Here is a 115343-nt window from a genome sequence, read left to right as displayed (position 1 = left end):
GGGCCCACCTGAAGCCGGGGGACCGGCTGACCGTCCAGTCGACGCGGGCGCCGCGCAGCTACCGCGTCACCGGGGTCGCGGCCCCCGCCCAGGGCGCACTCGCCCACCAGACGTCGCTCTTCTTCTCCACCGCCGAGGCCGAGCGGCTCGCCGCCCACCCGGGACAGGTCACCGCCATCGGCGTCGTACCGGCCGACGGAACCGACACCGGAGCGGTCGAACGGGCGGTCACGCACGCGCTCAAGGGAACGACGGCGCAGGTCAGCAGCGGAGCCGAGCGCGGCCCCGTGGAGTTCCTCGACGCGGCGAACGCCCGCGTCAAACTGGTCAGCATGGGCGGCGCGATGGGCGGCACGTCCCTCCTCGTCGCCATCCTCGTGGTCGTCGGCACCTTCGCCCTCTCCGTGCAGCAGCGCCACCGCGAACTCGCCCTGCTGCGGGCCATCGCCGCCACCCCGAAGCAGATCCGCCGACTCCTCGGCCGCGAGGCCCTCGTCGTCGGAGCGGTCGCCGGTGCCCTCGGCGCGCTGGCCGGCATCCCGCTCGGCGGCTGGCTGCACGGACGGTTCGTGGACCTCGGCGCGATCCCCGCCACCCTGGAGCGGACCGTCAGCGCGTTCCCGCCGCTCGCCGCCCTGGCCGCGACGCTCCTCGGGGCCTGGGTCGCCGCCCGCGTCTCGGCCCGCCGCATCGCCCGGATCCGCCCGGCCGAGGCGCTCGCCGAAGCGCGCGTCGAGCGCAGCGGTCTGCCCTGGAGCCGCATCGTCGCGGGACTCGTGCTCCTCGCCGGAGGTGCCGTCCTGGTCGCCGTGCTGAGCGTGCTGCGCACCGAGCCCGCGTCGACTCCCGTGACGTTCCTGGCCGTTGTCGTCCTCTCCAGCGCGATCGCGCTCCTCGGCCCGCTCGTGGTCAGGGCCGCGGCGGCCGTGCTCCGCGTCCCGCTGCGGCTCTCCGGGCCCGGCGGCCGCCTCGCGCACGCCAATCTGCGGGGCAACGCCGCCCGGATGGCGGCCGCCGTCACCCCGCTCGCCCTCCTCACCGGCATGACCTGCACCGTCCTGTTCGTGCAGCCCACCCTCGGCGACGCCGCCCGCGCCCAGGCGCGCGACGGCATCCGCGCGGACTGGGTCCTCGCGGCGCAGGGGCCGGGCGTCCCCGCCGAGGCCGCACGGAAGCTGCGTACGACCGAAGGCGTCGACGCTGCCACCGAGGTCGTCCGCACCACCGTGCGCGTGGGCCTCGACAAGTACCCCGCGCAGGGCGTCACGCCGGCCGGCCTCGGCCGCACCTGGGACCCGGACGTCACCGCCGGAACCCTGAAGGGCTTCGGCGCGGACAGCGTCGCCGTCAGCGAACTCGCCGCCGATCAGCTCGGCCTGCGCCCCGGAAGCACCCTGAAGCTCACGCTCGGCGACGGCACGAAGACCGCCCTCAAGGTCCGTGCCGTGTACGCGCGCGGGCTCGGGTTCGGCGATCTGACCATGGCGCACGACCTGGTCGCCCGCCACGTCGACAACCCGCTCGCCGCCACGGTCCTGATCAAGAGCGACCGTACACAGGAACAACTCGCGGCGGACGTCCGGAAGTTCCCGGGCGTGCGGGTTCTCGCGCCGGCCGCCGCGGACAACCTCCAGGCCGAGCGCCAGGAGGCGAACGCGGAGGTCAACCATCTCGCCATGGGGCTCGTCCTGGCCTTCACGGCGATCGCCGTCGTCAACACCCTGGCCATGTCGGTCTCCGAGCGTGTCCGCGAGTTCGCGATGCTGCGCCTCGCCGGCGCGAGCCGCCGTCAGGTCCTGCGCATGCTGCGCACCGAGGCGCTGGCAGTGCTGCTCATCGGCACGGTCCTCGGCAGCGGTGTCGCGCTCGCCGTCCTGACGGCCTTCAGCGTCGGTATGACCGGCACCGCGGCTCCCTCGGTCGTTCCCCTCGTGTACGTCTCCGTGGTGGCCCTCGCGGCGCTGCTCGCCCTCACGGCGACCGCGCTTCCGGGCCGCGCCGCACTGAGGCCGCGTCCTGTGACGGTGGCGACGGCCAAGGAGTAGGGACCGATACGAACCGAGGGGTAAGGACCGATACGTACCAAGGAGTAAGGACCGGTACGCACCGAGAAGTAAGGACCGATACGCAATGGTGGGCGCCCCTTACCGATTCCGGGAAGGGGCGCCCACGCGCGCGTGCTCACCCCTCGACGGGAAGCCCCGCCGCCTTCCATGCCTGGAACCCGCCGATCAGATCCGTCGCGTGCCGCAGCCCCAACTGCCGCAAGGAGACGGCCGCCAGGCTCGACGCGTACCCCTCGTTGCACACCACGACGACCCGCAGGTCGTGGCCGACGGCCTCCGGGGCGCGGTGGCTGCCCTGCGGGTCCAGGCGCCACTCCAGCTCATTGCGTTCGACGACGAGCGCGCCGGGGATGAGTCCGTCCCGCTCGCGCAGGGCCGCGTACCGGATGTCGACCAGGAGTCCCCCGGCGGCAGCGGTGTCGCGCGCCTCCTGCGGCGTCTGCCGGTCCAGTTCGCGGCGCACCCGCTCCAGCAACTCGTCGATGCCCACGGGACGCTCGCTCACTGCCAGTCCTCCGGGCGCTCGACGGACTCCAGACGGAGCACCGGACCCGTACGGCTGTAGCGGCGGATGCGCGGCAGCGGCGGGTAGTAGGCATGCACGGAGATGGCGTGCTCGGCGGCCGACTCGTTCAGGACCTCATGGACGTGGTTCCGCCCGAAGGCCCGTCCCTTGCCCGCCACCAACTCCCGCTCGCGGTCCACGCCTTCGGTCAGCTCCAGGGTCTTCCAGCCGTCGGTGGGCAGCCGCGCGGCGAGCGAGTTCTCCTTGAGGGTGCCCGCCGCGGTGAGGAAGGCGCCCACTGATTCGGCGTGGTCGTGCCAGCCCGTTCCGGTCCCCGGCGGCCAGCCGATCAGCCAGGCCTCGCTGCCGCCGGGGCCTTCGAGGCGGACCCACGTACGGCCCTCGGGGTCGAGCGGCAGGGACGCGATCAGCTCGGGGTCGGCGGCGCTACGACGTACGAAATCGAGCAGTTCGGCGGCCGTGGGCGCGGACGCCGGCGCGGGCGGGGAGTGTGGCGCGTGCGGGGCGGAGACAGAGGCAGACACGGGTACCGTCCTGGAGGGTTCGCGGAAGCGCGCACATCCCAAAGACGGGGGCGCGCAAAGAGGAAGGCGAATTCAGCAGGACGGACGACACACGCAGCCCGCATAGCGGACGAGGTCCATGTGGACCCGCCGCCACAGGCGCAGTTCGGTGTCGGTCACGTTTCGGAGTAGACCATGACGCTGCGTGCCGGTCAACTCCTGCTCACCGTGTGGTCGGCCGAGTCGTGACGGCCGCGCTTTCAGCCTTCCCCGCGGCTTTACCCGCTGCCTTGTCCGCTGCCTTTCCCGCCCCCTCAGCCCTCTCCGCCCTCTCCGCTGAGTCCGCACGGCCCGTCCGCTGCTGCGGCACGCGCCCGCCGAGCGCCGCCTCCGCCGCCGCATACAGCTCGGCGGGGCGCACCCCGCTCAGCGCGGTGACGAGATGACCGTCGGGGCGGACGAGCAGCACCGAGTGCGCGGCGGCACCCGGATAGCTCTCCGCGACGAGCAGTTCCGCGGGGTGCGGCAGCGCGGTCACCGCGGCGGCGAGCCGGGGCATGATCCCGGCCGTCACCCAGTGCCGCCGCTCCCACACCACCGTGCCGGGCGCGACGAGGACCACGAGCAGCTGCCCGAGTCCGAGCCGGTCCCGCAGCTGCACGAAGGACCCGTCGGGCGCCGTCACCCGCACATCGGCGACCGGAGCGCCCGGCTCCGTGCCCACCGCTACCTCGGATTCCGAGGGGGCGGGTGCCAGCGGCGACTCCGCGTACGATCCGGGCGCGCCCAGCGGTCCGCGCCCCACGTGGCCGTCCGTGAGCAACATGTCGTGCCCGCGCGCCGCCCCCGGCACGTACGAGCGCAGGCCGCCGCTGCCGCGCAGTATCGGCAGCGACTGGTCGGCCGCGCGCAGCCGGGCGGCGACATTGGCCCGGCGCTCGGCCTGGTAGCTGTCGAGCAGGGCGTCGTGCGCGCCGTGATGCCAGGCGAGGGCCAGCTTCCAGGCGAGGTTGTCCGCGTCGCGCAGGCCTTCGTCGAGCCCCTGCGTGCCGAGCGCGCCGAGGAGATGCGCGGCGTCCCCCGCGAGGAAGGCACGGCCGACGCGCCACCTGCGGGCGAGCCGGTGGTGGACGGTGTGCACGCCCGTGTCGAGCAGTTCGTACGGCGGTGTGGACCCGCCGCACCAGCCCGCGAGGGTCTCCCGGACGCGCGCCACGAGCGCGTCCGGCGTCACCAGGTCGCCGCGCGGCGGCAGCAGCCAGTCGAGCCGCCACACCCCGCCGGCGAGCGGACGGCCCGTCACCTCGGCGCCACCGCCGCGCCACGGAGGCATCCGATGCAACAACGCCTCACCGGTGTGCGGAAGTTCCGTGCGCAGGGCCGCCACGGCGTGTCGCTCGACGGCCGTACGTCCGGGGAAGCGGATGTCGAGCAGCTTGCGCACCGTCGAGCGGGGTCCGTCGCAGCCCACCAGATAACTGCCGCGCCACCAGGTGTCCTTGGGCCCGCGGGTATGGGCTGTCAGCCCGCCCGCGTCCTGCTCCAGGGAGTCGAGCTTGCTCTCCACGGCGACCTTGACGAGCCGCTCATCGGCGATGGCCGCGCGCAGGGCACTGGTCAGCACATGCTGCGGCACATGCAACGGGGGAGGCGTCTGATCACTGAACGTGAGCTCCCGCATCAGCTGCTTGCGCCGCAGGGACCGCCAGCCGCCCCACCGGGCGCCGGACTCCTGGTCCCCGAACGAGTGACCGGCGAGCCGCTCCATGAGCGCCGCGGTGTCATCCCGCAGCACGACGGTCCGCGCGGGCCGCTGCTCGTCCTTGCCGGGCCCTTCGTCGAGCACGACGGTGGGTACGGAGTGACGCGCGAGGGCCAGGGCGAGCGTGAGCCCCACGGGCCCCGCGCCGACAACGATCACCGGGTCCACGGCGCACGCCCTCCCACCACGAAGGCCCGGGAGAGCTGGACGTACGTACAGGAACTGACAGTTGGAGCCCGGTGCACGATCACAGAACGTATGCAACCCATTGCCGGTGCTTGCGTCAAGTGACGATGGAGTGCGGGGACGGCGCAAACGGCGGCGGTACTGCGCCGTCGCCGGTCAGGCTCGCCCATCGAGGCATCTGGCCAACGAGCCTCCTGGCCTGAACTATGCGGCTGCAGAGGCTTGCCAAGCAATTCGGGCGGCGTGGAGTCGGCTCTCTGCGTCAAGTTTCATGCAGATCGATCGAACGTGCCCTTTCACCGTCTCGGAGCTTATTCCGAGGAGAGAAGCCACTTTCTTGTTGGGTAGTGCCTCTGCGATGAGTTCCAGCACCTGACGCTCTCGAGTGCTGAGCTGCCCGAGTTTCTCGCGAGCCTCTCTGGCGCTGTTGGAGAGCAGATTCAGTTTCGAGTACTCGTTGAATACGTGGTCGGCGATTTCAGGGGAAAGGGCGCGGCTGCCTTTGTGCATGGCGTCGATAGCCCAGGCGAGATGTCGAGAAGCGGTCTCTTGGAGCAAAATCCCGGACGCACCCACAGTGAGCAGTTTCCGAACCTCGCTCTCTCGTATTCGTTGAGTGATCACGAGAATCTTGGCAGGATCCTTGATTTGTTTGCTGTGTTCGATCACTTCGATGGACTCGCCCGCAGTGACGGCGCCGACCACGATGATGTCGGCGCGTGCTGATCCTTGTCGATGCAGCGCTTGGTCAAGTCCTCCCTGCGCTGCGATGTTCACTGTGAATTGGGAGGACAAAAGTGAGGCCAAGCCGGCCCGAAAGAATTCGCTATTACTGACAATCGCTACCTGGATCATTGAACCCCCGGCTCCCCGAGATTCCGAAGTGTCGCCATTGCCTGGTCAGGGCGAAAGGCGTGGCGGCAACATTGCCGATCCTGTCCCGTGTTCGTCAAGCTACTCACGGTGATGGCGCGGCGATTTGAGCCTCTATTGAGGGAGCAGCGGAGCTCTCGACCGCCGAGAGCATCGCTTTGTCCTGAAAGATCGCCATCCTCCAGTTGTGGCGTGATTGGTGTCGAAGCCGGTGTGGTGGCGGTTGGCGTGCTGGGCCAGGCACCCCCAGCGTGGGGGTGAGTGCTCAGAGGACCCCCCAGATAGGGGGTGTCGGATTCGCGATTTGCAGATATACGGTAATTCTCAAAGAAAAGGGGAAGGTCCCCGATTTAATCGTTGAGGTGAGTTTGCGGATGCGGATGAATTCCGGCGGGCAGGACGCCCTACGAGGTGTGACGTCCCCTCGGGGAAGACGTGGCATCACTGCCCTCGCTGGTGCGGCTGCCTTGATTCTCATGCCGTCGATGATCGGAGCAAGTGCTCCCGCGGTGGCGCAGGAACGCGGAGAGGTGAGTGCCGCCGGAAGGTGTGGCTCTCCGGAAATCAAGATTAGCTATCCCGGGCGCCACCCCAAGATCTACTTCAAGTCCCCTTCGGGGTGCAGTCGCGGCCGCCACGTTCTCGGTTTGGGGGCGGCTGTCTGGTGTGATGGTCGGCGGGTGGTGAGGGTCCAGGCCGGCAGCGTGGTGGGTAAGACGCCCATCAAGACCCCCACCAAGAAGCTCCCCACGAAGGCGAACTGCAAGCGACTGCAAGCTACCGCCAACATTAGGTATGTGCAGGCGGACTTCGATGACGACTGGGCATGGAAGTGGGGAAACTTTCCGGCCTGACTGTCGCTTTCTTAGATCAGAATTATCCAGCGAGTCTGATCTGACTGAATCCACTCTGAGGGGAAATAGTGTCTCATTCTAAGGTTGCCGTGCGCCGTGGTATGGCGGCTGCCGGCGTATCTCTGCTCATGTGCCTCGGAGCGACAACTGTGCCTGCGCATGCCGACGGGCCGACTGAGATATATCGCGGCACGGTCAAGGGTAAAGTCGATGTTCTGGGAGGTGGTCATGCCTGGAAGTACAAGGACAAGCAGTACATTAGTACCAGTCTGAGGAATACTCGAAAGCACAGCATTCGCGTGACGTACAAGGGCTGCAAGGAGTGGAGAGCTCGGGCTGCAGTCAGGTACCCCGGTTCCGGTGGCCCCGACACGGACGAGCAGACGGTCAAGGGATGCAACAAGACTGCATGGCTGACTGTGATGGGAAGTAGGCGCTCGGAGGTCACTCTGGGCATCAAGATCTACCCGTCCGGGGACTACCGGAGTGAGGAAATACGTCCACGCTAATCGTGGCGACCACACACATCAGGGAGGCAGCGGCGTGAACGCCGCTGCCTCCCTGATGTGTGTTCGTGGAGTCGGTGGTTGCTAAAGGCGGCCGTCAGCGTCCCCGGTGTCGCCCTGGATCTTCTTGGGCCCGGCTGTCTCCAGATTGTCAAGCGCACCCGGACCTACTACGGCCCCGGTGCTCTTCTTGGCCCGGCGCAGTCGCTTCTCGAGCCATCCCGCGAAAGTTGTGAGTGCGAAGTTGATGGCCACAAAGATCACCGCGACGATGGTGAAGCTCGCGATGGTGTTTGCGCCGTATGCGGCACTCATCGGCCGGACCGATGCCAAGAGTTCCGAGAAGGTGAGCATCGCGCCACCAAGCGCGGTGTCCTTCACGATGACCACCAGCTGGCTGACGATCGCCGGCAGCATCGCGGTGACCGACTGCGGGAGCAGGACTGACCGCATCGTCTGGCCCTTGCGCAGGCCAATCGCCATCGCTGCCTCGGACTGCCCCTTGGGCAGGGACAGGATGCCTGCTCGCACGATCTCCGCGAGAACCGATGCGTTGTAAAGCACCAGGCCGGTGACGACGGCATAGAGCGGACGGTCGTCCGAGCTGATGTTCGTGAACTCGGAGTACGCCGCATCGGCGAACAGCATCAGGATCAGCACCGGGATCGCGCGGAACAGCTCCACGATGGTGCCAGCCGGAAGTCGTACCCAACTGTGGTCCGAGAGTCGCGAAATACCGAAGACAGCGCCCAAGGGCAGAGCGATCAGCATGGCGAATGACGCTGCTGTGAGGGTGTTCTCAAGCCCGGGCCAGATGTACGTCTCCCAGGCGCGGGTGTCGGTGAAGAAGGGCTTCCACTTCACCCAGTCGAGCTGGTGCTTCTCGTCCAGCTTTGCGTACACCCAATAGGCCACGGCAGCGAAAGCGGCCAGGAACACGATCGAATACAGGATGTTCCGCCGCTTGGCGCGAGGCCCTGGAGCGTCGTACAGAACGGAAGTCATCGCTTCACCGCCACCTTCTTGCTCACCCAGCCGAGGATCAGACCGGTGGGAAGGGTGAGGCACATGAATCCGAATGCGAAGATGGCCGAGATCAGAAGCAGTTGAGCTTCATTCTCGATCATCTCCTTCATCAGGAGTGCGGCTTCGGATACACCGATCGCCGAGGCGACCGTCGTGTTCTTGGTCAGGGCGATCAGCACGTTTGTCAGTGGCGCCACGACCGCGCGGAACGCCTGCGGCAGGATGACCAGACCCAGCACCTGAGTGAAGCTGAGGCCGAGCGCACGTGCTGCCTCGGCCTGGCCGACGGGCACGGTGTTGATTCCGGAACGCAACGCCTCACAGACGAATGCAGACGTGTAGAGGGTCAACCCCAGCACGGCTAGCCGGAAATTGATGGCCGTGAAATCTTCCGCACCCAAGTTGATGCTCAGGGTCTGGAACAGCCCCAGGGATGTGAAGACGATGATGACCGTCAGTGGGATGTTTCGTACCACGTTCACGTACGCGGTACCGAAACCTCGCATGAGTGGCACCGGGCTGACACGCATACCGGCCAGCAATGTTCCCCATATGAGGGAGCCGACGGCGGAGAGCGCGGTGAGCTTCACCGTCACCCAGAAGGCCGCCAGCAAGTCGTAACCTTCAAGAAAGTCGAACACGATCTCCCGCGCTTCCGCGTGTGGGGAGGGCGTGGCGCACCGTCCAAGGGGACGGCGCGCCTATCAAGCCCTGCTTCACTTCTTGATGTCGCCGATCTTCGGGGCGGGCTCGTACTTGTAGTTGGCCGGGCCGAAGTTGGCCTTCACGGCCTTCTCCCACGAACCGTCGTCGACCATCTTGGTCAGCGCGGCGTCGATCTTCTTCTTGAGGTCGGCGTCGCCCTTCTTGAGGCCGATGCCGTAGTTCTCGTTGGTCATCTTGAAGCCGGCGAGCTTGAACTTGCCCTGGAACTCCTTCTGCGCGGCGTAGCCCGCGAGGATGGAGTCGTCCGTGGTCAGCGCGTCGATCGCCTTGTTCTCAACGCCGGTCAGGCACTCCGAGTAGCCGCCGTACTCCTGCAGCTGGGCCTTCGGGGCCAGTTCCTTCTTGATGTTCTGCGCCGACGTCGAGCCGGTCACGGAGCAGAGCTTCTTGTTGTTCAGGTCCTTCGGAGACTTGATGGACTTGTCGTCCGCGCGGACCAGGATGTCCTGGTGGGCGAGCAGGTAGGGGCCGGCGAAGTCGACCTTCTCCTTGCGCTCGTCGTTGATCGAGTACGAGGCCGCGATGAAGTCGACGTCCCCACGCGAGATCATGTTCTCGCGCTCGGCGCTCTTCGCTTCCTTCCACTCGATGTCGTCGGCCTTGTAGCCGAGCTCCTTGGCGACATACGTCGCGACATCGACGTCGAAGCCTTCGTACTTGCCGTCCGGGGTCTTCTGACCGATGCCCGGCTGGTCGAACTTGATGCCGATGGTGATCTTCTTGCCACCACCGGAGCCCTTGTCGTCCTTGTCGTCCGAACCACAGGCAGTGGCGGTCACGGACAGAGCGAGTACGACGGCGGCCGCCGCGGCGACTTTGCGAGCCTTCATGGTGAACATCCTTTGTTTCGGCAGGAGAGGGTTGAGACGCAGGAAGCGTCACGCGTCAGTGGTGAAGGATCTTCGACAGGAAGTCCTTGGCCCGGTCGCTGCGCGGGTTGCTGAAGAACTGGTCCGGCACGGCCTCTTCGACGATCCGGCCGTCCGCCATGAAGACGACACGGTTGGCCGCCGAGCGGGCGAAGCCCATCTCGTGGGTGACCACGACCATGGTCATTCCGTCACGAGCGAGCTGCTGCATGACCTCCAGGACCTCGTTGATCATCTCCGGGTCGAGCGCCGACGTGGGCTCGTCGAAGAGCATGACCTTGGGGTCCATCGCCAACGCGCGCGCGATCGCGACGCGTTGCTGCTGGCCGCCGGAGAGCTGCGCCGGGTACTTGTCGGCCTGCGAGGCGACACCCACGCGGTCAAGGAGACCGCGTGCCTTTGTCTCAGCTTCCGCCTTGGACGTCTTGCGCACCTTGATCTGGCCCAGCATCACGTTCTCGAGCACGGTCTTGTGCGCGAAAAGGTTGAAGGACTGGAAGACCATGCCCACGTCCGCGCGGAGACGGGCGAGCTCCTTGCCCTCCTGGGGCAGCGGCTTGCCGTCGATCGAGATGTCTCCCGATTCGACCGTCTCCAGGCGGTTGATGGCGCGGCACAGCGTCGACTTGCCCGACCCGGAGGGGCCGATCACGACGACGACCTCGCCACGGGTGATGGTCAGGTCGATGTCCTGGAGGACGTGCAGAGCGCCGAAGTGCTTGTTGACGTTCTTCAGCACGACCAGGTCGTCCGCCCCGGGCGGTATGGCGTCCTTGGTCACCGATACTTCGGTCACGGGTTGTTGCTCCATCCTCCTCGGTTGGGAGGACAGTAATAACCCGGTGCGACCAGCGTCATTACATCTGAGGGGAAATTGAGCATAACGATCCGGCCGCAACCGGACACACCGTGTGAAGAGGACGCCCCGCGCGCGTACCGGCTGCATAACGGAACGTGCCCGTAACCCGAACCCTCTTGACGCGGTCCTTATCTATCGGAGTGGATGCCTTGGTGCGTACGCACGCGCGCGTACCGGCCGTCGGCAAGCGCGGACGGAACGACCGATGAACCGGAGGAGGCCCGCATGAGACTGCTGCTCGTCGAGGACGACGACCACGTGGCCGCCGCCCTGTCCGCGGTCCTTGCCCGGCACGGCTTCAAGGTCGTGCACGCGCGCAATGGCGAGGAGGCCCTACAGGCCCTGCTGCCGGGCGAAACGGCCCCCTTCGGAGTGGTGCTGCTCGACCTGGGGCTGCCCGACCAGGACGGTTACGAGGTCTGCGGCAAGATCCGCAAGCGCGGCTCGGTGCCCGTGATCATGGTGACCGCGCGTGCCGACGTACGCTCCCGGATCCATGGCCTCAATCTCGGGGCCGATGACTACGTAGTGAAGCCGTACGACACCGGAGAGCTGATCGCCCGTATCCACGCGGTGATCCGCCGGCCCGCGTCCGGCGCCGCCGAGAGCCCCGCGGGCGGCGCCGCCGACAGCGAGCTGCGGCTGGGCCCCGTCCACATCGAACTCCCCACCCGCCAGGTCAGCGTCGACGGTTCGACGGTCCAACTGACCCGCAAGGAGTTCGACTTGCTGGCGCTTCTCGCGCAGCGCCCCGGAGTGGTGTTCCGCAGGGAGCAGATCATCAGCGAGGTGTGGCGCACCAGCTGGGAGGGGACGGGGCGGACCCTTGAGGTGCATGTCGCCTCGCTGCGCTCCAAGCTGCACATGCCGGCCCTGATCGAGACCGTCCGGGGCGTGGGCTACCGCCTCGTCGCCCCGGCCGCGTAGGGCGTAGCGAGGTCAGGTGCGCACACGCCTTCTGCCGCTGCTCATCGTCCTCATGGCGGGAGTGCTCCTGGCGCTCGGCTTCCCGCTCGCGGTGAGTGTCGCTGCGGCCCAGCAGCAGAAGGTGGTCGTCGACCGGATCGACGACACGGCGCGATTCGCGGCGCTGGCGCAGTTCGTCACGGAACGCCCCACCAGAGCGCCGGGGCGGGGCACGGACGAACGCCGCGAGACCCTGCAGACCGAACTCGACTACTACCACGAGGTCTACCGCATCAGGGCGGGCGTCTTCTTCCGGGACGGCCAGCCCATGGCGAACGCGCCGGCCACCTGGTTCCTGCCCCCGCAGGGCGAGGAGCGGGCGGCCTTCGACGAGGCGCTCAGGTCCCGCGGCAGCCACAACCCCCGCCAGGTGTGGCCATGGCAGCGCGGCCGACTCGTCGTCGCGTCGCCGGTGATCAGGGACGGCGACGTCATCGCCGTCGTCGTCACCGACTCGCCCACGGGGCACATGCGGTCGAAGACGCTGCAGGGCTGGCTGCTCATCGCCGCCGGTGAGTCGGCGGCCATGCTGCTGGCCGTGGGCGCCGCGCTGCGGCTCACCGGCTGGGTGCTGCGTCCTGTGCGGGTCCTGGACGCGACGACCCACGACATCGCCACGGGACGCCTGAAGTCGCGGGTGGCCGCCGCGGGCGGACCGCCGGAACTCAGGCGCCTGGCCCGGTCGTTCAACGAAATGGCCGACAACGTCCAGGATGTGCTCGAACAGCAGCGTGCCTTCGTGGCCGACGCCTCGCACCAGTTGCGCAACCCGCTCTCTGCCCTGCTCCTGCGCATCGAGCTGCTCGCCCTCGAACTCCCGGAGGGGAACGAGGAGATCGCTTCCGTGCGCACCGAGGGCAAGCGCCTCGCCCAGGTCCTCGACGACCTGCTCGGCCTGGCGCTCGCCGAGCACGCCGACGCCGACCTGAGCCTCACGGACATCGGCGGACTCGCCGCCGAACGCGTCGCGGCCTGGCGGCCGCTCGCCGACGAGCGCGGGGTGCGGCTGACGGGGGAGTGCCCGGCGACCACCGGCTGGGCCGATCCCGTCGCGCTGTCCAGCGCCCTGGACGCGGTGATCGACAACGCCCTCAAGTTCACGCCCGAGGGCGAGGAGGTGCGGGTGGAGGTCTCCTGGAGCGGCGCGATGACGACCATAGTGATCACGGACGGCGGTCCCGGCCTCACCGAGGAGGAGCTCGCACGGGTCGGCGACCGCTTCTGGCGCAGCAACCGCCACCAGAACGTGAAGGGCTCCGGCCTCGGCCTGTCCATCTCGCGCGCCCTGCTCGCGGCGGGCGGCGGCTCCATCGCCTACGAACGCCGCGAGCCGCACGGGCTGCGGGTGACCGTCGGCGTCCCGCGCAGCGAGCCGGCGGCCATCGCCTAGGCGACCTCTACGGAGTGGCCGTTACGGCTTGACCGACTGGTAGTAGCGGCGTGCGCCCTCGTGCAGGGCCAGCGGGTCCGTGTACAGGGCCGTCCGCAGGTCCACCAGCTGGGCCGCGTGCACCTGGTCCCCGATGTGGTCCCGGCTGTCGATCACGGTCCGGGTCAGCCCCTCGGTCAGCTCCGGGTCCGCCCGGTCCGTGGTGACCAGGAGGTTCGCCACGGCCAGCGTCGGCACCGCGGCGTTCTGCTGCGCCTTGGGATAGGCGTCGGCGGGCATCACGGCCGCCCGGTAGTAGCGCGAGGCGCCGCCCTGCTCGTGCAGCTCGTCCACCAGGTCGCCGAGCTTGACGAGCCGGATGTCGAACTCCTCGGAGAGCTCGAGCACGGTGTTGGTGGGCAGCCCGCCGGACCAGAAGAAGGCGTCGATGTCGCCCTTCTTAAGAAGATCGGGCGCGGTGTCGATGCCGGCGTCCAACGCCTCCAGGTCCTTCTCCGGATCTAGGTCCGCGGCCCTGAGCACCCGGTCCGCTATCAGCCGCACACCCGAGCGCGGCTGCCCCACGGCGACCTTCTTGTCCCGCAGGTCCCGCGCCGACTCGATGTCCGACGAGCGCCGGACGACGAGCTGTACGTAGTCGTCGTACAGCCGCGCACAGCCCCGCAGCCGCTTCGCGCCCGAGCCGCCCTCCAGTCGGTACTTCGCCACGGCGTCGGCGGCGGCGATGGTGAAATCGGCCTTCCCCGTGGCCACCCGCTCGACGTTCTGCTGCGAGCCCTCGCTGTTCAGGAGCTGTACGTCCACCCTGGGCATGTCCTGGTTGACCGCGGTCCGCAGCAGCTTGCCGTACCGCTCGTAGACCGCGTTCTTCACACCCGTACTGAAGGTCATCCGGCCCCCTGGAGAGTCGTCGCCCCCGGGAACCAGCCACCACATCAGAAGTCCGAACACCACGAGGGCGGCGGCAGCGCCCTGGAGTGCGCGGCGCCGGCCGATGTGGGGGAGTGCCTTGACCATGCGCGCGATCCTGCCAGCCCACGCGCCGTGCTGGATAGGGCCGGACTCACAGGCCCCGGCACGCGCACGACGGCATTCAGCTCCGGTTCAGGGCAGGAGGGCCAGAATCGGAGTATGCGGGTACTGGTCGTCGAGGACGAGGAGCGCTTCGCCGACGGGCTGCGCATCGGCCTGGAGGCCGAGGGCTTCGCCGTCGACGTGGCACCGGACGGCACGGACGGCCTGTGGCGGGCGCGCGAGAACCCCTACGACGTCATCGTCCTGGACATCATGCTGCCCGGCCTGAACGGCTACCGCGTCTGCGCGGCCCTACGCGCCGAGGGCAACTGGACCCCCATCCTGATGCTCACCGCCAAGGAAGGTGAGTGGGACGAGGTCGAGGGCCTGGACACCGGAGCCGACGACTACCTGACCAAGCCCTTCTCGTACGCGGTGCTGCTGGCCCGGCTGCGGGCGCTGCTGCGCCGCGAGCCCCGCGAGCGGCCCGCCGCGCTCACGGCCGGTGATCTGCGGCTCGACCCGGCGGTCAAGGAGGTCACACGGGGCGCGGCGCGCGTCGAGCTGACCTCAAGGGAGTTCGCGCTCCTGGAGTTCCTGCTGCGCAGACGCGGGGAGACCGTGTCCAAGCGGGAGATCCTCGCTCATGTCTGGGACGACGACTTCGACGGCGACCCGAACATCGTCGAGGTCTACGTCAGCCGGCTGCGCACCAAACTCGACCGGCCGTTCGACAGGGCCGCCATCGAGACCGTGCGCGGCTGCGGATACCGGCTGGCATCCGATGGCGGGTAGCCGGGGCGTCAGGGTCCGGTCGACCGCGGCAGCCGTCCTCGTCGTCGCGGTGGGCCTGATCGCGGGAGCCGTGGCACTGGTGGCGCTGCTGCAGGCGGAGCTCACCGACGACGTGCGGCAGGCGGCACGCGCGCGTGCCACTCAGGTCGCAGCCGTCATCGAGTCCGGGCGCGGCGTGCCCTCCCTCGCGGTGGCCGAGCGCGACGAGCAGTTCATCCAGGTCCTCGACGCCTCCGGGGCGGTGGTGGCCGCCAGCGAGAACGTGGCGGAACGGCCCGCCCTCGCACGCCCGGACGGGGACGGGGAGAGCACGGTCACCACTCCGCTGGACGAGGACGAGTTCCTGGTGGTGGCGGTGGTGGCCGACGGGCCCGACGGGGAGCGGACCGTGCTGGTCGGGCGGGCGCTGATCGCGGTCGCCGAGTCGACGCAGATCGTCACCCGACTGCTCCTGGTGGGGCTGCCGCTGCTCCTGGTGATGGCCGCGGCCGCCACCTGGATGGCGGTCGGGCGTGCGCTCGCTCCGGTGTCGGCGATGCGTGCCGAGGTCGAGGAGATCTCCTCCGCGCAGCTGCACCGCCGGGTGCCGCTGCCGCGCGGCCGCGACGAGATCTCCGCGCTCGCCGCCACCATGAACCGCATGCTGGACCGGCTCGAAAGGTCCCAGACGGCCCAGCGGCGCTTCATCTCGGACGCCTCGCACGAGCTGCGCTCGCCCGTCGCCTCCATCCGCCAGCACGCCGAGGTCGCGCTCAGATATCCCGGCAGGACCGACCAGGAGCGGTTCGCTACGACTGTCCTGGCGGAGAACCTGCGCATCCAGCGTCTTGTCGACGATCTCCTGCTGCTGGCGCGCGCCGACGAGGACGCGCTGAGCCCGCGCGTGCAGCCGGTGGACCTCGACGACCTGGTGATCGAGGAGGCGCGACGGCTGCGCTCGACGACCACGGGACTGCGGATCAGCACGGCCGGGGTGTCGGCGGTGCGCCTCGACGGGGACGCGCAAGGCCTGCGGCGGGTGCTGCGCAATCTCGTGGACAACGCTGCGCGGCACGCCCGTTCCCGGGTGGCCTTCGACCTGGCGGAGCTGCCGGGCGGGCGGATCGTCCTTGGGGTCGAGGACGACGGGCCGGGGGTGCCCGCCGCCGACCGTGAGCGGGTTTTCGAGCGGTTCGTACGGCTCGACGACGCCCGTTCCCGTCCGGTGCGGGATGCCGGTGGCAGCGGACTCGGACTCGCGATCGTGGCGGAGCTCGTGGCCGTGCACGGAGGGGCGGTGACGGTGTCACAGGGGGAGTTGGGCGGGGCCCGGTTCGAGGTCTCGTTCCCGGCGGGCCGTCCTCCTGAGGAGCCCTCCTCCTGAGGAGCCCTCCTCCTGAAGAGGCGTTCAGTTCCGTTCAGGGCCCGTTCAGCACCCGGCTGCCACGGTCGTCGTACGAGACGTGGAGGTGCGCCATGAACAACAGGAATCTCGCGGCGGCCGTGGGCGTCGTCCTGGGAGCGTCCCTCGTGACCAGTGCCTGCGACGCCGGCTCGACGGGAAAGCAGGCCCGCCCCGAGTGCGTACAGATCATCGACGAGAGCACCGGCGAGAAGACCGGCGAGTGCATGCCGCTCGCGCCCCGGAAAGACCGCGTAGACCTCGGCAAACCGGCCTTCTCCCGCCCGACGTCCATCACCAACCCGCTGCACCCCAGCACCGAGGTCGAGCAGGTGATCTACGGCGGGCAGGTCGACGGCAAGCCCTTCCGCACCGAGTTCACGCTGCTGCCCGGCACCAAGTCCATCGACCTGCAGGGGGAGCGGGTACAGGCGCGCACCGTCCAGTACATGGCCCTGTCCGACGGGCGTATCCAGGAGGTCGCGCTCGACTGGTTCGCCCAGGCCGACGACGGTTCCGTCTGGTACCTCGGCGAGGACGTCTTCAACTACCAGGACGGCGTGGTCGCCGACACTGAGGGAACGTGGCTTGCGGGCAAGACGGGACCGGCCGCGATGATCATGCCCGCACGGCCGATGAACGGTGATGTCTACCGGCCGGAGAACGTGCCGGAAGTCGTCTTCGAAGAAGTCACGGTCAAGGCCACGGGGCAGACCGTCGAGGGGCCGTACGGACCCGTCGAGGGCGCGATCACCGTGAACGAACTGCACATGGACGGCTCCCGCGAGGACAAGGTCTTCGCCCCCGGATACGGCGAGTTCTCCACCGGCAATGCCCACGGCGACCTGGAGGCGGTCTCCCTGGCGGTGCCCACCGACGCGAAGCCGGGCCCGCCGCCGGACGACCTGACCGCGCTCTCCGGGGCCGTTCGCGCGGCGCACGAAGGACCGACGGACGCGACAGCGCGGAAGGCGCGGGCGGCCTGGGACGCGTACGAGGCATCGGACCGTGTGCCGCGGCTGCTCGCCCGGCAGATGGACCGCGACCTGGACGCCCTCACGCGGGCCGTCGCCGCACAGGACGCGAGGGCCGGCCGTGGAGCCGCCCTGCGGGTCGCCCAGAACGCACTGGACCTGCGGCTGCGCTACGAACCGCTCGCCTCCGTAGAGGCCGACCGGATGGACCTGTGGGCACACCAGGTGACGATCGACGCGGACGCCAGGGACAAGGGCGCGGTCGCCGGGGACGTCACCAGCCTCGAACTCACCTGGGAACGGGTGGGCGCCCGCACTCCGGCCGACAAGACCGCGCCGATCGACGACGCGCTGCGCGAGCTCCGCGAAGCCGCCGACCGCAAGGACACCGCCGCGGCGGCGAAGTCCGCGCCCCGGCTGCTCGCCGCCCTCGGCGACGCGTCGTGAACCCGCCCCGGTCCCGCGGGCAAGGGCGGCGGCCCAGAGGTACTTCTGGGACCGCCTACCCTTGTCACATGAGCAGCGGCGACCGGGGACAGGCAGTGGGCGTTAAAGGAACGTACGAGGTACGCACTTACGGGTGCCAGATGAACGTCCACGACTCCGAGCGGCTCTCCGGGCTGCTGGAGGGGGCAGGCTACGAGCGCGCGCCCGAAGGCTCGGACGGCGACGCCGACGTCGTGGTCTTCAACACGTGCGCCGTGCGGGAGAACGCCGACAACCGTCTGTACGGCAACCTCGGTCGGCTGGCCCCGATGAAGACCAAGCGGCCCGGCATGCAGATCGCCGTCGGCGGCTGCCTCGCCCAGAAGGACCGCGACACGATCGTCAAGAAGGCCCCCTGGGTCGACGTCGTCTTCGGCACGCACAACATCGGCAAGCTCCCGGTCCTCCTGGAGCGCGCCCGCGTCCAGGAAGAGGCGCAGGTCGAGATCGCCGAGTCACTCGAAGCCTTCCCGTCGACGCTGCCGACCCGCCGCGAGAGTGCGTACGCGGCCTGGGTCTCCATCTCTGTGGGCTGCAACAACACCTGCACCTTCTGCATCGTGCCCGCCCTGCGCGGCAAGGAGAAGGACCGCAGGACCGGCGACATCCTCGCCGAGATCGAGACGCTGGTCGGCGAGGGCGTCTCCGAGATCACCCTGCTCGGGCAGAACGTGAACGCGTACGGCTCGGACATCGGCGACCGCGAGGCCTTCAGCAAGCTGCTGCGCGCCTGTGGGCAGATCGAGGGCCTGGAGCGCGTGCGCTTCACGTCGCCGCACCCGCGCGACTTCACGGACGACGTGATCGCCGCCATGGCCGAGACGCCGAACGTGATGCCGCAGCTGCACATGCCGCTGCAGTCCGGTTCGGATCCGGTCCTCAAGGCGATGCGCCGCTCGTACCGCCAGGAGCGCTTCCTGGGGATCATCGAGAAGGTCCGTGCGGCCATGCCGGACGCGGCGATCTCCACGGACATCATCGTCGGCTTCCCCGGGGAGACCGAGGAGGACTTCGAGCAGACGATGCACGTGGTCCGCGAGGCCCGCTTCGCGAACGCCTTCACCTTCCAGTACTCCAAGCGCCCCGGCACGCCCGCGGCGACCATGGAGGGGCAGATCCCCAAGGAGGTCGTGCAGTCGCGCTACGAGCGTCTGGTCGCCCTCCAGGAGGAGATCTCCTGGGAGGAGAACAAGAAGCAGGTCGGCAGGACCCTGGAGCTGATGGTCGCCGAGGGCGAGGGCCGCAAGGACGGCTCCACGCACCGCCTCTCCGGCCGCGCCGCCGACAACCGCCTGGTCCACTTCACCAAGCCCGAGGCCGAGGTGCGCCCCGGCGACGTGGTGACCGTCGAGATCACGTACGCGGCGCCGCACCACCTGCTCGCCGAGGGCGCCGTCCTGGACGTGCGCCGCACCCGCGCGGGCGACGCCTGGGAGAAGCGCAACACGGAGGCGGCGGCCAAGCCCGTCGGCGTGATGCTCGGGCTGCCGAAGATCGGCGCCCCGGAGCCGCTCCCGGCGGCCACCGCGAGCGGCTGCGGCTGCGACTGACGCAGATGCGCCATCTCTGAGCCGGGGTCGGGCTCCGGGCCTGCCGGCTTCTAGCGAGCGTTACGCTGCGGATCATGCTTGTCGCCGCAGCCGTCTGCCCCTGCCCGCCCCTGCTCGTGCCCGAGGTGGCCGCGGGCGCCGCCCCCGAACTGGACGCCGCGCGCGCGGCGTGCACGGACGCCGTGGGGGTGCTCGCCGCCGCCCGGCCCGACCGGCTCGTGGTGGTCGGCCCCGCCGAGCGGAGCGGGCGCGGATGGCATGCCCAGGGCGCCCGCGGGTCCTTCCGCGGCTTCGGGGTGGACCTCGACGTACGGCTCGGGCACGCCGTCGACGGCGTGCCCAAGCCGGCGGGCGATGCCGCGGAGGGCGACCTTCCGGCGTCGCTCGCCGTCGCCGGCTGGCTGCTGGGACGTACGGAATGGTCGGCCGCTCCGCTGGAAGGTCTCGGAGTGGGGGAACCACTTGAGGCCGAGCGGTGTATTCAAGTCGGAGGGGAGATCGCGGGGCGCGCCGAGCGGGTGGCCCTGCTGGTGATGGGCGACGCCAGCGCGTGCCGCACGCTGAAGGCGCCGGGGTATCTGGACGAGCGGGCGGCCGGATTCGACGCGGAGGTGGCGCGTGCGCTGGGCGCGGCGGATGTCGCGGCGCTCAAGGGCCTGGACGAGCAGTTGGCGTACGAACTGAAGGCGGCGGGCCGCGCCCCGTGGCAGGTGCTCGCGGGCGCGGCCGAGGGTGCGGGCCTGAGCGGCGAGCTGCTCTACGAGGACGCGCCGTACGGAGTCGGGTACCTGGTGGCCGCCTGGTCGTAGCGCAGGCACGGCGACGGCCGCGGAGCTGAGGGCGCTCCGCGGCCGTCCGCCGGTGCGGGGTGGCCGATCGGTTCGGCCGGGGTGGCCGATGGCTCGGCCGTGGATCCAGGCGGTGCCGCGCCCTTCAGGGAGTCGACGGGGGCGTCGGAGGGGTGTTCCCGGTGTCCGTGCCGGTGCCGGCACCAGTGCCCGGCCCCGTGTCCTTGCCGTCGCCGGACGCCGCGGCGAGCCGGTGGGCGGCGTCCTTCGCCTTGCCCGTGCCCGTCTGGATCTTGTCGCTGTACTTGCCCTTGGTCTTCGCGTCGACGACCTTCGCGGCCTTGTCGAGACCCTGGTCGATCTTGTCCCCGTGCTGCTGCGCGAGTCCCGAGACCTTGTCCTTGGCCGGGGCAAGCTTGTCCTTCAGCTTTTCCAGAAAGCCCATCGCTACCTTCCCTCGCTGGGAGAGCTACTTGCGGGCGCTTTCGCCGGCCTCGTTGTCGGCGGCCTCGTCCGCGGACTGCTGCTTGGGGATCTCCACGTTCTCCGCTGCGGCGTCCGTGCTCTCGGCCTTCGCCTCGGCACCGGTCTCGTCCGTGGTAGCGGACGTGGCCTTGCCCTCGGCGTCCTCGGCCTCCGTCACGGCCTCCTTCTTGGCGTCGCCAGCGGCCTCGGCCTCGGCATCGGCTTCGGAGGCCGACTCGGTCTCGGCATCGGCCGAGGAAGACTCGGCCGTCACGGTGTCGGCCGCCGCCTCGGCGGTCGACGTCTCTTCCGAACCCTTCGACTTCCTGCGGAATCGTGAAAAAACACCCATAACTACTCCATACGTTACTCGTGTGGGCGAAATGCCGCGCCGCCCGGTGCGCCCTGTTGCGCCACCCGGGTCACCGGCTCTCGAAACCGGCGGCCGGAACCTCGCAACAGGCAACGACCCCGGACCGGGCGCGTCACGTAGCTCGTTCGGGAAGTGGTCGAAGGGTTTGCGAGACTGGGGCGGTGAGTAGCGCAGCTCCCGCACCGCGGGTCATCGCCGTCGTCGGGCCGACCGCGGCAGGAAAGTCCGATCTGGGTGTATTCCTCGCCCAGCGTCTCGGTGGCGAAGTCGTCAACGCCGACTCGATGCAGCTCTACAGAGGGATGGACATCGGCACGGCCAAGCTGACGCTCGAAGAGCGCGACGGCGTGCCGCACCACCTCCTCGACATCTGGGACGTCACGGAGGCCGCGAGCGTCGCCGAGTACCAGAAGCTGGCGCGCGCCGAGATCGACAGGCTCCTCGCCGACGGCCGCTGGCCGATCCTCGTCGGCGGCTCCGGGCTCTACGTCAGGGGCGCCGTGGACCACCTCGAGTTCCCCGGCACCGACCCCGCCGTCCGTGCCCGCCTGGAGGAGGAGCTGGAGCAGCGCGGCTCCGGAGAGCTGCACGCGCGGCTGGCCGCAGCCGACCCCGGAGCGGCCCAGGCCATCCTGCCCAGCAACGGCCGCCGGATCGTCCGCGCCCTGGAGGTCATCGAGATCACCGGCAAGCCCTTCACGGCCAACCTCCCCGGTCACGACTCCGTGTACGACACGATCCAGATCGGCGTCGACGTGGACCGCCCCGAACTCGACGGGCGCATCGCCACCCGCGTCGACCGTATGTGGGAGGCGGGGCTGGTGGACGAGGTGCGTTCCCTGGAGGCCGTGGGGCTGCGCGAGGGGCGTACGGCGTCGCGTGCGCTCGGGTACCAGCAGGTGCTCGCGGCGCTCGCCGGGGAGTGCACCGAGGACGAGGCGCGCGCAGAGACCGTGCGCGCCACCAAGCGCTTCGCGCGCCGCCAGGACTCGTGGTTCCGTCGCGACCCGCGGGTGCACTGGCTCGGCGGCGGGGCCGCCGATCGCGGGGAACTCCCGGCACGGGCACTGGCGTTGGTCGAACGAGCGGTCACAGCCTGATCACGTGATGGCATCGGGACGCTCCGGCGGTCATCGCGGCCCCTGGGGGCGTGCCATCATCGACCATCGATCGACCAGTTGAGTCCGGAGTGGGAGGGCGGATGGCGATGGAGGCCGGCCCTCGTAATACCGCGCACGACGGCGGCGAGCTGACCCCGGACGGCCCCGACGGGACGCTGGACGGCGTGACCGACGACGGCCCCGGCGCCGAGCAGATGGCCGCGGCCGAGGTTGAGGTCGAACTCCGCCCGCAGCGCCGGCTGCGCATCTGGCAGCTCGCGCCGATCGTCGTCCTCGCCGCGGCGGGTTCGCTGATGTTCGCCTTCCCGCTGGCCTTCGAGTTCGGTGACGGCGGCGCCGTCGTGGCGATGCTCGGACTCCTCATCAGCTGCTGCGCGGCGGGCTGGGGCATGATGGCCGCGCGCCGCGTCGGGCACACTTGGCCCGGACTGCCCGAGCGCGGCTCCGGGCAACGCCCCGACTGGCGCGTCGTCTCCGCGTACGCCCTGGTGTTCCTGGCCGCCGCCGTCCTCGCCGTCTGGCGGGTCGCGCGCCTGCGCTGACCGGGGGCACCGTCCCGATCGTTGACCAGGGGCACCGTCCCGACGGAGTGTCCGAGCCACCCCGTACGATCGAGGAATGAGCACGCGGATCGCCTTCCTCAAGGGGCACGGGACCGAGAACGACTTCGTGATCGTCCCCGACCCCGACAACGCCATCGAGCTGTCCCCGCAAGCCGTGGCCGCCCTGTGTGACCGCCGCGCGGGCATCGGCGGCGACGGCCTCCTGCATGTCGTCCGGTCCGCCGCGCACCCCGAGGCGCGGCACCTGGCGGACCGCGCCGAGTGGTTCATGGACTACCGCAACGGCGACGGCTCGATCGCCGAGATGTGCGGCAACGGAGTCCGCGTCTTCGCCCGCTACCTCCAGCGCGCGGGCCACGCCGGTGCGGGCGATCTGGCCGTCGCGACCCGTGGCGGCATCAAGACCGTGCACATCGCCAAGTCCGAGGCCGGCGGGGACATCACCGTCGGCATGGGCAAGGCGCTCCTCCCCGAAGGGGACGTCACGGTCTTCGTGGCAGGACACCACTGGCCCGAGCGCGACGTGGAGGTGGCCGACCACCACTGGCCCGCGCGCAACGTGAACATGGGCAATCCGCACGCCGTGGCTTTCGTGGAGGACCTCGACCACGCGGGCGCCCTGCTCGCGCCGCCGCCGTTCAGCCCCGCTTCGGCGTACCCGGACGGGGTGAACGTGGAGTTCGTGGCCGACCGTGGCCCGCGCCACGTGGCGATGCGCGTCCACGAGCGCGGCGCGGGCGAGACCCGCTCGTGCGGCACGGGCGCGTGCGCCGTGGCCGTCGCCGCGGCCCGCAGGGACGGCGTGGACCCGTCCGTGACCGGCGCGCCGGTCACGTACACCGTGGACCTGCCCGGTGGGCGCCTGGTGATCACCGAGCGCCCCGACGGCGAGATCGAGATGACCGGACCCGCGGTGATCGTCGCCGAAGGCGAGATCGACGCCGCTTGGCTCGAAACAGTAATCCCGTGAACTGTCGCTCGAATGGGTGATCCGTTTCACGCTCGGCGAGAGGCGGTCAGCGGCGCGTGATGGGCTCGGTAGCATCAAGCACCGGCCCGGACGGAGCACGCCGTCGTCCGCTCACCGCCGGTCGGAGCAGCCGGAGGTGCCCATGAGTGCGGAGGCCACAAACCCTGCGATGCCTGGTCCCGTCACGCCCGGAGCCCAGCGCAGGCGCGGTCGTCCACGCATTGACCTGCGCAGGCTCGGTCGGGCGGCCCTCCTGGGGTCGGCCGCCCGTGACCGGCTGCCGGACGCGATCGGCCATGTGGCGGAGGCCCATCGGGCCCACTATCCGGACGCGGACCTGGAGCCGCTGCGCCGCGCGTGGGTGCTCGCCGAGTCCTCGCACCGCGGTCAGATGCGCAAGAGCGGTGAGCCGTACATCACACATCCGCTCGCCGTGACCCTGATCCTCGCCCAACTCGGCGCCGAGATCACGACCTTGACCGCGTCGCTGCTCCACGACACGGTCGAGGACACGGATGTGACGCTCGATCAGGTCCGTACGGAGTTCGGCGACGACGTCTGCTATCTGGTCGACGGCGTCACCAAGCTGGAGAAGGTCGACTACGGAGCGGCCGCCGAGCCGGAGACCTTCCGCAAGATGCTGGTGGCCACCGGCAACGACGTACGCGTCATGTCGATCAAACTCGCCGACCGTCTGCACAACATGCGCACGCTCGGTGTCATGCGCCCCGAGAAGCAGGCACGGATCGCCAAGGTCACCCGGGACGTGCTGATCCCGCTCGCCGAACGCCTCGGTGTGCAGGCACTCAAGACGGAGCTGGAGGACCTCGTCTTCGCGATCCTCCACCCCGAGGAGTACGACAAGGTCAGGACGCTGATCGCGGCCAACGCGGAGCGGCAGGCCGACCCGCTGGAGGAGACCGCCGACGGGGTACGGGCGGTCCTGCGCGAGGCGGGCATCGCTGCCGAAGTGCTCATCAGGCCGCGGCACTTCGTCTCCGTCCACCGCGTGCACCGTAAACGCGGCGAGCTGCGCCCCTCGGACTTCGGGCGGCTCCTGGTGCTGGTGAACGAGGACGCGGACTGCTACGGAGTCCTCGGCGAACTGCACACGTGCTTCACGCCGGTGGTCTCGGAGTTCAAGGACTTCATCGCCCTGCCGAAGTTCAACCTGTACCAGTCGCTGCACACGGCCGTGGCCCGCCCCGACGGCGAGGTCGCCGAAGTCCTCATCCGTACGCACCAGATGCACAAGGTGGCGGAAGCGGGCGTCGTGGCCCTGCGCAATCCCTACGCTCCTCCTTCGGAGGAGCAGTCCGACACCGCGTCCGGCGACGCCGTCGACGACGGCGAGCGCGCGGACCCGACCCGCCCCGGCTGGCTCTCCCGGCTCCTCGACTGGCAGCAGGCGGCCCCCGACCCGGACACGTTCTGGTCCACGCTGCGCGAGGACCTCGCCCAGGACCGGGAGATCGCCGTCTTCCGCCCCGACGGCGGCACGCTTGGCCTGCCCGCGGGCGCGAGCTGTGTGGACGCCGCCTACGCGCAGTACGGCGAGGACGCCCACGCCTGTATCGGCGCGCGCGTCAACGGCCGTCTGGCGACGCTCAGCACGGTCCTGCGGGACGGTGACACGGTCCAGCTGCTGATGGGGCAGGACACGGCGTCAGGGCCCTCACGCGAGTGGCTCGACCACGCGCGCACCCCCGCCGCCCGGATCGCCATCCGGCGCTGGCTCAGCACGCATCCCGCGCCCGCCCCGGCCCTCCACACCACGCCCCCGGAGCAGCCCGCACCCGTGGCCGCGCCCCCGCAGCAGCCCGTCGACGTACCGCGCCCCGCCGCGGCCAGCGCCGTGGTGGACCGGGAGGGCGCGAGCGTGCGCCTCGCGGGATGCTGTACGCCCGTGCCGCCGGACGAGGTGACCGCCTTCGCCGTGCGCGGCGGGGTGGTCACCGTGCACCGCGTCGAGTGTCCCGCCGTCGCCCGCATGAAGGAGGTGGGGCGCGCGGAGATCGGAGTGCGCTGGGGAGACAGCGCGGAGTGCCGGGTCACACTGATCGCCGAGTCCTTCGGGCGGGCGCATCTGCTGGCCGACCTCACCGAGGCCATCGCCCTGGAGGGCGTCGAGATCATGTCGGCGACCGTCGAGCCGCCGAGCCAGCAGCGGGTGCGCCACACGTACACGCTGCAACTCCCGGACGCGGCCCAGCTGCCCGGCCTGATGCGGGCGATGCGGGCGGTGCCGGGTGTGTACGACGTCAGCCGCGCGCAGCATCCGGCGGCGGCCACTCCGTAGCGGGCGGGTTCAGCGAGCACGTCACTCCGTAGCGGCCGTCAACCAAGGACGCCACTCCGTAGTGGACGCATCCACGACTCGTTCGGGTGGCCCGGAGCGTGCCGACACTGGTGCGGAAGGCGCCCGCTGATAGCGGTAGTTCATGCCGCTCACCCCCCGCGTCAAGGCCGTACGGCCGAAGACTCTCCGCATCGCGACCGGGCTCATCGCCGCGGCCGCCGCCACCACTCTCCTCGCCGCGAGCGCGCCGTCACCGGCCACCCCGCTCGGCATCGGCGACCCGCTTTTCCCGCAGCTGGGAAACCCCGGGTACGACGTCGCGTCGTACGACATCTCCTTCACCTACCAGGGCGACAACAAGAAGCCGCTCGACGCCCTGACGGTGGTCGACGCCCAGGTGACCTCCCCGCTGGAACGGGTCAACCTCGACTTCGCGCACGGCAAGGTGCGCTCCGTCGCCCTCAACGGCGTACCCGCCCGCTTCGAGTCCACCGGCGAGGACCTGGTCGTCACGCCCGCGCGGCCGCTCGTGCCCGGCGAGCGGATGCGGATCACCGTCCGGCACACCAGCGACCCGGTGCCGGGCAAGGACCAGGAAGGCGGCTGGGTGCGCACCGGCGACGGGCTCGCCATGGCCAACCAGGCCGATGCCGGGCACCTCGTGTTCCCGTGCAACGACCACCCTGCGGACAAGGCGCGCTTCACGTTCCGCGTCACCGCCCCCAAGGGGCTCACCGCCGTCGCCAACGGCCTCCCCATGGGGCAGACACGGCACGCGGGCGGCGCCACGACGTGGGCCTACCGCACCCACCACCCCATGGCGACCGAACTGGCGCAGGTGTCCATCGGCCGCTCCACCGTGGTGCACCGCTCCGGGCCGCACGGTCTGCCCGTACGCGACGTGGTGCCCACCAAGGACCGCGCGAAGCTGGAAGGCCGGCTCAAGAAGACGCCGGACCAGATCAGCTGGATGGAGGGGAAGGTCGGCCGCTACCCCTTCGAGACGTACGGCCTGCTGGTCGCCGACGCGCAGACCGGGTTCGAGCTGGAGACGCAGACCCTCTCTCTCTTCGAGAGAGACCTGCTCACGCGGCCCGAGTACCCCGAGTGGTACGTGGACTCGATCATGGTGCACGAGCTGGCGCACCAGTGGTTCGGCGACAGCGTGAGCCCGCAGTCCTGGTCCGATCTCTGGCTCAACGAAGGGCACGCCACCTGGTACGAGGCACTGTTCGCCGAGGAGAAGGCGGGACAGTCGCTGGAGAAGCGGATGCGCGAGGCCTACCGGCAGTCGGACGCCTGGCGCACCGCGGGCGGGCCGCCCGCGGCCCCCGCGAAGCCGGCGCCCGGACAGAAGATCAGCATCTTCCGTCCGGTCGTGTACGACGGCAGCGCCCTGGTGCTCTACGCGCTGCGGCAGGAGATCGGCGAGGACGCCTTCGAGCGGGTCGAGCGGGAGTGGGTGCGCATCTACCGGGACGGGAACGCGACGACGGCCGACTTCGTGCGCCTGGCCTCCCGGACCGCGGGGCGTGACCTGGGCGGATTCCTCGACGCCTGGCTGTACGGGGCGAAGACACCGCCGATGCCGGGCCATCCGGACTGGAGTAAGCCCGAGCCCGCAGGGGAATAACCCATGTGACGAGACGGGCCGTTCCGTGCAACCATCTTCAGGTCGGCGCGGGCGGCCGTCCGGGAGAACCCCTCGGGGGAATCTCGGGGTCGTCGACGGGCGGCCCGGGGAATCCCGGGACGGCCCCGCGCGTTGACGCCTATGACGGAAACCCATCGAAACCCATCGACGTAAGGATCCAATGACCTCCTCTTCTTCCCCTTCCCAGGACGCGCAGAGCCTCGCGCAGAACTACCCCGAAGGTCTTCGGGCCGATGCCCTGATGGAAGAGGACGTCGCCTGGAGCCACGAGATCGACGGAGAGCGGGACGGCGATCAGCTCGACCGATCCGAGCGCGCGGCTCTGCGCCGCGTCGCGGGCCTCTCCACCGAGCTCGAGGACGTCACCGAGGTCGAGTACCGACAGCTCCGCCTGGAGCGGGTCGTGCTCGTCGGTGTCTGGACCTCGGGCACCGTGCAGGACGCGGAGAACTCGGTCGCCGAGCTCGCCGCCCTCGCGGAGACCGCGGGCGCGCTCGTGCTCGACGGGGTCATCCAGCGCCGCGACAAGCCGGACCCGGCTACGTACATCGGATCCGGCAAGGCCCAGGAGCTGCGTGACATCGTCCTCGAGACCGGGGCCGACACCGTGGTGTGTGACGGTGAGCTGAGCCCCGGCCAGCTGATCCACCTCGAAGACGTCGTCAAGGTCAAGGTGGTCGACCGGACCGCGCTGATCCTCGACATCTTCGCGCAGCACGCCAAGTCCCGAGAGGGCAAGGCGCAGGTCGCCCTTGCCCAGATGCAGTACATGCTCCCGCGCCTGCGCGGCTGGGGTCAGTCGCTCTCCCGTCAGATGGGCGGCGGCGGATCCAGCGGTGGCGGCGGCATGGCGACCCGTGGTCCCGGTGAGACCAAGATCGAGACGGACCGCCGTCGGATCCGCGAGAAGATGGCGAAGATGCGCCGGGAGATCGCGGAGATGAAGACGGGCCGCGAGATCAAGCGCCAGGAGCGCAAGCGCAACAAGGTGCCTTCGGTCGCCATCGCGGGTTACACCAACGCGGGCAAGTCCTCGCTGCTCAACCGCCTCACGGGCGCGGGCGTCCTGGTGGAGAACGCGCTGTTCGCCACCCTCGACCCGACCGTGCGCCGGGCCGAGACGCCGAGCGGCCGGGTCTACACCCTGGCGGACACCGTCGGATTCGTCCGGCATCTGCCGCACCACCTCGTCGAGGCGTTCCGCTCCACGATGGAGGAGGTCGGCGAGTCCGACCTGATCCTGCACGTGGTGGACGGATCGCACCCGGTGCCGGAGGAGCAGCTGGCCGCCGTGCGCGAGGTGATCCGGGACGTGGGCGCCACCGACGTACCGGAGATCGTGGTGATCAACAAGGCGGACGCGGCGGACCCCCTGGTCCTCCAGCGGCTGCTGCGCAACGAGAAGCACGCGATCGCCGTCTCGGCGCGCACCGGCGTCGGCATCGAGGAGCTGCTCGGGCTCATCGACTCCGAGCTGCCGCGCCCCGAGGTCGAGATCGAGGCCCTCGTGCCGTACACGAAGGGCCAGCTCATCTCCCGCGCCCACGCCGAGGGCGAGGTGCTCTCGGAGGAGCACACCGCCGAGGGCACACTGCTCAAGGCGCGGGTGCACGAGGAACTGGCGGCGGAACTCACGCCGTACGTTCCGGTCGCCAGCTGACCCCCTGGCCGTGAGCTGACCCTCTGGCCGCGAGCCGACCTTCCGGCAGGTGTGACGCAAACGGCGAAGGCCCCGCCCCCTCTCACAGGGGGCGGGGCCTTCGCCGTATCAGGTGCGTGCGGCTACTGGGAGCCGTACTTCTTGCTCATCATGTCGTAGACCTGCTCGGCGCCCTTGCCCAGCTGCGGTCCGGCCAGCCAGGTGTTGTTGGCCGGGCCGATCGAGGTGTTCGAGACGAGCTTCATGTCGTCGCCCACCATGCGGAACCAGCCACCGCCGGACGAACCGCCGGTCATGGTGCAGCCGATGCGGTACATCGTCGGCTGGGCGGAGCTCAGCGAGAGACGGCCCGGCTTGTCGATGCACTTGTGCATGATCTGGCCGTCGTACGGCGGCGCTGCCGGGTAGCCCCAGGCGCCCATCGAGCTGACGCTCGGCGCCGACGGAGTCGTGAAGTCGACGTCGAGCGAGGCGCCGACGGTCTCCTCCAGGGACTTGGAGCCCTGCTCCGGCTTCACGTGCATCACGGCGTAGTCGTACGGCGCACCGGCACCGCCCGAAGCGGCGCCCTCGTCGATCCACTCGGCCGAGGTCGAGACCCAGTCGGCCCAGTAGTTGCCGTACGGGGCGACCTCCTGCGGAGCGGCGTTCTGCAGCTCGGCCTCGGACTTGCCCAGGTCGTTGTAGGCGGGCACGAAGGTGATGTTGCGGTACCAGCCGCCCTCGGCGCCGGCGTGCACGCAGTGGCCCGCGGTCCAGACGAGGTTGGACTTGCCCGGGTTGCGCGGGTCCTTCACGACCGTGCCGGAGCAGACCATCGAGCCCTCGGGGGAGTCGAAGAAGATCTTGCCGACCGGGGCGGCGTTCTTGTGGTACGGCGTCTTCTCGCGCTTGGCCTGGACCGGCGACGGCTCGGGGTCGGTCTGACCCTGGTCGGCGGCGGCGTCCTTCGCGGCGATCGTCTTGTTCGGGTCCTTGGCCTTCGCCATCCGCTCGGGCTTCCACAGCCCCTCGATGACCGGGTTGACGAAGTCCTTGGCCTCCCGCAGCCAGTCCTCCTTGGCCCAGTTCTTCCAGGCGCCGTCCTTCCACTTGTCCGGGTCGATGCCGTGCTCCTTGAGCCGGTCGGCGATGTCGCCGGGCAGCTGCGCCTCGGAGCCGGAGTCGGAACCCTTGTCGGCGCCCTGTGAGGCGCCGGAGTCGGCCTTGTCGCTGGCCTTGTCGTCGCTCGGGCCGCAGGCCGTGGCGGTGAGCGCCAGAGTCGCGGCGAGCCCGGTGGCGGCCAGTGCGAGCCGCCGTCCGCGACTGCGCGCGAAGGGCGCACGAGTGGAACGCATGGTGCTGTTACCCCCGAAGAGAACGTGTGATTGCCGTGTGCGTGGCACATTTTGCCATGTACGTGTCACGTGCGGACGTGGCTGCTCCCGGAGCCCCACGCCGACGCAACACCCCACTATGCCTGTGCGATTGGGGACGAACGGAGGCGGGGTCGTGAAGGTTTGCGGCGACCCCGCCTCCGTACCGCCTGCTACTTGTCGGCGAACTTCTCGCTGACCGCGCCGTAGACGCCCTTGGCCTCCTTGCCCAGGCGCGGACCGGCCAGCCAGCCGGCCGTCACCGGGCCGATGGAGGTGTTGGACACCAGGGCCGGCTTGCCGTCCGAGCCCTTGGCGACCCAGCCGCCGCCGGACGAACCGCCGGTCATCGTGCAGCCGATGCGGAACATCGTCGGCTCGGGCTTGCTGATCGAGAGGCGGCCCGGCTTGTCGGTGCACTGGAACAGCTTCTGGCCGTCGAACGGCGGAGCGGCCGGGTAGCCGGTGGCCGTGATGCTGTCGACCTTCGGCACCGCCGGGGCGTTGAAGTCCACCGGAAGCGCCGAACCGACCTGCTCCTCCAGGGACTTGCCCTCATTGCCCTTCTCGGGCGTCACGTGGATGACCGCGAAGTCGTACGGAGCGCCCTTGCCGCCCGTCGGGCCGCCCTGCTCGATCCACTGGTCGGAGGTCTGCGCCCAGTCGCCCCACCAGACGCCGTGCGGAGCCACCTCTTCCTTGGGCGCGTTCTGCAGCTCCTCGACCGACTTGCCGCTGTTGTTGTACGCGGGCACGAAGGCGATGTTGCGGTACCAGCCGCCCTTCGCGCCGGCGTGCACGCAGTGGCCCGCGGTCCACACCATGTTGGACTTGCCCGGGTTGGCGGGGTCTTTGACGACGGTCGCGGAGCAGACCATCGAGCCCTCGGGGCCGTCGAAGAAGAGCTTGCCCGACTCGGGGGCGGCACCGTCGTACGGCGTCTTCACCGCCGCCGCGTCCACCGGCTCGGGCGCCGGGTCCGTCACGCCCTGGTCACCGGAGATGTCGTTGTCGTCGACGCCCCGGTCGGGGTTCTTGTCGGCGTCCCGCATCCGGTCCGGGTCCCACAGACCCTCGATGATCGGGTTGACGTAGTCGCCGGCCTCGCGCAGCCAGTCGTCCTTGTCCCAGTTCTTCCAGGCCCCGTCCTTCCACTTGTCCAGGTCGATGCCGTGCTCCTTGAGCCGGTCCTGGATGTCGTCCGGGATCTGGACCTTGCCGTCGTCGTTGCCGTCACCGGCGGGCTGGGACGCGGACGGTTCGTCGCCCGCGTTGTCCTCGCTCGGGCCACAGGCGGTCGCGGTGAGGACGAGCGCCGCGCCGAGCGCGACGGCGGCCGCCACGGGGGAGGTTCTGCCGCGTGCGCTCCTCCCGTGACGGGCGGCGTTGAGCGGACGTATGGGTCGCATAGAGAGATTCCCCCTGGGCTTCGAGATGGTTCCATGCCGGACACCGGGTGCTGTACGGCGCGTTCAGCACCGTACGACAGTGGCGCGGCGCGCCTTGCCGCCGGTGAACGGCACCCCACACTATGCCGGTGCCGTAGGGGACTGCCGACGGAACGGCAACGGTTCCGTCACGAGGTGGCTGACCTGGGAATCGTCCGGGGATCAGCCGGTTTGGCGGGGCAGGTCCGTCATTGGGCCTAGGGCCCGCGCCCCATGCGCGGGGTGCCCCCTACTGGTTAACGTCAGCGTCCATGCACGACACCGAGATCACCCGCCGCGACGTGGCGGAGCGCAGACAGGACACCCTTCAACGGCTCGACGTGGAGCGCGACATGTGGGTGTCGACCGCCCACGCCGACCACGGACCGCACCAGGTGCCCCTGTGGTTCCTCTGGCACGAGCAGGCCGTATGGATGTGCACCGGCGCGAAGTCCGCGACCGCGCGCAACGCGCGCGAGGACCCGCGCGTGCGGCTCGCGCTGCCCGACACGTTCGACGTGGTGCTGCTCCAAGGGGAGGTGGAATGTCATCCGGCGCGGGATGTGCCGGGAGACGCCGCCGATGCGTTCGCGGCCAAGTTCGGCTGGGATCCGCGTACGGAAGAGGCTCCCTTTGTGTATCTGCGCGTCGTGCCGCTGACGGTGCGGGCCTGGCGTGGGGAACCGGAGCTGCGCGGGCGGCTTCTCATGCGGGACGGGGTGTGGTTGGGGTAGCGCCGGTCCCCGGGCGTCCTTCGAGGTTGCCCGTGAGATGGGCGGCGAGGGCCGCGGCCGCCGGGTTGCGCAGGCGCGGGCCGCGGCCGGTGAGCACAACCGTGCGGCCCGGTTCCGGTTGGCGGATCTGTACGCAGGGCAGTGCGGCTTCCTCGCCGATGCGCCGGGGTACGAACGCGACACCGATGCCGGCCCGGACCAGGGCGACGAGCATGCCGATCTGGGTCACGTCACAGGTGATCCGGCGCTCGAGACCGCAGTGCGCGGCCAGTCTGCGTACGGCGGTCTCCAGGCCCGTCCCCGCGCGGAAGTCGATGAAGGACTCGTGTGCGAGATCCCGGATCAGGGTGCTGCCCGCTCGCGCCAGGCGGTGCCCCGGCGCCGTGATGAGCACCAGCTCCTCGCGCCAGGACGCGAACTCCACCAGCCCGTCCGGGAGTTCCGCCGCGTCCGGGGCGACGTAGGCGAGATCCAGCTCGCCGGCGCGCAGTGCCGCGTACAACTCGTCGACCGGCGCGTCGCGCACCGACACCTGGATGCCGGGTCTTCTCCGGTGGAACAGGGCCAGTTCCGCGGGCAGATCCACGCAGGTGAGGGTCTGGATCGTCCCGATGCTCACCCGCCCGGTGGCCAGGTCCGTGACCGCCGCGACCGCGTCACGCGCCGCTTCGGCCCCCGCGAGCAGCGCCTTGGCCTGCGGCAGCAGCGCCCGGCCGGCCTCGGTGAGGACCACGCGGCGGCCGGTGCGGTCGAAGAGATCGGCTCCGAGATCGCGCTCCAGGTTGCGGATGGACGTGCTGAGCGCCGACTGCACGATGAGTTCCGAGCGGGCGGCGGCGGTGAACGTGCCCTCGGTGACGACCGCCATGAAGTGGCGGAGCTGGCGTATCTCCATCTCTCCACTATCCAGCTGTCCCTCTGTTCCCCCTCATGCTGTCCCGTTGGCGTCCATCTGTTTTGGTGATGGCACGCAGTCAAACGATCTGTTGGACCGACCGGCGGAGGGCGCCGGATCCTGCTGGCATGAACCACGTACCTGTCCTGTGGACCGCCGCCTACTCCTCCGACCGGCCCGCCCCGGTCCGCTTCGTCGCCCGCCGACTGGTCCGCCTGCGCGGCTTCATCCGCGCCCTCGCGCTTGCGGATCACACGCCGTTCGGAGGGTATTGAGCGGGCGCCAGTGGTGCTGTGCCGGCTGCCGTTGGGCTGCGGCTGTTATGGCTTGTCCTGGGCGGGCGGCACCGACATGATCATCGGTCATGCGTGTTGATGAACTCGGTGCCGCTGAACGCCTGTTGTGGGATTCCTTCGCGCGGGGCGCCGCCGTCGATGTCCGTGACGGCACGGCGGCGGTGGAATCCGTCGTGCGGGCCGAGGTCATCGTGGCGCTGTTGCTGGGTGTGGGGGCTGGTTCGGGTGAGGGTGCGGGGGCTGTTGCGGGTGGGGGAGTTGGTACGGGCGGCGGTGGTGGTGGTGCGGGCGGCGGTGGTGGTGGTGACGATTCCGCTCCGCCTCCGGGGGAGCGCCCGGCTCTCCGCCTCACGGGCGCCCGGATCGCGGGCCGCCTGGACCTTGGGTTCGCCGAGATCGCCGTACCCATAGTCCTGGCCGACTGCCGGTTCGACGCAGCGCCCCAACTGCAGGGCGCCAGGCTCCGCGAGTTGGTCCTCGCCGGGAGTTCCCTGCCGGGGCTCACCGCCGACATGGCCCAGTTCGACGGCCGACTGGTGCTGTCCCGATGCCGCCTGACCGGACCCCTCGTACTGAACCGCGCCGCGATCCACGGTGACCTGGACCTCCGCGACACCGTGGTCACGGTGCCGGGAGCCGAGGCGATATCCGCGGTCCATGCCGCCGTGGGCGGCGACGCGCTCTGCGCCGACCTCGCCGTCCAGGGCAGGTTCCGCGTGTCCGGCGCCTCCGTCGACGGCGAGTTCGACCTGGAGGGCGCCTCGCTCAGCAATCCCGGCGGCACCGCGCTGGACGCCTACCACGTCCGGATCACCGAGGACTTCACCTTCCACCCCGGCTTCAGGGCCGAGGGACGGATCATCCTGTCCGGCGCCGCCGTCTCGGCCGCGATCGGCTTCTGCGGCGCCGTCCTGAACAACCCCGGCGACATCGCGCTGGAGGCCGTCGACGTCCAGGTCACCCGCAATGTCGACCTCGGTCGTGGCCTCACCGTCAACGGTGGCATCCAACTCGACGGCAGCACCATCGGTACGCGGCTCAGCTTCCGCGACACCACACTCACGCACCCCGGCGAGACCGCCCTGTCCCTGCGGATGATCCAGGCCCGAGAGACGGATCTGCGGACCCGGCGGCCGATCGACGGCACCGTCGACGCGCGCAACGCCCGACTGGGCACGCTGTACGACACCCCGGACACCTGGCCCGCGGACCTCCTGCTGGCCGAGGCCACGTACGACGCCCTCGACTCCCCGCTGGCGGCGGCCGAACGGCTCGACTGGCTCCGACGAGGCACCGCCGGTTACGTCCCACAGCCGTACGAACAGCTCTCGGCGGCGTACCGGAGACTGGGACACGAGGACGAGGCCCGCACGGTGCTGCTGGCCAAGCAACGCCATCGGCGGGCCGGGCTTCCCCCGCACCTCCGCGCCTGGGGCCACATCCAGGACGCGACCGTCGGCTACGGCTACCGGCCGCTGCGCGCCGGACTCTGGCTGATGGCCCTGCTGGCCTGCGGCGCGGTCTTCTTCGCGGTCCATTCGCCCGCACCGCTGGAAGCGGGGAAGGCGCCGCCGTTCAACGCCGTCTTCTACGCGCTCGACCTGCTGGTCCCGATCATCACGTTCGGGCAGGAGGGGGCTTTCGCGCCGCAAGGCGCCGGGCAGTGGCTTGCATACGGGCTGACCGTCGCCGGGTGGGTGCTGGCGACCACGGTTACGGCGGGCGTATCGCGGGCGGTCAGCAGGCAGTGAGGGCGGGGCGGGGCTGCCGCCGCTACGCCGTCGGCGGGCTTCAAGTGGGCGGGAGGCCGTCGGCAGAAACCCATGTACACCGCCTGCCGGAGGCCATGGCAAGGATCTTCTGATTACCCGTGATCCTCCGCATCCCCCGTCGTTGGTACGTACGGGGGAATCGCGTCCTGCGGTCATCTCCCCTGCCAACTCGTCGGCGCACCGGCCCAGTTCGAGTGGGCCGCGCCCATTCCCAGCGGGAGGACCAACACTCGTGGCCGTGACCGAGCCAGCGCCCGCGGCGGTTTCCGCGGCACCGCCCGTGGGGCACACCGTCGCGCACCCAGCCGCGCACTCCGCCGCACACGAGGGGATCCTGCGACGCCAGTCCGCGCGCGAGTCGGCGGCACGCACCTACGCGCGCGCCCTGCCGATCGTGCCCGTACGGGCACGCGGGCTCACGATCGAGGGGGCCGACGGGCAGCGTTACCTCGACTGCCTCTCGGGAGCGGGCACGCTGGCCCTCGGGCACAACCATCCGGTCGTCCTCGAAGCGATCAGAAAGGTCCTCGACTCAGGGGCGCCCCTGCACGTCCTCGACCTGGCGACACCGGTCAAGGACGCGTTCACCACGGAGCTGTTCCGCACGCTGCCCGCCGGGCTCGCGGACCGCGCACGGATCCAGTTCTGCGGGCCCGCCGGCACGGACGCCGTGGAGGCCGCGCTCAAACTCGTGCGCACGGCGACCGGGCGCGACGGCATGCTCGCCTTCACCGGTGCCTACCACGGGATGACGGCGGGGGCGCTCGAAGCATCCGGCGGCGCATCGGACGTACGCGTCGCGCGCCTGCCGTATCCGCAGGACTACCGCTGCCCGTTCGGAGTCGGCGGGGCACGCGGGGCCGAACTCGCCGCCCGCTGGACCGAGAGCCTCCTCGACGACACCAAGTCGGGAGTGCCCACCCCGGCCGGGATGATCCTCGAGCCCGTGCAGGGCGAGGGCGGCGTGATCCCCGCCCCCGACGCCTGGCTGCGGCGGATGCGCGAGATCACCGCCGACCGCTCCATCCCGCTCATCGCGGACGAGGTCCAGACCGGCGTCGGGCGCACCGGCACGTTCTGGGCCGTCGAGCACAGCGGCATCGTCCCGGACGTGATGGTGCTGTCCAAGGCCATCGGCGGCAGCCTGCCACTGGCCGTCGTGATCTACCGCGACGACCTCGACGTCTGGCCGCCCGGCGCCCACGCCGGCACATTCCGCGGCAACCAGCTCGCCATGGCGGCGGGCGCGGCCACCTTGGCGTACGTCCGTGAGAACCGCCTCGCCGAACGCGCCGCCACGCTCGGCGCCCGCATGCTCGCCCAGCTCCGCACCCTCGCCGACGAACACCCCTGCATCGGCGACGTCCGCGGCCGGGGCCTGATGATCGGCGTCGAACTGGTGGACCCGACCGCCGGGGCGCGATCCGCCTCGGGCTCGGCTTCAGGCTCGGCTTCGGGCTCGGCTTCGGGGGCCGGCGACGGCCCGGACGCAGCTCCGGAGCACGCCGCTCGGCCGCTTCCCTCGGCACCCGAACTGGCCGCCGCCGTACAGCGGGAATGCCTCCGCCGCGGCCTCATCGTCGAACTCGGCGGACGGCACTCCAGCGTCGTACGCCTACTCCCTCCTCTCACCATCACCGACGAGCAGGAGGCCGCGATCCTCGACCGCCTCGCCGACGCGCTGGCCGCGGCGGCGCGCTCGCACCACGGCTAGCCACCGTCGGACGCGCGCCGCCACCGGTCGACCACGAGACAACAGCACAGCTCCAGCCCGTCCCCACGGAGCCCGAACGACCTCACAAGGAAGCCCTCTTGAACGCCACCCCCGCATCCGACGGCCAGCCTCAACCGCACACTCCAGGCGCGTGCGGCGCGCAATCCTCGCTGGTGGCCGAGCCCGGCATGGTCCCCCGGCAGAAGCGAAGCCGGCACGCCGAGCAACTGCACGGAGCGAACGCCGACCTGCTGGAGCATCCCGACCCGCACACCGCGGCGCAGGTCGCCGGCATCGAGAACCTCCTGCGCTGCTGGGTCCGCGAGAACGACCTCCCCGCCCCCGAGCACGGAGCCCTGCGCATCCCGCTCGAAGCCAGCGGCACGGCACTCCTCGTCCCCGTGCACTACTGGTCGGCGACCGGCTGGCACCGCTTCGGTCTCCCGTACCTGGAAGACGGCCCCCGCAGCGCGCCCCCGGCCGACGCCGTCACCGTGGCCGCCCTCCTCGGCCGCGAGACCACCCACACCGAGGAACCCGCGACGGGGGAGGGCCCCCTGGAGGCCCCCACCACCAGCGAGCCCCACGCCAGCAGCGCCCCCGCCCCGCGAGACACAACCGAGCAGCAGCCGGGCCGGCTCAGGCAGCAGCCGGACCAGCTCAGGGAGCAGCCGGACCACGCGGGGCGGACAGATCAGGCCCAGCAGCCGGACCGGGCCCAACAGCCGCAGGACCCCGAGCAGTCGGGGAGCCCTGAGTCGTCGGGTACCCCAGAACAACCGCAGGCCCCCCAACCCCCGCAACAGCCCCAGCAACCACCCCTCACTCCCCACAGCGAGCGAGTCGAAGGAGGCGACCTCGTCGGCCGTGTCGCCGACTCCGTGCGGCGCACCGCCACCTTTATCGCCGACCGGCGGGACAACCCCGGCGACGAACCCGACCGCTTCCTCGCCGCCGAACAGTCCCTGCTCCTCGGCCACCCGCTGCACCCCACGCCGAAGAGCCGCGAGGGCCTCTCCGACACCGAATCCCGGCTCTACTCACCGGAGTTGCGCGGCGCCTTCGCCCTGCACTGGCTTGCCGTCCACCCCTCCGTGCTCTCCGCGGACTCCGCCTGGACCGAGCGCGGCCGCACGGTGTCGGCGCAGCAGCTCACCGCCCGTCTCGCCGGCCCGGACCTGCCGCTCCCGGACGGCCGTGCCGCCCTGCCCCTGCACCCGTGGCAGATGCGTGAACTCAGGCACCGCCCAACGGCCGCCGCCCTCCTGGACGCCGGGCTGCTCCAAGACCTGGGTCCCCACGGCGCACCCTGGTACCCCACCTCCTCCGTACGCACCCTCTACCGCTCCGGCGCCGCCGCCATGCTCAAGCTCTCGCTGGGCCTGCGCATCACCAACTCCCGTCGAGAGAACCTCCGTAAAGAACTCCACCGCGGCGTCGAGGTCCACCGGCTGCTGCGCAGCGGCCTCGCCGAGCAGTGGCAGGCCGCCCACCCCGGCTTCGACGTGATCCGGGACCCGGCATGGCTCGCCGTTACCGACTCCGACGGAACCCCCGTGGCCGGACTCGACGTCATGATCCGGCACAACCCCTTCGGCCCCGGCGACGACGCCACCTGCATCGCAGGCCTCGTGTCACCCAGGCCCTCCCCGCAGGCCCAGGGGCAGGAACGCGCGCCGATGCGCTCCCGGCTCGGCGAGCTGATCACCCGCCTTGCCGGACGGACGGGCCGGCCGCGAGGCGCAGTCGCCACGGAGTGGTTCCTGCGCTACCTCGAGAACGTCGTACGCCCCGTGCTCTGGCTGGACAGCGAGGCCGGCGTCGCCCTGGAGGCGCATCAGCAGAACACGCTCCTGCTGCTCGACTCCGAAGGCTGGCCCGTGGGCGGCCGGTACCGCGACAACCAGGGCTACTACTTCCGCGAGTCCCGCCGTGCCGAACTGGACCGACGGCTCCCCGGCATCGGGGAGCACAGCGACACGTTCGTCTCCGACGAGGTGACGGACGAGCGGTTCGCCTACTACCTCGGCATCAACAACGTGCTCGGGCTCATCGGGGCCCTCGGCGCCCAACGACTCGCCGACGAGAGCCTGTTGCTCGCCGCGTTCCGCCGCTTCCTCGGCGAGGTCACCTCCGGTCCCGCGCCCCTGCGTACCCCTCTGCCCGCCCTGCTGCTCGAGTCACCGGTGCTGCGCTGCAAGGCCAACCTGCTGACCCGGCTGCGCGGCCTCGACGAGCTCGTCGGTCCCGTCGACACGCAGTCCGTCTATGTCTCCATCGCGAACCCCCTTCATTCCTGAGGAACATGACCCACCCCTTCTGAGAGGAGCGACGCCGTGCCTCCCAACGACGTGAGTACCGGCGCGGGAACCGGATCCGTCACTGAAGCCGCCGCCGAAACCGCCACCAGTCCCGCCGTCGAGTCGGTCACCGCCGACCGGTCCGACGGCCAGGACACCCTGGACCTGCGCCTCCCGGACGAACTCATCGCCCTGCTCGCCGCGACCGGCGAAGAGGGAGAGGACCGCGTCCACGGTGAACGCGGCGGTACCGGTACGACCACCCCCACACGCGACCTCACCCCGCCCCTGACGGTTGCCCCGCCCGTCGACGACCTGCTCGACAACGTCGGCGGATGGGGCCCCGTGACCACCGCTGTCGGTGTCTTTCAGCTCGTCCCTGTACGCGTCGAACGCGATCTCGCCCTCATCAGCCGGTGGATGAACGACCCGGCCGTGGCGGCGTTCTGGGAGCTGGCCGGACCCGAAGCCGTCACGGAGGCCCACCTTCGCGGGCAACTCGAGGGCGACGGACGCAGCGTCCCCTGTCTCGGCGTCCTGGAGGGCACGCCGATGAGCTACTGGGAGATCTACCGTGCGGACCTCGACGCCCTGGCCCGGCACTATCCCGCCCGCCCGCACGACACCGGTGTTCACCTCCTCATCGGCGGTGTCGCCGACCGCGGCCGAGGGCTCGGCACCTCGCTGCTGAGAGCCGTCGCCGATCTCGTGCTCGACCATCGCGCCGCATGTGCACGCGTCATCGCTGAACCCGACCTGCGCAACACCCCTTCCGTCTCCGCCTTCTTGAGCGCCGGCTTCCGCTTTGCCGCCGAGGTCGACCTTCCCGACAAACGAGCGGCGCTCATGGTCCGTGACCGGGCCCTGCGCGCTGTGCTCTGACCCGGTCACTCTTAGTACACCGCTCGACCCGATCCGGTTCCCTCGATGAGGAGTCCCCGTGCCGAATCCGTCCTTCCCCCCGACATCCCTCCCCGCGGAGCCCGTCGACCCGTCCGCTCTCCATGACCCGCCCGAGCTGACACAGGACAGGTGGGCACGGGGCGGCCGCCGCCTGCTCGCCAAGATGATCGGCGAGTTCGCCTATGAGGAGATCATCGAGCCCGTCCCGGTGGAACGCGGCGGATCCGGCGAGGAGGCAGCGGGCGGAGCCGAACCGCGCAGCTACCGTCTCCGCCTGGACGGCCCTCCCGCCGAAAGTGAACGCCGCCCCACTGCCCCCGTGCTCACCTTCCGCGCCCGCCGCGGCTCGTACGGCGGTTGGCACGTCGACCCGGCAAGCCTCACGCTGGCCGACGGCGACGGACCGCCGGCCCCGTTCGGCGACCCGCTCCGTTTCCTGGTGGAGTCCCGCAGGACCCTCGCGATCGACGGCGCCACGCTCGGCCACCTCATCCGCGAGCTGACCGTCACGCTCGCCGCCGACGCCAGGCTCGACCGGACGGCCCGCACCGCTGCCGAGCTCGCCGAGCTCGGCTACGCGGAACTCGAAGGCCACCAGACCGGCCACCCCTGGCTCGTCCTCAACAAGGGCCGCATCGGCTTCTCCGCGACGGACACCGCGCGCTGGGCGCCCGAAGCCCGGCAGACCGGCCCCCTTCCCTGGATCGCGGTCCACACCGACCTCGCCGCCTACCGGGGCGTCGCCGGCCTGGAAGCGGCCGAGCGGCTCTACGACCGCGAACTCACCCCCGCCACCAGGGAGGCCTTCGCGGACATACTCAGGGCGCGGGGCCTCGATCCGCGGGCATATCTGTACCTGCCGGTGCACCCCTGGCAATGGGACGACGTCGTCCTGCCCCTCTTCGCCCCCTCGGTTGCCGCGGGCGCGATCGTGCCCCTCCCCACGGACGGCGACCTGCGACTGCCCCAGCAGTCCATCCGTACGTTCCTGAACATGTCCCGCCCCGACCGGCACACCGTCAAACTCCCGTTGTCGGTCCTCAACACCCTGGTGTGGCGGGGCCTCCCCACCGAACGGACCCTCGCCGCACCCGCCGTCACCGCCTGGATGCACGCGCTGCGCGACGCCGACCCCTTCTTGCGCGACGAATGCCGGGTGATCCTGCTCGGCGAGGTCGCGTCCGTGACGGTGGAGCACCCCCTCTACGACGGTCTCGCCGAAGTCCCGTACCAATACAAAGAACTTCTCGGCGCCATCTGGCGCGAACCGATCACCCGCTACCTCGCCCCCGGCGAGCGCGCGAGGACGCTCGCCGCGCTGCTGCACACCGACCCGCAGGGCAGAGCCTTCGTCACGGAGCTGGTCGCCCGCTCCGGGCTGACTCCGAAGGTGTGGCTCCGGCGCCTCTTCGCCGCCCTGTTGCCGCCGCTCCTGCACTTCCTCTACCGGTACGGCGCCGTGTTCTCCCCTCACGGGGAGAACGCCATCGTCGTCTTCGACGACAAGGACGTACCGGTACGGCTCGCGGTGAAGGACTTCGTGGACGACGTCAACGTCAGCTCGACGCCCCTGCCGGAACACGCGTCCATGCCGGACGACGTCCGCGACGTACTCCTGACCGAACCGCCCGGCTTCCTCACCCAGTTCATTCACTCCGGGCTCTTCGTGGGCGTCTTCCGCTATCTCGCCCCCCTGTGCGAGGAACAGCTGGGGGTTCCGGAGGCGGACTTCTGGTCGGCGGTCCGGGCGGAGATCCTGCGCCATCAGGCACGCGCCCCGGAGCTCAAGGAGCGGTACGAGATGTTCGACCTGCTCACTCCCCGTATCGAGCGGCTGTGCCTCAACCGGAACAGGCTGCACCTCGACGGATACCGGGACCGTCCCCAGCGCCCGCACGCAGCCGTGCACGGCACCGTGCCCAACCCGCTCCATCAGCCTTGATCGCGGGGTTGTCAGTGGAGCCCCGTAGGCTGGTCGCGCTATGACGAAGCCCTCTCTTCCCGAGCTCCTGCACGCCGCCGTCACCGCTGTCGGCGGCACGGAGCGGCCTGGCCAGGTCACCATGGCCGAGACCGTCGCCGAGGCGATCGACGACGGTTCCCACCTGCTGGTCCAGGCCGGCACCGGCACGGGTAAATCCCTCGGCTATCTGGTGCCCGCGCTGGCGCACGGGGAGCGAGTGGTGGTCGCGACGGCCACGCTGGCGCTGCAGCGCCAGCTCGTGGAGCGGGACCTGCCGCGGACGGTGGACGCGCTGCATCCGCTGCTCCGCCGCAGGCCGCAGTTCGCCATGCTGAAGGGCCGCTCCAACTACCTGTGCCTGCACCGGCTCCATGAAGGGGTGCCGCAGGAAGAGGAAGAGGGCCTCTTCGACCAGTTCGAGGCCGCGGCCCCGACCAGCAAGCTCGGCCAGGACCTGCTGAGGATGCGGGACTGGGCGGACGAGACGGAGACCGGCGACCGGGACGACCTCACTCCCGGCGTCTCCGACCGCGCCTGGTCCCAGGTCTCGGTCTCCTCCAGGGAGTGCCTGGGAGCGTCGAAGTGTGCCTACGGAGCGGAGTGCTTCGCCGAGGCGGCGCGCGAGCGGGCCAAGCTCTCCGAGGTCGTGGTCACCAACCACGCACTCCTCGCGATCGACGCCATCGAGGGCGCTCCCGTCCTTCCCCAGCACGAAGTGCTGATCGTGGACGAGGCCCATGAGCTCGTCTCCCGCGTCACCGGCGTGGCCACCGGAGAGCTCACTCCGGGCCAGGTCAACCGCGCGGTGCGCCGAGCGGCCAAGCTCGTCAACGAGAAGGTGGCCGACCAGCTGCAGACCGCCTCCGAAGGCTTCGAGCGGCTGATGGAGCTGGCGCTCCCCGGCCGCCTCGAGGAGATCCCGGAGGATCTCGGGTACGCGCTGATGGCCCTGCGGGACGCCGCCCGCACGGTCATCACGGCGCTCGGCTCCACCCGGGACAAGTCGGTCCAGGACGAGGACGCCGTACGCAAGCAGGCCCTCGCCTCGGTCGAGTCGATCCATGACGTGGCGGAGCGCATCACGAACGGCTCCGAGTACGACGTCGTCTGGTACGAGCGGCATGAGCGCTTCGGGGCCTCGCTCCGAGTGGCGCCCATGTCCGTCTCGGGCCTGCTCCGGGAGAAGCTCTTCAGCGACCGCTCGGTGATCCTCACGTCCGCCACCCTCAAGCTGGGCGGCGACTTCAACGGCGTGGGGGCGTCCCTGGGCCTGGCCCCCGAGGGCACCCAGTCCGAGGACGCCCCGGCCTGGAAGGGCCTCGACGTCGGCTCGCCCTTCGACTACCGCAAGCAGGGGATTCTGTACGTCGCCCAGCACCTGGCCCGGCCGGGCCGCGAGGGCACGCGCAGCGACATGCTCGACGAACTGGCCGAGCTCATCGAGGCGGCGGGCGGTCGCACGCTGGGTCTGTTCTCCTCGATGCGCGCGGCCCAGAGCGCCGCCGAGGAGCTCCGGGGCCGGCTGGACATGCCCATCCTGCTGCAGGGCGAGGAGACGCTGGGCGAGTTGATCAAGAACTTCGCGGCGGACACGAAGACCTGCCTCTTCGGCACGCTCTCGCTCTGGCAGGGAGTCGACGTGCCCGGGGCCAGCTGTCAGCTGGTGGTGATGGACAAGATCCCGTTCCCGCGTCCGGACGACCCGCTGATGAGCGCCCGCCAGAAGGCCGTGGACGAAGGCGGAGGCAATGGCTTCATGGCCGTCGCCGCGACGCATGCAGCGCTGCTGATGGCGCAGGGAGCGGGCCGACTGGTGCGCGCCTCCGGGGACCGCGGCGTGGTCGCCGTCCTGGACCCCCGCCTGGCCACTGCGCGCTATGGCAGCTATCTGCGGGCTTCGCTGCCCGACTTCTGGTACACGACGGACCGAAACCAGGCCCGCCGCTCCTTGGCGGCCATCGACGCCGCGGCACAGGCGTCCGACGAGTAGGCGTCCCAGGTGCCCGGCGAGTAGCGGGTCGGCGTCCGCGAAAGCGGCGCCGGCTCAGGCGTAAAGGGGAGCCCCGGAACCGGCGCAGTTGGTCCCGGGGCCCGGCCAGGGGCGGTGGCTCATACCCGCCGCAGCACCGCCACGACCTTGCCGAGGATCGTCGCCTCGTCGCCGGGGATCGGCTGGTACGCGGAGTTGTGCGGCAGCAGCCACACGTGCCCGTCCTCGCGCTTAAAACGCTTGACCGTCGCCTCGCCGTCCAGCATGGCTGCGACGATGTCCCCGTTCTCCGCGACCGGCTGGCGACGGACCGTGACCCAGTCCCCGTCACAGATGGCGGCCTCGATCATGGAGTCGCCGACGACCTTGAGCACGAAGAGCTCACCGTCACCGACGAGCTGCCGGGGGAGCGGGAAGACGTCCTCGACCGACTCCTCGGCGAGGATCGGACCACCTGCGGCGATGCGGCCGACCAGCGGGACGTACGACGCGGCGGGCTTGCCCGCGGTGTCCGTGGGCTGGCTGCTCGGCTGGTCGGAGCCCCGCACCTCGTACGCGCGCGGACGGTGCGGATCGCGGCGCAGGAAGCCCTTGCGCTCCAGGGCCATCAGCTGATGGGCGACCGACGAGGTGCTGGAGAGGCCGACCGCCTGTCCGATCTCCCGCATCGACGGCGGGTAGCCACGCCGCTGCACCGAGTCCCTGATGACCTCGATGACCCGGCGCTGCCGGTCGGTGAGCCCTGAGCTGTCCGCTCGAATTCCTGGAGGTCGACCCGGCAGGGAGCGTGTGGGCCTGGGCCCCTCCTGGTTCGTGGCTGCGTCATTCATGGCATGCACCGGCTCGAGTCGGCTCTGTGAGCGGTCCTGGGCAGTGATGGTGGCACTGTCTGCGGTGGTGGTCACGTCGGTCGGCCCCTCTCGAGATGTTCTCCCTAGTTAGCCAACGGTAGTTGCTTTCGAAAGGTTGCGCCAAACACACGTTCGAGTGAAAAATCGCAGATTGCCTGACGTGATCATGTGTCTGGGTGTATGGCTAACGTTCGAGCCGAATGGCATTTCGGTTCATTACGGTACGCTTCACCGCCGGGGCCGCGACCCCACTCAGTATCGCTCCGTGGGCTCCCCATAGTGCCACCCGGTGGTCCGTCAACCCGGCACCGGCCCCCTCCTCGTGCGGCGCGCGCCGCGTGCCCGAGAAGCCGCGAGCCGTCGCGGGTGCGCGACACGCGATGGTGCCGAATTTACGGCCAAACCCCAGATCTAGTGGTTGGATTGCGACCGCAGCCCAGAAGTTGTGGTCCCTGGTCTCTCCGGGGCTCGGGCATCGCCTATGCTTGGGGCTGCTTCGAGGGCCTCATGGGCCCGTTGAGGCCTATAAGTCGTGCCGTGAAGGAGGGTTGGGAGTTCCATGCACTGCCCCTTCTGCAGGCACCCCGACAGCCGCGTAGTCGACAGTCGCACCACCGACGACGGCACGTCGATCCGCAGGCGCCGTCAGTGCCCCGACTGCTCCCGTCGTTTCACGACCGTGGAGACGTGCTCGCTGATGGTCGTCAAGCGCAGCGGAGTCACCGAGCCCTTCAGTCGTACGAAGGTCATCAACGGCGTACGCAAGGCGTGCCAGGGGCGGCCCGTCACCGAGGACGCCCTCGCACTGCTCGGCCAGCGGGTCGAAGAGGCGGTGCGCGCCACCGGAAGCGCCGAACTGACCACCCACGACGTGGGGCTGGCCATACTCGGTCCGCTGCAGGAGCTGGACCTTGTCGCCTACCTGCGCTTCGCGTCCGTGTACCGGGCGTTCGACTCACTCGAGGACTTCGAGGCTGCCATCGGGGAGCTGAGGGACCAGCGGCTCGACGTGGAGCCGCAAGAGGCCGGCCAACAGCCCGGCGTGAACGACCGCGGGCCCGGAGGGACTGTCGAGGTCCCCGTGCCCGCCACCGCCGCGGACTGACCGGCCCGCCGGCAGGTGCCGGCGAACCAGACCTGCTGCGGGTGACCTTTTCGGGTTCCGCAGCACAAGACACACACCGTGCCACGGGAAGAACGTGGCACTTCAGGGCGTTTTAGCCTGTTACAGGGAGGCGGCATGACCGAGACGACGAGCGGCCCGGCACGAGGTTCCCGAGCCAAGGGATCCAAGGCCAGCAAGGGTCTGCGTATCGAGCGCATCCATACGACGCCCGGCGTGCACCCGTACGACGAGGTGGCCTGGGAGCGCCGAGACGTCGTCATGACCAACTGGCGCGACGGCTCGGTCAACTTCGAGCAGCGTGGCGTCGAGTTCCCCGACTTCTGGTCGGTGAACGCGGTCAACATCGTCACCAGCAAGTATTTCCGCGGGGCCGTGGGCACCCCGCAGCGTGAGACCGGCCTCAAGCAGCTGATCGACCGCATCGTGAAGACGTACCGGAAGGCAGGCGAGGACTACAACTACTTCGCCTCGCCCGCCGACGCCGAGATCTTCGAGCACGAGCTGGCGTACGCCCTCCTGCACCAGATCTTCAGCTTCAACTCGCCGGTCTGGTTCAACGTCGGCACGCCGCAGCCGCAGCAGGTCTCCGCCTGCTTCATCCTTGCCGTCGACGACTCCATGGAGTCGATCCTCGACTGGTACAAGGAAGAGGGCATGATCTTCAAGGGCGGCTCCGGAGCTGGCCTGAACCTCTCCCGCATCCGTTCCTCCAAGGAACTGCTCTCCTCCGGAGGCAACGCCTCGGGACCGGTCTCCTTCATGCGCGGTGCCGACGCGTCCGCAGGAACGATCAAGTCGGGTGGCGCCACGCGCCGCGCGGCCAAGATGGTCATCCTCGACGTCGACCACCCCGACATCGAGGGCTTCATCGAGACCAAGGTGAAGGAAGAGGAGAAGATCCGCGCCCTGCGTGACGCGGGCTTCGACATGGACCTGGGCGGCGACGACATCACGTCCGTCCAGTACCAGAACGCCAACAACTCGGTCCGTGTGAACGACACGTTCATGAAGGCGGTCGAGGAGGGCGGCAAGTTCGGCCTGACGTCCCGCATGACGGGCGACGTCATCGAGGAGGTCGACGCCAAGTCGCTCTTCCGCAAGATGGCCGAGGCCGCCTGGGCCTGTGCCGACCCCGGCATCCAGTACGACGACACCATCAACGCCTGGCACACCTGCCCGGAGTCCGGCCGGATCAACGGCTCGAACCCGTGCAGCGAGTACATGCACCTGGACAACACGTCCTGCAACCTCGCCTCGCTGAACCTGATGAAGTTCCTCAAGGACGACGGCAAGGGCACCCAGTCGTTCGACTCCGAGCGCTTCGCCAAGGTCGTCGAGCTGGTCATCACCGCGATGGACATCTCGATCTGCTTCGCGGACTTCCCGACGCAGAAGATCGGCGAGAACACCCGCGCCTTCCGCCAGCTGGGCATCGGCTACGCCAACCTCGGCGCCCTGCTGATGGCCACCGGTCACGCGTACGACTCCGACGGCGGCCGCGCCCTCGCCGGTGCCATCACGTCGCTGATGACGGGTACGTCGTACAAGCGCTCGGCCGAGCTCGCCGCGGTCGTCGGTCCGTACGACGGCTACGCCAAGAACGCCACGCCGCACAAGCGCGTCATGAAGCAGCACGCCGACGCCAACGCCACGGCCGTCCGCATGGACGACCTGGACACCCCGATCTGGGCCGCCGCCACGGAGGCCTGGCAGGACGTCGTCCGCCTCGGCGAGAAGAACGGTTTCCGTAACTCGCAGGCCTCGGTCATCGCCCCGACCGGCACCATCGGTCTCGCGATGTCCTGCGACACCACCGGCCTGGAGCCGGACCTCGCCCTGGTGAAGTTCAAGAAGCTCGTCGGCGGCGGCTCGATGCAGATCGTCAACGGCACCGTGCCGCAGGCCCTGCGTCGCCTGGGCTACCAGGAGGAGCAGATCGAGGCGATCGTCGCCCACATCGCCGAGAACGGCAATGTGATCGACGCGCCGGGCCTGAAGACCGAGCACTATGAGGTCTTCGACTGCGCCATGGGTGAGCGCTCCATCTCCGCGATGGGCCACGTCCGGATGATGGCGGCCATCCAGCCGTGGATCTCCGGTGCGCTCTCCAAGACGGTCAACCTGCCCGAGACCGCCACGGTCGAGGACGTCGAAGAGGTCTACTTCGAGGCCTGGAAGCTGGGCGTCAAGGCGCTCGCGATCTACCGCGACAACTGCAAGGTCGGCCAGCCCCTCTCCGCCAAGAAGAAGGAGGCGGAGAAGGCCGAGATCACCGAGAAGGCCGAGGACACGATCCGTGCCGCGGTCGAGAAGGTGGTCGAGTACCGCCCCGTCCGCAAGCGTCTGCCCAAGGGCCGTCCGGGGATCACCACCTCCTTCACCGTGGGTGGCGCCGAGGGCTACATGACCGCCAACTCCTACCCGGACGACGGTCTCGGCGAGGTCTTCCTGAAGATGTCCAAGCAGGGTTCGACCCTCGCCGGCATGATGGACGCCTTCTCGATCGCCGTCTCGGTCGGCCTGCAGTACGGCGTCCCGCTGGAGACGTACGTCTCGAAGTTCACGAACATGCGCTTCGAGCCGGCCGGCATGACGGACGACCCGGACGTGCGGATGGCGCAGTCGATCGTCGACTACATCTTCCGCCGCCTGGCGCTGGACTTCCTGCCCTTCGAGACGCGGTCCGCGCTCGGCATCCACTCGGCCGAGGAGCGTCAGCGTCACCTCGAGACCGGTTCGTACGAGCCGACTCTCGACGACTCCGAGGTCGACGTGGAGGGCCTGGCCCAGTCCGCCCCGCGGCAGACCGAGTCCCTGAAGGCGGTCGCCACGCCGAAGGCCGAGGCCGAGAAGCCCGCTCCGCAGCAGGCGCACACCAGCGCCGAGCTCGTCGAGATGCAGCTGGGCATCCAGGCGGACGCGCCGCTGTGCTTCTCCTGCGGGACGAAGATGCAGCGCGCCGGCTCCTGCTACATCTGCGAGGGCTGCGGCTCGACCAGTGGCTGCAGCTGATCGGCTGAGCTAGTCGCATGAGGGGTTGGCGTGGCCCACGGGTCACGCCAACCCCTCAGCGCGTTCTCATGACGCGCCGCCCATCAGGGCGGCGAACGACGTCGGGTCGGCGTCGAAGCCGCGGATGGTCTCGCGGAACGACCACGCACCCGATGCGTCCCTGGTGAACTCGGCGATCGTCGACGCCGAGCTTCCGGAGACTCCGGTGAGGTCGGTCTGCGCCAGGTCGGTGTACCCCTCGCGGATGCGCACCGCGGTATTCGTGATGTCACCGAACACCTTCTGCTCCTCGCCGTGCTGCTGCTGTATGGCCACGCCCACCACCACGCGCGCGTACGCGGGCGCGAGCCGGTCGAGCTCCAGGGTCATCACCTCGTCGAAGCCGAAGCCCTGGCCCGTCCTGCTGTCCTTGTTGAGCGTGATCGTCCCGTCGGGGGAGCGGCTGCCGTGGTGCACGAGGTACACCGGGCTGCCGTACGGCGCGTCCGCGGAGTAGGTCGCGGCGATGATGTCGAGATCGTACGGCGCGTCCCCGATCGGGCTCGGATCCCACTTGAGCCCTACCTCGACCTTCTGGATCCCCTTGCTGACTCTGCTCACCGGACTTCCCCCTCCTCGTGTTTCCGGCCGATGCCTCGTGGCCGCAGCCGATGCATGAGACATGTCCACCCCACACGCTACGACGTCACACTGACATCGCCGAAGTTCCCTGGTCGGCAACGCGGTTGGTGCGCGCGGCCCTTGCGTAGATCATTGTCCCCATGACATGGAACGGGGAAGAACTCGACATCGCCGCCTACTTGACCAGAACCGGCCATCAGGGGCCGGTGAAGCCGGACCTGGAGACGCTGCGCGCGCTGCACCGGGCGCATGTGGCGTCGATTCCCTTCGAGAACCTGGAGATGATGCTCGGCCGGCCCGTCCCACTGGACCTCGCGGCTCTCCAGGAGAAGCTGGTACGGCAGCGCAGGGGCGGCTACTGCTACGAGCAGAACCTGCTGTTCGCCGCGGTGCTGGAGCGGATCGGCTTCGCCGTCACCGGACTTGGCGCCAGGGTCAGGGCCGGTGCATCCACGCGCCGCGCGGTGACCCACATGCTCCTCAAGGTCGAGGCGGACGGCCGGGAGTGGCACTGCGACGTCGGCTTCGGCGCCGAGGGGCTGCTCGACCCCATCCCCTTGGAGACCGGCGTGGACGTACGACAAGGAGAATGGCGTTTCGGGATCGTCGAAGAGCCGGGCGGCGCACGGGTGTTGCGCACCGAACACTCCGGGGACTGGTTCGATCTCTACGAATACACGCTGGAAGAGCGCATCACCGCCGACTACGTACTGATGAACCACTACACGTCGACCCACCCCAGGTCGTCGTTCATCCGGCGCCCGGTGATCCAGCGGGCCGCTCCGGAGGCGCGGCGCACGCTGGTGGGTGACCATCTGACGGTGACGCGTCCCGACGGGACGGTGGACGAACGCGACGTATCAGTCGATCAGTTGAGGGATGTCCTCGCTCGCGAGTTCGGGGTCGAGCTGTCCGACGACGATTCCGCCGAGCTGATCCGGGTGCACTACGCCGGAGCGTGACCCGGGCCACGCTCCGCGCCGTACGATGGCGCGGTGCTGGTCAAGTGGATTCGCTGCACCGTGGTGGACCGACGGGGGTTCGAGCGGGGACAGCGAAAGTGGGCGGGGCTTCTGGGGGAGCCGGGGTTCCGGGGACAGGGCGGGGGGTGGAGCCGGGGGCGACCGGGCGTGGCCCACGTCTTCGCCTTCTGGGAGAGCCGGGCCTTCTACGACTCCTTCATGGCGCGCTCCCACGACCGGCTCGCCACCGCGCAGGCAGGAACCTTCAAGGACATCCAGGTCAAGCTCTTCGACCACCGTTTCGACGTGAAGACGGGGTTCGAGCCGCGCTTCACGGACGCGGACGTGGTGCGTGTGGCGCACTGCAAGGTCCGTGAGGCGCGCGTGGAGCACTTCGCGCTGATGCAGGAGAAGGTCTGGAACCCGGCGATGGCGGGATCGCCCGGGATGCTGCGGGGGCTCTTCGGCGAGGCGCCGGGACATGAGTTCCTGGTGCTCTCCATGTGGCAGTCGGCCGCCGAGCACGGCAAATACCGCAGGGAGCGGGTGGAGCGCCTCTCGCTGCGGGCGCAGACGGACGCCGACGTGGCGGCGCTCGCGGGGGACATCGTCGAGCTCGAGCCCTCGTGGACGGTGTGAAGCGGCAGCCGTGCCGCCACCACGGAGGCGGCTGGATGGGCCTCTGACGCCGCGAATACGCCCGGATGGAGCCCCCGGGGCGGACCGGGCCGAGCCTGGCGTGAGGGCCCGATCTAGGGTTTTCCCATGGCACGCCCGCGGCGCATCTTCCTTGTCCGGCACGGCGAGTCGGCGGGGAACGCCGACGACACCGTGTACGAGCGCGAGCCTGACCACGCTCTGGCGCTCACCACGAAAGGCTGGCGCCAGGCGGAGGAGACCGGCGAACAGCTGCGCGACGCGATAGGCCGGGAACGGGTGAGCGTGTACGTCTCGCCTTACCGCCGCACCCATGAGACCTTCAGGGCGCTGCGCCTGGAGCCCGAACTGGTGCGCGTGCGCGAGGAGCCGCGGCTGCGGGAGCAGGACTGGGGCAACTGGCAGGACCGGGACGACGTCCGGCTCCAGAAGGCCTATCGCGACGCGTACGGCCACTTCTTCTACCGGTTCGCGCAGGGCGAGTCGGGGGCCGATGTGTACGACCGGGTGGGCGCGTTCCTGGAGAGCCTCTTCCGGAGCTTCGAGGCGCCGGACCATCCGCCGAACGTCCTGCTGGTCACGCACGGCCTCACGATGCGGCTCTTCTGTATGCGCTGGTTCCACTGGTCGGTGGCGGAATTCGAGTCGCTGTCCAACCCCGGGAACGGCGAGATGCGGACGTTGCTGCTCGGCGAGAACGGCAAGTACACACTGAACCGGCCGTTCGAACGCTGGCGCGAGCCTGAGCCCTACGGTGTCACCGGTTAGAGTGGCAGGGCGATGACCGCTGACTCCTCTCCCGACCGGCGCCTGGCCCGCGCTCTGGCCAGCCTGCGCGGACTGGCGGTGGGGGACGCGCTGGGCTCCCAGTTCTTCGTGCCCGCGAACTACCCGCTCCTGAAGCGCAGGGAAACGCCCGTCGGCCCCTGGCAATGGACCGACGACACCGAGATGGCCTGTTCCGTTCTCGCCGTCCTCGTGGGGCACGACCGCATCGACCAGGACGCACTCGCCCGGTCGTTCGCAGAGCACCATGACTTCGACCGGGGCTATGGCCCGGCCGTGAACCGGCTGCTCCGGCTGGTCCGGGAGGGCGGGGACTGGCGCGAGCTGGCCTCGGCGCTCTTCAAGGGGCAGGGCTCCTGGGGGAACGGCGCTGCCATGCGGATCGCCCCGCTCGGCGCCTGGTACGCCGACGACCCGGAGCAGGCGACACACCAGGCGGAGATCTCCGCCTACCCCACCCATCAGCACCGTGAGGCCGTGGTGGGAGCCATGGCGGTGGCCGCCGCCGCGGCACTGACGGCCGCCCCGGCGGGACCGCCGGAGCCGAAGGCGCTGCTCGACGGTGTGATCGACCTCGTGCCGCGCAGCGCCGTGGGCGCGGGGCTGCGCAGGGCGCGGGACATGCTCGACTACGGAGACGCGGCCACGGTCGCCGCGGTCCTCGGCTGCGGTCGTCGTACATCCGCCCATGACACGGTGCCGTTCGCGCTCTGGTCGGCGGCTCGCGGCCTCGGCGCCTATGAGCAGGCCTTCTGGGCCACCGCTCAGGTGGGCGGGGACGTGGACACGACCTGCGCCATCGTCGGTGGAGTGGTCGCCTCCGGGGAGGGCGGGGCGCCGCCTCCGGAGTGGCTGGAGCGGACCGAAGCGCTGCCCGAGTGGTTGCCTGTCTCTCCGTAGAGGCGGGGATTTCGCGGCTCTCTCCGTAGCGGCGGCTTTCGGCGTCAGTGTCACGGTCATGCCACAGCGCGACCAGGCCGGTGGTCATGATCGGTGGCGCGGCTACGCTGAAGTCAGGCCACAAGTTGATCTTGGCTTGTGTGTGCTCAACGAGATGCCGGTCGCCGGCAGCCCCGCCACGTAGGTGTGCCGTCTGCTGCGCGCGCGGACCGGCCGGGAGGGGGTCCCGTGTCCGACGCACCACCACCTTCCGTACCTGAGTCTTCAGGTACGGAAGGTCCACAGGGAGATCCAGCAGGGGATCCGCCCGAGGAACGCCCGGCAGGGGAGCAGCAAGCGGGGGAGCAGCAATCAGAGGCGTGGCATGACGCCCCCGAAGACGCCGTGCCCACACGACATCCGCGACACCCGCAACACCCGCAGCCTCGCGCCGACTGGGCCTACCCGGCGCCGCGGAGCGAACCGCTGCTCGCCGATCTGCGATCCGATCCGCCCGCCCCGATCCGTACGGCCACCCTCTGCGCGGCGCTGGCCACCGGCCTCCTGAGCATGCTGCTGCTGGGCGACGGCCTCGCGATCAACCTGCTGATCGTCGCCGTCCCGGCCGCACTGGCGGCGTACTTCGCGGCTCAGCGGGCCGGTCGTGCCCCGCGCCCCTGGACGCTGGCCTGGGCGATCGGCGGGCTCGCGCTGCTGGTGGTGCCCGCCCTGCGGGACGCGGGCTGGCCCTCGTTTCTCGCGATCGTCTCCGCCCTGGCGCTCGGCGCCCTGGCCCTGCACGGCAGCCGTACCTGGCCGGGAATCCTGCTCGCCCCGCTCGGTATCTTCGACGGCGTCCTGACGGGCGTGGGCTGGGCCTGGCGGGGCCTGCGGGAGCGTGCCGGCGGCTCCCGGAGCGGCCCCGTACTGCGTGCGATCGCGGTCACCGTCGTCCTGCTGGTGGTCTTCGGAGCGCTCTTCGCGGGGGCCGACGCGGCCTTCGCGGGGCTGCTCGGCGATCTGATGCCGGACGCGTCCCTGTCGGGCGGGCCGTGGCGTGTGCTGCTGCTCGTGTTCGGCGTCGTCGGGGCGCTGGCCGCCGCGCGCACCGCCGCGTCGCCGGTGCGCTGGGACCGGCTCGTCGTGGGCCCCGGCAAGGCGCGTGGCCGCGTCGAGTGGGCGTTGCCGCTGATCGTGCTCAACCTGCTGTTCGCGGCGTTCAACGCGGTGCAGCTCGCGGTCCTCTTCGGCGGATACGACGTCGTACTCGAGAAGACCGATCTCTCGTACTCCGAGTACGCCCGGCAGGGCTTCTGGCAGCTCCTGGCGGCCACGCTGCTCACCCTGGCCGTCATCGTCGTCGCCCTGCGCTGGGCGCCGCGTGAAGGGGAACGGGACCGCAGTCTCGTGCGGGGCGTCCTCGGTACGCTCTGCGCCCTCACGCTCGTCGTGGTGGCATCGGCGGTGCGGCGCATGGACATGTACGTGGAGGCGTACGGCCTGACCAGGCTGCGTGTCTCGGTCGTGGCCGTGGAGCTCTGGCTCGGCCTCGTCATCGTGCTGATCATGGCGGCGGGGGTCTGGGGCGCACGCTGGCTGCCGCGTGCCGTCGCCGCCAGTGCCGCGGCCGGTGTGCTGGCCTTCGGGCTGCTGTCGCCCGACGGACTCATCGCCGAGCGCAATGCGCAGCGCTACCAGGAGACCGGCAAGTTCGACCTGGAGTACGCGCGCGGGCTGTCCGCCGACGCGGCGCCGGCCGTCGACGGACTTCCGGAGCCGCTGCGGTCCTGCGTCCTCACCCGCATCGCGGACGGTCTCGGGGACGAGAGCGCGCCCTGGTACGCCACCAGCCTGGGGGAGTCGCGAGCCCGGCAGATCATCGAGGAGCGCCCGCCAAGGTACGACGGGCTGGGCTGTGCGCAGTTCGACGAGGAGACCTCGTACCGCTAGGCCCCTTCAGGGGAGAGCGGCGGTGGGGGGGGGGGCCCCCCCCCCCCCCCCCCCCCCCCCCCCCGGCGGGGCCCCCCCCCCCCCCCCCCCCCCCCCCCCCCCCCCCCCCCCCCGCCCCCCCCCCGCGGGGGGGGGGGGGGGGGCGCGCCCGCCCGCCCCCCCCCCCCCCACCGCCGGTGCGGGGTCGTCCCCTCGCCGCCGGGAACGGCCCTGCCCGCATCCCCCGTCAGCCCCCGGCAGGCCCCGCCGTGCCCGAAAGGGCCTCCAGGTCGCTCTTGCGCACCCGGATCACCAACACCGCGGTGACCAGGGCGAGTACGGCCATCGCGACCGCCGGGATGAAGGCCGTCGAGATCCCCTGGGAGAGCACTTCGTGCCCCCAGGGAGCCGGCAGTTCGCCGGACTTGGCGAAGGCGGCCTTCTGCTCCGGCGACGCGTTCGCCATGAAGTCCGCCATCTGTTCCTTGCCCTCGTCCCGGCTCGCCGTCCCGAACACCGTGGTCAGGATGGAGAGACCGAGCGAACCGCCCACCTGCTGCGTCGCGTTGAGCAGACCCGAAGCCGCCCCCGCCTCGTGTTGGGCCACTCCGGAGACGGCGGTCAGTGTCAGGGTCACGAAGTTCAGACCCATGCCGAAGCCGAAGAGCAGCATCGGGCCGAGCACACCGCCCAGATAGGTGCTGTCCGGAGTGATGAAGGTCTGCCAGCCGAGCCCCAGGGCGACGATGGCCGATCCGGTCACCATGAACGGCTTGGGGCCGAGCACCGGCAGCAGCCGCTGGGAGATCCCCGCGCCCGCCACGATCGCGACCGTGACCGGCAGGAACGCCAGGCCCGCCTCGATCGGCGTGTAGTCCAGCACGTTCTGGACGAAGAGCACGATGAAGAAGAACATGCCGAACATCGCCGCGGCCAGGCTCAGCATGATCACGTACGTACCCGACCGGTTGCGGTCCGCGAACATTCTCAACGGAGTGATCGGTTCCTTGGCCCGGCTCTCGATCAGCGCGAAGGCCAGCAGCAGCACGACGGCCGCGCCGAACGACCCCAGGGTGAGACTGTCGCGCCAGCCGTCCTCGGACGCCCGGATGAATCCGTAGACCAAGGAGGCCATGCCGAGCGTCGACGTGAGCGCGCCGGCGATGTCGAAGCGGCCGGGATGGCGCTCGGACTCGCTGATGTACATCGGGGCCAGGAAGGCGATCAGGACACCGATGGGTACGTTCACGAACAGCACCCAGCGCCAGTCCAGCCATTCCGTGAGCATGCCGCCCGCGAGCAGTCCGACGGCGCCGCCGCCTGCCGAGACGGCCGCGAAGACGCCGAACGCGCGGTTCCGTTCGGGACCCTCCGGGAATGTCGTGGTGATGAGGGCGAGCGAGGTGGGCGACGCGATCGCGCCACCCACGCCCTGCAGGGCGCGTGCGGCCAGCAACTGCCAGGGTTCCTGGGCGAATCCGCCCAGGAGGGAGGCCGCGGTGAAGACCAGGATGCCGGTCATGAACACCCGGCGCCGGCCGAGGATGTCACCCGCGCGGCCGCCGAGAAGCAGCAGGCCACCGAAGGTGAGGGTGTAGGCGCTGACGACCCAAGTGAGGTCCGTTGTAGAGAATTTGAGCGCGTCCTGAATGTGCGGTAGCGCGATGTTCACAATCGTCGCGTCGAGTACCACCATGAGCTGGCAGGCCGCGATGACGGTGAGAGCGATGCCGGGCCGGCCTTCGCGGCGGGCGACGCCGGGTTTCTGATCTTGGCCTAACTGAGAGGTTGTCACTATGGGTCCCCCACAAGTGCGTTAGTGAACGGCACCGTTCACTCCCGTCAAAGGTAGTGACTCCCCAACAGTGAACGCAACCGTTCACTGGCGCTGCCTGGATCCTTCAACAGAGAGACAGAGATGGTTACTTCGCGCTGGAGCGCCGCTTCCGCTCAAACGGCCTCCCTGCGCCGCCGGGGCCCCGTCCTGGAACGGGCGATCCTCGATGCCGCACTGGAGCAGCTCAGCACCGTCGGCTGGAACGGGCTGACGATGGAGGGGGTGGCCGCCGGCGCGCAGACCGGCAAGGCCGCCGTGTATCGCCGCTGGCCCTCCAAGGAGGACCTCGTCGTGGACGCGCTGCGGGCGGCGCTCCCGAGGCTGGACTCGGCGCCGGACTGCGGGAGCGTCCGGGAGGACCTCCTCCAGCTGTGCCGGCAGATGCGCGAGGCGATGTTCTCGCGTCCGGGGTTCGCCCTGCGCTCGGTGCTTCACGAGTGCGACACCGCATCCGCCGAGCGGTTCCACGACGTGATCTTCTCCGGTGTCGTCCAGCCGAGCGTGGAACTGATCAAGCAGGTCGTACACCGAGGGGTCGAGCGCGGCGAGGTGCGCGCCGAGGCCGCGGACCCCTACGTGTGCGATGTCATTCCGGCGATGATGATGTACCGCTCCAAGGTGTGCGGGAGCGAATGGGCGGACGAGGAGTTCGCCGAGCTGATCGACCAGGTGATGGTCCCGCTGCTGCGTCGGTAGGGCTGGGTGTCGCGGGCCGCGTCCGGCGGCGTAGGCTGATGGCGCCATGCCGTACGAAGCACCCACCCATACCGTCGAGCGCTCCCTCCGCGCCACGACCGGCGCGAAGATCGTTGCCGGAGTCGACGAAGTCGGGCGCGGCGCGTGGGCAGGCCCGGTCACCGTCTGCGCGGCGGTCACGGGGCTGCGCAGGCCGCCCGAAGGGCTCACCGACTCCAAGCTGATCAGCCCCAAGCGGCGCACGACGCTCGCCGACGAGCTGGAGGGCTGGGTCACGGCGTACGCCCTGGGGCACTCCTCGCCCGAGGAGATCGACGAGATGGGGATGACGGCCGCGCTGCGGCTCGCCGCGGTGCGCGCCCTCGAGGAGCTGCCGGTGCGTCCGGACGCGGTCATCCTCGACGGGAAGCACGACTATCTCGGGGCTCCCTGGCAGGTCCGCACGGTGATCAAGGGGGACCAGTCCTGTATCGCCGTCGCCGCGGCATCGGTGATCGCCAAGGTTCGGCGCGACAAAATGATGGCCGAACTGGGTATCGAACATGCAGACTTCGGTTTTGCGGCCAACGCCGGTTATCCGTCACCGGTGCACAAGGCCGCGCTGGCGGAGCGGGGGCCCACCCCGTACCACCGGATGTCGTGGGCGTATCTTGATGCGCTGCCCCAGTGGCGGCACCTCAAAAAGGCCCGCAGCTGGGCGGATGGAAACGTTCCGGAAATCGAGGGCCAACTCGGCTTCGAGTTCTGACGTCTCCGGCAGCACCACTCGCACTCATGTGCCACCCGCCGATGCGACTCGCACCGGCGTTTGATAGACAACACCGCATGCCTCTCATTCCCGAGGAGCCTCAGATTCACGAGAGTGCCCAGGGTCCCCGCGTGACCCCGGCCAGTGGCCGCACCACGCCGACCCCCCGCCCCGTACCCGGCCCGCGTCCCGCGGCTCCGCCGCGTCCCGGCCGACCGGGCCCCGCCCGGCCGACGCCGCCGGCGCAGCGCACGCCGCGCGAGCCGGCCGTCAAGCCAGGGCCGTCCGCCCCGGCTGCCTCCGGACCGTCCGCCGCTTCCCCCGCCCCGGCGGGTGCCGCTGCTTCGGTTCCGCAGATCCAGTTGATCCCCGCTTCCGCCGAGGGGGCGCTCGACGCCGCCGAGGAAGCCGTCGACCTGCTGCTCGACTCGGGGCGCGCTCCGGGTGAGGTCCTGGTGATCACCACCGGCGACCCGCACCCATGGGCCAGCCACGAGCTGTCGTTCGGCGAGGCCTCCTACTGGGCGCAGCACGACGCGGGAGACGACGTCTTCTACGCCGATGCCGCCGCCCTGGGGCGTGCCGCGTCCCGTCCCGTGGTCGTCGTCGCCGTCAACGGCGGCGGCGAGCAGACCGCGGTCAGCGCGCTGCCGACGGCGCTCACCCGGGCCGGAGTCCTGCTGATCGTCTGCGGTGACCCGCAGCGGATCAACGCGATGCTGGGCGCGGGCGTCTGACGACCGACCCCTGTGGTCGGGCGTCCGCCGTCCGCGACGCGGCCGGGTGACCGGACGCCGTGTGCGTCGCGCACCGCGCGATGCATACGGCGCTACGTCGTCCGTCCCTTGCCGGGATCGGCCGGGGGCGGTGGTGCGGAGGACGCTTCAGCGTGCCGCCGCGCGGCGCAGCACGTCCGACGCGGCTCCGCCGGTGCGCGCCGGTGGCGGCTCCGTTTCGGCGAACCCCTCGGGGCGGGAGGCGGAACTCGGGCGACGGCCGCCGCGGCCCTCGCCGAGCACCTGCCAGCCGTCATGGGTCAGCGTGATGTAGGCGCCGCAGCGCAGCCCGTGCAGCGTGCAGGCGTCCCGCAGCCCCCACATCCACGCACCGTCCTCCTGCGTCCAACGCGCGTCTCCGTCACGGCAGTAGAGCAGGACGGCCGTGCGCACCGGCGTACGGCGCCGCAGGTCGTGCGGGATGACCCGACGCAACTGCGCGAGCAGCGCGTTACGGAACACCCAGCCGTCCGCCGCGCTCGCCCGCCGGGTGAACGAGGCGCTCGCCCGGACGCGCTCCTCGGGGTCGAGGACGGCGACGACGGCTGTTGTGGGCGTCGGACGGTGGCGGGCGTGCAGGCCGCTGACGACCTCACGTGGATTGCGCAGCAGCGGAATTCCCGCGGCTGACCACTCCGCGGGCTCGAGCATCCGGGCCAGTCGGTTGGCGGAATCGGTGGACAACTCGGCCGACGTCGAGGACTCCGACATCGATGCCGCAGCGGACGGAGCGAATCCGAAGGTCACGGTCCTCCCTTCGGCTACGCGCCCAGAGGGCGGGATCGGACGGGGGAGAGAGCACACCGCGGCACAGCCCTGCCGGGCACGCAGAGCCGCGCGGGAGCGGTTCCAATTCTTCCCGTCGTACTGGCTTGCGGCAACGAGCAATTGGAGCCGCCGACCGGTATCTGACGATGCGCCGTGTATATCCCTGCCCAGGGCGGCACGCGTCGACGCGTGCGTCAGCCCTGCACGGCCAGGACCAGCGGCAACACCCCCTTGGCTCCCGCCTTGCGGAGCATGCGGGCAGCGACGGCCAGGGTCCAGCCGCTGTCCGTCAGATCGTCGACGAGCAGTACGGGGCCGTCCGCCTCCTGGAGGGCCCCGGCGAGCCCGGCGGGGACCGTCAGCGTCCCGTCCAGCGCCCGCAGGCGCTGCGCGCTGTTGCTCCTCGGCACATGCGCGGTGTCGGCCCCTGGGGCGTACTCGATCGAGCCGAGCAGGGGGAGACGGCCGATCTCCGCGATGTGCGCGCCGAGGGACTGGATCAGCTGCGGCCTGGTGTGCGACGTCATGGTCACCACGCCCGCCGGCCGCGGCTGGGCGTCCGCGCTTCCCGAGGCCCAACCTCCGGGCCCCTTCGCCCAGTCGGCGAGCACGCCGACCACGGCCTTCGCCACGTCGTCGGGCACCGGTCCGTCGGGGGCCTGCGGGGCGAGCATCGGCCGCAGGCGGTTGCCCCAGCCGATGTCCGAAAGCCGCCCCAGTGCCCGGCCCCGGTCGGCCTGCTCGCCCGCCGGGATGCGTCCCTTGAGGTCGACGCCGACCGCGGCGAGTCCCGTCGGCCACATCCTCCGGGGCTCCACGTCGACACCCGCGCGGACCAGCTCTCCGCGAGCCGTGCCCAGGGCCCCGGAGGACACCGCGTCACTGAAGCGCGACCCCGCGCAGTTGTCGCAGCGCCCGCAGGGTGCCGCCGCCTCGTCGTCCAGCTGGCGGCGCAGGAACTCCATCCGGCAGCCCGGAGCCGTGGCGTAGTCACGCATCGCCTGCTGCTCGGCCTGCCGCTGCTTGGCCACCCACGCGTACCGCTCGGCGTCGTACGCCCAGGGCATGCCCGTGGAGATCCAGCCGCCCTTGACGCGCCGGACCGCGCCGTCGACGTCCAGGACCTTGAGCATCGTCTCCAGGCGTGATCTGCGCAGCTCGACCAAGGGCTCGAGCGCGGGCAGTGACAGCGGCCTGCCCGCCTGCGCCAGGACGTCCAGCGTGCGCCGGACCTGCTCCTCGGGCGGGAAGGCCAGCGACGCGAAGTAGTTCCAGATCGCCTCGTCCTCCTTGCCCGGCAGCAGCAGCACCTCCGCGTGATCGACACCGCGGCCCGCGCGGCCGACCTGCTGGTAGTAGGCGATCGGCGACGAAGGGGAGCCGAGGTGGACCACGAAGCCGAGGTCGGGCTTGTCGAAGCCCATGCCGAGGGCGGACGTGGCGACCAAGGCCTTCACGCGGTTGGCCAGCAGATCTTCCTCCGCCTGCTGGCGGTCCGCGTTCTCGGTCTTTCCGGTGTACGACGTGACCGTGTGCCCGCATTGCCGCAGGAAGGCGGTGATCTCCTCGGCGGCCGCGACCGTCAGGGTGTAGATGATCCCGGAGCCGGGCAGCTCGTCCAGGTGGTCGGCGAGCCAGGCCAACCGGTGTGCGGCATTGGGTAGTTGGAGCACGCCAAGGCTCAGGCTCTCCCGGTCCAGCGGGCCGCGCAGCACGAGCGCGTCCGAGGTGCCTCCGGTGCCCAGCTGCTCGGCCACATCGGCCGTCACGCGCGCGTTGGCCGTCGCGGTGGTGGCGAGGACGGGGACGCCCGGCGGCAGATCGGCGAGCATGGTGCGCAGGCGCCGGTAGTCGGGCCGGAAGTCGTGGCCCCAGTCGGAGATGCAGTGCGCCTCGTCGACCACGAGCAGGCCGGTGGCGGCGGCGAGCTTGGGCAGGACCTGGTCCCGGAAGTCCGGGTTGTTCAGCCGCTCCGGGCTCACCAGGAGCACGTCCACGTCTCCGGAGGCCACCTCGGCCTGGATGGTGTCCCACTCCTCGGTGTTGGAGGAGTTGATCGTGCGGGCCCGGATGCCGGCCCGCGCCGCGGACTCCACCTGATTGCGCATGAGCGCGAGCAGCGGCGAGACGATCACGGTGGGGCCGCTGCCCCGCTCCCGCAGCAGCGCGGTCGCGACGAAGTACACGGCGGACTTGCCCCATCCTGTGCGCTGCACGACCAGGGCCCGGCGCTTGTCGGCCACCAAGGCCTCGATCGCCCGCCACTGGTCCTCGCGCAGGCGTGGCCCGTCCTGCCGGGGCGCCTCGCCGGGCTCGGCCGCGGGGCCGCCGACGAGGCGGGCGAGTACGGCATCGGCCGCCGTGCGCAGATCTTCGTTGCTCATGCCCCCATGCAACCCGATGGGTCTGACATTAGGCGAACGCGTCGGCCGGGCTGTGGATAACTCTTGGCGTGCCCCTGATCGTAGTTATCCACAGGCCAACCGGAATTTCGCGATCCGCGGGATGGTCGTCGCATGACGAATCACAGCGAGTCAAACGACATGACGAACCGTCGCGAGTCGAGCGAGGTCGCGCAGCGCGGCGAGTTGAACGAGGCCACGCAGCACAGTGGGTCGAACGAGGACACGCGGCACAGTGGGTCGAGGGAAGGCGCGCAGCGCGGTGAGTCGAGCGAGGCGGCGCGCGGCCGTAAGACGTCCGGTCTGGCCGGGCCCGTCGACGAAACCCTGGTCACCCTGCGGACCCCCGCCGAACTGGCCGACGCACTGCCGTACTTGCTCGGCTTCCGACCCGAGGAGAGCATCGTGCTGATCGCTCTGCACGGCGAGCGAGGGCGGTTCGGCGGGCGGGTGCGCCTCGGGATTCCCGGGCGCGCGGAGGACTGGCCGTCCATCGCCGAGCAGCTCGCGCAGTGCTTGGTGAGCGGCTGCGAGAGGCGCGGGGCCAAGCCGGACGGCGTCGTCGCCTTCCTGTGCGCCGAGCCCGTCGGAGGTGAGTCCGGAGCACAGGTCATGGCGCGGCTGCGGTCGTTGGCGCAGGTGATCCGGACCTCGTGCGGCGGGCTCGACGTGCCCGTCTTCGAGGTCGTGTGCATCTCGGCGGGCCGCTTCTGGACGTACTGCTGCCCGAATCAGGAGTGCTGCCCGCCCGAAGGCGTCCCGCTGCTCGAGCCCGGTACGTCGGTCCTTGCCGCCGCCACGGCCTACGCCGGTGTCCAAGTGGGCGCCACACCACGGGAGATGCGGGCGCGGCTCACCCCGTGGGTGACCGCAGGAGCCGCCGACCAGGAAGCCGCACTCGACGCGGCCGGAATGGCGATCGTGCGCCGGCTCCTCGAAGAGGAAGGGGAAGCCGGCACCTCCGAACTCGCCGCCGAGACGCTGGACCTGGCCCGCCGGGTCATGGCACGCCTCGACGCCGCGCCGTCCGTCACCGGCACGCTGGAGTCGGACCTCCGGGACGACGAACTGCTCGCGCACGACGAGGCGGCGGCGCTGATCCTGGGTCTCCAGGACCGCACGACGCGCGACCGCGCGGCGGAGTGGATGGAGGGTGACGACGCGGCTCCGGCGCTGCGTCTCTGGAGGGCGCTGGCCCGCCGCTGCGTCGGCGCCTACGGAGAGCATGCGGCGGCACCGCTGTCCCTGGCGGGCTGGGTCGCCTGGTCCCTCGGTGACGCCACGGAGGGCCAGGAAGCCCTGGGTATGGCGCTGACCGCGGACCCGGAGTATGCCTTCGCGCAGCTCCTGCACCACGCCTGCGCCGAGGACATGGACCCGGAGCCGATCCGGCGCTGTCTGCGCAGGGAGGAGCGAACGGACCGGAGCGCGGCCGAGGGGCAGGCCGAGCCGTCGGTGCCGACCGCTCCCGCGGACTCCACCGGGGAACCGGCGGGAGCGGCTCCCCGACTCCAGCACTCTGCCGGGGCGAAGGGAGCCGACATGCGAGTCACCGTCAGGCCACGGGCCGCCGACCGGCCGCGGGGCACCGAAAGGCCGCGAGGCTCCGAACGGCCCGGCGCGCGGCCCATGAACCGCCGTCGCACCCTCCGGCGCGCGGCGAGGGACGACAGGTGAGTGCGGTGGCTCCGCCTCCGGAGGCGCGTGTGGTTCTGGTGCCGCAGCGGGCGGCAGAGGCGGGAGGTGACAGACGAGGGGGAGGGCGAGACAGCCGGGCGGGTGGCTTCCGGTGCCGTGGGCGTGACTTGGGGCAGGGGCGGTCCGTTCACCTGTGTGGCGGTACCCGCATCCGGGTGGCGTCGCGGTACGACCTCCGACTCCCCGTAGCGCAGCCAGCGCGGAAGAAGCCGCCCCATGCCTCTGCCCGCCCCGTCCGCTGCCTCCGAGAAGAGCCCTCGGCAGGCTCCGTCCGCCTCCCCGCGTCGGCCGGGCGCGCAGGCCTCGGTTCTCGCACCGCGCCGCCCCGTACAGCTGCCGCCCGCGCATACGGCGCTGATCTGTGTCGCCATGCCCGCGCTCGCGATCTCCACGGACCAGGGGCAGTTGACCGGACACGGGCTCGAAGGGTTCTACCGCGCGGGGCGCCGACTGCTGTCCCGCTGCCAGGTGCGGGTGGCGGGGCGCGAGCCGGTCGCCGTGCAGGCGCGGATGATCTCGGCCGACAGCGCCCGCTTCGTCGCGACGCTGCGGGCGTCGGCGGACGGCGGCCCGGACCCGGACGTCGTCGTCGAGCGGACCCGGCATGCCGACGGCACGGAGCGGATCACGCTGCGCAGCGCGGCCACCCGCCCTCTGAGGCTGCCCGTCGAGGTGTCACTCGGCACGGACCTGGCGGAGCTCGGCGCGATCGCCTCCGGAGCCATCGGCCCCGAACTGCCCGCCAGCGTCCACGACTCGGGCATGCGGTGGTCCACCGCGGAGGGCCACTGCGTGGTGACCGCGCATCCGCCGCCCGCGGACGCGCTGGCCTCTGCCGGGCTGTTGCGCTGGGAGATGGAGCTGCCGCCGGGCGGCTCCCGGAGCGTGGAGCTGCGGGTGCGGCCGGAGGGCGCGGGGCCGGTCCGAGCGGTCGGGTATGGCGGAGCGCGCTCACTGGCCATGGCGCGGGCGGCGGGCGACGACCCGAGGGCCCAGCTCCTCCTGGACAGGTCGGTGCAGGACTTGCAGGCCCTGCTGCTGCGGGACCGCGAGCACCCGGCCGATGTCCACCTGGCCGCGGGTGCGCCGTGGCGCTGCGGTCTGGCCCCGGCCGAGTCGCTCGCAGCCGCCAGGATGACCCTGCCGCTCGGCACCGGGATCGCCCTGGGGACGCTGCGCACGCTCGCCCGCCGTCAACTCACCGGCTCGGGACCGCGAGCAGGGCTGATTCCCGGGCCGCTCAGAGACGCAGGGCCGCACCTGCCGCCGAGCTGCACCGGGGTCGAGGCGACGCTGCTCTTCCCGGTGCTGCTCGCGGAGGCGTGGCGCTGGGGGCTGCCGCCGCAGGACACGGAGGAGTTGCTGCCGGCGGCCGAGCGCTGTCTGCGCTGGCTGCTCGCCGTGGCGGGCGACGAGGAATGCCTGCCGGATCCCCGCTCCGGAGGGCTCAAGCGCTGCGAGACCCAGGCACACGCCCACCGGGCGGCGCTGCTCGGCGCCGACCTGCTGGCGGCGCACGGCCGCGCGGGCGCCACCGGCCTGCGGGAGTGGGCGGACCGGCAGCGCCGCGCCTTCCGGGAGGCGTTCTGGGTGGCGGACCGTGCGGGCGGCCGCCCGGCAGCGGCCTGTCTGCCCGACGGCCGCCCCGTGCCCCTCCTCACCGGCAGCGCGGCCCATCTCCTCGACACCGGGCTGCTCGGGTCCGGCCGGCTCGCACCCGGACTGCTCGACAAGGTGCGGACCGAGCAGCTCGCCAGGCTGCTCGGCGGGCCCACCATGGACTCCGGCTGGGGCCTGCGCGGCCTGGGCGAGAAGGAAGCCGCGTACAACCCGTTCGGACACCGGAGCGGTGCGGTGCGCGTCCATGAGACGGCCGTCGCCGCCGCCGGGCTGGCCGCCGCGGGCTATGAGAAGGAAGCGAGCTCCCTGCTGCGTGGCGTGCTGGCGGCGGCCGAGGCCTTCGGTCACCGGCTGCCGGAGATGTATGCGGGGGAGGTGCGCACGGAGGGCGGGGCCCCGCTGCCCCACCCCGCCGCCTGCCGCCCGGCAGCCGTCGCCGCGGCAGCCGGGGTGCACCTCCTCACGGCACTCGCCGGTATCCGGCCCGATGCACCGGAGGGCACGGTGACCCTGCGCCCGGTCCGCAGCGCGCCCCTGGGCGAGCTGGGGCTGACGGCGCTGCGGGTCGCGGGCGCTCCCTTCTCCGTACGCGTCAGCAGGCTGGGGCTCGCCATGGTCGAGGAGGCGGGCGCCGGGCTGCAGTTGGGCGTGTGAGCCGTTCGGGAGCCGCCGGAGAGGCATTCGACCAAGGCGTGCGGTACGGCGGACCGTCATGGCGTGTTCTGCGCGGACCGGACAGAGCCGCCGTGTGCATCCGGCCGGGAACGGATGCTGGGAAGAGGTGTTTATCGTCAGGCAGACGACTATGATCGCGTCATGTCGCCCTACGACCCGTCGGCCTTCCCGCCCTTCGCTGTCACCGTCGACCTGGTCGTGCTGACCGTTCGCCGCCATGCGCTCTGCGCGCTGGCCGTGCGCCGCGGCGAGCCGCCGTTCCAAGGCCGTTGGGCGCTGCCCGGTGGATTCGTGCGCGCCGACGAGGACCTGTCGGCGGCCGCGGCGCGGGAGCTGATCGAGGAGACCGGCCTGTGTGCGCACGATCCGGACACTCCCGTTCAGGCCAACGGGGCGCATCTCGAACAGCTCGCCACCTACGGTGACCCGAAGCGTGATCCGCGGATGCGGGTCGTCAGCGTCGCCCATCTCGCCCTCGCCCCCGACCTGCCCGCGCCCCGAGCGGGCGGCGACGCGCACAGCGCGCGCTGGGCCCCGGTCGAGGCGCTGCTCAACCAGGGTGGATACGGCCGCGAGGACGAGCAGGCGGCGCCGCTCGCCTTCGACCACGCGCAGATCCTCGCGGACGGCGTGGAGCGGGCGCGCTCGAAGATCGAGTACTCCTCGCTGGCGACGGCCTTCTGCCCACCGGAGTTCACCGTCGGTGAGCTGCGACGTGTGTACGAGGCCGTGTGGGGGGTCGTGCTCGACCCGCGCAACTTCCACCGCAAGGTGACGGGTACACCGGGCTTCCTGGTGCCCACCGGCGGTACCACCACACGACAGGGCGGTCGCCCCGCCCAGCTCTTCCGCGCGGGCGGCGCGACGCTGCTCAACCCGCCGATGCTGCGCCCCGAGGTCTGAGGGCGCGTCGCAGGTCAGCACCTGGTCATACGCGGTCATGTGCCGGTCCGGGCCGCGCGGTTGACACCCGTGGCGCACTCCCTGACCGAAATGACGGATATATCGCGTTATCTTGCTCTGGTACCCGCGGGGTTCGTCCGTCCCCGACCTGGTGGACGAACCCCGGCCGCCGAGCGGTCTCACGTCCCGCGAGAGAAGCGATGATCCAGGCCATCGGACTGACAAGCAACGCCCGCCAGGAGCTGCCGCCCGCCGTCGACGACGTGTCCTTCGAGGCGCGAACAGGCCGTGTCACGGCGCTGCTCGGCGCGCGGGCCGCCGGGAAGACGACGGCACTGCGGCTCATGCTCGAACTCCAACCGGGCCGTGGAGTCACCTACTTCAGAGGCCGCCCGCTGCACCGCATCACCCATCCGTCGCGCGAGGTGGGCGTCCTCCTCGGTGACGTACCGGGACACCCCGCCCGCACCGTCCGCGGCCAGCTGCGCATGCTGTGCGCGGCGGCCGGTGTACCCGTCCGGCGCGCGGACGACGTACTAGAAGTCGTCGGTCTCGTCAGCCTCCGCGACCAGCGGCTCGGCACGCTCTCGCGGGGCATGGACCGCCGTCTCGGACTGGCCTGCGCCCTGCTCGCCGACCCGCACACGCTGGTCCTCGACGCGCCCGCCGACGGCCTCTCGGCCCGGGAGAGCGGATGGCTGCACGGCATTCTGCGCGCGCACGCCGCGCAGGGCGGCACCGTCCTGTTCTCCACCGACGACCCCAAGGAGGCGGCACGGACCGCCGACCGGGTCGTCACGCTCGAAGCGGGCCGCCTGGTCGCCGACCAGGAAGTCGGCGACTTCGCCCGCACCCGGCTGCGCCCCAGGGTCGCGGTCCGCAGCCCGCACGCGGCACGTCTCGGCGCGCTGCTGACCAAGGAGGCCCGTGCCGGCCGGCGGTCCGTCGAGGTGGTGCGGGAGGACGGCAACAGGCTTTCGGTGTACGGCAGCAACTGTGCCGACGTCGGGGAGACGGCGTTCCGGCACAGCATCCTCGTCCATCAACTCGCGGACGAGATCGGTGATGCGGGGCCTTCGCCGACGCCCGCGCCCAACGGCGGCAGTGAACCCGCCGGGCCGGTCGAACCGCCGCAGGCCGAATCCGCGGACGCCGCCGAGCCCGAGCCCGGCGCCACGAAGATCATCCCGCTCGCCACCGGGGCCGCGCCCGTCCCGGCCTCCCCGGAACCGTCGACCCCCCTGTCGCCCTTGCCGCCCCCCATCTCGGTCCGCCCGGCGCGCGGTCCGCTGCGTCCCTTGCGCTACGAGCTGCGTCGCGTCGCCGGTGTCGGCACCGGCTATCTCACCGCCGCCGCCGTGCTCGCCGTATCCGCCGGCCTCTGTGTCTTCCTCGCCCGGAGCGGGCACACGCCGCAGCCGCGTCTGCTGGCGGCCTGGCCGCGGGAACTTCCCTTGCCGCCCGCGGCTCTTGGCGTCGGGCTGCTGGGAGCCCTCGCCTTCGGCGAGGAATTTCGCCACCCAGCGCTCGCCGCCGACCGGGGCACCGTCCCCCGCCGCCTGGGGCTGCTCTGCGCCAAGCTGCTCGTCGCGGCCGGCACCGCGCTTCTGCTGGGCCTGGTGGTCGTCGCCGCCGACGCCGGGGTCCTCCACTTGGTATACGGATCGGAGCTCACGGAAGTTCCCGCCGACTGGCTTTCGATGAGCGCGAGTTGGGTCGCCCTGATGGTGGGCTGCGCCTGGGCGGGCGTGCTGGCCGGCGGAGTCTTCCGTTCCACGACCGCCGGGCTCGCCGCCGTACTGGCGGTGCCGATCGTCGTCGTACCCCTCGTACAGAAGGCCTTGGAGGGACCATCTGTGCGATCGGCGGCAGGTCTGCCGGGGAGGCTGCGCGACCTCGCGTTGGTGCAGTGGCCGTTCGGTGCCGAGCGGTATCTGGCCGGCGGAGTTCGGATGATCGCTCAACCTGTCGGCAGTGCACTGATGTTGTCGCTCACCGCCCTGCTCTGCGCATATCTGCTCACGACGATGCGTGGCCGAGCCCGATAACGATCGTCCGGCGCTTCCGTACCCGTGCTGCGCACAACTCCCCGGAGAACGCCCATTTCTTTCCGATAAGGCGTCAATTGCGGCGGGGTAAGCGATCACCCTTTCGTGTGCTTTTCACCAAAGACCTCAAGGGACTTGGGAGCAACGCCGACAAAGGATCCGTGAGTACCCTTGCGCACACCATGATGACCGCCGCCCGCTCCGCAGACTCCGGCCTCGCAGGACCGGGCGAACTCGACCGCTACCCCTACGCGGAGGCCCCCGGTGCCGACCGCGTCGTCGCCCCCTCGTGGGACACCGCCGACCAGGATCTCGGCCGTGTGGGCCGACGCGCCGCGGGCAGTCGCGGCCGCGGACTGCACGGCCAACTCGTCCAGCAGCTCGGGCAGATGATCGTTTCCGGCGACCTCGGCGCGGACCGCCCGCTGGTCCCCGAGGAGATCGGCCAGCGCTTCGAGGTCTCCCGGACCGTCGTCCGTGAGTCGCTGCGCGTACTGGAGGCCAAGGGCCTGGTCAGCGCCCGCCCGAATGTCGGTACGCGCGTCCGGCCCGTCAGCGACTGGAACCTCCTCGACCCCGACATCATCGAGTGGCGGGCGTTCGGTCCGCAGCGCGACGACCAGCGGCGCGAGCTGAGCGAGCTGCGCTGGACCATCGAGCCCCTCGCCGCCCGGCTCGCCGCGGGGCACGGCCGCGAGGAGGTGCAGCAGCGGCTCGCCGACATGGTCGAGATCATGGGGCACTCGCTGAGCCAGGGCGACGCGATCACCTTCTCCCGCGCGGACGCCGAGTTCCACTCGCTGCTCATCCAGCTCGCGAGCAACCGGATGCTGGAGCACCTCTCCGGCATCGTCTCGGCCGCGCTCCAGGTCTCGGGCGGACCGGTCACCGGCTGCGACCGCCCCACCGAGGCCTCGCTCGTCCATCACTCGCGCATCGTCGACGCCCTCGGCACGGGTGACGGCCAGGCCGCCGAGGTCGCGATGCGGCAGCTGCTCACCGTCCACCCGGAGGTGGAGCGCGTCGTGCCCGCCCCCCGCGAGCACTGACTGCCCGGGTCTGCGGCAGTACGGCCGGCGCATGCGCCCCGCGGCCTCACTTCTTCACTCCGTTGACGTGACACCGTCGCCGGACCTCTGCGGGTTCCTCGGGGAACCGGTGGGGTCCGGCGACGGTGCTGTTGCCCCCGTGATGACGGCCAGCACAGGGATTCTGGTCACTTCTGACCGTATCTAGACGCTTTTGAGCGCTTACGGGGTGTGACTCGGGCCACGTAGATTGGGCGTAACGCTCCTCGGGGCAGCGCGATGACCTAAGAGGTGATAGCCGAGGAGGGAATACAGCCGTCGTTCGCGGCGCTGTGTAGCTCCCCGGCCCCGCCTGCGCCGTCGACCATCCCCAGTCGTCGGTCGTCGGTCCTGGTCCACAATGGACGGGGCCGGAAGCCGTTTTCCAACGTTCCGAGAGGTTGTTCGTGTCGGCCAGCACATCCCGTACGCTCCCGCCGGAGATCGCCGAATCCGTCTCTGTCATGGCGCTCATCGAGCGGGGAAAGGCTGATGGGCAGATCGCCGGCGATGACGTGCGTCGTGCCTTCGAAGCTGACCAGATTCCGGCCACTCAGTGGAAGAACGTTCTGCGCAGCCTCAACCAGATCCTCGAGGAAGAGGGTGTGACGCTGATGGTCAGTGCCGCGGAGCCGAAGCGCCCCCGCAAGAGCGTCGCAGCGAAGAGCCCGGCCAAGCGCACCGCGACCAAGACCGTCGCGGCCAAGACGGCCACGGCGAAGCAGGCCACCGCGACCGCCGCCCCCGCGGCGTCGGCCGCAGATGTCGCAGCTGAGGACGCGCCCGCGAAGAAGGTCGCTGCCAAGAAGACGACGGCCAAGAAGGCCGCCGCGAAGAAGACCGTCGCCAAGAAGGCGACGGCCAAGAAGAGTGCGTCCAAGAAGGACGACGAGATCCTCGACGACGAGGCCACCGAGGAGACGCCCGCCACGGGCAAGCCCGGCGAGGGCGAGCCCGCGGAAGAGGGCGCCCAGGGCTTCGTGCTCTCCGACGAGGACGAGGACGACGCGCCGGCCCAGCAGGTCGCCGCGGCCGGTGCCACCGCCGACCCCGTCAAGGACTACCTGAAGCAGATCGGCAAGGTCCCGCTGCTCAACGCCGAGCAGGAGGTCGAGCTCGCCAAGCGCATCGAGGCCGGCCTGTTCGCCGAGGACAAGCTGGCCAACGCCGACAAGCTCGCGCCGAAGCTCAAGCGCGAGCTGGAGATCATCGCCGAGGACGGCCGCCGCGCCAAGAACCACCTCCTGGAGGCCAACCTCCGTCTGGTGGTCTCCCTGGCCAAGCGCTACACCGGCCGCGGCATGCTCTTCCTGGACCTCATCCAGGAGGGCAACCTCGGTCTCATCCGCGCGGTCGAGAAGTTCGACTACACCAAGGGCTACAAGTTCTCCACGTACGCCACCTGGTGGATCCGTCAGGCGATCACCCGCGCCATGGCCGACCAGGCCCGCACCATCCGTATCCCGGTGCACATGGTCGAGGTCATCAACAAGCTCGCGCGCGTCCAGCGCCAGATGCTCCAGGACCTGGGCCGCGAGCCCACTCCGGAGGAGCTGGCCAAGGAGCTCGACATGACCCCGGAGAAGGTCATCGAGGTCCAGAAGTACGGCCGTGAGCCGATCTCCCTCCACACCCCCCTGGGTGAGGACGGCGACAGCGAGTTCGGTGACCTCATCGAGGACTCCGAAGCGGTCGTTCCGGCCGACGCGGTCAGCTTCACACTCCTCCAGGAGCAGCTGCACTCCGTCCTGGACACCCTGTCCGAGCGTGAGGCGGGCGTGGTCTCCATGCGCTTCGGTCTCACCGACGGCCAGCCGAAGACCCTCGACGAGATCGGCAAGGTCTACGGAGTGACGCGTGAGCGCATCCGTCAGATCGAGTCGAAGACGATGTCGAAGCTGCGCCACCCGTCGCGTTCGCAGGTCCTGCGCGACTACCTCGACTAGTCATCTGGTCACCGGTGCTCCACAAGGAGTCACCGATACTCCACAGAGAAGGCCCGGAGTCTCCACGAGAGACTCCGGGCCTTCTTTCTGTCCCGGTCGGGCGCGCGTGGCGCGAGTGCGGGGCATGTCGCGCTGGATCACTGTGGGTGTGCCATGACAACCCAGAGTGAGGAGATCGCATGCCTCGTCCTTTTGTCCCCGCGCTGACGGTGGCACTCGCCCTTGCCGCCGCGGCGGCCGCGCTGCCGCTGGCCTCGCCGGCTCCGGCGGCCGCCGACAGCGTGGTCATCGGGGGAACCCCGGTCGATGTGGCCGACAGCCCGTGGGTGGTGGCCCTGTCCAGCCGTGACCGGTTCGGGGGTACGCGCGCGGGGCAGTTCTGCGGAGGCGTGGTGGTCGGGCGCTCGACGGTCCTCACCGCGGCCCACTGCCTCAGCGAGGAAGTCCTCGGGGTGCCGCTGCGCGAGTTGAGCGACTTGAGGGTGATCGCAGGGCGCAGCGATCTGGGCACGTCCGACGGACGCGAGATTCCGGTGCGCGAGGCGTCGGTGAATCCGCAGTACGACAGCTTCACCAACTCCGGTGACGTGGCCGTGCTCAGGCTCGCCAGGCCGCTTCCCGAGGGCTCCGCGATCCGTATGGCGGGTCCGGGCGATCCGGCGTACGAGTCCGGCACGCGGGCCGCCGTCTATGGGTGGGGTGACACCACGGGAGCGGGTGACTACGCGCACGCGTTGCGTTCCGCGCATGTGCGCGTACTGTCCGACTCCGTGTGCGAACAGGCCTATCCGGGCAGCGCGGACGGAACGTACACGTCCGAATCCATGCTGTGCGCGGGAGAGGTCGAGGGCGGGCGGGACGCCTGCCAGGGGGACAGCGGCGGGCCACTGGTCGCACGGGGCAGGCTGATCGGCCTGGTGTCGTGGGGAAGTGGCTGCGGGCGGGCCGGGAGTCCGGGCGTGTATACGCGCGTCTCGGATGCCGCTCAGGCGATGGGTCTGCGTCGCTGAAGGTCCGGGGCCCCAACAGGGGCCGCCGAGGAGGCGCCTGAGCGCCTCTGTGACGAGAGCGGGCGGCCGTCCCTGGGGTTGGCAGGGTCGGCCGCCCGGTCACCGGCCTGGTGTGCGCCGGAGGGCTCGTCGTGGATGCGAGGTGTCAGCGTTCCTCGTCGGTGGATTCCGGGACGGCCGTCAGCCGCTCCGTCTCGTCCTGTATCTCAGCGGCGATCTTCTTGAGTTCCGGCTCGAACTTGCGGCCGTGGTGGGCGCAGAAGAGCAGTTCACCGCCGCTCAACAGGACGACGCGCAGGTATGCCTGGGCGCCGCAGCGGTCGCAGCGATCAGCGGCCGTCAGGGGGCTCGCGGGGGTCAGAACAGTAGTCACGTCGCCTCTTCTCTAGCTCGACGAGCTGTCGTACCAGGGTCAACATCCAACCAGGCCGAAAACGTTCCCGCTCGTGGCTTTTCCTCGAATGTTTTTTCCGAGGCGGCTGTCTGCTGCCGGTTGGCGGCGAATGTGCCGTATTGCGTCTCTTACGTGTCTTACGGTTTCGCGCTGGTCTGTCAGGTCGGTCGTCCGCCGGCTGGGTTGCCGGTTGTTCATGAGGACGTGCCCGGAGCCTAAATGGTTCATGCCTGGAAGGGAACGTGACGTGCGCTTCACTCCATCGAGGGATCGAACAGGCGTGCGGCTCTGGACTAGTCTGAGTTGAGACGAGGGTGGCGTTACAACGGCTCTACCAGGCCTCGGTACCCTCTGACCGGCAACCGAAGTCGGGTCCTTACCCAAAGGGACCCCCCTTGAAATTCAGCGAGGAGCGAACCGCGTGACCGCCGAGACGTCCGTGCCGTCCACAGCGTTGCTGACCGGAGCAGACCGGGACGGTTCCAACTACACCGCGCGGCACCTGCTCGTCCTGGAGGGGCTCGAGGCCGTACGCAAGCGTCCGGGCATGTACATCGGGTCGACGGACAGCCGTGGCCTGATGCACTGCCTCTGGGAGATCATCGACAACTCCGTCGACGAGGCCCTGGGCGGATACTGCGACCACATCGAAGTCATCCTCCACGACGACGCCTCCGTGGAGGTCCGGGACAACGGCCGAGGCATCCCGGTGGATGTCGAGCCCAAGACCGGCCTCTCCGGAGTCGAGGTCGTCATGACGAAGCTCCACGCGGGCGGCAAGTTCGGCGGTGGCTCGTACGCGGCCTCCGGCGGTCTGCACGGCGTGGGCGCCTCCGTGGTGAACGCGCTCTCCGCGCGCCTCGACGTCGAGGTGGACCGCGCGGGCCACACCCACGCGATCAGCTTCCGGCGCGGCGTCCCCGGCGCCTTCGCCAAGACCGGCCCCGACGCGGCCTTCGACCCCGCGGCCAAGCTGCGCAAGGCCAAGAAGATCCCCAAGACCCGCACCGGCACGCGCGTGCGCTACTGGGCCGACCGCCAGATCTTCCTCAAGGACGCCAGGCTCAGCCTGGAGACGCTGCACCAGCGCGCCCGCCAGACCGCGTTCCTGGTGCCGGGCCTCACCATCGTCGTACGCGACGAGTACGGCCTCGGGGAAGGCGGCAGCAAGGGCGAGGAATCCTTCCGCTTCGACGGCGGCATCAGCGAGTTCTGCGAGTACCTGGCGCAGGACAAGGCCGTCTGCGACGTCCTCCGCTTCTCTGGGCAGGGCACCTTCAAGGAGACCGTGCCGGTCCTCGACGAGCACGGCCAGATGACGCCCACCGAGGTCACCCGTGAGCTCGGCGTGGACGTGGCGCTGCGCTGGGGCACCGGCTACGACACGACGCTGCGGTCCTTCGTCAACATCATCGCCACCCCCAAGGGCGGCACCCATGTGACGGGATTCGAGCGCTCCCTCACCAAGACGATGAACGAGGCGCTGCGCAGCCAGAAGGTGCTGCGCGTGGCCGAGGACGACATCGTCAAGGACGACGCCCTGGAAGGCCTGACCGCGGTCGTGACGGTCCGTCTCGCGGAGCCGCAGTTCGAGGGGCAGACCAAGGAGGTGCTCGGCACCTCGGCGGCCAACCGCATCGTGGCCAACGTGATCGCCAAGGAGCTCAAGGCGTTCCTGACGTCCACCAAGCGCGACGCGAAGGCCCAGGCGCGGGCCGTCATGGAGAAGGCCGTCGCCGCGGCGCGCACCCGCATCGCGGCCCGCCAGCACAAGGACGCCCAGCGCCGGAAGACGGCCCTGGAGTCCTCCTCGCTGCCGGCGAAGCTGGCGGACTGCCGCAGCGACGACGTGGAGCGCAGCGAGCTCTTCATCGTCGAGGGCGACTCGGCGCTCGGCACCGCCAAGCTCGCGCGGAACTCGGAGTTCCAGGCGCTCCTGCCGATCCGCGGCAAGATCCTCAACGTTCAGAAGGCGTCCGTGACGGACATGCTGAAGAACGCCGAGTGCGGCGCGATCATCCAGGTCATAGGAGCCGGGTCCGGCCGGACCTTCGACATCGACGCGGCCCGTTACGGGAAGATCATTCTTCTCGTCGACGCCGATGTCGACGGCGCGCACATCCGCATCCTGCTGCTGACGCTGTTCCAGCGCTACATGCGGCCGATGGTCGAGGCGGGCCGGGTCTTCGCGGCGGTGCCGCCGCTGCACCGCATCGAGCTCAGCCAGCCCAAGAAGGGCCAGGACAAGTACATCTACACGTACTCGGACCGCGAGCTGCGCGAGACGCTGCTGGAGCTGCAGCGCAAGAACGTCCGGTACAAGGACTCGATCCAGCGGTACAAGGGTCTGGGCGAGATGGACGCCGACCAGCTGGCCGAGACCACGATGGACCCGCGCTACCGCACCCTGCGCCGGATCAACATCTCGGACCTGGAGTCCTCCGAGCAGGTCTTCGATCTGCTGATGGGCAACGACGTGGCGCCCCGCAAGGAATTCATCACCAGTTCAGCGGCGACGCTGGACCGCTCGCGCATCGACGCGTAGCGCTCGTGCCGGGCGCGGAAGGCGGGTGTCTTCCGCGCCACGGACGGCACTCCACCCGTGGGTGGAGCCTGAGGCTCCACCCACGTTCCACCCCTGAGCCGATCCCGTGATCAGGCAAATTCTCTAGCGTTGAAGGCACATGGCGTCGCGAACGCGGCGTGCGAGCCGACGCGGGAGGAGGGGGTGTGAACTCGGACCGGTGGACGGGATGGCCGTCCCGAGAGGCGCTTGCCCGCGAGGGGATGAGCCTGGCCAGGGTGTGGTTCGTCAGGGTCCTGCGCGTGGTGATCCTCGGCGGTCTGCTGTGGGACGCGTTCCACCAGAACAGGGGCTGGCACCTGGTGGGCGGGGTCGCGCTGGTCGCGCTCTGCTTCGGGCTCGGCTGGGCGTTCTTCCGTACGTCGTTCGAGCACCGGCTGTGGCTCTCACTCGCCTTGCTGGGACTGCTGATGGCGGCGGCGTACGCGGCGGAGCTGGGTGAATGGCGGGCCCTCGCGCTCGTCCTGTGGTGCTCCACGGCCGTCGCGGCCCTGGAGCGGCTGCCGCTCGCGGCGGGAGTGGTCTGCGTGCTCGTCGCGATGACCTCCTTCGCCGCGTACAACACGGACAGCCGGCTCGTCACCGGTCTCATAGTCGTCGGGCTCGGGCTCGCCGGGTACACGCTGCGGCTCGATGCGGAGGCGCGCGGCAGCACGCAGCGGCTGCTCGCCCAGGAGCGGGCCGCCCGCGCGGCCGAGGCGGAGACCGCCGCGCTGGCCGAGCGGGGGCGTATCGCGCGGGAGATCCATGACGTGCTCGCGCACAGCCTCTCCGCGCAGCTGGTCCACCTGGAGGCCGCGCGGCTGCTGATCGAGGGGGACGCGACGCGCGAGCAGATACTGGACCGGGTCGTGGCGGCACGCTCCATGGCCCGCGAAGGGCTCGCGGAGACCCGGCAGGCGCTCTCGGCGCTGCGCGGCGAGATGACGCCGGTCGAGGACTTCCTGCGTGAGCTGGTCGCCTCCGACGGGGCGGCGGTGACCGTGGCGGGGGCGCGGCGTGCCCTGCCCGCCGAGGCGTCCCAGGCGGTGCGCAGGGTCGCGCAGGAGGCCGTGACGAACGTGCGCAAGCACGCGCCGGGGGCCAAGGTCTCCGTCCGGCTCGAGTACGGGGCGGGCGAAGTGACCCTGGACGTACGGGACTCGGGCGCGCCGCCGGGCGAACTGACGGGCTCCGGAGCCGGGTACGGTCTGCTCGGGATGCGGGAGCGGGCCGAGCTGCTGGGCGGATCGCTGCTGGCCGGGCCGGGCGAGGAGGGCTTCATCGTGACGCTGAAGGTGCCCACATGACGGCGGAGGGCGGCGCCAGGCCGCCGGCGCGGGTGGTGGTGGTCGACGACCAGACCGTGGTGCGCGAGGGGATTGTGATGCTGCTGGGGCTGTTGCCCGGCATCGAGGTCGTCGGCTCCGGAGGCGATGGGGAGGAGGCGGTGCGGCTGGTGGCCGAACTGGCGCCGGACGTCGTCCTGATGGACCTGCGCATGCCACGGGTCGACGGAGCGGAGGCGACGCGCCGCATCCGCGCCGGGTATCCGGGGACGCAGGTGGTCGTGCTGACCACGTACGCCGATGACGAGTCGCTCTTCCCCGCCTTGCGGGCTGGGGCGCGCGGCTATCTCACCAAGGACGCGGGCGGGGACGAGATCGTTCGGGCCGTCCAGGACGTGCTGTCGGGGGACGCGGGGCTCTCGCCGCAGATCCAGCGGCGGCTGCTCGAGCGGCTCGCCGCGTCCGATCAGCCCGCGCCCGCGCCGGAGCCGCCGGACGGACTGACCACACGCGAGACCGAGGTGCTCGTCCTGATCGCCGACGGGATGACGAACCAGGAGATCGCCCGCGAGATGCATGTCTCGACCGCGACGGTGAAGACGCACATCAACAACCTCTTCGCCAAGACGGGCATCAAGGACCGTGCGCAGGCCATCCGTTACGCCTACCGGCACGGATTGGCGAAGCCGCCGGGCGCGGCCGTCGGCTGAGCAGGATCTTCGAAAGGGGGCGCTCGTTGCTGATGGGGCTTCACCTGATGGGGTGAAGAGCAGAGAGAGAAGAGTCAGGGATCTTCCCGTTCTGTCCATCCTTGGGCACGCGGCCGAACAGGGCTGCGGACAAGGAGAGTTCGGTGGAGAAGCACGACGGGCGCGATGCCGGGCAGGCGCGGACCAGTGATCTCAGGGATCCCTGGTACGACGCGCTCGCCTCGGGCTGGGGAGAGTTGGACGGCACGGGCGCGCCCGCGCCCGCGGTGCCGCCCCAGGCCGCGGCGGAGCGCGACGCGAGCGCTGCGGACATCTACCTGGAGGTGCAGCGCAGCGCCGCCTTCCAGGAGGTGCGCGGCAGGTACCGGCGATTCGTCGTCCCCGCGGTGGCCGTCTTCTTCACCTGGTACGTCGCCTACGTCGTGACGGCCACGGCCGCGCCCGGCTTCATGGCGCGGCCCGTCACCGGATCCGTGAACGTCGCGATGCTCGCCGGTCTGGGGCAGTTCCTGACGACCTTCCTGCTGACCTGGGCGTACGCCCGGCATGCCCGGCTGCGCAGGGATCGGCCCGCGCTCGATCTGCGCTGGGCCGTCTTCGAGCAGAAGCGGGAGCAGGAACAGCAGCGGGAGCAGCGGCAGGAACAGCGCAGAGCGCCGGAGCGGGACCGGGGGAGCGAGCGATGACAGGGGACCACCAGACGCTCGCGCTGCTGCTGTTCGGCGTGTTCGTGGCCGTCACGCTCGCGATCACGACCTGGGTGAGCCGCAACCGGCACGGCTCTGCGGAGGAGTTCTACGCGGGCGGGCGGCTCTTCTCGCCCATGGAGAACGGTTTCGCCATCGCCGGCGACTACATGTCGGCGGCCTCCTTCCTCGGCATCTCCGGGCTGATCGCGCTGTTCGGCTACGACGGCCTGCTGTACTCCGTGGGCTTCCTCGTCGCCTGGCTGGTGGTGCTCTTCCTGGTGGCCGAACTCGTGCGCAACTGCGGCCGGTTCACGCTCGCGGACGTCGTCGCCGCCCGGATGCGCGAGCGTCCCGTACGCATCGCGGCGGGAACTTCCTCGGTCACCGTGTCCGTTCTCTACCTGGTGGCGCAGATGGTGGGGGCGGGCTCACTGGTGGCGCTGCTGCTCGGCGGGACGAGCGGGGCGGCGCAGGCCTGGACGGTGATCGGCGTCGGCGCGCTCATGGTCATCTATGTGTCGTTGGGAGGGATGCGGGCCACCACCTGGATCCAGATCGTCAAGGCCGTCCTGCTGATGTGCGGGGCGATCGCGCTGACCGTGCTCGTGCTGGTGCGGTTCCACGGGGACTTCGACCAGTTGCTGCGGACGGCGGCCGATCGCAGCGGCCACGGCAGCCAGTTCCTCGCGCCCGGCCTCAAGTACGGCGGAGACTGGACGGCGCGCCTGGACTTCATCAGCCTGGGCCTCGCGCTGGTGCTCGGGACGGCCGGACTGCCGCACATCCTGTCGCGCTTCTACACCGTGCCGACCGCGCGGGCGGCGCGCCGCTCGGTCGTCTGGTCCATCGGGCTGATCGGCGGCTTCTACCTGATGACGATCGTGCTCGGCTTCGGCGCCGCCGCCATCGTGGGCTCCGACGCGGTGCGGGGCTCGAATGCCGCGGGGAACACGGCCGTTCCGCTCCTCGCGCTCGATCTGGGAGGCGGCGCGGATTCCACAGGCGGAACGGTTCTCTTCGCGATCGTCGCCGCGATCGCCTTCGCCACCATCCTCGCCGTGGTCGCGGGGATCACCCTCGCCTCGTCGGCCTCCGTGGCGCACGACCTGTACGCGTCGCTGCGCCGCCCGCACGCCAAGCCGCGCAGCGAGGTGGCGGTGGCGCGGATCGCTGCCGCCGCGATCGGCGTGGTCGCGATCGGCCTCGGGCTGCTCGCGCGCGATCTCAACGTCGCGTTCCTGGTGGGCCTGGCCTTCGCGGTCGCCGCGTCCGCCAATCTTCCCGTGCTGCTCTATTCGCTGTTCTGGCGGAACTTCACCACACGGGGCGCGGTCTGGTCCGTGTACGGGGGCCTGGTGCCCTCCCTGGTGCTGGTCCTGCTGTCACCCGTCGTCTCCGGAGGGCCCGGCTCGCTCTTCCCCGGCGTGGACTTCCAGTACTTCCCCCTCGAGAACCCGGGCCTCGTCTCCATCCCGCTGGGCTTCATCGCCGGATGGCTGGGCACCGTCACCTCGCCGGAGCCTGCCGACGAGGCCAAGCACGCGGAGACGGAAGTACGGTCGCTCACCGGGGCGGGAGCGGTGTAACGGTTCTCTAGGAGAGGCCTTCTTCAAGGTGTCCTCTCCTAGGAACCGCTGGACGCCCACTCGTAGCGATGCTCCGGACGGCCCGTGTCGCCGTACTTGAGACTGAGCCGGACGCGGCCCGAGCGCTCCAGGAGCTTCAGATAGCGCTGGGCCGTCTGCCGGCTCAGCCGGGTGCGGTCCGCCAACTCCTGGGCGGAGAGCGGCCCTTCAGCGCCCATCAGGGCCCTGCGGACCAGCTCCGCCGTGGTGGGGGAGTGCCCTTTGGGCAGCTCCGGTGCCGGTGTCGCGGAGAGCGCGCCGAAGATCCGGTCGACCTCCGCCTGCTCGGCCTCGCCGCCACCGTCCAAGGTGCGGCGCAGCGTCGCGTACGCCTCCAGCTTGGCGCGAAGTCCCGCGTAGGAGAACGGCTTGACGAGGTACTGCAGGGCGCCGTGCCGCATCGCGGCCTGGACCGTGGCCACGTCGCGGGCGGCGGTCACCATGATCACGTCGGTCTGGTGGCCGCGCTCGCGCAGCGCCCGGACGACCGCGAGTCCCGTCTCGTCCGGCAGATAGTGGTCCAGGAGCACCAGGTCGACGGGAAGCTCCTCGACGAGCCGCAGCGCCTCCGAGGCGCTGTGCGCCTTGGCGGCCACCCGGAAGCCCGGGACCTTCGCCACGTAGGCGGCGTTGACGTCCGCGACCCGGACGTCGTCGTCCACGACGAGCACCTCGATCATCGTGCCTCCTCCCTAGGGGCCAGATCGGACTGGGCGAGCGCTTCGGGCAGTACGACGGTGAACTCGGCGCCCCCTTCGGGGGAGGCGCCCGCCCGCGCGCTGCCGCCCTGCCGTTCGGCGAGCCTGCGGACCAGGGCGAGCCCGATGCCACGCTTGCCGTGCGCCGGGGGCTCCTTGGTGGACCAGCCCTCCGTGAAGATCGTCTCGCGTCGGTCGGCCGGGACACCGGGGCCCGTGTCGCGCACCCGGAGGACGACGGTCCGTCCCTCGCTGCGCAGATCGACCTCCACGCGCGCGTGCGCAGTGCCCGCGGCCGCGTCGAGCGCGTTGTCGACGAGGTTGCCGACGACGGTGACCAGGCCGCTCGGATCGATCAGCCGGTCGGGCAGCGCCGTGTCGCGCGGCACGGCGAGCACGACGCCGCGCTCCGCCGCGACCGTGGCCTTGCCCACGAGGAGCGCCGCGAGCAGCGGATCGCCGATCCGCTCCGTGATCTGCTCGGCGGTCACCCGGTGCGCGCCCGCCACCTCGCCGACGAACTCCGCCGCCTCCTCGTACATCTCGAGCTCCAGGAGGCCGAGCAGCGTGTGCATGCGGTTGGCGTGCTCGTGGTCCTGGGCGCGCAGCGCGTCGATGAGGCCGCGGGTGGAGTCCAGCTCACGGCCGAGCTGCTCCAGCTCGGTGCGGTCGCGCAGGGTGGCGACGGCGCCCCCGTCGTCGGTGGGCATGCGGTTGGCGACCAGGACCCGCTGACCGCGGACGGTCAGCAGGTCGGTGCCGTCGACCCGCCCGGCAAGGACATCCGTCGTGCGGCCGGGACCGAGGGCCGTGTCGAGGGGCTGTCCGATGGCCTCCGGGCCGAGGCCCAGGAGGCGCTGGGCCTCGTCGTTGAGGAGGCGGATCCGGCCGCCGCCGTCCAGGGCGACCACGCCCTCACGGATGCTGTGCAGCATGGCCTCGCGTTCCGCGAGGAGCGCCGAGATATCGGAGAAGGCCAGGTCACGGGTCTGCCGCTGGACCCGGCGCGAGATCAGGTAGGCGGCGAGCGCCCCCACCGCGAGCGCGCCGCCCGCATAGGCGAGAAGGCCGGGGATCGCATGGACGAGGCGGGCGCGGACACTGTCGTACTCGATGCCTACGGAGACGGCGCCCACGATGTCCCCGTCGATGTCCCGCAGCGGCACCTTGCCGCGGGCCGAGCGGCCCAGGGTGCCGTCGTCGATCTCCATGACCTCGTCGCCGGCGAGCGCCTCGCTGGGGTCGGTCGAGACGACCCTGCCGATCTCGTCGGGGTCGGTGTGGGACCAGCGCACCCCGTCCTTGTTCATGATCACGACGTACTCGGCGCCGCTGGCGCGCCGGATCCGTTCGGCTTCCGTCTGCACGGGCCCGTCGGCCGTGGGCCGTGAATCGCGCAGGTCCTCGGCGATCTGCGGCTGGGCCGCCGTCGTCTGGGCGATGGCGAGCGCGCGGCGCATCGCCTGGTCGTCCAGCTGGTCGCTGAGCGGGGCGAGGAAGAGTCCGGTGGCGAGCACGGCGACTCCGGCGGCGATCGCCAGCTGCATCAGCAGGACCTGCGAGAAGACGCGCCGCGGCAGGCCGAGGCGGAGTCGCCGGGCAGGGGAGGTCGGGCTCATGGGACGAACGGTACGGCGAGCGGCGGGCTACTCCGAAGTCACTGTGGCGGGGATCTCCCGCACGGCCTCGCGCACCGCCACCACGTCCATCCGCGCGGGAGCCACGGGCGACCCGCCGCAGCTCTCCGGGCGGGGCGGGTGCGAGGCGCCCTGGTCGACGGTCACGCGCCAGCGCCGACCGTCGACATGAGCGACCGACACCTCCCAGCGCGGCGCGGCGCCTTCGGTACGGACCACGGTCAGGGCGCCCGCGGCGTCCTCGCCGACCGACCTGCGCACGGCGAGCTCGGCGGCCTGTCCCGGCCGGTCCCAGGCGGAACTGCCCCGGCACCCTTCCGTGACGACCCGGCCCGCGCGCACCGCCTCGAGGATCTCCTTGACGGCGTGCGTCTCGGAGCGGCCGTACGCGTACCCGTACGGCAGGACGAGCAGGGTGGGGGAGAAGCGATGGCCACCCAGATGAGTGACTTCCCAGACGCCTTCTTCACCGGAAGCGGCGAGTTCGCCGGCCAGCGGCCTGCCGAGGAGGGCGCAGCAGCGGTCGCGCTTGCCGTTCGTGCAGACCAGGGCGAGCGGTTCGCCCGTGTGCGGGGCACCGAATCCGCCGTGGTCGCCCGCGCCGAGTGCCGCGAAGTCGAGGTCCAGGAGCCGCGCCGGATCGTCCGTGACCTGGGCGCGCAGCCAGGCGTCGCCGGGCGCGGTGTGGGCCGCGTAGACGCGGTGCAGGGCGGGGCGGTGGCAGTCCGCGTGGCGCCCCGGGCGCCGGATGAGGGCGACGCGTACGCCGGTCCCTTCGGCGGCCTTCTCCAGGGCGCGGCCGACCTCCGGGTCCAGATGGCTGGACGTGAGCGCTTTCGCGCCCCAGGGGCCCGGCTGCTCGATCAGCAGCCATGTCCTGGCGGTGGCCGCGGTCCCCGCGAGAGGCTCGTCCAGATCCCGCGAAGCGGTGGCGCACGTACTCACGGAGGGGAGCCTAACCCGCGCCGGGTGTGCGGTGATTCATCCGCCCTGGGGCGCGGGCATCGGCTGCGGCGGCCGCGGTCCGACGTACTGCCCGCTGGGACGCATGCGCAGCGGGCGCTCCTCGTACTCCTCCAGGGCGTGGGCGATCCAGCCGGCCGCGCGCGCCACCGCGAAGATCGTCTCGCCGGCCTCGGCGGGCATGCCGGAGGACGCGGTCAGGACGGCGAGGGCCAGGTCGACGTTGGCGTGCAGATCCGTGTGGCGGGCGGTGGTGGCGACCACGTCGCGGGCCGCCGCGAGCAGGGGGCCTGCCTCGGGGACGTCCTCCAGGAGGGCGAAGAGCGCCACCGCGCGGGGGTCGTCGCCGGGGTAGAGGCGGTGGCCGAGGCCGGGGACGCGGCGCCCCGCGCGCAGTTCGTCCGCCACCACGGGGGCCGCGCTGCCCCGATCGAGCACGTCCAGGAGCATGCGGTGCGCGAGGCCGCTCGCCGCGCCGTGCAGCGGGCCCTCCAGGACGCCGAGGCCTGCCGAGACGGCCGCGTACGGGTGGGCGTGGGCGGAGGCGGCGACGCGGACGGCGAGCGTCGATGCGGCGAGGTCGTGGTCGACGAGCAGGGCGAGCGCGGCGTCGAGGGTGCGCAGCGAGGCCTCGTCGGGCTTGCGGCCGGTCAGCCGTGCCCAGAGGCGGTGGGCCAGCGGGCCCTCGTCCTTGTGGGTGCGCAGGCGCGGGGGCAGCGCCGTCACGAGGGTGGGGATGAGCGTGCGCGCGGTGCCGATGACCGCTTCTTCGGAGAGGTCGAAGCGGAGGGGGTCGGCGGCTGCCGCCGCGATGGCGGCGACCCGCAGCCGGTCGGTCGGGCCGCTGTGTTCCGGCAGTGCGTTCACAGCCCGGCGTGCCGCGACGGCGGTCTCTTCAGGGGCGGTGAAGCGGATTCCGGGGCGCAGGACGCCGGTCCAGAGCCACTCGGCGACCTCTTCGTAGGAGTACGCCAGGGCCAGTTCCGTCGCGTCGACACCGCGGAAGTAGTAGCGGTCCTTGTCGATGAGCGTGATGCGGGTCCGTACGGAGAGTTCACTGCCCGCGGAGGCCGCGGCGGGCTCCCTGCGGTTCTTGCGGGCGAGGGAGGCGACTTCCTTCGCGTCGAAGGTGCTGCCCCGTGAGCCGGGCCCGCGCCTGCTGCTGAGCTGGCCTCGGCTCACGTACGCGTACACCGTCTCGGGCTTCACGCCGAGCAGTTCCGCGGCTTCCCGGGTGCTCAGCCGGCGGCTCGCGTGGGCGGCGTCTTGATCCGTCATGGGCGTCACCGTATCCGCATCAGTATCTGCATCTAGACACATTGATTCAATCAATATTGACAGCGATCCAGTCAAGCATGGACAGTCGAATCAAGTCCAGGGAGGAAGTCGAGGAACACCATGCCGATCAATGGCTCCACCACCCCCAGCGCTCCTGTGGAGGTCCCGCGCGGCCTCGCGGGCGTCGTCGTGACCGAGACCCGGCTCGGCGACGTCAGGGGATACGAGGGCTTCTACCACTACCGCCAGTACTCGGCCGTGGAGCTCGCGCAGCAGCGCGGCTTCGAGGACGTATGGCACCTGATGTTCCACGGTGCGCTGCCGGACGCGGGGCAGCGGGCTGAATTCAACGTGCGGACCGCGTCCCTGCGGCACCTTCCCGAGGAGGTGCGCGCCGCGCTGCCCGCGATAGCCCGCGCCAGTGCCCTGTCGGGACCGCTCTCCGGGCTCCGCACCGCGCTCTCGCTCTTCGGGGCGGCGAAGGGCTTCCGCCCGGTGTACGACATCGACGGCGACCGGCGCCGTGCGGACGCGCTGGCGGCGTCCGCAGTGGTGCCGACGCTGCTCACGGCGCTGTACCGGCTCGGTCAGGGCCTCGACCCCGTCGAGCCGCGCGACGACCTGTCGTACGCGGCCAACTACCTCTACATGCTGACCGGTTCGGAGCCGGAGCCGGAGCGGGCCCGGGCGATCGAGCAGTACTTGATCTCAACCATTGATCACGGCTTCAACGCGTCAACGTTCACGGCGCGGGTCATCACGTCGACGGGGGCGGACGTGGCCGCGTGCCTGGTCGGGGCGGTGGGCGCGCTGTCCGGTCCGCTGCACGGCGGGGCGCCGAGCCGGGCCCTGGACACGCTCGATGCGATCGGCACGCCAGACCGCATCGACGGCTGGATCCGCGAACGGGTCCTCGCGGGGGACCGCATCATGGGCTTCGGGCACCCCGTCTACCGCACGGAGGATCCGCGCTCGCGCATGCTGCGGGGCATCGCGCAGGGCTTCGGCGGCCCGATGGTGGAGTTCGCGGTCGAGGTGGAGCGCCAGGTCGAGGCGATCCTCGCCGAGCTGAAGCCGGGGCGTGAGCTGCACACGAACGTGGAGTTCTACGCCGGCGTGGTCATGGAGCTGTGCGGTCTGCCGCGCGAGATGTTCACGCCGACGTTCGCCGCGGCGCGGGTGGTGGGCTGGGGCGCCAACATCCTGGAACAGGCGGAGGACTCGAAGATCATTCGACCCGCGGCGCGCTATGTGGGGCCGGTTCCGCCTGAGCCGGTGCCCTCGGTGGGCTGACGTCCTTGCGAGGTCCGGCGCTGATCCGGCACCGGACCTCGGCATGGCGAAAACGGGGGGAAGGGTGCGGCCCCCGTCCTCGTGGTGGAGAGCTGTCTACTTCCGGAGGCGCGTCTCAACGGGATGACCGGAGTACCGGCCTCTACGGAGCAGCCGGGGCGGGTGCCTGTCTCAGCGCCACGCCCCAGCCTCAGCTGCTGGGGATGTCCGCTTTTGCGCGGATGAGCGTCTCCCTGCTGACGATGACGATGCGTTCGTAGTCGGCGCGTGCGGCGTCGGCGGGCAGCTCGCTCTCGAGCGCCGCTGTGGCCTCTGTCCCGATCACGGCGAAGTTGCCGTCGCTGAGCTCGAAGATGTCGGGGCAGGTGTCGCCGGTGAGACTTCCGCGCTCGCGTGGAGACGCACCGATGCGGCGCACGATCTTCAAGGGTGATCCCGGTCCTTAGGGTTGGGGAGGCAAGAGCGGGGCAAGGTTAGCCTCCAGTAACCCCGGATCCCCGTGTCTCTCAAGTAATTCCCCAGAAGTCACGCAACCGGCCCTACGGCACGGGTGGTTGGTCCTCGGGCGGTGGTTCGCCGATGACCCAGTATTCGTCGGATTCCGACTCCTCCAGGTCATGGATGATGCCGTCCGTCATGTGTCCCACCTTCGACTCGTCGGACGAGTCCTTGAGGCTGGCCCGCTGGTGACGGGTCGCGTGCCAGTACAGGCGGAAGACCGGGTTGGCGCACATCACGCGAAGGTGCCCGTGCAGTTCCTCCCAGTTGACGACGCCGATGCGGTAGGCGAGCAGGGCGTTCGTGTACAGCGCGTTGGCGAAGAGGAACTGCCGCTGCTGAGCGGGCGATTCCGCCTCCGCGATGCTGAACACGGCGGCGAGGTCGGGATCGTCGATCGCCTTGCGCAACAGATAGAGCTGGAGTTCCTGTTGCTCGGCCATCATGGTGCGGCGCCAGTCGGCCCGCTCCGCGCGGTCGACCTGTATGCGGAGTTCCGCATAGCGTCGCTGTTGCGCGGCGAGCAGGGCGAAGGCTCCGGCCGCGAACGCGAGGCCCGCGCCGGCGGCGGAACCCAGTCCCCGTATTCCGAACATCTGTGTGGCCATGTCTTGTCTACCCCCGAATCAGGCGACCGTCCGCCGGTCGTCGGGTGCGGGTCGACAGGGAGCGGACCGGCGAGCGGTGGGCGGCGCGCTTGCCGTCTCCCAGGGTGCCGAGCGGCGCTGATCGGCAGGGAGGCGGAGAGGAGGCGCACAGGAGGATGCGGTGGCCGCGCGTCCCGACGCCGTGCCCAATGTGTGCCCCGCGAGCGCCGCTAACAATCGTTCACTTCGCGGGGCTTCTACGCGCACATATCCTGGGGCCGTCTTCATTCGTCGTACGGGCACCGGACCTGGTCACGGGGTGCACATTCGGACCGCGGGATTCAGGCGAGTGCGGGACGCCGAAAGTGAATGTGTCCAGCAGACATCAAGGTGTCCAGCAGTCATCAACGTATCCAGCAGTCATCAACGTATCCATGCGAGAGGCCGCACGTGAGCAAGCAGCAGATCCCGGTCGTCGTCCTCACCGGCTTCCTGGGGTCTGGCAAGACGACCCTGCTCAACCATCTGCTGCACCGCAGCGGAGGCAGCCGTGTCGCGGCCGTCGTCAATGACTTCGGGTCGATCGAGATCGATGCCATGGCGGTCGCCGGGCAGCTCGGTGACTCGACCGTCTCGCTGGGCAACGGGTGCCTGTGCTGTGCCGTGGATGCCAGTGAGCTCGACGTGTATCTGGACAAGCTTGCTCAGCCCTCCGCCCGGATCGACGTCATCGTCATCGAGGCCAGCGGGCTCGCCGAGCCGCAGGAGCTCGTGAAGATGGTGCTCGCCAGCGAGAACCCGGGCATCGTCTACGGAGGGCTCGTCGAGGTCGTCGACGCCGCCGAGTTCGACGCCACGCGGGAGCGGCACCCCGAGGTCGACCGGCATCTCGGGATCGCCGATCTCGTCGTCGTCAACAAGGCCGACCGGGTCTCCGACGAGGAGCGTGAGCGGGTCCTCGGGGTGGTCCGGGAGCTTGCCGGTCGCGCCGCCGTGGTGCCCGCCTCGTACGGACGCGTCGACGTGGAGCTGCTCCTCGACCGCAAGCCCGTGGGGGAGCGGGTCGGGCAGCTCTCCTTTGACGACCTGCACAGCCATTCGCACGGCGACGACGGGCACCACGACCATCTGCACGCCGCCTACGAAAGCATCGCCTTCACCTCCGAAGTGCCGCTCGGGCCCCGCCCCTTGATGGCCCTCCTCGACAGCAGGCCCGAGGGGCTCTACCGGATCAAGGGGTACGTCGATTTCGGTGCCGCCGATCCGGGGAACCGGTACGCCGTGCATGCCGTGGGGCGGTTTCTGCGGTTCTACCCCGAGCCGTGGGCGGCCGGGGAGGCCCGGCTGACCCAGCTCGTGCTCATCGGGTCCGGCATCGACGTACCGGCCCTGGAGAAGGAGCTCGAAGCCTGTCGTGAGTACGCCCCACAGGCCGACGAGCATGGCATGTGGGGCGTACTCAGGTACGTACAGGAGCCGGAGGCCGAGGAGGCGGCGCGGGCGGAGTGACGCCTACGCCGGGCCCGCCACCGCCGCCACCGGCTTCGCCAGGGAGACTCCCGAGCCGTCGCGGCGCGGGTCGATCTCCGGCAGCTCCGCCGGCAGGCCGCTGCGCTGGGCCGCGAGCGGCGGCGTCGGGCCCGCCCACGCGAAGCTCAGGCAGTCCTCGCCCTTCAGGAAGCGCTGGACGCGCACGCCGCCCGTGGCCCGGCCCTTGCGCGGGTACTGGTCGAACGGGGTCACCTTGGCCGTCGTCTGCACCGAGTCGTCGAGCGTGCCGCGCGAGCCCGCCACCGTGAAGACCACCGCGTCCACGGCCGGGTCCACCGCCGTGAAGGAGATGACCTTCACGCCCTCGGCGAGCTTGATGCCGGCCATGCCGCCCGCCGGGCGGCCCTGCGGACGGACCTGCGAGGCCTGGTAGCGAAGGAGCTGGGCGTCGTCCGTGATGAAGACGAGGTCCTCCTCGCCGGTGCGCAGCTCGGCCGCGCCGACGATCCGGTCACCGTCCTTGAGGGTGATGACCTCCAGCTCCTCCTTGTTGGACGGATAGTCCGGGACGACCCGCTTGACCACGCCCTGCTCGGTGCCGAGCGCGAGGCCCGGCGAGGACTCGTCCAGGGTCATCAGGCAGATCAGCTTCTCGTCCTTCTCCAGGGAGAGCAGCTCCGAGACCGGCGCGCCTCCGGAGAGGTTGGGCGCGCCCGCCGTCTCCGGGAGCTGCGGCAGGTCCACCACCGCCAGGCGCAGCAGCCGTCCCTCGGACGTCACAGCGCCCACCTCGCCGCGCGCGGTCGCCGGCACGGCGGAGACGATCACGTCGTGCTTCACGCGCTTCGTGTCGCCGTCGGCGAACGGCTCGCCATTGGCCGTACGCGCCAGGAGACCCGTCGACGAGAGGAGCACACGGCACGGGTCGTCCGCGACCTGGAGGGACACCGCGGGGGCGGGGCTGCCCGACGACTCCAGGAGGACCGTGCGCCGGTCGGTGCCGAACTTCTTGGCCACGGCGGCCAGTTCGGAGGAGACCAGCATGCGCAGCTCGGCGTCCGACTCCAGGATGCGGGTCAGCTCGTCGATCTCGGCCTTGAGCTTGTCGCGCTCGGACTCCAGCTCGATGCGGTCGAACTTGGTGAGGCGGCGCAGCGGCGTGTCCAGGATGTACTGCGTCTGGATCTCGCTCAGCGAGAAGCGCTCCATCAGGCGCTCCTTGGCCTGCGCCGAGTTCTCGCTGGAGCGGATGAGGCGGATGACCTCGTCGATGTCCAGGAGGGCGACCAGGAGACCCTCGACCAGGTGCAGACGGTCGCGCTTCTTGCCGCGTCGGAACTCGCTGCGGCGGCGCACCACGTCGAAGCGGTGGTCGAGATAGACCTCCAGGAGTTCCTTGAGGCCGAGCGTGAGGGGCTGTCCGTCGACCAGCGCCACGTTGTTGATGCCGAAGGACTCCTCCATCGGCGTCAGTTTGTAGAGCTGCTCCAGGACGGCCTCGGGCACGAAGCCGTTCTTGATCTCGATGACCAGGCGCAGGCCGTGCGCGCGGTCCGTGAGGTCCTTGACGTCGGCGATGCCCTGCAGCTTCTTCGAGCCGACCAGGTCCTTGATCTTGGAGATGACCTTCTCGGGGCCGACGGTGAACGGCAGTTCGGTGACGACCAGGCCCTTGCGGCGCGCCGTCACGCTCTCCACGGTGACCGTCGCGCGGATCTTGAAGGTGCCGCGGCCCGCGGCGTACGCGTCCTTGATGCCGCCGAGGCCGACGATCCGGCCGCCCGTGGGCAGGTCGGGGCCCGGCACGAACTTCATCAGCGTCTCGAGGTCGGCCCCCGGGTGCTTGATCAGATGGCGGGCGGCCGCGATGACCTCGCCCAGGTTGTGCGGCGGCATGTTCGTCGCCATGCCGACCGCGATGCCCGAGGCGCCGTTGACCAGGAGGTTCGGGTACGCCGCCGGGAGGGCTACCGGCTCCATCTCCTGGCCGTCGTAGTTCGGCTCGAAGTCGACCGTGTTCTCGTCGATCGACTCCGTCATCAGGGACGTCGCGTCGGCCATCCGGCATTCGGTGTACCGCATGGCGGCGGGCGGGTCGTCGTTGCCCAGCGAACCGAAGTTGCCGTGGCCGTCCACCAGCGGGAGCCGCATGGAGAAGGGCTGGGCCATGCGGACCAGCGCGTCGTAGATCGACGCGTCGCCGTGCGGGTGCAACTTACCCATGACCTCGCCGACGACGCGGGCGCACTTCACATAGCCGCGGTCGGGGCGCAGGCCCATCTCGTTCATCTGGTACACGATCCGGCGGTGCACCGGCTTCATGCCGTCGCGGGCGTCCGGCAGGGCACGCGAGTAGATGACCGAATACGCGTACTCGAGGAAGGAGCCCTGCATCTCGTCGACGACGTCGATGTCGAGGATCTTCTCCTCGAACGAGTCGTCGGGCGGCGGGGTCTTCGTGCTGCGGCGGGCCATCGCTGCTGCGGCTCCTTCACGGTGTCTGCCAGGGCATCAACGGGATCTGACGCCGACCATTGTGGACTGTCCCACTGACAACGCCGACCACGACCCGGACTTCGGGGGCGACTACGCCGAGCGCGGAGCGGGAACTTCACAGGTTGTCGGCACGCTTGCATACAGTGGCAGGACCGGCAGAACTTCCAGCTTCTGCGTACTTCCAGCTTTTGTGCACATCCGGCTTCCGGCCTTTGCGCACATCCAGTTTCCGCGATCGAAGGGACGTACATGCCCATGGGTCACACGGCCACGGCCGAGGCCGGCTCCGGCGGCCTGACAGCGACCGAGCACCGGCTGGCCAACGGCCTGCGTGTGGTGCTCTCCGAGGACCACCTGACCCCGGTCGCCGCGGTCTGCCTCTGGTACGACGTCGGCTCGCGCCACGAGGTCAAGGGCCGTACGGGCCTTGCGCACCTCTTCGAGCACCTCATGTTCCAGGGCTCCAAGCAGGTGCAGGGCAACGGCCACTTCGAGCTGGTGCAGGGCGCCGGCGGCTCGCTGAACGGCACCACGAGCTTCGAGCGCACCAACTACTTCGAGACGATGCCCACGCACCAGCTCGAGCTGGCCCTGTGGCTGGAAGCCGACCGGATGGGCTCGCTGCTCACCGCGCTCGACGACGAGTCGATGGAGAACCAGCGGGACGTCGTGAAGAACGAGCGCCGCCAGCGCTACGACAACGTCCCCTACGGCACGGCCTTCGAGAAGCTGACCGCGCTCTCGTACCCCGAGGGCCACCCGTACCACCACACGCCGATCGGCTCCATGGCCGACCTGGACGCGGCGACGCTGGAGGACGCGCGGAACTTCTTCCGTACGTACTACGCGCCCAACAACGCGGTCCTCTCCGTAGTGGGCGACATCGACCCGGAGCAGACGCTCGCCTGGGTCGAGAAGTACTTCGGCTCCATCCCCTCGCACGACGGCAAGCAGCCGCCGCGCGACGGCTCGCTGCCCGACATCATCGGCAAGGAGCTGCGCGAGGTCGTCGAGGAAGAGGTCCCGGCCCGCGCCCTGATGGCCGCCTACCGCCTCCCGGAGGACGGCACGCGCGCGTGCGACGCGGCCGACCTCGCGCTCACGGTCCTCGGCAGCGGCGAGTCGTCCCGGCTCTACAACCGGCTCGTGCGCCGCGACCGTACCGCTGTGGCGGCCGGATTCGGCCTGCTGCGCCTCGCCGGTGCGCCCTCGCTGGGCTGGCTGGACGTGAAGACGTCCGGTGACGTCGAGGTCCCCGTCATCGAGGCCGCCGTCGACGAGGAGCTGGCCCGCTTCGCGGAGGAGGGCCCCACCGCCGAGGAGATGGAGCGCGCCCAGGCCCAGCTGGAGCGCGAGTGGCTCGACCGGCTCGGCACGGTCGCGGGCCGCGCCGACGAACTGTGCCGGTACGCGGTTCTGTTCGGCGACCCGCAGCTGGCCCTCACCGCCGTCCAGCGGGTCCTCGACGTGACCGCGGAGGAGGTGCGGGAGGCCGCCGCGGCCCGGCTGCGCCCGGACAACCGCGCTGTGCTCGTGTACGAACCCGCCGAGAGCACCGAGAGCGCCGAGCCCACCGCCGCTGCCGACGGCTCCGAAGACGCAGCCGAAGGCACCGAAGAGGAAGAGGAGGCGGCGAAGTGACCGAGGCCGTCGCGACCATGGAGTTCCACCCCCGGCCCCAGGCCGGCACCGCCAGGCCCTGGGCCTTCCCCGCCCCCGAGCGCGCCACGCTGGCCAACGGCCTCACGGTGCTGCGCTGCCACCGCCCCGGCCAGCAGGTCGTCGCCGTGGAGATCCACCTGGAGGCGCCGCTCGACGCCGAGCCCGCGGGCCTCGACGGCGTCGCCACCATCATGGCGAGGGCCTTCACCGAAGGCACCGACAAGCACTCGGCCGAGGAGTTCGCCGCCGAACTGGACCGCTGCGGCGCCACGTTGGACGCACACGCCGACCACCCCGGCGTCCGGGTGTCCCTCGAAGTCCCGGTCTCCCGGCTCCCCAAGGCGCTCGGCCTGCTCGCCGACGCCCTGCGGGCCCCCGCCTTCGCGGACAGCGAGATCGAGCGCCTCGTGGCCAACCGCCTGGACGAGATCCCGCACGAGGCCGCCAACCCGGCGCGCCGCGCTGCCAAGGAGCTCTCCAGGCAGCTCTTCCCGGCCACCTCGCGCATGTCGCGCCCCCGCCAGGGCACCGAGGAGACGGTCACGGCCATCGACTCGGCCGCGGTGCGCGCCTTCTACGAGAAGCACGTCCGTCCCGCCACGGCGACCGTCGTCGTCGTGGGCGACCTGACCGGCACCGATCTGGACGCCGTCCTCGCCGACACCCTCGGCGCCTGGACGGGCGGCACGGCCGAGCCGCGTCCGGTGCCGCCGGTGACCGCCGACGACACCGGGCGCGTCGTCATCGTGGACCGCCCCGGAGCCGTCCAGACGCAGCTCCTGATCGGCCGTATCGGCGCCGACCGGCACGACCGCGTCTGGCCCGCCCAGGTCCTCGGGACGTACTGCCTGGGCGGCACCCTCACCTCCCGTCTGGACCGCGTCCTGCGCGAGGAGAAGGGATACACCTACGGTGTACGGGCGTTCGCGCAGGTGCTGCGCTCCGCCCCGGACGGCACCGGCGCCGCGATGCTCGCCATCAGCGGCTCCGTGGACACCGAGTCGACGGGCCCGGCCCTCGGCGACCTGTGGAAGGTGCTGCGCACTCTCGCCGCCGAAGGCCTCACGGACGCCGAGCGCGACGTGGCCGTGCAGAACCTGGTGGGCGTGGCCCCGCTCAAGTTCGAGATGGCGGCGTCCGTCGCGGCCACCCTCGCCGACCAGGTCGAGCAGCACCTGCCGGACGACTTCCAGGCGCAGCTGTACCGGCAGTTGGCCGCGACCGGCACCGTGGAGGCCACCGCCGCCGTCGTGAACGCCTTCCCGGGCGACCGGCTCGTGACGATCCTCGTCGGCGACGCGGCGCGGATCGAGGAGCCCGTCAAGGCGCTCGGCATCGGCGAAGTGAGTGTGGTCACGGGCTGAGTTCCGGCACGGACCGGTGCCGGTAGGGGCTGAGTGACAGTCAGGACATAACGGGACCCCAGTGGCGAGAATTGGCCACTGGGGTCCTCATATGTCCGAATTGACATGGAGGTTACGTGTCTGACCTGTGGCGTGCGCTACAAAACCTCTGATCCGTTTGGCGATGGAAAGACGCCCCGCTTAGCGTCTGGTCCGACTGTTCGTCATGCAGTACGCCGCACCCGCGGCACCGGACAGTCATCGCCGAGTCCCCGTACGGCGCGAGCCAGGGGAGCCGGGGACCCACATGTCCCCTGGGGTGAATCGGGCACCTTGCCGCCAGGCGAGGAACCCGTAGGAGACCTTCCTGCTCCGAACCCGTCAGCTAACCCGGTAGGCGAGAGGGAAGGAAAGGACCAGCCGCTTCATGGCGTTCACCCGTGCCACCGGGAAGCACCGTCGCCCGAGCCGCCTCACGCGTACCACCGCGAACGTGGCGGGCGTCGCAGCCCTCACCACCACCGGTGTCATCGGAGGCCTGGCCGCTCCGGCGCTCGCCGCCGACGACGCGGCGGTCGAGGCCACCGGCCTGACCCAGGCCATCTCCGTGGGCGACTCGCTCGCCGCGAGCATCGACGCGCAGGCCGCCGCCCAGCAGCAGGCCGCCGACGACGCCGCTGCCGCCAAGAAGGCCGAAGAGGCCGCCAAGAAGAAGGCCGCCGAGGCCAAGCGCAAGGCGGAGGCCGAGGCGAAGGCGAAGGCCAAGAAGGAGCGCGAGGCCAAGGAGCGCGCCGCCCGCGAGGCCGAGCGCAAGCGCCTGAACAGCTACGTCTCCCCGATCACCGGCTCGTACGTCTCCACGGGCTACCAGACCGGCGGCGCCATGTGGTCCTCCGGCAGCCACACCGGCGTCGACTTCCACGCCGCGTCCGGCACCACGGTCCACGCGGTCGGCTCCGGCACCGTCGTCGAGGCCGGCTGGGGCGGCGCCTACGGCAACAACGTGGTCATCAAGATGAACGACGGCACGTACACCCAGTACGGCCACATGTCGTCCCTCAGCGTCACCGTCGGCCAGGCCGTCACGCCGGGCCAGCAGATCGGCCTCTCCGGCTCCACGGGCAACTCCAGCGGCCCGCACCTGCACTTCGAGGCCCGCACCGGCGAGGACTACGGCTCGGACATCGACCCGGTCGCCTACCTCCGGTCGCACGGCGTCAACGTCTGATCTCATTCTCCGAAAGCCCCGGCTCGTCACGAGCCGGGGCTTTCGCCGTTCCGGTCTTCCGGCACTTCCGGTCTTCCGGCCCTCCAGCCCTGCCTTTGGCCAAAAAATATCCATGGATTCCGGCCCGCCGTCGGAAATTCTGTCACTCTGCAATAGAGTCACTGAACGAGCGTCAATCGACCGCGTTTCGTGGGGATTAAGGCGGAGGTCAGTCATGCGCATTCCCGCGCACTCGGTATGCACGGCCATTCGGGACGACATCGTCTCCGGTGTCTACGAACGGGGCGGCCGGCTCACCGAGGAACTGCTCGCGCGCCGCTACGGAGTCTCCCGCGTCCCGGTGCGCGAGGCGCTGCGCACCCTGGAGGCCGAGGGGTTCGTCGTCACGCGCAGGCACGCGGGCGCGTGCGTCGCGGAGCCGACCGAGCAGGAGGCCGCCGACCTCCTGGAGATCCGCATGCTCCTGGAGCCGCTCGCCGCGGCTCGCGCCGCCCAGCGCCGCACGGACGCCCATCTCAAGGTCCTGCGCGGTCTCGTCAGGCTCGGCCAGGAGCGCTCGCGGCGCGGCGGGAGCGAGGATCTGCGCTCGCTGGGCGGCTGGTTCCACGAGACGCTCGCCCAGTCCTCCGGCAGCCCGGGCCTGACCGCCCTGCTCACCCAGCTCCGGCACAAGATCGCCTGGATGTACGTCGTCGCATCGCCCGCTCTGCCCGCGGAGTCCTGGGCGGAACACGCCGGGATCGTCGACGCGGTCGCCCGCGGGGACGCGGAACGGGCCAGGGCGCTCACCGCGCAGCACACGGAACGGGCGACGGCGGCGCACCGGCTGCGATTTCCGCCGCGGGCGGGCGTGAGGGATTCGCAACATGCCGTAAACACGGTGAGCCTTCAGACTTAACGAGGGCGCCGTATACAAAGAGGTGTCAATTGGGCGGCTAATTCCGCTGCCCTGATTTCGCGACCTTTGGCTGCGCGCGGCCGGGATTTCCCGTGAAGGGCGTCCGGGCTTTCTTGCGAATGCACGGAAGGGCCCGCCCCCTTTTACGGGGCGGGCCCTTCCGCGTGCGCGTACGGCAGTCGTCGTCAGACGGTCTCGGGGAGTTCCTCGAGGCCGTCCGCGACCAGCTTCGCCAGGCGGTCGAGGGCGGCGTCCGCACCCTCGGCGTCGGAGGCGAGCACGATCTCCTCGCCGCCCTGCGCACCGAGGCCGAGCACCGCGAGCATGGAAGCGGCGTTGACGGGGTTGCCGTCAGCCTTGGCGATCGTCACGGGGACGCCGGCGGCGGTGGCCGCGCGGACGAAGATGGAGGCGGGTCGGGCGTGGAGGCCCTCGGCCCAGCCGACGTTGACGCGGCGCTCAGCCATGTGTTGCTGCCCTTCCAGGTGTCTCACAGTTGTCTAGACCAGTCTCTCATGCCGTCGCGAGTGCTCCGCCGGCCGCAGGTCCGTCTCCCGTCGACGGTACCCGGCCAAGACGGCCGCGCGACCCGTACGCTTGCCCCATGCAGACCCCGTCGGACCGGCACGCATACCCCGCCCACTGGGAGGCCGACGTCGTGCTGCGAGACGGGGGAACGGCCCGGATCAGGCCCATCACGGCCGAGGACGCGGACCGTCTGGTCAGCTTCTACGAGCAGGTCTCGGACGAGTCGAAGTACTACCGCTTCTTCGCCCCCTACCCCCGCCTGTCCGCCAAGGACGTGCACCGCTTCACCCATCACGACCACGTGGACCGGGTGGGACTCGCGGCCACGGTGGGCGGCGAGTTCATCGCCACCGTGCGCTTCGACCGCATCGACGAACGCGGCATGTCCGCGAGCGCGCCCGCCGACGAGGCGGAGGTCGCCTTCCTCGTGCAGGACGCCCACCAGGGCAGGGGAGTGGCCTCCACGCTCCTCGAACACATCGCCGCCGTCGCCAGGGAGCGCGGCATCCGGCGCTTCGCCGCCGAGGTGCTGCCCGCCAACACCAAGATGATCAAGGTGTTCACGGACGCGGGGTACCAGCAGAAGCGCAGCTTCGAGGACGGTGTCGTACGCCTCGAATTCGATCTGGAGCCGACCGACCGCTCGCTCGCCGTGCAGCGGGCCCGTGAGCAGCGCGCGGAGGCGCGGTCCGTGCAGCGGCTGCTCACCCCCGGTTCGGTGGCGGTGATCGGCGTCGGGCGGACGCCCGGAGGCGTGGGGCGCAGCGTGCTGCGCAACCTCCAGGAGGCCGGGTTCGCCGGCAGCGTGTACGCGGTGAACGGCGCGTTCACCGAGGGCGAGGTGATCGACGGGGTCCCGGCGCACCGCTCCGTGGCGGACATCGAGGAGCCGGTGGACCTCGCGGTGGTCGCCGTGCCCGCCGAGCGGGTGCCCCAGGTCGTCGCAGAGTGTGGCGAGCGCGGGGTGCGCGGTCTGGTGGTCGTCTCCGCCGGGTACGCCGAGAGCGGCGCCGAGGGGCGCGAGCGGCAGCGGGAGCTGGTGCGCCAGGCCCGGTCGTACGGGATGCGGATCATCGGACCCAACGCCTTCGGAGTCATCAACACCTCTCCGGAGACACGCCTCAACGCCTCGCTCGCCCCGGAGGCGCCCGCGCGGGGGCGGATCGGTCTGTTCACGCAGTCCGGGGCGATCGGCATCGCGCTGCTGTCCGGGCTGCACCGGCGCGGTGCGGGCCTTTCCACGTTCGTCGGGTCCGGCAACCGCGCGGACGTGTCCGGCAACGACGTCCTCCAGTACTGGTACGAGGATCCGGACACCGATGTCGCCCTGATGTATCTGGAGTCCATCGGCAACCCCCGCAAGTTCACCCGGCTCGCGCGGCGGGCCTCGGCCGCGAAGCCGCTCGTCGTGGTGCAGGGGGCCAGGCACAGCGGGATCGCGCCCCTGGGGCATGCCGTGCAGGCGACGCGGCTTCCGCATGCCACGGTGTCGGCGCTGCTGCGCCAGGCGGGGGTCATCCGGGTCGACACGGTCACGGAGATGGTGGACGCGGGGCTGCTGCTCGCGGGGCAGCCGTTGCCCGCCGGGCCGCGGGTGGCGATCCTGGGGAACTCGGAGTCCCTCGGGCTTCTTACGTACGACGCGTGTGTCGCCGACGGGCTACGGCCGTTGCCGCCGGTGGATCTGACGACGGGGGCCGCTCCCGCCGACTTCCGGGCCGCGCTTGCCGAGGCGCTGTCCGACGAGACCTGTGACGCCGTGGTCGTCAACGCGATTCCCTGGGTACGGGAGGACGGGGTCACCGCCTCTCCGGAGACGCTGGCCGGTGAGTTGCGCGCCGCCACCGAGGGGTGTCCGGCGAAGCCGGTGGCCGTCGTGCACGTCGAGCTGGGCGGCCTCGCCGAGGCGCTGTCAGCTGCCGCGAGCACTCGCCCTGACGCCGCTGTATCGGCACCCCGCACTGGAGGCGGTGCCCACCCTTCCCCAAGCTCTCAACTTCGTCCGGGCGGGGGAGACCCCACTCGCCCTGCGGAACCCCCGCCCACAGCCCCAGCCCCAGACGCAATCGACGCGCCCCCCGCCGACCAGTACCGCATCCCCGCCTACCCCGCCGCCGAGCGGGCCGTTCGGGCGCTCTCTGAAGCCGTCAAGTACGCCCAGTGGCGGCGTGAGGCCGCCGAGCCCGGGAAGGTGTACGAGTACGAGGACATCGACGAGGGCGGGGCCGCGCGGCAGATCGGTGAGCTGCTCGCCAAGGACGACGACCCCCGTGGTGCCACCCTCGCCCCCGCAGACGCCCACGAGCTGCTCGGGCGGTACGGCATCGTCGTACGCGAGGCGCTGCCCGCACCGGACCCGGACGCCGCAGTGGCCGCCGCCCGCACGCTCGGTTATCCCGTCGCCCTGAAGACCACGGCCCCGCATCTGCGGCACCGCGCGGACCTCGGCGGAGTGCGGCTCGACCTCGCGGACGAGGAGCAACTGCGCCGGGCGTACCGGGAGCTGACCGACACCTTCGGCACGCCCGCCGAGCTGCGGCCCGTCGTCCAGGCGATGGTGCCCCGAGGAGTCGACACCGTCGTCCGCGCGGTCATCGACCCGGCCGCCGGAGCCGTGCTCTCCTTCGGACTCGCCGGAGCCGCGTCGGAGCTGCTCGGCGACACCGGGCACCGGCTGATCCCGGTCACCGAGCGCGACGCGGGCTCGCTGGTCAGGTCGATCCGGACCGCACCGCTCCTGTTCGGCTGGCGCGGCTCGGCGCCCGTGGACACCCCGGCGCTCGAAGAGCTGCTGCAGCGGGTCTCCCGGCTCGTGGACGATCACCCCGAAGTGGTCGCCGTCGCCCTGGAGCCCGTGGTCGTCGCCCAGCGCGGCCTCTCCGTGCTCGGCGCGTCCGTGCGGCTCGCCCCCGCCCCGGCCCGCAGCGACCTCGGCCCGCGGGCGCTTCCCGGCTACTGAGGCGGCCATCCAGGGGCGCTCCAGCGGCCACCAAGCTGCCATCAAGCGGCCACTGGGGCACCGTGCGGCCTCCGGCGGGCCGTAGGATGGACGGCATGGCAAAGACCGGTACGACGACCCAGGGGCTGCGCGCGGCGATCGAGCGCAGCGGCTACTACCCGGCCCTCGTGGCCGAGGCGGTGGAGGCCGCGATCGGCGGCGAGACCATCGGGTCGTACCTGGTCCACCAGGAGACCACGTTCGACGCGAACGAGGTGCGCCGGCATGTGACCGTCCTCGTCCTGACGGGCACCCGCTTCATCGTCAGCCACACGGATGAGCAGGCGGCGGACAGCACGTCCCCGACGCCGTACGCGACGACCTCCACGGAGTCCGTGAAGATCGGCCGGATCTCCTCCGTCGTGGTCAGCCGGGTCGTCGCCAACCCGGAGAAGTACGTCCCCGGCTCGCTGCCCCGTGAGGTCGTCCTCACCATCGGCTGGGGCGCCGTCGCGCGCCTCGACCTGGAGCCCGCCGCCTGCGGCGACCCCAACTGCGAGGCGGACCACGGCTACACCGGCAGCTCGACCGCCGACGACCTGAGCCTGCGGGTCAGCGAGGCGGGCGACGGCCCCGACACCGTGCGTCAGACCCTGGCCTTCGCCCAGGCGCTGTCCGAGGCGACCGCGGACACCGCCCGCTGATGTCGCTGCCCGCCTGGGACGACGTACAGCCGCTCGCCCTCGACACCGCGCCCCTGCCCGAGTACGGGGCGGGCTCGCTCGCCGATCTGCTGCCCACGCTGGTCGCCCACCAGGGCGTGCAGGGCTATGCACCCGTCATCGACGAACTCGCCCCCGCCGACCGGAACTGCGTCTTCCTGATCGACGGCCTCGGCTGGCAGCAGCTGCTCGCCCACCCCGACGAGGCGCCCTTCATGGCCTCGCTCATCGGCTCGTCCCGCGGCGGCACGGGCCGGCCGATCACCGCCGGGTTCCCGGCGACCACCGCCACCTCCCTGGCCTCGGTCGGCACGGGCCTGCCGCCCGCCGCGCACGGCCTGCCCGGCTACACGGCGCGCAACCCCGCCACCGGCGAGCTGATGAACCAGCTGCGCTGGAACCCCTGGACGGACCCGCGCGCGTGGCAGCCGTACCCGACGGTGTTCCAGCAGGCCCACGCGGCCGGCGTGCACACCGCCCAGGTCTCGTCGCCGACCTTCGAGAACACCCCGCTCACCAAGATCGCCCTGAGCGGCGGCACCTTCCGGGGCAAGCTCTCCGGAGAGGACCGGATGGACCTCGCCGCCCAGCAACTGGGCGCCGGGGACCGCTCCTTGGTCTACACGTACTACGCGGAGGTCGACGGCAAGGGGCACCGCTTCGGGGTGGACTCCGACGCCTGGCGCGGCCAGCTCATGTACGTCGACCGGCTCGTCCAGCGCCTGGCCGAGCAGCTCCCGCCGCGCAGCGCCCTGTACGTCACCGCCGACCACGGCATGCTCGACATCCCCTTCGACGAGCAGTCCCGCATCGACTTCGACGAGGACTGGGAGCTGCGGGCCGGTGTCGCGCTGCTCGGCGGCGAGGGCCGGGCACGGCATGTGTACGCGGTGCCGGGCGCCGAGAACGACGTACTGACCGTCTGGCGCGAGGTGCTCGGCGAGCAGTTCTGGGTGGCGAGCCGGGACGAGGCGATCGAGGCGGGCTGGTTCGGCGCGCCCGGCGTCTGCGACGAGCGGGTGTACGGGCGGATCGGCGACGTCATCGCGGCGGCCCACGACGACGTCGCGATCATCGCCACCGAGAAGGAGCCGAAGGAGTCCGCCCTGGTGGGCATGCACGGCTCCCTGACCCCCGTCGAGCAGCTCGTGCCCCTCCTCGAAGTACGCTCCTGACCGACTCCCGCACTTCGCCCGCCTGCACCCCGTACGCCTCGAAAGGCCTCAACTCCCCATGCCCGAGCTGGTGTTCTTCTCCGGAACGATGGACTGCGGAAAGAGCACGCTGGCTCTGCAGATCGAGCACAACCGCTCGGCCCGCGGCCTCAAGGGGATGATCTTCACGCGTGACGACCGCGCGGGCGAGGGCAAGCTCTCCTCGCGGCTCGGTCTGGTGACGGACGCGGTCGAGGCCGCCGAGGACATGGACCTGTACGGGCATCTGGTGGAGCAGATGTCGCACGGGGGCAGGGTCGACTACGTGATCGTGGACGAGGCGCAGTTCCTGGCGCCGGGGCAGATCGACCAGCTGGCACGGATCGTCGACGACCTGGATCTGGACGTGTTCGCGTTCGGCATCACCACGGACTTCCGCACCAAGCTCTTCCCCGGTTCGCAGCGGCTGATCGAGCTGGCGGACCGGATAGAGACGCTCCAGGTCGAGGCGATGTGCTGGTGCGGCGCCCGTGCCACGCACAACGCCCGTACGGCGCGCGGGGAGATGGTGGTCGAGGGCGAGCAGGTCGTCGTCGGCGACGTCGACCGGGTGGCCGAGGAGGTCGGCTACGAAGTGCTGTGCCGACGCCACCACCGCCGGCGGATGACGAGCGCGGCGGCGCGGGCCGCGGCGCTTTCGCCGGACGTGCTGCCGGTCACCTCCGCCTGACCTCCTGCACAGCGAGGTCAGGCGGAGCCGAGGGTCACTTGACCCCGAGCAGCTGCTCCAGCGGGTCGATGGCGAAGTAGACCAGGAAGAGGGCCGCCGTGCCCCACAGCAGCCAGTGCACCTCGCGGGCCTTGCCCAGGCAGGCCTTGATGATGACGTACGAGACGAAGCCGGCGCCGATGCCGTTGGTGATGGAGTACGTGAACGGCATGACCGCGATGGTCAGGAACGCCGGTACCGCGAGCTCGTAGCGGTCCCAGTCGATGTGCTTGACCTGGGTCATCATCAGGAACCCGACCGCGACCAGCGCGGGCGATGCGGCCTGCATGGGGACCATGGTCAGGACCGGGGTCAGGAACAGGGCGAGGCCGAAGAGGCCGCCGGTGATCAGGTTCGCGAAGCCGGTGCGGGCGCCTTCACCGACACCGGCCGCCGACTCGATGTACGTGGTGGCGGAGGACGCCGAGGCGGCGCCGCCCGCGACGGCCGCGGCGCCGTCGATGAGCAGCACCCGGCCGAGGCCCGGGACCTGGCCGCGCTCGTCGAGGAGACCGGCCTCGGCGGTGACGCCGACGACGGTGCCCATCGTGTCGAAGAAGTCCGACAGGATGAGCGTGAAGACGAGCAGGACCACCGTGAGGACGCTGACCTGTCCGAAGGAGCCGAACAGGTCGAAGTTGCCGAGGAGCGCGAAGTCGGGGGCGGCGACGGGCTTGTCGGGCATCGACGGCGCGGTCAGGCCCCACGACTTGATGTCGGCGAGACTGTTGACGATCACGGCGAGGACCGTGGTCACCACGATGCTGATGAGGATCGCGCCCTTCACCTTCCGGGCGAGCAGCACGACGGTGAGGAGCACGCCGAGGCAGAACACGAGCATCGGCCAGCCGGTGAGCGAGCCGGTGCCGAGCTGGACGGGCACGGTGCTGTTCGCGCTGTCCGGGACGCGGGTGACGAACCCGGCGTCGACGAAGCCGATGAACGCGATGAACAGACCGATGCCGACGCTGATGGCCTGCTTCAGGGGCTGCGGGATGGCGTGCATGATCGCCTCGCGCAGACCGGTCATCACCAGGACGCAGATCAGCAGGCCTTCGAGCACGATGAGACCCATCGCGTCGTCCCAGCTCATCAGCGGCGCGATCTGGAACGCCACGACGGCGTTGATGCCCAGGCCCGCGGCGAGGGCCAGCGGGAGATTGCCGCCGACACCCATGATCAGGGTCATCACCGCGGCCACGAGGGCCGTGGCGGTGACCAGTTGGGCCGCGTCGAGCTGATGCCCGAACTTGTCCTCGGCACTGCCGAGAATGATCGGGTTGAGCACAAGGATGTACGCCATGGTGAAGAACGTGGTGAATCCGCCGCGTATCTCCCGGCCGTACGTCGAGCCCCGTTCGGTGATGCGGAAGAACCGGTCGAGCGGGCCGCCGGGATACACCGGTGGCGAGTCGGCGGTGCCTGGCTGGCCGAACGGCCCGGACGGGCCTGTCGCGCTGGTCTTCATGGACGTTTCTCCTGGGCCGGCAGATGGGGACGTGTGACGGAGGGTCAGCGAAGGGCATGCGCACGTCATTTGTTGGAACGCACATGTGATGCCTCGCGTGCGGATCATACGGGGGGTCGTCACGCCCTCAACTTCCGCGTCATTACTGGGTAGTACGGGGCCCCCGGCCCCTTGTTTGTTCCTACGAACTTGACCGTGACGCTTACGTGAAAACCGAAGCAAAGGCGACAGGTGACGTGGAGTTAACGCCCGTAACTCCATAGTCTCTGGCCCCGTGCACCCACCACCTCCGTTCAACGCCCGGGCCGCCCGGCTGCTCCGCGAGAAGCTCGGCATGGCGCCGGGCCATGTCGCCTACGGCATGCGCGCCTCGTACGGCCTGGAGTACATCTCCCCGGACCACATCACCGCCTGGGAGCAGGGCAAGGCGGTGCCCGCGTCGAACGAGCTCGCGGCGCTGGCCGGTGCGTTGTGGTGTGCGCCCCATGAACTCATCGGCGCCCCGCGGACCTTGCGGGACCACCGGCTCGCGGGCGGTCTCGCGGTCGAGGACGTGGCGCGGGCCACCGGCCTCGACGTGCACGCCTACCAGCAGATGGAAGAGGCCAACACCTGGACGGGCAACCGGCGCCAGTCGGCCCATCTGGGGTCCGTCCTGAAGCTGCGGCCGCGGGAGTTCGTGGCCGTCACCGGCCTGGAGGAAGAGCTCGCCCGGCTTCTCGTCGAAGCGGTCGGCACGCGGTGGCAGGCGCACATCCGCTCCATCGCCAAACTGCTCTCCATGGAGCGCGGCGATCTGCAGGACCCTCTCAAGGCCATGCACCAGGAGTACCAGTCACTCCTGACGGCCACCCTCGGCCGGGTCGGCAACGCCGCCGCGTCGGGCGAGACGGGGCGGCGCTACCTGGAGGACATCGTCGACCACTTCTGGTCGCGGTTCCCCGAGTGACCGGTCCTCAGGCCAGTCCTCAGGCCAGTCCTCGGATCAGTCCTCAGGTCGGTCCTCAGAGCGTACGAGCGTGAAGACCGCGCCCTCCGGGTCCGCGACCGTCGCCACTCGCCCATGGGTGCCCACGCGCGCGGGCTTGAGCACATGGCCGCCGAGTTCCACGACCCGGTCCACCGACTCGTCCACGTCGGCCACTTCGAAGTACGTCATCCAGTGCGCGCCCCGGTCCTCCGGCAGGGCCTGGCCGACACCGTGCACCGACGCGACGGGCCGGCCGTCGACCTGGAGCGTCACATAGTCGAAGTCGGCCGAGACGACGGCCTCTTCGGAGTAGCCGAACACGGCTTCGTAGAACTTGACGACACCGGCCGTCTCCGGAGTCACCAGTTCGTTCCAGGCGGGCGCTCCGGGCTCCCCGACGATCGCGCTGCCCACATGCTCGGCCGCCTGCCAGATCCCGAACACGGCGCCCGCCGGGTCGACGGCGATGGCCATCCGCCCCGCCGCGCCCGCGTCCAGCGGGCCCACGCCGATCGTGCCGCACAGGTGCCGCACCGACTCGGCGGTCGCGTCCACGTCGTCCGATGCCATGTACGGCGTCCAGGCGATCGGCAGTTGTCGCCCCGGCGGCAACTGGCCGATCCCGGCGACCTCATGGCCGTCGAGCAGCGCCCTGACATAGGGCCCGAGCTGCTCGGGTCCCGGCCGGAACTCCCAGCCGAACAACGCTCCGTAGAACTCCTGGGTCGTGGCCAGACCGTGCGCCATCAGGCTCACCCAGCAGGGCGTGCCGGGTGCGCGGCGGACGGCCCCCACGCCGTCACGCTGACCCGTCGACCCCCGTGCCTCCGTCATCGTCACTCTCTCCTCGGCCCTTCGTGGTGGCCGCTAGGCTCCGCTGTCGAACGCGCGTGCCTTTCCCGCGCGCTTGCCCGCCCGTGCAGATGCTCGCACCACCTGTGCCGCCGCGCGTCCCGGCCGCGCCGCGTGGAGCGGCCTCGCGCGCAGGATGCCCGGTCCGCCGTTTCTCATCCGTAAACGCGTGGTTGCAGGGTGGTGTCGTTCGGCCGTACGCGGTGTGCCCGGTTCTGTACGCCGCGTGTCCGGCGGTCGTCCGGCGGAGCAGGGTAGCCGGACCCGGGCGATGCGGCCACCCCGTGCGCAAGGATGGGGCCCATGAATGCCATCATCTCCGCATCCGAACTCGCGAGCGACTTGGCGGGCGGGAATCCGCCGGTGCTGCTCGACATCCGCTGGCAGCTCAGCATGGCCAAGGCCGCGGGCGCCCCGGCCTTCGACGGGCACGCCGAATACCGCGCGGGGCACATCCCGGGCGCCGTCTTCGTCGACCTCGACGCCGATCTCGCGGGCAGGGCCGGCTCCGGCGGCCGGCACCCCCTGCCGGACGTGGAGCGTTTCGGCGCGGTGATGCGGGCGGCCGGCGTTTCGGCGGACCGTGACGTGGTCGTGTACGACGGCGGCCAGGGCTGGGCCGCGGCACGCGCCTGGTGGCTGCTGCGCTGGACGGGGCACCCCTCGGTGCGCGTGCTGGACGGCGGCCTCGCCGTCTGGACCGGGCCCCAGGAGACGGGCGACGAGCGCCCGGCGGAGGGAACCTTCACCCCCGTCACCAACACCACGGACCTGCTCGACGCCGACGCCGCCGCGTCCCTGGCCCGCTCCGGTCTGCTCCTGGACGCCCGTGCGGCGGAGCGCTACCGCGGTGACGTCGAGCCGATCGACCGCGTGGGCGGCCACATCCCGGGCGCCGTCTCCGCGCCGACCACGGAGAACGTCACGGCGGACGGCACCTTCAAGTCGGCATCGGACCTCGCGGTGCGCTTCAACTCGCTGGGCGCGTCCGAGACTTCGGAGGTTGGTGTGTACTGCGGCTCGGGCGTCTCCGGGGCGCACGAGGTGCTCGCGCTCGCGGTGGCGGGCATCCCGGCGTCGCTGTACGTCGGCTCCTGGTCGGAGTGGTCGTCGGACGAGTCCCGTCCCGTGGCCAAGGGACCGGACCCGCAGTAGTCGCGGTATTCGGTACGCGGATGGGGCCCGCACCTGAACGGTGCGGGCCCCATCCGCGTACCACTAATCGACGTACGACGAATCGACGTACTGCGAAGAAGAACTACTCCTGCTTCTTGCGGCGCGTACCGAAGACGATCTCGTCCCAGGACGGCACCGCGGCGCGTCGGCCCGGCCGCACGCCGTCGGCCTCCGCCTGGCGGTCCGTGGAGCCGACGAGGCGGTCCCGGTGGCTGGCCACCGAGCGGGGCATCAGGACGTCCGCGTAGGCGGAACCGGCGCCCGCCGAGGCGGCAGGGGGCTCCTCGGCCTCCGGCTCCTGCTCGGGCTCCTCCGCGGCGGGCGGCAGCTCCGTGGTGGTCGACGGCGCGGGGCGCTCCGGCACGACCATGTCGCCCCGGAAGCTGGGCACCGCCTCCAGGAGGCTGGTGAGAGAGTCGCGCTCCGCTTCGGAGACGGCGGCCGTGGCGCCCGTCGCCGTGCTCTCCTCCGGAGGCTCGGGGGAGGGGCCCGGCACGCTGGGGCGCTCCAACTGCCGGTCCAGGGCGCGGTCGAGGGGCCGCTCGGACGGCCGGTCGAGTGGCCTGTCGCGGGGCAGCCGGGCGATGCGCGGCACGAACGGGAAGCTGGGCTCGGGCGCGGCGATGTCGTCCGTCTCGCCGATCAGCGAGCGGGCCTCGTCGTCCACGGCCTGCACGAGCCGCCGGGGCGGGTCGTACGTCCAGCTCGCGGAGTGCGGCTCGGTCGCGACGCGGTAGACGAGCAGGACCTCCCATGTGCCGTCGTCGCGGCGCCAGGAGTCCCACTGGACGGTGTCCTTGTCGGCGCCGCGCAGCAGCAGCCGCTCGGAGACGGCCTCGCCGAGCTGGGGGCCGGTGTTCTCGCCGGGGCGGCGTACGGGTGTCTTGCGGGCCCGCTCCGCCATGAAGGCGCGCTCCGCGAGAACGGGGCCCTCGAAGCGGCGGACGCGGTCGACGGGGATTCCGGCGAGCGAGGCGACTTCCTCCGCGCTGGCACCGGCACGTATCCGTGCCTGGATGTCGCGGGGGCGGAGGTGGCTCTCCACCTCGATCTCGATCTGGCCGAGGCGCGGACGGTCGCCACGCACCGCGGCGCGCAGCCGCTCGTCGATCGGAAGCGTGTACTCCGTGCTGTCCGCAGCCTTCAGCACCAGCCGTGTGCCGTCGTTGCTGACGGCCACGACGCGCAGTTCGGGCATCGGGACCTCCCGGGTGGTGCCTGCCGACGTCACGTGCGTCGCTGCTTCCGCTAGTCGAGTGTGGCCTGCCCGGGTGCAGCCTGCCACAACCTTGCCGAGTTGCCCGGCGTGTCGGGCATGGGCCCGAGGTCGCCGTTATGGCACGGTTACCTTTTCGCAACGCTAAGTGACCAACTTGGTCACCCTGTGCAGCGAGCCCCCTCCCGGCGGTCCTGGAAGGCCCCGGGCACCCAGGTGGGAGACCGGACCCAGGGCTCGCAACAGTACTCCATTCGGGCCACGCGGGTGGTCCGCCGCGCCGCCGAACTTCTCACGGGGGGCGGGAGTTGAGGCCCCGGCATACCCGGGCGGGGTGGTCCGGGAGTGGCGCACTTCACGGAATCACCAGAAACGGAACTAACCACTTCGCCCATACGTCCCTTTCTCGTGCAGTCAGTCGAGAAAGGTAGGCAAGGTTCGGAGATGGGTGAAAAGCCGGATGCCGACGAGGAGTCGAAGGAGAAGCGGCGCCTCGACCTGAGCGTGCCGCAGGTGGCGGGGAGCGCGGTGGCCGCTGTGGTGGCGGCCAAGCTCGCCTCAAGCTTCGGCGTCTACGGCACGATCCTGGGCGCCGGTGTGGTCAGCGCGGTGGCGACCTGTGGCGGCACGGTCTTCCAGCACTTCTTCAGCCGCACCGGCGAGCAGATACGCGACGTCGCGGTGCAGGCCAAGCCGAGGGCGCAGCAGGTTCCGGTGGCCGACGGCTCGGGGGCGCCGGTCGCGGACACCTTCAGGGCGTCGGCCGGCACGGGGGCTGTTCCCGCTACGGGGCCGGTCACCACGACGTGGGGAAGAGGGGCGGACGCGGAGGCGACCACGGCGCTGCCCGTCGCCGGTGACACCGACCGCACGACGGTGCTGCCCGTGGCGGACGCCGACGCCGAGAGGACCCAACTGCTCGGCGCGGTCGACGCGACGCAGCTGGTGCCCGGAGACGATGCGACGCAGCTGGTGCCCGTAGACGACGCGACGCGGGTGCTGCGTCAGGCGGCTCCCGCCGAGCCGGTCGAACCTCCGTTCCCGACGGACGAGTTCACCGACGGCACGACCCATCGCACGCAAGTCCGCAGCTGGAAGCGGCCGTTGGTCGCGGCCGCGGTGGTCTTCGGCGTATCGATGGCGGGCATCACCACGTACGAGCTCGTCTCCGGCCAGGACTTCAGCGGGGGGAGCGGTACCACGATCAGCAACGGCGTCACCGGCAACAACACCTCTCCGAAGAAGCCCTCCACGCCCTCGGCCGATCCCTCCGGCCGGCCGTCGGACGGCGCTTCCACGGGTTCCGACGACGGAGCGCAGAACGACGACGGCGCCACCCGGGTCCCGGACGGTGCCAACTCGCAGACGCCGGACAAGGGCGGCGACACGGACTCCGGATCGACGGATCCGGGCAAGGGCACGGACTCGGACTCGGGCACCGGCTCCGGAGACGACGGTTCGAAGCCGGACCCGACGCCCACGCCGACGCCCACCCCCACCCCGACGCCGACCCAGACCGGCGGCAGCGGGGGCGGGAGCGATGCGCAGCAGGGGGAGACCCCCGATCCGTAGGCGGGTTCAGTCGCCCAGGACCCGCCGCAGGTAGGCGTTGGCGAACAGGCGGTCGGGGTCGAGGCGGTCGCGCAGGGCGGTGAACTCGCCGAAGCGCGGATAGGCCCGCGAGAAGTAGTCGGCGTCGCGGGTGTGGATCTTGCCCCAGTGCGGCCGTCCCTCGTGCGCGGTGAAGATCCGCTCCGCCGCGGTGAAGTACGACTGGTAGGGCGTGCCCCGGTACATGTGCACGGCGATGTACGCGCTCTCCCGGCCCGAGGCCGTGGAGAGCGCGATGTCGTCGGCGGGCGCCGTGCGGACCTCGACGGGGAAGCTGATCCGCAGGTCCGAGCGCTCGACCATGGTCTTCAGCTCGCGCAGCGTCTCGACCAGGGCCTCGCGCGGAACGGCGTACTCCATCTCAACGAACCGCACCCGGCGGGGACTTGTGAAGACCTTGTAGGGAATGTCCGTGTACGTGCGGGCGGAAAGCGCCTTGCTGGAGATCTTCGCGATGCCGGGAATCGTCGCCGGGACGGCCCTGCCGAGCGAATTGACCACCTGGAAGAGGCCATTGGAGAGGACCTCGTCCTCTATGAAGGCGCTGACCTTTCCGGGCGGCGCCGCCGGGCCCACGCTGCGGTTGTTCCGCTTGGTGGTGCAGTTGCCGGTGTGCGGGAACCAGTAGAACTCGAAGTGCTCGTTCTCCGCGACAAGCGCGTCGAAGTCGCCGGTCACCTTGTCGAAGGTCATCGGCTCCTCACGGGCGGTGAGGAAGAAAATGGGCTCTACGGAGAAGGTGATCGCGCTGATCACGCCGAGCGCCCCGAGGCCGATCCGGGCCGCCGCGAAGATTGCGCGCTCTTCGTCGGTCCCCTTCTCCGAGCAGGTGAGGACCGTGCCGTCCGCCGTGACCAGCTCAAGTGCCGTGATCTGGGCGGAGATCGACGCCGAGTCGCGGCCCGTGCCGTGCGTTCCGGTGCTGGTCGCCCCGGAGACGGTCTGCTCCATGATGTCGCCCATGTTCGTGAGCGAGAGCCCCTCGCGGGCGAGGGCCGCGTTCAGGCGCTTGAGCGGCGTGCCCGCCTCCACGGTGACGGTGCCCGCCTCGCGGTCGATCCTGCGGATGCCGGTGAGCAGGTCCGGGCGTACGAGGACGCCGTCGGTCGCGGCGGTCGCCGTGAAGGAGTGACCGGTGCCGACCGGCTTCACCTTGAGGCCGTCCGCCTTGGCCGCGCGCACCGCGGCGGCGAGTTCGTCGACCGACGCGGGGGTGACCTCCCGGGCCGGGCGCGCGGTGACGTTGCCCGCCCAGTTACGCCAGGCCGCTGTGCTCTTCCCGCTGCTCGTGCCCGTGCCCGTTCCCGTGCTCATGGGTCCCTCCCCGTCGCGGAACCGGCTGCTTCAGCCGGCGATAGCCCAGGAATCCGACCGCCACCGCGACGGCCCCGGAGACTCCCGGAACCCCGTACCCGGCGTCCGAACCGGCCGCGTCGATGACCCAGCCGGCCGCGGACGAGCCGAGCGCGACGCCGACCGCGAGTCCGGTGCTCACCCAGGTCATGCCCTCGGTCAGCTTCGCGCGTGGTACGTGCTGTTCGACGAGGGCCATCGTCGTGATCATGGTCGGCGCGATGGAGAGGCCCGCGATGAACAGCGCCACGGCCAGAAACGGAAGGTTCCCGACCAGTTGAAGCGGGATCATACTCACGGCCATCGCGCAGACACCCAGCAGCCACCGGGGCGCGGGCGCCCCCTGGAAGCGCAGCAGTCCGAAGACCGCGCCCGCCACACAGGAGCCGAGGGCGTACACCGCGAGCACCAGGCTGGCCGCCGCCTTGTGGCCCTGGTCCTCCGCGTACGCCACGGTCACCACGTCGATCGAGCCGAAGATCGCCCCCGTCGCCACGAAGGTCGCGACCAGCACCTGCAGCCCTCCGGAGCGCAGCGCCGAGCCCTTGGTGTGCTGCTCCCGAGGATGCGGCACCGGCTCGGTGGCCCGCTGGGCCGTCAGCCAGAAGACGCCGACGGCGAGGAAGACCCCGGCGAGCAGCGGCCCGGCCTCCGGGAACCACACCGTGGACAGACCGATCGAGATGATCGGCCCGAAGATGAAGCAGATCTCGTCCACCACGGACTCGAAGGAGTACGCCGTGTGCAGCTGCGGGGTGTCCCGGTAGATGGCCGCCCAGCGCGCCCTGATCATCGATCCGACGCTCGGCACACAGCCGACGAGGGCGGCACAGACGAAGAGCGTCCAGTCCGGGAACTCGAACTTCGCGGCGAGCAGCAGCCCGGTGACCGCCGCCAGGGACACCAGCGTGGCCGGCCGCAGCACTCGGCGCTGGCCGTGCCGGTCGACGAGCCGGGAGATCTGCGGGCCGATCGCGGCGGCGGACAGCGCCACGGTCGCGGAGAGCGCGCCCGCGAGGCCGTACCGCCCCGTCAGCTGGGACACCATCGTCACGATGCCGATGCCCATCATCGACAGCGGCATCCGGCCCAGGAACCCCGCCGTCGAGAAGCCCTTGGTGCCGGGGGCGGCGAAGAGGGCGCGGTAGGGACTTGGCACGTGGGACTCCGCGGAGGTGCCGGGGCGGCTCCGCGGGGGAGGGGCTCCGGTAAGGCGTATAGGTGGTCGATACAGCTTACGTGCCGTACGGGCGGAGACGCACCGGGAATTTCCGGCTGGCGGAGGCCGATTCCCGCCTGTCGGTGGCGGGTGGCAGGATCGGAGGCATGTCCGATGCGCTGGATCCCACTCCCTATGACGCCCTGCTGCTGCTCTCGTTCGGCGGTCCCGAGGGCCCCGACGACGTCGTCCCGTTCCTGGAGAACGTGACGCGCGGGCGCGGCATCCCCAAGGAGCGGCTCAAGGAGGTGGGGCAGCACTACTTCCTGTTCGGCGGCGTGAGCCCGATCAACGACCAGAACCGCGCCCTGCTCGACGCCCTGCGCAAGGACTTCGCGGAGCACGGCCTCGACCTGCCGGTCTACTGGGGGAACCGCAACTGGGCGCCCTACCTGACCGACACCCTGCGCGAGCTGGTCCAGGACGGCCACCGCCGCGTGCTCGTCCTCGCGACCAGTGCGTACGCCTCGTACTCGGGCTGCCGCCAGTACCGGGAGAACCTGGCGGAGTCCCTCGCCGTCCTGGAATCCGAAGGCGTCGACAGGAGCGAGCTGCCGCGCGTCGACAAGCTGCGGCACTACTTCAACCACCCCGGCTTCGTCCGCCCCATGATCGACGGCGTCCTGAAGTCCCTCGCCGACCTCCCCGAGGAGGTCCGCGCGGGCGCCCACCTCGCCTTCACGACGCACTCCATCCCGACCGCCGCCGCCGACACCTCCGGACGCGTCGAGGACCACGGGGACGGCGGTGCCTACGTCAAGGAGCACCTGGACGTGGCCCGGCTGATCGCCGACGCGGTGCGCGATGAGACCGGCACGGAGCACCCTTGGCAGCTCGTCTACCAGTCGCGCAGCGGCGCCCCGCACATCCCGTGGCTGGAGCCCGACATCTGCGACCACCTGGAGGAGCGGCAGGCGGCCGGGGCGCCCGCGGTCGTGATGGTCCCGATCGGCTTCGTCTCGGACCACATGGAGGTCCTGTACGACCTCGACACCGAGGCCGACGCCAAGGCCGCCGAGCTGGGCCTGCCGGTCCGCCGCTCGGCCACCGTCGGAGCCGACCCGCGGTTCGCCGCGGCGATCAGGGAGCTCGTCCTGGAGCGCGCGGCGGCGGAGAGCGGCAAGGCAGTCACCCCCTGCGCCCTGGGCTCCCTCGGCGCGAGTCACGACCTCTGCCCGGTCGGCTGCTGCCCGGCGCGCGCCCCGAAGCCCGCGGCCGCGGGCGCCGACAGCACGTACGCGTAAGGACGTTGATCGTGACCGACCCCGCAGACCAGCAGCTCAAGGCCGAACTCCTCGGCGTCGCCCTGGAGGCGGCCCACCGCGCGGGAGCCTTCCTGCGCGACGGCCGCCCGGACGACCTGGGCGTCGCCGCCACGAAGACCAGCGCCGTCGACGTGGTCACCGAGATGGACATCGCCTCCGAGAAGCTGATCACCGACTTCTTCGCCGAGCGCAGGCCGGACGACGGCGTGCTCGGCGAGGAGGGCGCGAGCTCCGAGGGCAGCAGCGGCGTCCAGTGGGTGATCGACCCTATCGACGGCACGGTCAACTACCTTTACGGGCGCCCCGATTGGTCGGTGTCCATCGCGGCCCGCAAGGACGGCGAGACCATCGTCGGCGTGGTCCACGCGCCGATGCGCGGCGAGACGTACCGGGCGGTCCTCGGAGAAGGCGCGTTCGTCAACGACAAGCCGGCGCACACCCGCCCCGCACCTCCGTTCGGCCAGGCCCTCGTCGGCACCGGATTCGGCTACGTCGCCGAGCGCCGGGTCCGCCAGGCCGAGGTGGCCCGGCAGCTCATCCCGCTGGTCAGGGACATCCGGCGGGGCGGCTCCGCCGCGATCGACCTGTGCGACGTGGCGATCGGCCGGCTCGACGCGTACTACGAACGCGGCCTCAACCCCTGGGACTTCGCGGCCGGTGACCTCGTGGCGCGCGAGGCGGGCGCGCTGACCGGCGGGCGCCCCGGAGAGGCCCTGTCGGGCGAGCTGACGATCGCGGCCCCGCCCGGCCTCTTCGAGGACCTCCAGGCCCGCCTGGAGCAGCTCGGCGCCTGGCACGACTGAGGCATACGACCGAGGCGCACGGAAACGACCGAGGCACACGTAGAGGCACACATAAGGGCCCCGGCACCGATGGATCGGGTGCCGGGGCCCTTACGCGTGCGTACTGGATCAGGCGCGCAATGCACCGACCTCGACGCCGTGCTCGGCGGCCAGACGGTGCAGGTCCTCCAGTTCGGCCTGCTCGACCTCGGCAAGGAAGTCGTCGCCCGTCTCACGGGCCTTCGTGAGGTCGGACTCCGTGGCCTTTATGCGCTGCAGCAGTCCTGCGGTGAATGCGTCCATGGTTGCGCCCCCTCGGCTGGGTCGTGGGTCGATGGCACGGGGGTGTGCCCTGAGAAGGGGCGATCACGTCTCTCGCCGCGCTGGGACAGCAGTTCGTGGCGTGC

General features: G+C 70.8%; 94 protein-coding genes and 1 riboswitch (1 of these 95 only partly in view). Of the genes, 59 read left to right on the top strand and 35 right to left on the bottom strand.

The genetic code is table 11. The features are described 5' to 3' along the window. Positions 1 to 2045: the 3' portion of an FtsX-like permease family protein gene (locus ACIBKX_RS31005; protein WP_363276373.1), read on the top strand. The gene continues 499 nt to the left of window position 1, outside the view; only the last 2045 of its 2544 coding nucleotides appear in the window; its start codon lies beyond the left edge, outside the window; the stop codon is at positions 2043 to 2045. A 136-nt stretch (positions 2046 to 2181) separates the two neighbouring features. On the opposite strand, the gene ACIBKX_RS31000 is transcribed toward ACIBKX_RS31005, so the two are convergent. The 9 genes from ACIBKX_RS31000 to ACIBKX_RS30960 all read right to left on the bottom strand — a co-directional run bounded on the left by ACIBKX_RS31000 (position 2182) and on the right by ACIBKX_RS30960 (position 10693). Next, the gene (locus ACIBKX_RS31000) at positions 2182 to 2571 is read right to left on the bottom strand and encodes a rhodanese-like domain-containing protein (RefSeq protein ID WP_399376552.1); all 390 of its coding nucleotides are present in this window, start codon (positions 2569 to 2571) and stop codon (positions 2182 to 2184) included. Further along, the gene (locus ACIBKX_RS30995) at positions 2568 to 3116 is read right to left on the bottom strand and encodes a cysteine dioxygenase (protein ID WP_363276374.1); all 549 of its coding nucleotides are present in this window, start codon (positions 3114 to 3116) and stop codon (positions 2568 to 2570) included. The genes ACIBKX_RS31000 and ACIBKX_RS30995 overlap by 4 nt, the downstream gene beginning before the upstream one ends. A 72-nt stretch (positions 3117 to 3188) precedes the next feature. Next, complete coding sequence (locus ACIBKX_RS30990) at positions 3189 to 3275, bottom strand: putative leader peptide (RefSeq protein ID WP_363276415.1); 87 nt, start codon at positions 3273 to 3275, stop codon at positions 3189 to 3191. Between the two features lie 43 nt (positions 3276 to 3318). Beyond that, entirely contained in the window at positions 3319 to 5025 is a 1707-nt protein-coding gene (locus ACIBKX_RS30985; protein ID WP_363276375.1) for an FAD-dependent monooxygenase, read from the bottom strand. Between the two features lie 222 nt (positions 5026 to 5247). Then, positions 5248 to 5898 (bottom strand): response regulator transcription factor, encoded by a 651-nt coding sequence (locus ACIBKX_RS30980; RefSeq protein WP_363276376.1) that lies wholly within the window; start codon positions 5896 to 5898, stop codon positions 5248 to 5250. Between the two features lie 1462 nt (positions 5899 to 7360). Next, positions 7361 to 8281: an amino acid ABC transporter permease gene (locus ACIBKX_RS30975; protein WP_363276377.1), complete on the bottom strand. Its 921-nt coding sequence runs from the start codon at positions 8279 to 8281 to the stop codon at positions 7361 to 7363. After that, positions 8278 to 8943, bottom strand: coding sequence for an amino acid ABC transporter permease (locus ACIBKX_RS30970; protein WP_363276378.1), 666 nt, complete (start codon positions 8941 to 8943; stop codon positions 8278 to 8280). Before ACIBKX_RS30970 ends, ACIBKX_RS30975 begins: the two co-directional genes overlap by 4 nt. Before the next feature lie 75 nt (positions 8944 to 9018). Next, positions 9019 to 9858: a glutamate ABC transporter substrate-binding protein gene (locus ACIBKX_RS30965; RefSeq protein WP_363276379.1), complete on the bottom strand. Its 840-nt coding sequence runs from the start codon at positions 9856 to 9858 to the stop codon at positions 9019 to 9021. Between the two features lie 55 nt (positions 9859 to 9913). Beyond that, on the bottom strand, positions 9914 to 10693 hold the full coding sequence (locus ACIBKX_RS30960) for an amino acid ABC transporter ATP-binding protein (protein WP_160507590.1): 780 nt from the start codon (positions 10691 to 10693) through the stop codon (positions 9914 to 9916). A gap of 288 nt (positions 10694 to 10981) precedes the next feature. On the opposite strand from ACIBKX_RS30960, the gene ACIBKX_RS30955 reads away from it, so the two are divergent. After that, positions 10982 to 11683 carry a response regulator transcription factor gene (locus tag ACIBKX_RS30955; RefSeq protein ID WP_363276380.1) on the top strand — a complete coding sequence of 234 codons (702 nt, stop codon included), beginning with the start codon at positions 10982 to 10984 and terminating at the stop codon, positions 11681 to 11683. A gap of 16 nt (positions 11684 to 11699) precedes the next feature. Further along, complete coding sequence (locus ACIBKX_RS30950) at positions 11700 to 13112, top strand: HAMP domain-containing sensor histidine kinase (RefSeq protein ID WP_363276381.1); 1413 nt, start codon at positions 11700 to 11702, stop codon at positions 13110 to 13112. 21 nt (positions 13113 to 13133) lie between these two features. Here the strand turns inward: ACIBKX_RS30950 and ACIBKX_RS30945 are convergent, their stop codons facing one another. Next, on the bottom strand, positions 13134 to 14129 hold the full coding sequence (locus ACIBKX_RS30945; protein WP_363276382.1) for a TAXI family TRAP transporter solute-binding subunit: 996 nt from the start codon (positions 14127 to 14129) through the stop codon (positions 13134 to 13136). Between the two features lie 114 nt (positions 14130 to 14243). On the opposite strand from ACIBKX_RS30945, the gene ACIBKX_RS30940 reads away from it, so the two are divergent. The 5 genes from ACIBKX_RS30940 (at position 14244) to ACIBKX_RS30920 (ending at position 20121) form a co-directional block, all read left to right on the top strand. Further along, complete coding sequence (locus tag ACIBKX_RS30940; protein ID WP_363276383.1) at positions 14244 to 14921, top strand: response regulator transcription factor; 678 nt, start codon at positions 14244 to 14246, stop codon at positions 14919 to 14921. Beyond that, on the top strand, positions 14911 to 16284 hold the full coding sequence (locus tag ACIBKX_RS30935; RefSeq protein ID WP_363276384.1) for a HAMP domain-containing sensor histidine kinase: 1374 nt from the start codon (positions 14911 to 14913) through the stop codon (positions 16282 to 16284). The genes ACIBKX_RS30940 and ACIBKX_RS30935 overlap by 11 nt, the downstream gene beginning before the upstream one ends. A 92-nt stretch (positions 16285 to 16376) precedes the next feature. Further along, positions 16377 to 17723 (top strand): hypothetical protein, encoded by a 1347-nt coding sequence (locus tag ACIBKX_RS30930; RefSeq protein WP_363276385.1) that lies wholly within the window; start codon positions 16377 to 16379, stop codon positions 17721 to 17723. Between the two features lie 68 nt (positions 17724 to 17791). Next, complete coding sequence (gene miaB, locus ACIBKX_RS30925) at positions 17792 to 19312, top strand: tRNA (N6-isopentenyl adenosine(37)-C2)-methylthiotransferase MiaB (RefSeq protein WP_363276386.1); 1521 nt, start codon at positions 17792 to 17794, stop codon at positions 19310 to 19312. A 74-nt stretch (positions 19313 to 19386) separates the two neighbouring features. Next, positions 19387 to 20121, top strand: a complete 735-nt coding sequence (locus ACIBKX_RS30920; protein ID WP_363276387.1) for a class III extradiol dioxygenase subunit B-like domain-containing protein — start codon at positions 19387 to 19389, stop codon at positions 20119 to 20121. Between the two features lie 124 nt (positions 20122 to 20245). On the opposite strand, the gene ACIBKX_RS30915 is transcribed toward ACIBKX_RS30920, so the two are convergent. After that, the gene (locus tag ACIBKX_RS30915) at positions 20246 to 20545 is read right to left on the bottom strand and encodes an antitoxin (protein ID WP_363276388.1); all 300 of its coding nucleotides are present in this window, start codon (positions 20543 to 20545) and stop codon (positions 20246 to 20248) included. A 24-nt stretch (positions 20546 to 20569) separates the two neighbouring features. Continuing rightward, positions 20570 to 20917, bottom strand: a complete 348-nt coding sequence (locus tag ACIBKX_RS30910; RefSeq protein ID WP_363276389.1) for a hypothetical protein — start codon at positions 20915 to 20917, stop codon at positions 20570 to 20572. A 182-nt stretch (positions 20918 to 21099) separates the two neighbouring features. On the opposite strand from ACIBKX_RS30910, the gene miaA reads away from it, so the two are divergent. The 6 genes from miaA (at position 21100) to hflX (ending at position 29205) form a co-directional block, all read left to right on the top strand. Next, a complete protein-coding gene (gene miaA / locus ACIBKX_RS30905) occupies positions 21100 to 22038 on the top strand; it encodes a tRNA (adenosine(37)-N6)-dimethylallyltransferase MiaA (protein ID WP_363276390.1) in 939 nt (312 codons plus the stop codon). Positions 22039 to 22145: 107 nt separating this feature from the next. Next, complete coding sequence (locus ACIBKX_RS30900; RefSeq protein ID WP_399376573.1) at positions 22146 to 22601, top strand: hypothetical protein; 456 nt, start codon at positions 22146 to 22148, stop codon at positions 22599 to 22601. A 76-nt stretch (positions 22602 to 22677) separates the two neighbouring features. Continuing rightward, positions 22678 to 23592: a diaminopimelate epimerase gene (gene dapF / locus ACIBKX_RS30895; RefSeq protein WP_363276392.1), complete on the top strand. Its 915-nt coding sequence runs from the start codon at positions 22678 to 22680 to the stop codon at positions 23590 to 23592. Between the two features lie 142 nt (positions 23593 to 23734). Next, on the top strand, positions 23735 to 25891 hold the full coding sequence (locus tag ACIBKX_RS30890; RefSeq protein ID WP_363276393.1) for an HD domain-containing protein: 2157 nt from the start codon (positions 23735 to 23737) through the stop codon (positions 25889 to 25891). Between the two features lie 142 nt (positions 25892 to 26033). After that, the gene (locus ACIBKX_RS30885) at positions 26034 to 27524 is read left to right on the top strand and encodes a M1 family metallopeptidase (RefSeq protein WP_363276394.1); all 1491 of its coding nucleotides are present in this window, start codon (positions 26034 to 26036) and stop codon (positions 27522 to 27524) included. Between the two features lie 181 nt (positions 27525 to 27705). After that, entirely contained in the window at positions 27706 to 29205 is a 1500-nt protein-coding gene (gene hflX, locus ACIBKX_RS30880; RefSeq protein ID WP_363276395.1) for a GTPase HflX, read from the top strand. 122 nt (positions 29206 to 29327) lie between these two features. Here hflX and ACIBKX_RS30875 read toward each other — a convergent pair whose 3' ends face one another. Together ACIBKX_RS30875 and ACIBKX_RS30870 are read right to left on the bottom strand one after the other, a co-directional pair. Next, on the bottom strand, positions 29328 to 30542 hold the full coding sequence (locus ACIBKX_RS30875) for a hypothetical protein (RefSeq protein ID WP_363276396.1): 1215 nt from the start codon (positions 30540 to 30542) through the stop codon (positions 29328 to 29330). A 191-nt stretch (positions 30543 to 30733) separates the two neighbouring features. After that, positions 30734 to 31969: a hypothetical protein gene (locus tag ACIBKX_RS30870; protein ID WP_363276397.1), complete on the bottom strand. Its 1236-nt coding sequence runs from the start codon at positions 31967 to 31969 to the stop codon at positions 30734 to 30736. Between the two features lie 290 nt (positions 31970 to 32259). Between ACIBKX_RS30870 and ACIBKX_RS30865 the strand changes: the two genes are divergently transcribed. Beyond that, entirely contained in the window at positions 32260 to 32721 is a 462-nt protein-coding gene (locus tag ACIBKX_RS30865; protein ID WP_363276398.1) for a pyridoxamine 5'-phosphate oxidase family protein, read from the top strand. Here ACIBKX_RS30865 and ACIBKX_RS30860 read toward each other — a convergent pair. Further along, positions 32693 to 33616, bottom strand: a complete 924-nt coding sequence (locus tag ACIBKX_RS30860) for a LysR family transcriptional regulator (RefSeq protein WP_363276399.1) — start codon at positions 33614 to 33616, stop codon at positions 32693 to 32695. The genes ACIBKX_RS30865 and ACIBKX_RS30860 overlap by 29 nt on opposite strands. A gap of 128 nt (positions 33617 to 33744) precedes the next feature. Here ACIBKX_RS30860 and ACIBKX_RS30855 point away from each other — a divergent pair, with 128 nt between their 5' ends. The 7 genes from ACIBKX_RS30855 to ACIBKX_RS30825 all read left to right on the top strand — a co-directional run bounded on the left by ACIBKX_RS30855 (position 33745) and on the right by ACIBKX_RS30825 (position 44554). After that, positions 33745 to 33891 carry a hypothetical protein gene (locus ACIBKX_RS30855; protein WP_363276400.1) on the top strand — a complete coding sequence of 49 codons (147 nt, stop codon included), beginning with the start codon at positions 33745 to 33747 and terminating at the stop codon, positions 33889 to 33891. 89 nt (positions 33892 to 33980) lie between these two features. Further along, the gene (locus ACIBKX_RS30850; RefSeq protein WP_363276401.1) at positions 33981 to 35663 is read left to right on the top strand and encodes an oxidoreductase; all 1683 of its coding nucleotides are present in this window, start codon (positions 33981 to 33983) and stop codon (positions 35661 to 35663) included. Between the two features lie 301 nt (positions 35664 to 35964). Next, entirely contained in the window at positions 35965 to 37398 is a 1434-nt protein-coding gene (locus tag ACIBKX_RS30845) for a diaminobutyrate--2-oxoglutarate transaminase family protein (protein WP_363276416.1), read from the top strand. 98 nt (positions 37399 to 37496) lie between these two features. Further along, positions 37497 to 39698 carry an IucA/IucC family protein gene (locus ACIBKX_RS30840; protein WP_399376540.1) on the top strand — a complete coding sequence of 734 codons (2202 nt, stop codon included), beginning with the start codon at positions 37497 to 37499 and terminating at the stop codon, positions 39696 to 39698. Between the two features lie 36 nt (positions 39699 to 39734). Further along, positions 39735 to 40580: a GNAT family N-acetyltransferase gene (locus ACIBKX_RS30835; RefSeq protein WP_399376538.1), complete on the top strand. Its 846-nt coding sequence runs from the start codon at positions 39735 to 39737 to the stop codon at positions 40578 to 40580. Positions 40581 to 40638: 58 nt separating this feature from the next. After that, positions 40639 to 42543 (top strand): IucA/IucC family siderophore biosynthesis protein, encoded by a 1905-nt coding sequence (locus tag ACIBKX_RS30830; protein WP_363276402.1) that lies wholly within the window; start codon positions 40639 to 40641, stop codon positions 42541 to 42543. 40 nt (positions 42544 to 42583) lie between these two features. Further along, the gene (locus tag ACIBKX_RS30825; protein WP_363276403.1) at positions 42584 to 44554 is read left to right on the top strand and encodes an ATP-dependent DNA helicase; all 1971 of its coding nucleotides are present in this window, start codon (positions 42584 to 42586) and stop codon (positions 44552 to 44554) included. 119 nt (positions 44555 to 44673) lie between these two features. On the opposite strand, the gene lexA is transcribed toward ACIBKX_RS30825, so the two are convergent. Further along, the gene (gene lexA / locus ACIBKX_RS30820) at positions 44674 to 45459 is read right to left on the bottom strand and encodes a transcriptional repressor LexA (protein ID WP_363276404.1); all 786 of its coding nucleotides are present in this window, start codon (positions 45457 to 45459) and stop codon (positions 44674 to 44676) included. A 505-nt stretch (positions 45460 to 45964) separates the two neighbouring features. On the opposite strand from lexA, the gene nrdR reads away from it, so the two are divergent. Both nrdR and ACIBKX_RS30810 read left to right on the top strand, forming a co-directional pair. Further along, on the top strand, positions 45965 to 46510 hold the full coding sequence (gene nrdR, locus ACIBKX_RS30815; RefSeq protein ID WP_363276405.1) for a transcriptional regulator NrdR: 546 nt from the start codon (positions 45965 to 45967) through the stop codon (positions 46508 to 46510). Positions 46511 to 46645: 135 nt separating this feature from the next. Further along, positions 46646 to 49543 carry a vitamin B12-dependent ribonucleotide reductase gene (locus ACIBKX_RS30810; RefSeq protein WP_363276406.1) on the top strand — a complete coding sequence of 966 codons (2898 nt, stop codon included), beginning with the start codon at positions 46646 to 46648 and terminating at the stop codon, positions 49541 to 49543. A 66-nt stretch (positions 49544 to 49609) separates the two neighbouring features. Here the strand turns inward: ACIBKX_RS30810 and ACIBKX_RS30805 are convergent, their stop codons facing one another. After that, a complete protein-coding gene (locus tag ACIBKX_RS30805; protein WP_363276407.1) occupies positions 49610 to 50206 on the bottom strand; it encodes a TerD family protein in 597 nt (198 codons plus the stop codon). A gap of 98 nt (positions 50207 to 50304) precedes the next feature. On the opposite strand from ACIBKX_RS30805, the gene ACIBKX_RS30800 reads away from it, so the two are divergent. The 5 genes from ACIBKX_RS30800 (at position 50305) to ACIBKX_RS30780 (ending at position 55398) form a co-directional block, all read left to right on the top strand. Further along, a complete protein-coding gene (locus ACIBKX_RS30800; protein ID WP_363276408.1) occupies positions 50305 to 51126 on the top strand; it encodes an arylamine N-acetyltransferase in 822 nt (273 codons plus the stop codon). A gap of 33 nt (positions 51127 to 51159) precedes the next feature. Further along, positions 51160 to 51765 carry a YdbC family protein gene (locus ACIBKX_RS30795; RefSeq protein ID WP_363276409.1) on the top strand — a complete coding sequence of 202 codons (606 nt, stop codon included), beginning with the start codon at positions 51160 to 51162 and terminating at the stop codon, positions 51763 to 51765. Positions 51766 to 51891: 126 nt separating this feature from the next. Next, entirely contained in the window at positions 51892 to 52551 is a 660-nt protein-coding gene (locus ACIBKX_RS30790) for a histidine phosphatase family protein (RefSeq protein WP_363276410.1), read from the top strand. 12 nt (positions 52552 to 52563) lie between these two features. Then, positions 52564 to 53469, top strand: a complete 906-nt coding sequence (locus ACIBKX_RS30785; RefSeq protein WP_363276411.1) for an ADP-ribosylglycohydrolase family protein — start codon at positions 52564 to 52566, stop codon at positions 53467 to 53469. Between the two features lie 465 nt (positions 53470 to 53934). Then, entirely contained in the window at positions 53935 to 55398 is a 1464-nt protein-coding gene (locus tag ACIBKX_RS30780) for a DUF4153 domain-containing protein (protein ID WP_399376570.1), read from the top strand. A gap of 226 nt (positions 55399 to 55624) precedes the next feature. Here the strand turns inward: ACIBKX_RS30780 and ACIBKX_RS30775 are convergent, their stop codons facing one another. Next, on the bottom strand, positions 55625 to 57172 hold the full coding sequence (locus tag ACIBKX_RS30775) for an MFS transporter (protein ID WP_363276795.1): 1548 nt from the start codon (positions 57170 to 57172) through the stop codon (positions 55625 to 55627). A gap of 123 nt (positions 57173 to 57295) precedes the next feature. Between ACIBKX_RS30775 and ACIBKX_RS30770 the strand changes: the two genes are divergently transcribed. From ACIBKX_RS30770 to ACIBKX_RS30760, 3 genes are all read left to right on the top strand, one after another. Continuing rightward, on the top strand, positions 57296 to 57910 hold the full coding sequence (locus ACIBKX_RS30770) for a TetR/AcrR family transcriptional regulator (RefSeq protein WP_363276794.1): 615 nt from the start codon (positions 57296 to 57298) through the stop codon (positions 57908 to 57910). A gap of 46 nt (positions 57911 to 57956) precedes the next feature. Continuing rightward, on the top strand, positions 57957 to 58658 hold the full coding sequence (locus ACIBKX_RS30765; RefSeq protein WP_363276793.1) for a ribonuclease HII: 702 nt from the start codon (positions 57957 to 57959) through the stop codon (positions 58656 to 58658). 77 nt (positions 58659 to 58735) lie between these two features. After that, positions 58736 to 59395, top strand: a complete 660-nt coding sequence (locus tag ACIBKX_RS30760) for a hypothetical protein (RefSeq protein WP_363276792.1) — start codon at positions 58736 to 58738, stop codon at positions 59393 to 59395. A 147-nt stretch (positions 59396 to 59542) separates the two neighbouring features. On the opposite strand, the gene ACIBKX_RS30755 is transcribed toward ACIBKX_RS30760, so the two are convergent. Together ACIBKX_RS30755 and ACIBKX_RS30750 are read right to left on the bottom strand one after the other, a co-directional pair. Then, the gene (locus ACIBKX_RS30755; RefSeq protein ID WP_363276791.1) at positions 59543 to 60181 is read right to left on the bottom strand and encodes a hypothetical protein; all 639 of its coding nucleotides are present in this window, start codon (positions 60179 to 60181) and stop codon (positions 59543 to 59545) included. 215 nt (positions 60182 to 60396) lie between these two features. Continuing rightward, entirely contained in the window at positions 60397 to 62586 is a 2190-nt protein-coding gene (locus ACIBKX_RS30750; protein WP_363276790.1) for a RecQ family ATP-dependent DNA helicase, read from the bottom strand. Between the two features lie 132 nt (positions 62587 to 62718). Between ACIBKX_RS30750 and ACIBKX_RS30745 the strand changes: the two genes are divergently transcribed. The 7 genes from ACIBKX_RS30745 to ACIBKX_RS30715 all read left to right on the top strand — a co-directional run bounded on the left by ACIBKX_RS30745 (position 62719) and on the right by ACIBKX_RS30715 (position 73571). Next, positions 62719 to 64281, top strand: a complete 1563-nt coding sequence (locus ACIBKX_RS30745; RefSeq protein WP_363276789.1) for a DUF4192 domain-containing protein — start codon at positions 62719 to 62721, stop codon at positions 64279 to 64281. A 390-nt stretch (positions 64282 to 64671) separates the two neighbouring features. Then, positions 64672 to 66576 carry a glycogen debranching N-terminal domain-containing protein gene (locus tag ACIBKX_RS30740; protein WP_363276796.1) on the top strand — a complete coding sequence of 635 codons (1905 nt, stop codon included), beginning with the start codon at positions 64672 to 64674 and terminating at the stop codon, positions 66574 to 66576. A gap of 162 nt (positions 66577 to 66738) precedes the next feature. Further along, a complete protein-coding gene (locus tag ACIBKX_RS30735; RefSeq protein ID WP_363276788.1) occupies positions 66739 to 67500 on the top strand; it encodes an NUDIX hydrolase in 762 nt (253 codons plus the stop codon). Positions 67501 to 67700: 200 nt separating this feature from the next. Further along, a complete protein-coding gene (locus ACIBKX_RS30730) occupies positions 67701 to 69548 on the top strand; it encodes an ATP-binding cassette domain-containing protein (RefSeq protein ID WP_363276787.1) in 1848 nt (615 codons plus the stop codon). A 161-nt stretch (positions 69549 to 69709) separates the two neighbouring features. Then, positions 69710 to 70597, top strand: a complete 888-nt coding sequence (locus tag ACIBKX_RS30725) for a FadR/GntR family transcriptional regulator (RefSeq protein ID WP_363276786.1) — start codon at positions 69710 to 69712, stop codon at positions 70595 to 70597. Positions 70598 to 71016: 419 nt separating this feature from the next. Next, a complete protein-coding gene (locus ACIBKX_RS30720) occupies positions 71017 to 72561 on the top strand; it encodes an RNA polymerase sigma factor (RefSeq protein WP_363276785.1) in 1545 nt (514 codons plus the stop codon). A gap of 179 nt (positions 72562 to 72740) precedes the next feature. Then, positions 72741 to 73571 (top strand): serine protease, encoded by an 831-nt coding sequence (locus ACIBKX_RS30715; protein WP_363276784.1) that lies wholly within the window; start codon positions 72741 to 72743, stop codon positions 73569 to 73571. Positions 73572 to 73716: 145 nt separating this feature from the next. On the opposite strand, the gene ACIBKX_RS30710 is transcribed toward ACIBKX_RS30715, so the two are convergent. Beyond that, positions 73717 to 73944, bottom strand: a complete 228-nt coding sequence (locus ACIBKX_RS30710; protein ID WP_363276783.1) for a hypothetical protein — start codon at positions 73942 to 73944, stop codon at positions 73717 to 73719. A gap of 442 nt (positions 73945 to 74386) precedes the next feature. Here ACIBKX_RS30710 and ACIBKX_RS30705 point away from each other — a divergent pair, with 442 nt between their 5' ends. The 5 genes from ACIBKX_RS30705 to ACIBKX_RS30685 all read left to right on the top strand — a co-directional run bounded on the left by ACIBKX_RS30705 (position 74387) and on the right by ACIBKX_RS30685 (position 80802). Further along, complete coding sequence (locus ACIBKX_RS30705) at positions 74387 to 76510, top strand: DNA topoisomerase IV subunit B (protein WP_363276782.1); 2124 nt, start codon at positions 74387 to 74389, stop codon at positions 76508 to 76510. A gap of 185 nt (positions 76511 to 76695) precedes the next feature. Beyond that, positions 76696 to 77838, top strand: a complete 1143-nt coding sequence (locus ACIBKX_RS30700) for a histidine kinase (RefSeq protein WP_363276781.1) — start codon at positions 76696 to 76698, stop codon at positions 77836 to 77838. After that, positions 77835 to 78527, top strand: coding sequence for a response regulator transcription factor (locus ACIBKX_RS30695; RefSeq protein WP_363276780.1), 693 nt, complete (start codon positions 77835 to 77837; stop codon positions 78525 to 78527). Before ACIBKX_RS30700 ends, ACIBKX_RS30695 begins: the two co-directional genes overlap by 4 nt. A 143-nt stretch (positions 78528 to 78670) precedes the next feature. Next, positions 78671 to 79213, top strand: coding sequence for a DUF485 domain-containing protein (locus ACIBKX_RS30690; RefSeq protein ID WP_363276779.1), 543 nt, complete (start codon positions 78671 to 78673; stop codon positions 79211 to 79213). Beyond that, entirely contained in the window at positions 79210 to 80802 is a 1593-nt protein-coding gene (locus ACIBKX_RS30685; RefSeq protein WP_363276778.1) for a cation acetate symporter, read from the top strand. Before ACIBKX_RS30690 ends, ACIBKX_RS30685 begins: the two co-directional genes overlap by 4 nt. A gap of 38 nt (positions 80803 to 80840) precedes the next feature. Here ACIBKX_RS30685 and ACIBKX_RS30680 read toward each other — a convergent pair whose 3' ends face one another. The 4 genes from ACIBKX_RS30680 to ACIBKX_RS30665 are packed head-to-tail and all read right to left on the bottom strand — an operon-like array spanning position 80841 to position 85417. Beyond that, the gene (locus ACIBKX_RS30680; RefSeq protein WP_363276777.1) at positions 80841 to 81521 is read right to left on the bottom strand and encodes a response regulator; all 681 of its coding nucleotides are present in this window, start codon (positions 81519 to 81521) and stop codon (positions 80841 to 80843) included. Next, positions 81518 to 83158, bottom strand: a complete 1641-nt coding sequence (locus ACIBKX_RS30675) for a sensor histidine kinase (protein ID WP_363276776.1) — start codon at positions 83156 to 83158, stop codon at positions 81518 to 81520. The genes ACIBKX_RS30680 and ACIBKX_RS30675 overlap by 4 nt, the downstream gene beginning before the upstream one ends. 27 nt (positions 83159 to 83185) lie before the next feature. After that, positions 83186 to 84121, bottom strand: a complete 936-nt coding sequence (locus ACIBKX_RS30670) for a sucrase ferredoxin (protein WP_363276775.1) — start codon at positions 84119 to 84121, stop codon at positions 83186 to 83188. Positions 84122 to 84157: 36 nt separating this feature from the next. Continuing rightward, positions 84158 to 85417 (bottom strand): citrate synthase family protein, encoded by a 1260-nt coding sequence (locus ACIBKX_RS30665; protein ID WP_363276774.1) that lies wholly within the window; start codon positions 85415 to 85417, stop codon positions 84158 to 84160. Between the two features lie 120 nt (positions 85418 to 85537). Between ACIBKX_RS30665 and ACIBKX_RS30660 the strand changes: the two genes are divergently transcribed. Next, positions 85538 to 86710, top strand: a complete 1173-nt coding sequence (locus tag ACIBKX_RS30660; protein WP_363276773.1) for a citrate synthase/methylcitrate synthase — start codon at positions 85538 to 85540, stop codon at positions 86708 to 86710. 190 nt (positions 86711 to 86900) lie between these two features. Here ACIBKX_RS30660 and ACIBKX_RS30655 read toward each other — a convergent pair whose 3' ends face one another. Together ACIBKX_RS30655 and ACIBKX_RS30650 are read right to left on the bottom strand one after the other, a co-directional pair. Further along, on the bottom strand, positions 86901 to 87137 hold the full coding sequence (locus tag ACIBKX_RS30655; RefSeq protein WP_363276772.1) for a hypothetical protein: 237 nt from the start codon (positions 87135 to 87137) through the stop codon (positions 86901 to 86903). Positions 87138 to 87249: 112 nt separating this feature from the next. Further along, complete coding sequence (locus ACIBKX_RS30650) at positions 87250 to 87816, bottom strand: DUF6082 family protein (protein WP_363276771.1); 567 nt, start codon at positions 87814 to 87816, stop codon at positions 87250 to 87252. A 429-nt stretch (positions 87817 to 88245) separates the two neighbouring features. Between ACIBKX_RS30650 and ACIBKX_RS30645 the strand changes: the two genes are divergently transcribed. Then, positions 88246 to 89304, top strand: a complete 1059-nt coding sequence (locus ACIBKX_RS30645; RefSeq protein ID WP_363276770.1) for a GTP-binding protein — start codon at positions 88246 to 88248, stop codon at positions 89302 to 89304. Between the two features lie 3 nt (positions 89305 to 89307). On the opposite strand, the gene ACIBKX_RS30640 is transcribed toward ACIBKX_RS30645, so the two are convergent. Next, a complete protein-coding gene (locus tag ACIBKX_RS30640) occupies positions 89308 to 91761 on the bottom strand; it encodes a DNA topoisomerase IV subunit A (RefSeq protein WP_363276769.1) in 2454 nt (817 codons plus the stop codon). A gap of 270 nt (positions 91762 to 92031) precedes the next feature. Between ACIBKX_RS30640 and ACIBKX_RS30635 the strand changes: the two genes are divergently transcribed. The 4 genes from ACIBKX_RS30635 to ACIBKX_RS30620 all read left to right on the top strand — a co-directional run bounded on the left by ACIBKX_RS30635 (position 92032) and on the right by ACIBKX_RS30620 (position 96913). Continuing rightward, positions 92032 to 93423 (top strand): pitrilysin family protein, encoded by a 1392-nt coding sequence (locus tag ACIBKX_RS30635; protein WP_363276768.1) that lies wholly within the window; start codon positions 92032 to 92034, stop codon positions 93421 to 93423. After that, the gene (locus ACIBKX_RS30630) at positions 93420 to 94808 is read left to right on the top strand and encodes a pitrilysin family protein (RefSeq protein WP_363276767.1); all 1389 of its coding nucleotides are present in this window, start codon (positions 93420 to 93422) and stop codon (positions 94806 to 94808) included. Before ACIBKX_RS30635 ends, ACIBKX_RS30630 begins: the two co-directional genes overlap by 4 nt. A gap of 231 nt (positions 94809 to 95039) precedes the next feature. Further along, a riboswitch (cyclic di-AMP (ydaO/yuaA leader) is annotated at positions 95040 to 95202 on the top strand. Between the two features lie 12 nt (positions 95203 to 95214). Further along, positions 95215 to 96015 (top strand): M23 family metallopeptidase, encoded by an 801-nt coding sequence (locus ACIBKX_RS30625; protein WP_363276766.1) that lies wholly within the window; start codon positions 95215 to 95217, stop codon positions 96013 to 96015. A 214-nt stretch (positions 96016 to 96229) separates the two neighbouring features. Beyond that, on the top strand, positions 96230 to 96913 hold the full coding sequence (locus ACIBKX_RS30620) for a GntR family transcriptional regulator (protein WP_363276765.1): 684 nt from the start codon (positions 96230 to 96232) through the stop codon (positions 96911 to 96913). Between the two features lie 185 nt (positions 96914 to 97098). Here ACIBKX_RS30620 and ACIBKX_RS30615 read toward each other — a convergent pair whose 3' ends face one another. After that, the gene (locus tag ACIBKX_RS30615) at positions 97099 to 97380 is read right to left on the bottom strand and encodes an HPr family phosphocarrier protein (RefSeq protein WP_190085156.1); all 282 of its coding nucleotides are present in this window, start codon (positions 97378 to 97380) and stop codon (positions 97099 to 97101) included. Between the two features lie 137 nt (positions 97381 to 97517). Between ACIBKX_RS30615 and ACIBKX_RS30610 the strand changes: the two genes are divergently transcribed. The 4 genes from ACIBKX_RS30610 to ACIBKX_RS30595 all read left to right on the top strand — a co-directional run bounded on the left by ACIBKX_RS30610 (position 97518) and on the right by ACIBKX_RS30595 (position 102985). Next, positions 97518 to 100400 carry a GNAT family N-acetyltransferase gene (locus ACIBKX_RS30610; protein WP_363276764.1) on the top strand — a complete coding sequence of 961 codons (2883 nt, stop codon included), beginning with the start codon at positions 97518 to 97520 and terminating at the stop codon, positions 100398 to 100400. A gap of 86 nt (positions 100401 to 100486) precedes the next feature. Continuing rightward, positions 100487 to 101083 (top strand): DUF5998 family protein, encoded by a 597-nt coding sequence (locus ACIBKX_RS30605; protein WP_363276763.1) that lies wholly within the window; start codon positions 100487 to 100489, stop codon positions 101081 to 101083. Next, complete coding sequence (locus tag ACIBKX_RS30600; protein WP_363276762.1) at positions 101083 to 102276, top strand: nucleotide pyrophosphatase/phosphodiesterase family protein; 1194 nt, start codon at positions 101083 to 101085, stop codon at positions 102274 to 102276. Before ACIBKX_RS30605 ends, ACIBKX_RS30600 begins: the two co-directional genes overlap by 1 nt. Positions 102277 to 102334: 58 nt before the next feature. Beyond that, positions 102335 to 102985 carry a thymidine kinase gene (locus tag ACIBKX_RS30595; RefSeq protein ID WP_363276761.1) on the top strand — a complete coding sequence of 217 codons (651 nt, stop codon included), beginning with the start codon at positions 102335 to 102337 and terminating at the stop codon, positions 102983 to 102985. A 34-nt stretch (positions 102986 to 103019) separates the two neighbouring features. Here ACIBKX_RS30595 and ACIBKX_RS30590 read toward each other — a convergent pair whose 3' ends face one another. Then, entirely contained in the window at positions 103020 to 104492 is a 1473-nt protein-coding gene (locus tag ACIBKX_RS30590; protein WP_363276760.1) for an NCS2 family permease, read from the bottom strand. 274 nt (positions 104493 to 104766) lie between these two features. On the opposite strand from ACIBKX_RS30590, the gene ACIBKX_RS30585 reads away from it, so the two are divergent. Beyond that, positions 104767 to 105441: a helix-turn-helix transcriptional regulator gene (locus ACIBKX_RS30585; RefSeq protein WP_363276759.1), complete on the top strand. Its 675-nt coding sequence runs from the start codon at positions 104767 to 104769 to the stop codon at positions 105439 to 105441. Positions 105442 to 105477: 36 nt separating this feature from the next. Here the strand turns inward: ACIBKX_RS30585 and ACIBKX_RS30580 are convergent, their stop codons facing one another. After that, positions 105478 to 106296 (bottom strand): VOC family protein, encoded by an 819-nt coding sequence (locus ACIBKX_RS30580; protein ID WP_363276758.1) that lies wholly within the window; start codon positions 106294 to 106296, stop codon positions 105478 to 105480. Between the two features lie 321 nt (positions 106297 to 106617). On the opposite strand from ACIBKX_RS30580, the gene ACIBKX_RS30575 reads away from it, so the two are divergent. Further along, positions 106618 to 107469 carry a sulfurtransferase gene (locus ACIBKX_RS30575; RefSeq protein ID WP_363276757.1) on the top strand — a complete coding sequence of 284 codons (852 nt, stop codon included), beginning with the start codon at positions 106618 to 106620 and terminating at the stop codon, positions 107467 to 107469. Positions 107470 to 107572: 103 nt separating this feature from the next. Here ACIBKX_RS30575 and sepH read toward each other — a convergent pair whose 3' ends face one another. Continuing rightward, positions 107573 to 108688: a septation protein SepH gene (gene sepH / locus ACIBKX_RS30570; RefSeq protein WP_363276756.1), complete on the bottom strand. Its 1116-nt coding sequence runs from the start codon at positions 108686 to 108688 to the stop codon at positions 107573 to 107575. Between the two features lie 462 nt (positions 108689 to 109150). On the opposite strand from sepH, the gene ACIBKX_RS30565 reads away from it, so the two are divergent. Further along, positions 109151 to 110278 (top strand): hypothetical protein, encoded by a 1128-nt coding sequence (locus ACIBKX_RS30565; RefSeq protein ID WP_363276755.1) that lies wholly within the window; start codon positions 109151 to 109153, stop codon positions 110276 to 110278. Positions 110279 to 110284: 6 nt separating this feature from the next. Here the strand turns inward: ACIBKX_RS30565 and ACIBKX_RS30560 are convergent, their stop codons facing one another. Both ACIBKX_RS30560 and ACIBKX_RS30555 read right to left on the bottom strand, forming a co-directional pair. Then, positions 110285 to 111631 (bottom strand): D-arabinono-1,4-lactone oxidase, encoded by a 1347-nt coding sequence (locus tag ACIBKX_RS30560; protein WP_363276754.1) that lies wholly within the window; start codon positions 111629 to 111631, stop codon positions 110285 to 110287. Continuing rightward, positions 111573 to 112829: an MFS transporter gene (locus ACIBKX_RS30555; RefSeq protein ID WP_363276753.1), complete on the bottom strand. Its 1257-nt coding sequence runs from the start codon at positions 112827 to 112829 to the stop codon at positions 111573 to 111575. The genes ACIBKX_RS30560 and ACIBKX_RS30555 overlap by 59 nt, the downstream gene beginning before the upstream one ends. A 167-nt stretch (positions 112830 to 112996) precedes the next feature. Here ACIBKX_RS30555 and ACIBKX_RS30550 point away from each other — a divergent pair, with 167 nt between their 5' ends. Together ACIBKX_RS30550 and ACIBKX_RS30545 are read left to right on the top strand one after the other, a co-directional pair. Continuing rightward, entirely contained in the window at positions 112997 to 114133 is a 1137-nt protein-coding gene (locus ACIBKX_RS30550) for a ferrochelatase (RefSeq protein ID WP_363276752.1), read from the top strand. 11 nt (positions 114134 to 114144) lie between these two features. Beyond that, the gene (locus tag ACIBKX_RS30545) at positions 114145 to 114957 is read left to right on the top strand and encodes an inositol monophosphatase family protein (protein ID WP_363276751.1); all 813 of its coding nucleotides are present in this window, start codon (positions 114145 to 114147) and stop codon (positions 114955 to 114957) included. A 108-nt stretch (positions 114958 to 115065) separates the two neighbouring features. Here ACIBKX_RS30545 and ACIBKX_RS30540 read toward each other — a convergent pair whose 3' ends face one another. Then, entirely contained in the window at positions 115066 to 115239 is a 174-nt protein-coding gene (locus ACIBKX_RS30540; RefSeq protein ID WP_167828776.1) for a hypothetical protein, read from the bottom strand. Between the last annotated feature and the right edge of the window lie 104 nt (positions 115240 to 115343).

Source organism: Streptomyces sp. NPDC050658 (assembly GCF_044457025.1).
In the GTDB taxonomy this organism is placed as follows: domain Bacteria; phylum Actinomycetota; class Actinomycetes; order Streptomycetales; family Streptomycetaceae; genus Streptomyces.
This window is presented reverse-complemented; position numbering and strand designations above follow the sequence as displayed.

What these genes read in the sequence shown, in the direction of transcription:
- ACIBKX_RS30770 (WP_363276794.1), top strand. Translation starts at nt 57,296, where the DNA reads ATGGTTACTTCGCGCTGGAGCGCCGCTTCCGCTCAAACGGCCTCCCTG.
- ACIBKX_RS30660 (WP_363276773.1), top strand. Translation starts at nt 85,538, where the DNA reads ATGCCGATCAATGGCTCCACCACCCCCAGCGCTCCTGTGGAGGTCCCG.
- dapF (WP_363276392.1), top strand. Translation starts at nt 22,678, where the DNA reads ATGAGCACGCGGATCGCCTTCCTCAAGGGGCACGGGACCGAGAACGAC.
- ACIBKX_RS30965 (WP_363276379.1), bottom strand. Translation starts at nt 9,858, where the DNA reads ATGAAGGCTCGCAAAGTCGCCGCGGCGGCCGCCGTCGTACTCGCTCTG.
- ACIBKX_RS30870 (WP_363276397.1), bottom strand. Translation starts at nt 31,969, where the DNA reads ATGCGACCCATACGTCCGCTCAACGCCGCCCGTCACGGGAGGAGCGCA.
- ACIBKX_RS30810 (WP_363276406.1), top strand. Translation starts at nt 46,646, where the DNA reads ATGACCGAGACGACGAGCGGCCCGGCACGAGGTTCCCGAGCCAAGGGA.
- ACIBKX_RS30540 (WP_167828776.1), bottom strand. Translation starts at nt 115,239, where the DNA reads ATGGACGCATTCACCGCAGGACTGCTGCAGCGCATAAAGGCCACGGAG.
- ACIBKX_RS30575 (WP_363276757.1), top strand. Translation starts at nt 106,618, where the DNA reads ATGAATGCCATCATCTCCGCATCCGAACTCGCGAGCGACTTGGCGGGC.
- ACIBKX_RS30590 (WP_363276760.1), bottom strand. Translation starts at nt 104,492, where the DNA reads ATGAAGACCAGCGCGACAGGCCCGTCCGGGCCGTTCGGCCAGCCAGGC.
- ACIBKX_RS30975 (WP_363276377.1), bottom strand. Translation starts at nt 8,281, where the DNA reads ATGACTTCCGTTCTGTACGACGCTCCAGGGCCTCGCGCCAAGCGGCGG.
- ACIBKX_RS30800 (WP_363276408.1), top strand. Translation starts at nt 50,305, where the DNA reads ATGACATGGAACGGGGAAGAACTCGACATCGCCGCCTACTTGACCAGA.
- ACIBKX_RS30860 (WP_363276399.1), bottom strand. Translation starts at nt 33,616, where the DNA reads ATGGAGATACGCCAGCTCCGCCACTTCATGGCGGTCGTCACCGAGGGC.
- ACIBKX_RS30750 (WP_363276790.1), bottom strand. Translation starts at nt 62,586, where the DNA reads ATGAGCAACGAAGATCTGCGCACGGCGGCCGATGCCGTACTCGCCCGC.
- nrdR (WP_363276405.1), top strand. Translation starts at nt 45,965, where the DNA reads ATGCACTGCCCCTTCTGCAGGCACCCCGACAGCCGCGTAGTCGACAGT.
- ACIBKX_RS30640 (WP_363276769.1), bottom strand. Translation starts at nt 91,761, where the DNA reads ATGGCCCGCCGCAGCACGAAGACCCCGCCGCCCGACGACTCGTTCGAG.
- ACIBKX_RS30610 (WP_363276764.1), top strand. Translation starts at nt 97,518, where the DNA reads ATGCAGACCCCGTCGGACCGGCACGCATACCCCGCCCACTGGGAGGCC.
- ACIBKX_RS30625 (WP_363276766.1), top strand. Translation starts at nt 95,215, where the DNA reads ATGGCGTTCACCCGTGCCACCGGGAAGCACCGTCGCCCGAGCCGCCTC.
- ACIBKX_RS30910 (WP_363276389.1), bottom strand. Translation starts at nt 20,917, where the DNA reads ATGGGTGTTTTTTCACGATTCCGCAGGAAGTCGAAGGGTTCGGAAGAG.
- ACIBKX_RS30855 (WP_363276400.1), top strand. Translation starts at nt 33,745, where the DNA reads ATGAACCACGTACCTGTCCTGTGGACCGCCGCCTACTCCTCCGACCGG.
- ACIBKX_RS30915 (WP_363276388.1), bottom strand. Translation starts at nt 20,545, where the DNA reads ATGGGCTTTCTGGAAAAGCTGAAGGACAAGCTTGCCCCGGCCAAGGAC.
- ACIBKX_RS30745 (WP_363276789.1), top strand. Translation starts at nt 62,719, where the DNA reads ATGACGAATCACAGCGAGTCAAACGACATGACGAACCGTCGCGAGTCG.
- ACIBKX_RS30825 (WP_363276403.1), top strand. Translation starts at nt 42,584, where the DNA reads ATGACGAAGCCCTCTCTTCCCGAGCTCCTGCACGCCGCCGTCACCGCT.
- sepH (WP_363276756.1), bottom strand. Translation starts at nt 108,688, where the DNA reads ATGCCCGAACTGCGCGTCGTGGCCGTCAGCAACGACGGCACACGGCTG.
- ACIBKX_RS30785 (WP_363276411.1), top strand. Translation starts at nt 52,564, where the DNA reads ATGACCGCTGACTCCTCTCCCGACCGGCGCCTGGCCCGCGCTCTGGCC.
- ACIBKX_RS30850 (WP_363276401.1), top strand. Translation starts at nt 33,981, where the DNA reads ATGCGTGTTGATGAACTCGGTGCCGCTGAACGCCTGTTGTGGGATTCC.
- ACIBKX_RS30580 (WP_363276758.1), bottom strand. Translation starts at nt 106,296, where the DNA reads ATGACGGAGGCACGGGGGTCGACGGGTCAGCGTGACGGCGTGGGGGCC.
- ACIBKX_RS30865 (WP_363276398.1), top strand. Translation starts at nt 32,260, where the DNA reads ATGCACGACACCGAGATCACCCGCCGCGACGTGGCGGAGCGCAGACAG.
- ACIBKX_RS30605 (WP_363276763.1), top strand. Translation starts at nt 100,487, where the DNA reads ATGGACGGCATGGCAAAGACCGGTACGACGACCCAGGGGCTGCGCGCG.
- ACIBKX_RS30565 (WP_363276755.1), top strand. Translation starts at nt 109,151, where the DNA reads ATGGGTGAAAAGCCGGATGCCGACGAGGAGTCGAAGGAGAAGCGGCGC.
- ACIBKX_RS30620 (WP_363276765.1), top strand. Translation starts at nt 96,230, where the DNA reads ATGCGCATTCCCGCGCACTCGGTATGCACGGCCATTCGGGACGACATC.
- ACIBKX_RS30890 (WP_363276393.1), top strand. Translation starts at nt 23,735, where the DNA reads ATGAGTGCGGAGGCCACAAACCCTGCGATGCCTGGTCCCGTCACGCCC.
- ACIBKX_RS30935 (WP_363276384.1), top strand. Translation starts at nt 14,911, where the DNA reads ATGGCGGGTAGCCGGGGCGTCAGGGTCCGGTCGACCGCGGCAGCCGTC.
- ACIBKX_RS30955 (WP_363276380.1), top strand. Translation starts at nt 10,982, where the DNA reads ATGAGACTGCTGCTCGTCGAGGACGACGACCACGTGGCCGCCGCCCTG.
- ACIBKX_RS30760 (WP_363276792.1), top strand. Translation starts at nt 58,736, where the DNA reads ATGCCTCTCATTCCCGAGGAGCCTCAGATTCACGAGAGTGCCCAGGGT.
- ACIBKX_RS30790 (WP_363276410.1), top strand. Translation starts at nt 51,892, where the DNA reads ATGGCACGCCCGCGGCGCATCTTCCTTGTCCGGCACGGCGAGTCGGCG.
- ACIBKX_RS30615 (WP_190085156.1), bottom strand. Translation starts at nt 97,380, where the DNA reads ATGGCTGAGCGCCGCGTCAACGTCGGCTGGGCCGAGGGCCTCCACGCC.
- ACIBKX_RS30695 (WP_363276780.1), top strand. Translation starts at nt 77,835, where the DNA reads ATGACGGCGGAGGGCGGCGCCAGGCCGCCGGCGCGGGTGGTGGTGGTC.
- ACIBKX_RS30635 (WP_363276768.1), top strand. Translation starts at nt 92,032, where the DNA reads ATGCCCATGGGTCACACGGCCACGGCCGAGGCCGGCTCCGGCGGCCTG.
- ACIBKX_RS30680 (WP_363276777.1), bottom strand. Translation starts at nt 81,521, where the DNA reads ATGATCGAGGTGCTCGTCGTGGACGACGACGTCCGGGTCGCGGACGTC.
- ACIBKX_RS30940 (WP_363276383.1), top strand. Translation starts at nt 14,244, where the DNA reads ATGCGGGTACTGGTCGTCGAGGACGAGGAGCGCTTCGCCGACGGGCTG.
- ACIBKX_RS30650 (WP_363276771.1), bottom strand. Translation starts at nt 87,816, where the DNA reads ATGGCCACACAGATGTTCGGAATACGGGGACTGGGTTCCGCCGCCGGC.
- hflX (WP_363276395.1), top strand. Translation starts at nt 27,706, where the DNA reads ATGACCTCCTCTTCTTCCCCTTCCCAGGACGCGCAGAGCCTCGCGCAG.
- ACIBKX_RS30550 (WP_363276752.1), top strand. Translation starts at nt 112,997, where the DNA reads ATGTCCGATGCGCTGGATCCCACTCCCTATGACGCCCTGCTGCTGCTC.
- ACIBKX_RS30930 (WP_363276385.1), top strand. Translation starts at nt 16,377, where the DNA reads ATGAACAACAGGAATCTCGCGGCGGCCGTGGGCGTCGTCCTGGGAGCG.
- ACIBKX_RS30560 (WP_363276754.1), bottom strand. Translation starts at nt 111,631, where the DNA reads ATGAGCACGGGAACGGGCACGGGCACGAGCAGCGGGAAGAGCACAGCG.
- ACIBKX_RS30665 (WP_363276774.1), bottom strand. Translation starts at nt 85,417, where the DNA reads ATGACGGATCAAGACGCCGCCCACGCGAGCCGCCGGCTGAGCACCCGG.
- ACIBKX_RS30730 (WP_363276787.1), top strand. Translation starts at nt 67,701, where the DNA reads ATGATCCAGGCCATCGGACTGACAAGCAACGCCCGCCAGGAGCTGCCG.
- ACIBKX_RS30600 (WP_363276762.1), top strand. Translation starts at nt 101,083, where the DNA reads ATGTCGCTGCCCGCCTGGGACGACGTACAGCCGCTCGCCCTCGACACC.
- ACIBKX_RS30675 (WP_363276776.1), bottom strand. Translation starts at nt 83,158, where the DNA reads ATGAGCCCGACCTCCCCTGCCCGGCGACTCCGCCTCGGCCTGCCGCGG.
- ACIBKX_RS30740 (WP_363276796.1), top strand. Translation starts at nt 64,672, where the DNA reads ATGCCCGCGCTCGCGATCTCCACGGACCAGGGGCAGTTGACCGGACAC.
- ACIBKX_RS30900 (WP_399376573.1), top strand. Translation starts at nt 22,146, where the DNA reads ATGGAGGCCGGCCCTCGTAATACCGCGCACGACGGCGGCGAGCTGACC.
- ACIBKX_RS30885 (WP_363276394.1), top strand. Translation starts at nt 26,034, where the DNA reads ATGCCGCTCACCCCCCGCGTCAAGGCCGTACGGCCGAAGACTCTCCGC.
- ACIBKX_RS30920 (WP_363276387.1), top strand. Translation starts at nt 19,387, where the DNA reads ATGCTTGTCGCCGCAGCCGTCTGCCCCTGCCCGCCCCTGCTCGTGCCC.
- miaB (WP_363276386.1), top strand. Translation starts at nt 17,792, where the DNA reads ATGAGCAGCGGCGACCGGGGACAGGCAGTGGGCGTTAAAGGAACGTAC.
- ACIBKX_RS30945 (WP_363276382.1), bottom strand. Translation starts at nt 14,129, where the DNA reads ATGGTCAAGGCACTCCCCCACATCGGCCGGCGCCGCGCACTCCAGGGC.
- ACIBKX_RS30685 (WP_363276778.1), top strand. Translation starts at nt 79,210, where the DNA reads ATGACAGGGGACCACCAGACGCTCGCGCTGCTGCTGTTCGGCGTGTTC.
- ACIBKX_RS30980 (WP_363276376.1), bottom strand. Translation starts at nt 5,898, where the DNA reads ATGATCCAGGTAGCGATTGTCAGTAATAGCGAATTCTTTCGGGCCGGC.
- ACIBKX_RS30805 (WP_363276407.1), bottom strand. Translation starts at nt 50,206, where the DNA reads ATGTCTCATGCATCGGCTGCGGCCACGAGGCATCGGCCGGAAACACGA.
- ACIBKX_RS30715 (WP_363276784.1), top strand. Translation starts at nt 72,741, where the DNA reads ATGCCTCGTCCTTTTGTCCCCGCGCTGACGGTGGCACTCGCCCTTGCC.
- ACIBKX_RS30735 (WP_363276788.1), top strand. Translation starts at nt 66,739, where the DNA reads ATGTCGCCCTACGACCCGTCGGCCTTCCCGCCCTTCGCTGTCACCGTC.
- ACIBKX_RS30875 (WP_363276396.1), bottom strand. Translation starts at nt 30,542, where the DNA reads ATGCGTTCCACTCGTGCGCCCTTCGCGCGCAGTCGCGGACGGCGGCTC.
- ACIBKX_RS30765 (WP_363276793.1), top strand. Translation starts at nt 57,957, where the DNA reads ATGCCGTACGAAGCACCCACCCATACCGTCGAGCGCTCCCTCCGCGCC.
- ACIBKX_RS30595 (WP_363276761.1), top strand. Translation starts at nt 102,335, where the DNA reads ATGCCCGAGCTGGTGTTCTTCTCCGGAACGATGGACTGCGGAAAGAGC.